Annotated in this window: 102 protein-coding genes, 1 tRNA gene and 1 pseudogene (2 of these 104 running past the window's edge); 48 read left to right on the top strand and 56 right to left on the bottom strand. The window is 70.7% G+C overall.

The window, feature by feature from the left end; translation table 11 throughout:
- A protein-coding gene (locus ACWEFL_RS07565) for a YfbK domain-containing protein (RefSeq protein WP_451708873.1) crosses the window boundary here: on the top strand, positions 1-1224 show its 3' portion. It extends 336 nt beyond the left edge of the window; the window shows 1224 of its 1560 coding nt (coding positions 337-1560); its start codon lies beyond the left edge, outside the window; its stop codon occupies positions 1222-1224.
- 594 nt (positions 1225-1818) lie between these two features.
- Here the strand turns inward: ACWEFL_RS07565 and ACWEFL_RS07560 are convergent.
- Positions 1819-2610 carry a class I SAM-dependent methyltransferase family protein gene (locus ACWEFL_RS07560; RefSeq protein WP_451708776.1) on the bottom strand — a complete coding sequence of 264 codons (792 nt, stop codon included), beginning with the start codon at positions 2608-2610 and terminating at the stop codon, positions 1819-1821.
- A 316-nt stretch (positions 2611-2926) separates the two neighbouring features.
- Here ACWEFL_RS07560 and ACWEFL_RS07555 point away from each other — a divergent pair, with 316 nt between their 5' ends.
- The 8 genes from ACWEFL_RS07555 (at position 2927) to ACWEFL_RS07520 (ending at position 11989) form a co-directional block, all read left to right on the top strand.
- Positions 2927-3958, top strand: a complete 1032-nt coding sequence (locus ACWEFL_RS07555) for a lysylphosphatidylglycerol synthase transmembrane domain-containing protein (RefSeq protein WP_451708773.1) — start codon at positions 2927-2929, stop codon at positions 3956-3958.
- A gap of 1003 nt (positions 3959-4961) precedes the next feature.
- Positions 4962-5411: a hypothetical protein gene (locus ACWEFL_RS07550; RefSeq protein ID WP_451708771.1), complete on the top strand. Its 450-nt coding sequence runs from the start codon at positions 4962-4964 to the stop codon at positions 5409-5411.
- 47 nt (positions 5412-5458) lie between these two features.
- On the top strand, positions 5459-6955 hold the full coding sequence (locus ACWEFL_RS07545) for an ATP-binding protein (RefSeq protein WP_451708769.1): 1497 nt from the start codon (positions 5459-5461) through the stop codon (positions 6953-6955).
- A complete protein-coding gene (locus ACWEFL_RS07540) occupies positions 6858-7517 on the top strand; it encodes a response regulator transcription factor (RefSeq protein WP_361962446.1) in 660 nt (219 codons plus the stop codon). Before ACWEFL_RS07545 ends, ACWEFL_RS07540 begins: the two co-directional genes overlap by 98 nt.
- Before the next feature lie 353 nt (positions 7518-7870).
- Positions 7871-8473, top strand: a complete 603-nt coding sequence (locus ACWEFL_RS07535) for a carbonic anhydrase (protein ID WP_451708766.1) — start codon at positions 7871-7873, stop codon at positions 8471-8473.
- A gap of 232 nt (positions 8474-8705) precedes the next feature.
- Positions 8706-10829, top strand: coding sequence for a SulP family inorganic anion transporter (locus tag ACWEFL_RS07530; protein ID WP_451708763.1), 2124 nt, complete (start codon positions 8706-8708; stop codon positions 10827-10829).
- A complete protein-coding gene (locus tag ACWEFL_RS07525; protein WP_451708760.1) occupies positions 10826-11254 on the top strand; it encodes a hypothetical protein in 429 nt (142 codons plus the stop codon). The genes ACWEFL_RS07530 and ACWEFL_RS07525 overlap by 4 nt, the downstream gene beginning before the upstream one ends.
- Positions 11255-11728: 474 nt before the next feature.
- Complete coding sequence (locus ACWEFL_RS07520) at positions 11729-11989, top strand: DUF6059 family protein (protein WP_451708758.1); 261 nt, start codon at positions 11729-11731, stop codon at positions 11987-11989.
- A 92-nt stretch (positions 11990-12081) separates the two neighbouring features.
- On the opposite strand, the gene ACWEFL_RS07515 is transcribed toward ACWEFL_RS07520, so the two are convergent.
- Positions 12082-12450 (bottom strand): holo-ACP synthase, encoded by a 369-nt coding sequence (locus ACWEFL_RS07515; protein WP_451708871.1) that lies wholly within the window; start codon positions 12448-12450, stop codon positions 12082-12084.
- Between the two features lie 192 nt (positions 12451-12642).
- The gene (locus tag ACWEFL_RS07510) at positions 12643-14193 is read right to left on the bottom strand and encodes an MDR family MFS transporter (protein WP_451708755.1); all 1551 of its coding nucleotides are present in this window, start codon (positions 14191-14193) and stop codon (positions 12643-12645) included.
- Positions 14194-14318: 125 nt separating this feature from the next.
- On the opposite strand from ACWEFL_RS07510, the gene ACWEFL_RS07505 reads away from it, so the two are divergent.
- Entirely contained in the window at positions 14319-16259 is a 1941-nt protein-coding gene (locus ACWEFL_RS07505) for a BTAD domain-containing putative transcriptional regulator (RefSeq protein WP_451708752.1), read from the top strand.
- 165 nt (positions 16260-16424) lie between these two features.
- Here ACWEFL_RS07505 and asnB read toward each other — a convergent pair whose 3' ends face one another.
- Both asnB and ACWEFL_RS07495 read right to left on the bottom strand, forming a co-directional pair.
- Entirely contained in the window at positions 16425-18353 is a 1929-nt protein-coding gene (asnB, locus tag ACWEFL_RS07500; protein WP_451708750.1) for an asparagine synthase (glutamine-hydrolyzing), read from the bottom strand.
- A 118-nt stretch (positions 18354-18471) separates the two neighbouring features.
- On the bottom strand, positions 18472-18915 hold the full coding sequence (locus ACWEFL_RS07495) for a DUF6069 family protein (RefSeq protein ID WP_451708747.1): 444 nt from the start codon (positions 18913-18915) through the stop codon (positions 18472-18474).
- Positions 18916-19132: 217 nt separating this feature from the next.
- Here ACWEFL_RS07495 and ACWEFL_RS07490 point away from each other — a divergent pair, with 217 nt between their 5' ends.
- The 3 genes from ACWEFL_RS07490 (at position 19133) to ACWEFL_RS07480 (ending at position 22552) form a co-directional block, all read left to right on the top strand.
- Positions 19133-19600, top strand: a complete 468-nt coding sequence (locus tag ACWEFL_RS07490) for a MarR family winged helix-turn-helix transcriptional regulator (RefSeq protein WP_451708868.1) — start codon at positions 19133-19135, stop codon at positions 19598-19600.
- Positions 19601-20510: 910 nt separating this feature from the next.
- Positions 20511-21527 (top strand): hypothetical protein, encoded by a 1017-nt coding sequence (locus ACWEFL_RS07485; RefSeq protein WP_451708744.1) that lies wholly within the window; start codon positions 20511-20513, stop codon positions 21525-21527.
- Between the two features lie 17 nt (positions 21528-21544).
- Positions 21545-22552 (top strand): beta-ketoacyl-ACP synthase 3, encoded by a 1008-nt coding sequence (locus tag ACWEFL_RS07480; RefSeq protein WP_451708741.1) that lies wholly within the window; start codon positions 21545-21547, stop codon positions 22550-22552.
- 190 nt (positions 22553-22742) lie between these two features.
- On the opposite strand, the gene ACWEFL_RS07475 is transcribed toward ACWEFL_RS07480, so the two are convergent.
- From ACWEFL_RS07475 to ACWEFL_RS07455, 5 genes are all read right to left on the bottom strand, one after another.
- Positions 22743-23063 (bottom strand): antibiotic biosynthesis monooxygenase family protein, encoded by a 321-nt coding sequence (locus tag ACWEFL_RS07475; protein WP_451708739.1) that lies wholly within the window; start codon positions 23061-23063, stop codon positions 22743-22745.
- Entirely contained in the window at positions 23060-23371 is a 312-nt protein-coding gene (locus ACWEFL_RS07470; RefSeq protein WP_451708736.1) for an antibiotic biosynthesis monooxygenase family protein, read from the bottom strand. Before ACWEFL_RS07470 ends, ACWEFL_RS07475 begins: the two co-directional genes overlap by 4 nt.
- Before the next feature lies 1 nt (position 23372).
- On the bottom strand, positions 23373-24122 hold the full coding sequence (locus ACWEFL_RS07465) for an SDR family NAD(P)-dependent oxidoreductase (RefSeq protein WP_451708734.1): 750 nt from the start codon (positions 24120-24122) through the stop codon (positions 23373-23375).
- A gap of 88 nt (positions 24123-24210) precedes the next feature.
- The gene (locus ACWEFL_RS07460) at positions 24211-25254 is read right to left on the bottom strand and encodes a methyltransferase (protein WP_451708866.1); all 1044 of its coding nucleotides are present in this window, start codon (positions 25252-25254) and stop codon (positions 24211-24213) included.
- Between the two features lie 255 nt (positions 25255-25509).
- Positions 25510-25977, bottom strand: coding sequence for an anthrone oxygenase family protein (locus tag ACWEFL_RS07455; RefSeq protein ID WP_451708732.1), 468 nt, complete (start codon positions 25975-25977; stop codon positions 25510-25512).
- Between the two features lie 222 nt (positions 25978-26199).
- On the opposite strand from ACWEFL_RS07455, the gene ACWEFL_RS07450 reads away from it, so the two are divergent.
- Together ACWEFL_RS07450 and ACWEFL_RS07445 are read left to right on the top strand one after the other, a co-directional pair.
- Positions 26200-26646, top strand: a complete 447-nt coding sequence (locus ACWEFL_RS07450) for an anthrone oxygenase family protein (protein ID WP_451708729.1) — start codon at positions 26200-26202, stop codon at positions 26644-26646.
- A gap of 126 nt (positions 26647-26772) precedes the next feature.
- Positions 26773-27513, top strand: coding sequence for a SchA/CurD-like domain-containing protein (locus ACWEFL_RS07445; RefSeq protein ID WP_451708727.1), 741 nt, complete (start codon positions 26773-26775; stop codon positions 27511-27513).
- Positions 27514-27845: 332 nt separating this feature from the next.
- Here the strand turns inward: ACWEFL_RS07445 and ACWEFL_RS07440 are convergent, their stop codons facing one another.
- The 10 genes from ACWEFL_RS07440 to fabG all read right to left on the bottom strand — a co-directional run bounded on the left by ACWEFL_RS07440 (position 27846) and on the right by fabG (position 35563).
- Positions 27846-28280 carry an SCP2 sterol-binding domain-containing protein gene (locus ACWEFL_RS07440; protein ID WP_451708724.1) on the bottom strand — a complete coding sequence of 145 codons (435 nt, stop codon included), beginning with the start codon at positions 28278-28280 and terminating at the stop codon, positions 27846-27848.
- A complete protein-coding gene (locus tag ACWEFL_RS07435; RefSeq protein ID WP_451708722.1) occupies positions 28277-28621 on the bottom strand; it encodes a putative quinol monooxygenase in 345 nt (114 codons plus the stop codon). The genes ACWEFL_RS07440 and ACWEFL_RS07435 overlap by 4 nt, the downstream gene beginning before the upstream one ends.
- Positions 28618-29073 (bottom strand): SRPBCC family protein, encoded by a 456-nt coding sequence (locus tag ACWEFL_RS07430; protein ID WP_451708719.1) that lies wholly within the window; start codon positions 29071-29073, stop codon positions 28618-28620. Before ACWEFL_RS07430 ends, ACWEFL_RS07435 begins: the two co-directional genes overlap by 4 nt.
- A 1-nt stretch (position 29074) precedes the next feature.
- On the bottom strand, positions 29075-29332 hold the full coding sequence (locus ACWEFL_RS07425) for an acyl carrier protein (protein WP_451708716.1): 258 nt from the start codon (positions 29330-29332) through the stop codon (positions 29075-29077).
- Positions 29333-29537: 205 nt separating this feature from the next.
- Positions 29538-30731 (bottom strand): ketosynthase chain-length factor, encoded by a 1194-nt coding sequence (locus ACWEFL_RS07420; protein WP_451708863.1) that lies wholly within the window; start codon positions 30729-30731, stop codon positions 29538-29540.
- Between the two features lie 86 nt (positions 30732-30817).
- On the bottom strand, positions 30818-32083 hold the full coding sequence (locus ACWEFL_RS07415) for a beta-ketoacyl-[acyl-carrier-protein] synthase family protein (RefSeq protein ID WP_451708713.1): 1266 nt from the start codon (positions 32081-32083) through the stop codon (positions 30818-30820).
- On the bottom strand, positions 32080-32505 hold the full coding sequence (locus ACWEFL_RS07410; RefSeq protein WP_451708710.1) for a cupin domain-containing protein: 426 nt from the start codon (positions 32503-32505) through the stop codon (positions 32080-32082). The genes ACWEFL_RS07415 and ACWEFL_RS07410 overlap by 4 nt, the downstream gene beginning before the upstream one ends.
- A 231-nt stretch (positions 32506-32736) precedes the next feature.
- Positions 32737-33057 carry a TcmI family type II polyketide cyclase gene (locus ACWEFL_RS07405; protein WP_451708709.1) on the bottom strand — a complete coding sequence of 107 codons (321 nt, stop codon included), beginning with the start codon at positions 33055-33057 and terminating at the stop codon, positions 32737-32739.
- 147 nt (positions 33058-33204) lie between these two features.
- Positions 33205-34812 (bottom strand): peptide MFS transporter, encoded by a 1608-nt coding sequence (locus tag ACWEFL_RS07400; RefSeq protein WP_451708706.1) that lies wholly within the window; start codon positions 34810-34812, stop codon positions 33205-33207.
- 10 nt (positions 34813-34822) lie between these two features.
- Positions 34823-35563, bottom strand: coding sequence for a 3-oxoacyl-ACP reductase FabG (gene fabG / locus ACWEFL_RS07395; RefSeq protein WP_451708703.1), 741 nt, complete (start codon positions 35561-35563; stop codon positions 34823-34825).
- A gap of 111 nt (positions 35564-35674) precedes the next feature.
- On the opposite strand from fabG, the gene ACWEFL_RS07390 reads away from it, so the two are divergent.
- Positions 35675-38503, top strand: a complete 2829-nt coding sequence (locus tag ACWEFL_RS07390; RefSeq protein ID WP_451708700.1) for a multicopper oxidase domain-containing protein — start codon at positions 35675-35677, stop codon at positions 38501-38503.
- Here ACWEFL_RS07390 and ACWEFL_RS07385 read toward each other — a convergent pair.
- Positions 38464-39492: an acyltransferase domain-containing protein gene (locus ACWEFL_RS07385; RefSeq protein WP_451708697.1), complete on the bottom strand. Its 1029-nt coding sequence runs from the start codon at positions 39490-39492 to the stop codon at positions 38464-38466. The genes ACWEFL_RS07390 and ACWEFL_RS07385 overlap by 40 nt on opposite strands.
- 95 nt (positions 39493-39587) lie before the next feature.
- Between ACWEFL_RS07385 and ACWEFL_RS07380 the strand changes: the two genes are divergently transcribed.
- Together ACWEFL_RS07380 and ACWEFL_RS07375 are read left to right on the top strand one after the other, a co-directional pair.
- A complete protein-coding gene (locus ACWEFL_RS07380; protein WP_451708694.1) occupies positions 39588-41294 on the top strand; it encodes an acyl-CoA carboxylase subunit beta in 1707 nt (568 codons plus the stop codon).
- Positions 41291-41533: an acyl-CoA carboxylase epsilon subunit gene (locus ACWEFL_RS07375; protein WP_451708691.1), complete on the top strand. Its 243-nt coding sequence runs from the start codon at positions 41291-41293 to the stop codon at positions 41531-41533. The genes ACWEFL_RS07380 and ACWEFL_RS07375 overlap by 4 nt, the downstream gene beginning before the upstream one ends.
- Before the next feature lie 121 nt (positions 41534-41654).
- Here the strand turns inward: ACWEFL_RS07375 and ACWEFL_RS07370 are convergent, their stop codons facing one another.
- The gene (locus ACWEFL_RS07370; RefSeq protein WP_451708688.1) at positions 41655-44204 is read right to left on the bottom strand and encodes an FtsX-like permease family protein; all 2550 of its coding nucleotides are present in this window, start codon (positions 44202-44204) and stop codon (positions 41655-41657) included.
- 7 nt (positions 44205-44211) lie between these two features.
- Positions 44212-44928 carry an ABC transporter ATP-binding protein gene (locus tag ACWEFL_RS07365; protein WP_451708861.1) on the bottom strand — a complete coding sequence of 239 codons (717 nt, stop codon included), beginning with the start codon at positions 44926-44928 and terminating at the stop codon, positions 44212-44214.
- A 534-nt stretch (positions 44929-45462) separates the two neighbouring features.
- Here ACWEFL_RS07365 and ACWEFL_RS07360 point away from each other — a divergent pair.
- From ACWEFL_RS07360 to ACWEFL_RS07340, 5 genes are all read left to right on the top strand, one after another.
- Positions 45463-46302, top strand: coding sequence for an alpha/beta fold hydrolase (locus ACWEFL_RS07360; protein WP_451708685.1), 840 nt, complete (start codon positions 45463-45465; stop codon positions 46300-46302).
- The gene (locus ACWEFL_RS07355) at positions 46295-46849 is read left to right on the top strand and encodes a TetR/AcrR family transcriptional regulator (protein ID WP_451708682.1); all 555 of its coding nucleotides are present in this window, start codon (positions 46295-46297) and stop codon (positions 46847-46849) included. Before ACWEFL_RS07360 ends, ACWEFL_RS07355 begins: the two co-directional genes overlap by 8 nt.
- A 112-nt stretch (positions 46850-46961) precedes the next feature.
- Positions 46962-47354 carry a helix-turn-helix domain-containing protein gene (locus tag ACWEFL_RS07350; protein ID WP_451708858.1) on the top strand — a complete coding sequence of 131 codons (393 nt, stop codon included), beginning with the start codon at positions 46962-46964 and terminating at the stop codon, positions 47352-47354.
- 117 nt (positions 47355-47471) lie between these two features.
- Positions 47472-47882 (top strand): VOC family protein, encoded by a 411-nt coding sequence (locus ACWEFL_RS07345; RefSeq protein ID WP_451708679.1) that lies wholly within the window; start codon positions 47472-47474, stop codon positions 47880-47882.
- Between the two features lie 480 nt (positions 47883-48362).
- A complete protein-coding gene (locus ACWEFL_RS07340; protein ID WP_451708676.1) occupies positions 48363-48689 on the top strand; it encodes a plasmid stabilization protein in 327 nt (108 codons plus the stop codon).
- Between the two features lie 68 nt (positions 48690-48757).
- On the opposite strand, the gene ACWEFL_RS07335 is transcribed toward ACWEFL_RS07340, so the two are convergent.
- Both ACWEFL_RS07335 and ACWEFL_RS07330 read right to left on the bottom strand, forming a co-directional pair.
- Entirely contained in the window at positions 48758-49024 is a 267-nt protein-coding gene (locus ACWEFL_RS07335) for a hypothetical protein (RefSeq protein ID WP_451708878.1), read from the bottom strand.
- A 90-nt stretch (positions 49025-49114) separates the two neighbouring features.
- Complete coding sequence (locus tag ACWEFL_RS07330) at positions 49115-49570, bottom strand: hypothetical protein (protein ID WP_451708674.1); 456 nt, start codon at positions 49568-49570, stop codon at positions 49115-49117.
- Between the two features lie 869 nt (positions 49571-50439).
- On the opposite strand from ACWEFL_RS07330, the gene ACWEFL_RS07325 reads away from it, so the two are divergent.
- From ACWEFL_RS07325 to ACWEFL_RS07315, 3 genes are all read left to right on the top strand, one after another.
- Positions 50440-50709 carry a hypothetical protein gene (locus ACWEFL_RS07325; protein WP_451708672.1) on the top strand — a complete coding sequence of 90 codons (270 nt, stop codon included), beginning with the start codon at positions 50440-50442 and terminating at the stop codon, positions 50707-50709.
- 162 nt (positions 50710-50871) lie between these two features.
- Positions 50872-51177, top strand: a complete 306-nt coding sequence (locus ACWEFL_RS07320) for a Scr1 family TA system antitoxin-like transcriptional regulator (protein WP_451708670.1) — start codon at positions 50872-50874, stop codon at positions 51175-51177.
- Between the two features lie 426 nt (positions 51178-51603).
- Positions 51604-51846: a helix-turn-helix domain-containing protein gene (locus ACWEFL_RS07315; protein WP_451708667.1), complete on the top strand. Its 243-nt coding sequence runs from the start codon at positions 51604-51606 to the stop codon at positions 51844-51846.
- 57 nt (positions 51847-51903) lie between these two features.
- On the opposite strand, the gene ACWEFL_RS07310 is transcribed toward ACWEFL_RS07315, so the two are convergent.
- Both ACWEFL_RS07310 and ACWEFL_RS07305 read right to left on the bottom strand, forming a co-directional pair.
- A complete protein-coding gene (locus ACWEFL_RS07310) occupies positions 51904-52227 on the bottom strand; it encodes a hypothetical protein (protein ID WP_451708665.1) in 324 nt (107 codons plus the stop codon).
- 201 nt (positions 52228-52428) lie between these two features.
- Positions 52429-53232: a TauD/TfdA family dioxygenase gene (locus ACWEFL_RS07305; protein ID WP_451708662.1), complete on the bottom strand. Its 804-nt coding sequence runs from the start codon at positions 53230-53232 to the stop codon at positions 52429-52431.
- Between the two features lie 183 nt (positions 53233-53415).
- On the opposite strand from ACWEFL_RS07305, the gene ACWEFL_RS07300 reads away from it, so the two are divergent.
- The 3 genes from ACWEFL_RS07300 (at position 53416) to ACWEFL_RS07290 (ending at position 55739) form a co-directional block, all read left to right on the top strand.
- A complete protein-coding gene (locus ACWEFL_RS07300) occupies positions 53416-53835 on the top strand; it encodes an NUDIX hydrolase (protein ID WP_451708659.1) in 420 nt (139 codons plus the stop codon).
- A gap of 120 nt (positions 53836-53955) precedes the next feature.
- The gene (locus tag ACWEFL_RS07295; RefSeq protein WP_451708657.1) at positions 53956-55023 is read left to right on the top strand and encodes a hypothetical protein; all 1068 of its coding nucleotides are present in this window, start codon (positions 53956-53958) and stop codon (positions 55021-55023) included.
- A 236-nt stretch (positions 55024-55259) separates the two neighbouring features.
- Positions 55260-55739 (top strand): hypothetical protein, encoded by a 480-nt coding sequence (locus ACWEFL_RS07290; RefSeq protein WP_451708654.1) that lies wholly within the window; start codon positions 55260-55262, stop codon positions 55737-55739.
- Positions 55740-55818: 79 nt separating this feature from the next.
- On the opposite strand, the gene ACWEFL_RS07285 is transcribed toward ACWEFL_RS07290, so the two are convergent.
- Complete coding sequence (locus ACWEFL_RS07285) at positions 55819-56265, bottom strand: hypothetical protein (RefSeq protein WP_451708652.1); 447 nt, start codon at positions 56263-56265, stop codon at positions 55819-55821.
- A gap of 301 nt (positions 56266-56566) precedes the next feature.
- On the opposite strand from ACWEFL_RS07285, the gene ACWEFL_RS07280 reads away from it, so the two are divergent.
- From ACWEFL_RS07280 to ACWEFL_RS07265, 4 genes are all read left to right on the top strand, one after another.
- Positions 56567-57043, top strand: a complete 477-nt coding sequence (locus tag ACWEFL_RS07280; protein WP_451708649.1) for a hypothetical protein — start codon at positions 56567-56569, stop codon at positions 57041-57043.
- Between the two features lie 749 nt (positions 57044-57792).
- On the top strand, positions 57793-58461 hold the full coding sequence (locus tag ACWEFL_RS07275) for a tyrosine-type recombinase/integrase (protein ID WP_451708646.1): 669 nt from the start codon (positions 57793-57795) through the stop codon (positions 58459-58461).
- 610 nt (positions 58462-59071) lie between these two features.
- A complete protein-coding gene (locus tag ACWEFL_RS07270) occupies positions 59072-59284 on the top strand; it encodes a hypothetical protein (protein ID WP_451708643.1) in 213 nt (70 codons plus the stop codon).
- A gap of 796 nt (positions 59285-60080) precedes the next feature.
- Complete coding sequence (locus tag ACWEFL_RS07265) at positions 60081-60455, top strand: hypothetical protein (RefSeq protein ID WP_451708641.1); 375 nt, start codon at positions 60081-60083, stop codon at positions 60453-60455.
- A 173-nt stretch (positions 60456-60628) separates the two neighbouring features.
- Here the strand turns inward: ACWEFL_RS07265 and ACWEFL_RS07260 are convergent, their stop codons facing one another.
- From ACWEFL_RS07260 to ACWEFL_RS07250, 3 genes are all read right to left on the bottom strand, one after another.
- On the bottom strand, positions 60629-61102 hold the full coding sequence (locus ACWEFL_RS07260; protein WP_451708857.1) for a DUF3375 family protein: 474 nt from the start codon (positions 61100-61102) through the stop codon (positions 60629-60631).
- Positions 61103-61326: 224 nt separating this feature from the next.
- Complete coding sequence (locus ACWEFL_RS07255) at positions 61327-62469, bottom strand: Fic family protein (RefSeq protein ID WP_451708638.1); 1143 nt, start codon at positions 62467-62469, stop codon at positions 61327-61329.
- A gap of 50 nt (positions 62470-62519) precedes the next feature.
- A complete protein-coding gene (locus tag ACWEFL_RS07250; RefSeq protein ID WP_451708636.1) occupies positions 62520-62957 on the bottom strand; it encodes a hypothetical protein in 438 nt (145 codons plus the stop codon).
- 374 nt (positions 62958-63331) lie between these two features.
- Between ACWEFL_RS07250 and ACWEFL_RS07245 the strand changes: the two are divergent.
- A pseudogene (locus tag ACWEFL_RS07245) lies at positions 63332-63979 on the top strand (serine/threonine protein kinase); the annotation flags it as partial.
- A gap of 32 nt (positions 63980-64011) precedes the next feature.
- On the opposite strand, the gene ACWEFL_RS07240 reads toward ACWEFL_RS07245, so the two are convergent.
- Entirely contained in the window at positions 64012-65544 is a 1533-nt protein-coding gene (locus tag ACWEFL_RS07240; protein ID WP_451708633.1) for a CBS domain-containing protein, read from the bottom strand.
- Between the two features lie 373 nt (positions 65545-65917).
- Positions 65918-65990 (bottom strand) — tRNA-Arg (locus ACWEFL_RS07235).
- A 309-nt stretch (positions 65991-66299) separates the two neighbouring features.
- Here ACWEFL_RS07235 and ACWEFL_RS07230 point away from each other — a divergent pair.
- The 8 genes from ACWEFL_RS07230 (at position 66300) to ACWEFL_RS07195 (ending at position 76854) form a co-directional block, all read left to right on the top strand.
- A complete protein-coding gene (locus ACWEFL_RS07230; RefSeq protein WP_451708854.1) occupies positions 66300-67910 on the top strand; it encodes a dynamin family protein in 1611 nt (536 codons plus the stop codon).
- Positions 67911-68296: 386 nt separating this feature from the next.
- A complete protein-coding gene (locus ACWEFL_RS07225) occupies positions 68297-69946 on the top strand; it encodes a GTPase (RefSeq protein WP_451708853.1) in 1650 nt (549 codons plus the stop codon).
- Positions 69947-70059: 113 nt separating this feature from the next.
- The gene (locus ACWEFL_RS07220; protein ID WP_451708631.1) at positions 70060-70593 is read left to right on the top strand and encodes a single-stranded DNA-binding protein; all 534 of its coding nucleotides are present in this window, start codon (positions 70060-70062) and stop codon (positions 70591-70593) included.
- Between the two features lie 557 nt (positions 70594-71150).
- Positions 71151-72527 carry a Cys-Gln thioester bond-forming surface protein gene (locus tag ACWEFL_RS07215; RefSeq protein ID WP_451708628.1) on the top strand — a complete coding sequence of 459 codons (1377 nt, stop codon included), beginning with the start codon at positions 71151-71153 and terminating at the stop codon, positions 72525-72527.
- 587 nt (positions 72528-73114) lie between these two features.
- Positions 73115-74779: an energy-dependent translational throttle protein EttA gene (gene ettA / locus ACWEFL_RS07210; RefSeq protein WP_451708625.1), complete on the top strand. Its 1665-nt coding sequence runs from the start codon at positions 73115-73117 to the stop codon at positions 74777-74779.
- 16 nt (positions 74780-74795) lie between these two features.
- A complete protein-coding gene (locus tag ACWEFL_RS07205; RefSeq protein WP_451708623.1) occupies positions 74796-75236 on the top strand; it encodes an acyl-CoA thioesterase in 441 nt (146 codons plus the stop codon).
- Positions 75233-75913 carry a hypothetical protein gene (locus ACWEFL_RS07200; protein WP_451708621.1) on the top strand — a complete coding sequence of 227 codons (681 nt, stop codon included), beginning with the start codon at positions 75233-75235 and terminating at the stop codon, positions 75911-75913. The genes ACWEFL_RS07205 and ACWEFL_RS07200 overlap by 4 nt, the downstream gene beginning before the upstream one ends.
- A gap of 176 nt (positions 75914-76089) precedes the next feature.
- Positions 76090-76854, top strand: coding sequence for an IclR family transcriptional regulator (locus tag ACWEFL_RS07195; protein ID WP_451708618.1), 765 nt, complete (start codon positions 76090-76092; stop codon positions 76852-76854).
- 100 nt (positions 76855-76954) lie between these two features.
- Here the strand turns inward: ACWEFL_RS07195 and ACWEFL_RS07190 are convergent, their stop codons facing one another.
- On the bottom strand, positions 76955-77359 hold the full coding sequence (locus tag ACWEFL_RS07190; RefSeq protein WP_451708615.1) for a globin: 405 nt from the start codon (positions 77357-77359) through the stop codon (positions 76955-76957).
- 305 nt (positions 77360-77664) lie between these two features.
- Here ACWEFL_RS07190 and ACWEFL_RS07185 point away from each other — a divergent pair, with 305 nt between their 5' ends.
- Complete coding sequence (locus ACWEFL_RS07185; protein WP_451708613.1) at positions 77665-78651, top strand: methyltransferase domain-containing protein; 987 nt, start codon at positions 77665-77667, stop codon at positions 78649-78651.
- A gap of 100 nt (positions 78652-78751) precedes the next feature.
- Here the strand turns inward: ACWEFL_RS07185 and ACWEFL_RS07180 are convergent, their stop codons facing one another.
- The 14 genes from ACWEFL_RS07180 to ACWEFL_RS07115 all read right to left on the bottom strand — a co-directional run bounded on the left by ACWEFL_RS07180 (position 78752) and on the right by ACWEFL_RS07115 (position 98751).
- Entirely contained in the window at positions 78752-80056 is a 1305-nt protein-coding gene (locus ACWEFL_RS07180; RefSeq protein WP_451708610.1) for an FHA domain-containing protein, read from the bottom strand.
- A 60-nt stretch (positions 80057-80116) separates the two neighbouring features.
- Positions 80117-81475: a vWA domain-containing protein gene (locus ACWEFL_RS07175; RefSeq protein WP_451708607.1), complete on the bottom strand. Its 1359-nt coding sequence runs from the start codon at positions 81473-81475 to the stop codon at positions 80117-80119.
- A 220-nt stretch (positions 81476-81695) separates the two neighbouring features.
- Positions 81696-83168, bottom strand: coding sequence for a PP2C family serine/threonine-protein phosphatase (locus tag ACWEFL_RS07170; RefSeq protein ID WP_451708604.1), 1473 nt, complete (start codon positions 83166-83168; stop codon positions 81696-81698).
- Between the two features lie 3 nt (positions 83169-83171).
- Positions 83172-85898, bottom strand: coding sequence for a tetratricopeptide repeat protein (locus ACWEFL_RS07165; protein ID WP_451708850.1), 2727 nt, complete (start codon positions 85896-85898; stop codon positions 83172-83174).
- 50 nt (positions 85899-85948) lie between these two features.
- Positions 85949-87286 (bottom strand): hypothetical protein, encoded by a 1338-nt coding sequence (locus tag ACWEFL_RS07160; RefSeq protein ID WP_451708601.1) that lies wholly within the window; start codon positions 87284-87286, stop codon positions 85949-85951.
- Positions 87287-87305: 19 nt separating this feature from the next.
- A complete protein-coding gene (locus ACWEFL_RS07155) occupies positions 87306-88259 on the bottom strand; it encodes a glutamate ABC transporter substrate-binding protein (RefSeq protein ID WP_451708847.1) in 954 nt (317 codons plus the stop codon).
- A 220-nt stretch (positions 88260-88479) separates the two neighbouring features.
- Positions 88480-89952: a hypothetical protein gene (locus ACWEFL_RS07150; protein ID WP_451708599.1), complete on the bottom strand. Its 1473-nt coding sequence runs from the start codon at positions 89950-89952 to the stop codon at positions 88480-88482.
- A 450-nt stretch (positions 89953-90402) separates the two neighbouring features.
- Positions 90403-91407 carry an N-acetylglucosamine kinase gene (locus tag ACWEFL_RS07145; RefSeq protein WP_451708596.1) on the bottom strand — a complete coding sequence of 335 codons (1005 nt, stop codon included), beginning with the start codon at positions 91405-91407 and terminating at the stop codon, positions 90403-90405.
- The gene (locus ACWEFL_RS07140) at positions 91398-92663 is read right to left on the bottom strand and encodes a 6-phospho-beta-glucosidase (protein WP_451708593.1); all 1266 of its coding nucleotides are present in this window, start codon (positions 92661-92663) and stop codon (positions 91398-91400) included. The genes ACWEFL_RS07145 and ACWEFL_RS07140 overlap by 10 nt, the downstream gene beginning before the upstream one ends.
- Before the next feature lie 9 nt (positions 92664-92672).
- Positions 92673-93587: a carbohydrate ABC transporter permease gene (locus ACWEFL_RS07135; RefSeq protein ID WP_451708591.1), complete on the bottom strand. Its 915-nt coding sequence runs from the start codon at positions 93585-93587 to the stop codon at positions 92673-92675.
- A gap of 1 nt (position 93588) precedes the next feature.
- A complete protein-coding gene (locus tag ACWEFL_RS07130) occupies positions 93589-94530 on the bottom strand; it encodes a carbohydrate ABC transporter permease (RefSeq protein ID WP_451708588.1) in 942 nt (313 codons plus the stop codon).
- A gap of 15 nt (positions 94531-94545) precedes the next feature.
- The gene (locus ACWEFL_RS07125; RefSeq protein WP_451708585.1) at positions 94546-95883 is read right to left on the bottom strand and encodes an ABC transporter substrate-binding protein; all 1338 of its coding nucleotides are present in this window, start codon (positions 95881-95883) and stop codon (positions 94546-94548) included.
- 214 nt (positions 95884-96097) lie between these two features.
- Positions 96098-97303 (bottom strand): ROK family transcriptional regulator, encoded by a 1206-nt coding sequence (locus ACWEFL_RS07120; protein ID WP_451708582.1) that lies wholly within the window; start codon positions 97301-97303, stop codon positions 96098-96100.
- Between the two features lie 368 nt (positions 97304-97671).
- Positions 97672-98751: a mechanosensitive ion channel family protein gene (locus ACWEFL_RS07115; RefSeq protein ID WP_451708579.1), complete on the bottom strand. Its 1080-nt coding sequence runs from the start codon at positions 98749-98751 to the stop codon at positions 97672-97674.
- Between the two features lie 262 nt (positions 98752-99013).
- On the opposite strand from ACWEFL_RS07115, the gene ACWEFL_RS07110 reads away from it, so the two are divergent.
- On the top strand, positions 99014-99550 hold the full coding sequence (locus ACWEFL_RS07110) for an HNH endonuclease (protein WP_451708576.1): 537 nt from the start codon (positions 99014-99016) through the stop codon (positions 99548-99550).
- A 288-nt stretch (positions 99551-99838) separates the two neighbouring features.
- Here the strand turns inward: ACWEFL_RS07110 and ACWEFL_RS07105 are convergent, their stop codons facing one another.
- Complete coding sequence (locus tag ACWEFL_RS07105; RefSeq protein WP_451708572.1) at positions 99839-102769, bottom strand: beta-N-acetylglucosaminidase domain-containing protein; 2931 nt, start codon at positions 102767-102769, stop codon at positions 99839-99841.
- A 373-nt stretch (positions 102770-103142) separates the two neighbouring features.
- On the opposite strand from ACWEFL_RS07105, the gene ACWEFL_RS07100 reads away from it, so the two are divergent.
- The 3 genes from ACWEFL_RS07100 to ACWEFL_RS07090 are packed head-to-tail and all read left to right on the top strand — an operon-like array spanning position 103143 to position 105791.
- Positions 103143-103388 carry a hypothetical protein gene (locus tag ACWEFL_RS07100; RefSeq protein ID WP_451708844.1) on the top strand — a complete coding sequence of 82 codons (246 nt, stop codon included), beginning with the start codon at positions 103143-103145 and terminating at the stop codon, positions 103386-103388.
- Positions 103389-105494, top strand: a complete 2106-nt coding sequence (gene malQ / locus ACWEFL_RS07095; RefSeq protein ID WP_451708569.1) for a 4-alpha-glucanotransferase — start codon at positions 103389-103391, stop codon at positions 105492-105494.
- 57 nt (positions 105495-105551) lie between these two features.
- Positions 105552-105791, top strand: coding sequence for a hypothetical protein (locus ACWEFL_RS07090; RefSeq protein ID WP_451708566.1), 240 nt, complete (start codon positions 105552-105554; stop codon positions 105789-105791).
- Between the two features lie 68 nt (positions 105792-105859).
- Here ACWEFL_RS07090 and ACWEFL_RS07085 read toward each other — a convergent pair whose 3' ends face one another.
- The 5 genes from ACWEFL_RS07085 to pepN form a co-directional block, all read right to left on the bottom strand.
- Positions 105860-106480: a GTP-binding protein gene (locus tag ACWEFL_RS07085; protein WP_451708564.1), complete on the bottom strand. Its 621-nt coding sequence runs from the start codon at positions 106478-106480 to the stop codon at positions 105860-105862.
- Positions 106461-106817: a DUF742 domain-containing protein gene (locus ACWEFL_RS07080; RefSeq protein WP_451708561.1), complete on the bottom strand. Its 357-nt coding sequence runs from the start codon at positions 106815-106817 to the stop codon at positions 106461-106463. Before ACWEFL_RS07080 ends, ACWEFL_RS07085 begins: the two co-directional genes overlap by 20 nt.
- A complete protein-coding gene (locus ACWEFL_RS07075; protein WP_451708558.1) occupies positions 106814-107230 on the bottom strand; it encodes a roadblock/LC7 domain-containing protein in 417 nt (138 codons plus the stop codon). The genes ACWEFL_RS07080 and ACWEFL_RS07075 overlap by 4 nt, the downstream gene beginning before the upstream one ends.
- On the bottom strand, positions 107227-108669 hold the full coding sequence (locus ACWEFL_RS07070) for a sensor histidine kinase (protein ID WP_451708555.1): 1443 nt from the start codon (positions 108667-108669) through the stop codon (positions 107227-107229). Before ACWEFL_RS07070 ends, ACWEFL_RS07075 begins: the two co-directional genes overlap by 4 nt.
- Before the next feature lie 618 nt (positions 108670-109287).
- Complete coding sequence (gene pepN, locus ACWEFL_RS07065) at positions 109288-111924, bottom strand: aminopeptidase N (RefSeq protein WP_451708552.1); 2637 nt, start codon at positions 111922-111924, stop codon at positions 109288-109290.
- Between the two features lie 159 nt (positions 111925-112083).
- On the opposite strand from pepN, the gene ACWEFL_RS07060 reads away from it, so the two are divergent.
- Positions 112084-112605 (top strand): DUF1203 domain-containing protein, encoded by a 522-nt coding sequence (locus tag ACWEFL_RS07060; protein ID WP_451708550.1) that lies wholly within the window; start codon positions 112084-112086, stop codon positions 112603-112605.
- Between the two features lie 154 nt (positions 112606-112759).
- Here ACWEFL_RS07060 and ACWEFL_RS07055 read toward each other — a convergent pair whose 3' ends face one another.
- A complete protein-coding gene (locus ACWEFL_RS07055) occupies positions 112760-113791 on the bottom strand; it encodes an aspartate-semialdehyde dehydrogenase (RefSeq protein WP_451708547.1) in 1032 nt (343 codons plus the stop codon).
- A gap of 293 nt (positions 113792-114084) precedes the next feature.
- Positions 114085-115343: the final stretch of a S8 family serine peptidase gene (locus tag ACWEFL_RS07050; protein WP_451708545.1), read on the bottom strand. It continues 2101 nt past the right edge of the window; only the last 1259 of its 3360 coding nucleotides appear in the window; its start codon lies beyond the right edge, outside the window; the stop codon is at positions 114085-114087.

Genomic DNA, 115343 nt, shown 5'->3' with positions numbered 1-115343 from the left:
CGGCAGGACTACCCGAGGCCGAACGGCGACGGCTTCTCGGTCACCGTCGACGGAGCCCGTCCGCGGGGCTCCGACGGTGAGATCCGGGGAGACGTCGGAGGCGAGGACGGCGGCGACCCATGGTCGCTGGTGAGAGTCGGGCTCTCCACCCGGCCCTCCGACCGCACGGGCGACCGTCCGCCCGCCGCCCTCACCTTCGTCATCGACGTCTCCGGCTCCATGGCCGAGCCCGGCCGGCTCGACCTGGTGAAGAAGTCGCTGGGAATCCTCACCGGCGAACTGCGCGGTGACGACTCCATCGCCCTCGTCACTTTCAGCGGCCAGGCCAGAACACGGCTGCCGATGACCCGGATCGACGGCAACCGAGACCGTATTCAGGAGGTGATCGACACTCTGGAGCCGAACGACTCGACCAATGTCCAGGCCGGTGTGCTCACTGGTTACGACACGGCGGTCAAGGGCCGCCGGAGCGGAGCGACCAACCGGGTCGTCCTTCTCTCCGACGCCCTTGCCAACACGGGCGAGACCAGCGCCGACGCGATCCTCGGCCGGATCGACGACGCCCGACGCACCTATGGCATCACCCTGTTCGGCGTCGGCGTGGGCAGCGAGTACGGCGACGCGCTCATGGAGCGGCTCGCCGACAAGGGCGACGGACACACCACCTATGTGTCCACCAGCGAGCAGGCCAGGAAGGTCTTCCGCGACCAACTGCCCGCCCACGTCGAACTGAGGGCGCGGGACGCCAAGGCTCAGGTGGCCTTCGACCCGGAGACCGTGCGGCAGTTCCGCCTCATCGGCTACGAGAACCGTGCCGTGGCGGACGAGGACTTCCGGAACGACCGGGTGGACGGCGGCGAGGTGGGCCCCGGACATACGGTGACAGCGCTGTACGCCGTACGGCTCCGAGAGGGCGCGAGCGGGCATGTCGCGACGGCGACCGTCCGCTGGCTCGACCCGAAGACCCGGGCCCCGCACGAGCAGTCGGGTTCCGTCGAGACCAACGCGGTCGACAGCGCGCTGTGGGGCGGGGCGTCGACCCGTTTCCAGGTCACGGCGGTCGCGGCGTACTTCGCGGAGTCGCTGCGGGGCGGATCGCTGCCGGGCGCGCCAGGTCTGGGAGAGCTGGCCGATCGGGCACGGGAGCTTGCGAGCCGGACGGAGGACAAGGAGGTACGCCAGCTGGCCGACGCTATCGTCCAGGCGCAGCGGCTCAGGGAGTGAACGAGCGCCAAGGGGCGACGGTTCGGAGCAAGCGGCGGAGTGGGCAGCTCTCACAGCCACGTCCGGACGGGCCTCTGAGCCGCGTCGCGTCGCGTCGCGCTGAGCCGAGCCGGGCCGCGCTGGGCCGCTCCAGGCAGCGCCGGGGTGTACCGGGCCGTGCCGAGAGCGGGTCGAGTCGCGCTGGGCCGGGTCGTTCCAGGAAGCGCCGGGGTGCGCCGGGCCGCGCTGAGATCGGGTCGCGCCGCGCCCGGTCGTGCCGGACTGCTCCGCTGCGTGCTGAGCCGCACCGCTGGGGCGGGGCCGAGCCGCGCCGTTCCCGTTCCGGGATGCGCCGCGCTGAGCCGAGTCCCTAGAAGGGGACGTGCCGCGCCGGTTCGCGCCGAGAACGGGCCGCGCGGGACGACTCCGCTGAGCCGGGCCGTGCCGAGCCCGGATCGCGCTGGGCCGAGCCGACCGGATCCGCTGCGCCCCGCGCCGGGCCGCGCCGCTGAGCTGCTGGGGCGGGGTTGCGCGGCACCCAGTCGTTCCCGGCTGCGGCCGGTCGGGCTCCGTCCCCTTCGGACGCGTTCACGATCGTGGCGGTCGCGCTGCTGGTCAGTTCCGCGCTGTCGTCACCGTGAACAGGCCCACCGTTTCCCGACGGCTGGCGATCCGGGTGAATCCGGCGTCGGCGGCCCATTGTTCAGCCAGTTCGACGGGGCGGCATTTCATGACCCACAGCGCGCCGTCGCGGTTGGGCAGGACATGGGCGATGAACTCCAGTTGAGGGTGGCGGGTCTGGGTGGTGAAGACGAGTGTGCCGCCGGGCGCGAGCATGGCGCGCAGTCGTGCGACGGATGCGGCGATCGTGGAGTCGTCCAGCAGCAGCTCATAGAGTCCGGACACGACGATCACATCGGGTGCGCGGTCGCCGGGCTGTGGGGCGAGGGCGTCCCCATGGGCGAAGGTGATGCCGTTCAGCCCTCGCTCCCGTGCCTGGCGTTCGCCCTGGGCGAGGCCGTCCCGGTCCAGATCGCGGCACTCCACGCGGACGGTTCCGGGGGCGTGCTCCTCCACCAGGTCCTGAAGGTAGCGGCCGGGGCCGGACGCCACATCCAGCAGAGTGACCTCGCCGCCGCGCTCGGCGATCTCCTTGCGGAGGACGTCTTTGAGGAGTTCGCGGCGAGAGCGGATGGCCCGCCAGCCGATGGCGTTCAGATAGACCCGGTCGATGATGCGTCCGATGCCGAGGCTGCCATGCGCCTTGTCGACATAGACGTAGTCGAGCATCGACCCGCTGTCGAAGCCGTGCCGGTAGCCGATTCTGATGCCTTCGCTGAGCCGTCCCACGCTGCCCAGCACCAGCCGGGTGGCCGCCCACCGCGCGTTGTTCAGTAGTCCGTTCATACGGTCAGACTCGCCGTCGGGTCCGGTGGGGCGATATCCGTGCCGATACTCGGTGGATGAGCGGGAGTGCTCAGGGCGACGTCTGAGTACGCGCCCGCATTCGGTCCGTACTCAGGGGCGTGACGTGTCTCCGCCTCCGACGGGTCCGTCGGATGTCGGGTCCAGGACACCGGGAAGTCGTGGGCGGAGGGCAGACTGCCGCCGAGGACCACGGAGGCCCGCCGGGGCGAACCGGCGGGCTGGGGTCGAACCGAAGCGGTGGGACACCCGTTGAACCTCAGAGCAGCACCTGACGAAGAGAAGGACGGTCGAGAGCGTGGCCCTGTCCGAGACCGTGTCCCAGACCATTGCCGAGCCGCTCGCCGTGCGACCGGAGCAGCTGGAGCCGCAGGGTCGGCCGCGGCGGACGGCCGCGCGACGGATGGCGGTGCGGCGGATCGTCTGCCTGGTGCCGTTCGCCCTGGTCGCCGTCTGGACCGCCGACAACTGGCGACTGGTCGCCTCCGGTATCGGCCGCCTCGGCGGAGCGCACCCCGGCTGGCTGGTCATGGGAGGCGTGGTCACCGGACTCTGTTGGGTGGCGGCCTCCTGCAAACGGCAGGGCACGATCGTCGAACGGCTGCCTCCCGGACGGCTGCTGGCGGTGCAGTTCGCGGCCGGTGCGGCCAACCACCTCCTCCCCGCCGGGCTCGGCGCGCACGCCGTCACCCTGCGCTTTCTCCGCGGCTGCGGTATTCCGCTCGACCGGTCGACCGCAGCGCTGGCCCTCTACTCCCTGGTCGAGGCGATCGTCCGGGTCGGACTGCTGGTGGGGCTGGTGCTGGCGTTCCCCGGAGCGCTGCGGCTGCATGAACTCGTTCCGCCGGGACGTGCCCTGCTCACGGCGGGCATCGTCGCCTGCGCCCTGGCCACGGTGGCGACGACCGTTCTGTTCGCCGCCCGGAGGCTGCGCCGGATCGCCGCCGGATTTCTGCGGACGGCGCTCACGGACGCGCGGCTCCTGCACAAGATGCCCGCCCGGACAGTGGCTCTGTGGGGAGGCGCACTCGCCTTCCCCCTGCTCCAGGCCGGGGTGCTGGTCTGCGTGGCGTCCGCCCTCGAACTTCCCGTGCCCTGGGCGTACATCGTGATCGCCTATCTGGCGGCGAGCATGGCCGCAGGCATGATTCCCGCGCCGGGCGGCATCGGCTCCATCGAACCGGTCCTGGCCGTCGCCCTGGTCATGGTGGGCGCACCCTTCGTCGTCGCGACGGCTACCGTCATCGGCTTCCGCTTCCTCACGGTCTGGTTGCCCCTGCTGCCCGGCGTGGCGATGCTCGCGATGCTGGTACGCCGCCGGATCCTCTGACCTGACGGACGCTCCAGTCGGACCGGACCGGACCCAGTCGGACCGGACTGGACTGACCGGTACCGGGCCCGGCACCTGCTCCCGCCCGCCCCTTGTTCCGGCACTCCGGCACTCCGACGCCCCGGCATTTCGGTGCCCTGACACTGCGGTTCGACAGCGGCGGTGGGCACCACCGCCTCAGCGGGCTCGCTCCGACACCGCCGCCCGGCGCGTGATGATCCCCTGGGCCCGTGACAACCGGCCCTGCCGGGCACGACGCCGGGCACGACCCGGTCAGGAGGCCCCAGGGAATCGGCGTGCGGGCCTCCTCGGCCGCTAGCCGTACGGACCTCCTCGGCCCTGAAACGCACAGATCTTCCCAGGCCGTGACACGCACGGCCTCCCGGGGCCGCGAACCGTGCGGAACTCCTCCGCCGTAAGCCATACGGGCCTTTCGGGGCCGTGAGCTGTACGGACCTTCCAGGGCCCGGTTCGTCGGCCATCGGCCGGATAGCCCCTTTCCGCACGTCGCGGTGATCTCTGCGGACGCCCCGGCGAATCTCCGAAAACTGGCGGTGATTCTTCCGGTTATCCGGCGCAGTCCGTCCGACCTGCGGTGATCGCACCGGAACCCGGCTGGAGTCCGCTGTTCCGCCGGTCCGGAGAAAGTTCGGCCCGAACCATTCCGGCGAGCTACTGAGCTGTCAGGCGCGTTGTGTCGTATCTCCCGGCGACCAATCCGTATGAGCAGGCAGTGACAGAAAGGTGAGGGGTCATGTCCTTCTGGTCCGAGCTGGCGGCCGCGCGTTCTCACAGAGTCAGGCATCGGACGAGGCGCCGAGCGGGTCCCGGAGCGAGGGCGCGTCAGGGGCCTGCCGCACCCCGTCCGACAAGCCCGGACTCGGATTCCGATCCGGAATCCGGAATGAATCCCTCCTCCCGCCGGAGGGCCCGCCACAGAGCGGGAGATGAGAATGCTCTCCTCTTTCACTCACCAGTTCGATCCACCGCGCACACTCTCCGCATGAGACTGAGGAAAGCCAACCTTGTGATCACGGCGGTGTGCGTCCTCGCGGGTGCAGGCATGGTTGCGGGCCGCGTCTGGACCGGCGATCCGGAACCTCTCGACCTCGGTCCGGTCATCATCGTGCAGAAGACGAGTTCGCAGCCTGACGAGTCCGCGGAACCCATGCCGTCGGCCACCTCGCGCACCTCTCCGCCCCCGCCGACGACCGAGACCAGCCGACCGGTCTACCCGCCGCAGTACACGCCGCCCCCGCCCCCGCCCCAGCAGGGCGGCGGACGCCCCGTCAAACCGCTGCCCCCGCCGCACAGCACCGACGACAGCGCCCCCGCCCTGCCCGGAACGCGACCGGGCGGTACGGGCGACGACGATGACGACGGTGACGACGGCGGTATAGGCGGCGGTGGCGGCGGCAGCGGGGGAGAACTCGACGACGACGGTGAGAGGTAGCCGTGAGACGACGAACGGCAAGCGCGCGGTCCCGGATCGTGGGCTGGATGCTTCTGCTGGTGGGTGCCGCGCTCGCGGTTCCCATCGTGGGGATCACCGTGGTCTGGCAGGCCCAGCTCGACGACCAGGTCGACGAGCAGCTGAAGCGTGAGGTCGCCAAGCTGCGGACCTTCGCCCTGAGCGCCCGGCAGGCCAACGGCCAGCCCTTCACGGACGGCGCCTCGCTGGTGACCGAGTTCATGACGGTCAACCTCCCCAACCGGGAGGAGACGTTCTTCAGCATCGTGGACGGCCGGGCCGACCGGCGCAGTTCGGCCCAGGCCCCCGTACGACTGGACAAGATCCCCGAGGTCGTCGCCACGCTCGCCTCCGTCAACGCCGGGCTAGACACCACGGTCGGCTGGCTCGACTCGTCGGTCGGCAAGGTGCGTTACGGCGTCGTGCCGGTGAAGGTCGACGGTGACACCCGTGATGTACGCATGGTGGTCCTGGAGTTCCGCGACCGTCAGCTGAGAGAGGAGCGGCAGGTGGCGAAGATGCTGCTCGCCACCGGGTTCGGCGCGCTGGTCTGCGCGGGCCTCGCCAGCTGGCTGGTGGCCGGACGGATCCTGGCCCCGGTGCGGCTCGTCCGTCAGACGGCCGCGCGCATCGGCGAATCGGATCTGACACAGCGGCTCGATGTGCGCGGCGACGACGATGTGGCGGCGCTGGCGCACACCTTCAACCACATGCTGGACCGGCTGGAGAGGGCCTTCACCACCCAGCGCCGCTTCCTCGACGAGGTGGGGCACGAACTGCGTACCCCCATCACCGTCGTACGAGGGCATCTGGAGCTGATGGAGGACGGTTCGGGCGACTGGGCCGGCGAGTGGGACACGACCCGCGCCCTCGTGGTCGACGAACTCGACCGGATGAGCCGGATCGTGGACGACCTCCTGCTGCTGGCCAGAGCGGAGCGTCCGGACTTCCTGACGGTCGGAGAGACCAATCTGACCGATCTGATCGTGGACGTGGTCGCCAAGGCGCGGGCGCTGGGGAACCGGCACTGGCGGGTGGCGGCCGTGTCCGAGGCCACGGTTCTGGTCGACGGACAGCGGCTCACCCAGGGTCTGATCCAGCTGGCGGCCAACGCGGTCCGCCACACGCTGGACGGCGACCTCATCGAGATGGGGTCGGCGGTACGGGAGGGGCGCGTACTCCTGTGGGTCCGCGACACCGGTCCCGGTGTCGGGCCCGTGGACCGCGAAAGGATCTTCGGCCGGTTCGTACAGGCCGGTCGTGTCACATCACCGACCCAGGCCGGGACCGGCATCGGGCTGGGGCTCGCCATCGTGCGGGAGATCGCCCAGGCCCACGGCGGCACCGCGTGGGTGGAGGACGCAGAGACGGGCGGTGCCCGGTTCGTACTGGACTTGCCGGCGCACTTCCCCTGGCAGAGAGGACATCATGCAACGGATTCTGATAGCGGAGGACGAGGCAGGAATCGCCTCCTTCGTCGAAAAGGGCCTGCGCAGCAACGGGTTCGTGACGGCAGTCGTGGGTGATGGACTGTCGGCGTACGAGCACGCCCGCGCCGGAGACTGCGACCTGATGATCCTCGATCTCGGGCTGCCCGCGGTCGACGGACTCACCGTGCTCCGCAAGCTTCGTGAGCTGCGCGTCACACTTCCCGTGGTCATTCTGACGGCCCGCGACAGCGTCTCCGACGTGGTCGCGGGGCTCGAAGGCGGCGCGGACGACTACATTTCCAAGCCGTTCGCCTTCGAGGAACTGCTGGCACGTGTGCGGCTGAGGCTGCGCGGTGAGGGCGGCCCCGAGGCATCCGTGCTCCGGGTGGGCGATCTCGTCCTCGATCTCCGTACGCGAAGGGTTCATGTAGAGGGTCGGGTGGCCGAACTCTCGGCGCGTGAGTTCGCGCTTGCCGAAGTGTTCCTGCGAAATCCCGACCAGGTCCTGACACGCGAGCAATTGCTGAGTCGCGTCTGGGGATTCGACTACGACCCCGGATCGAACATCGTGGACGTCTATGTGCGATATCTGCGGCGCAAGCTTGGACCTGATCGTGTGGAGACCATTCGCGGGGTCGGATACCGGCTTCGGGCATGACATAGCCGCACTGATAGCACCCTTTTTTGCCTGTAATTCATGCTCCACCGGTTTCATATGATTCCCGCCGGTTCATATGGTTCCTGATCCATGGCGAAACGGGCTCTCGCCCGTTGTGACGTTGGCCGTCTCCTTACCTTGACGATGCCTCCGGTGACCTGCCGTGGTGAGGGTCGGCCGCCCTTTCACGGGGCCCGACCCAACTGCTTGACATCGTTATCAACACCGTGAGAACTCTCTCACGGCGATCTCACAGATGACTCATGACTCGGGCGCATGCTTCCGGGCCAAGACATCCACCCGGATGACTTAGCCCAACCAGCATTCCCAGCTGGCTCAGCAAGGAGCGTGACATGAAGCGACTGCTCACGAATGCGCGTAATTTCCGGCACCGCGTTGCCCCCGAGAGCGAGACATTCCGGCGTTTCGCCGCCGGTCAAACCCCCGGAACGCTGTTCATCAGCTGCTCCGACTCTCGGGTTATCCCGGCCCTGATCACGGGTGCCGTTCCCGGTGAGGTGTTCGAACTCCGTAATGCCGGAAACATCATTTCGCCGTACGAGCCGGCGCGGGAGTCGGCCGAGGCCGCCACCATCGAGTACGCGGTCCAGGTCCTGAAGGTCAGGGACATCATCGTCTGCGGCCACTCGCACTGCGGCGCCGTCGGAGCCCTGGCCAACGACCAGGACCTGACCGAACTCCCCAGCGTCGCCCAGTGGGTGGCCTTCGCGAGGCCCGCCCTGGCCCCGATCCTGGGCACGCCACCGGACGACGCGACCCTCGCCAAGTTCGTCCAGCGCCATGTCATGGCACAGCTGGAGACGCTGCGGGGCTACCCGAGCGTGCGGGACGCGGTGGACGCCGGGCGGCTGAAGCTGCACGGCTGGTACTACCGCGTCGACACGGCCGAGGTCCTTGAGCTCGACGAACTCCACGGAGTGTTCCACCGGAACTGAAACCCGGGCCCCACCCGGATCTCATACCCCCCACTCGCATCGGACAACCGGACGCGGACCCTTCGGGAACCCCAAGCCCCGGCGCACCGGACCCGGATGCGGCGAAAGGAACACTGTGTCAACTGAGCGAATACGCCCCGGTGCGGGGCGACATGCGCGCAGGAGCTCCGGCGAGTCATTGCCGAAATCCCCCAAGTCAGGCTCCAGTCGCGGTTCCTTCAGCGCTGACTTCATGGCCTCTGTCGTCGTCTTCCTCGTCGCCCTGCCCCTGTGCATCGGCGTCGCGGCTGCTTCGGGCGTGCCCGTCGCCCTCGGCATCATCACCGGCATCATCGGTGGACTCGTCGTCGGCTTCCTGCCCGGAAGCTCCCTCCAGGTGAGCGGTCCCGCCGCAGGACTCGCCGTGCTCGTCCTGGAGTTCGTCACCGAACACACCGTCGCCATGCTCGGCCCGGTCGTGCTGATGAGCGGTCTGCTCCAGATGGGCCTCGGGATGCTCAAGATGGGCCGGATCTTCCAGTCCATCTCCCTGTCGGTCGTCCAGGGCATGCTCGCCGGCATCGGTCTCCCCCTGATGCTCAGCCAGACGTACGCCCTGGTCGACTCCAGGCAGCACGGTACGGCTCCCAAGAACGTCATGGGGCTGCCCGACCTGGCCTCGGAGGTTCTCAACGACCCCCACAAGGTCGGGGCGCTGCTCCTCGGCATCATGGCGGTCGTGGTCTGCTTCCTCTGGTACAAGGTCCCCGCGCCGCTGAACAAGGTTCCCGCGCCGCTGGTCGTGGTGATGGCCGGCTGTGCGATCGCCGCCATGCCCGCCTTGGAAGTCAAGAAGGTGAAGGTCGAGAACCTGACCGACGCCATCAACTTCGTCGGGCCGTCCCAAATGGCGGGTCTGCTCGACGCGAAGGTGCTCACGATGGTGATCACCTTCACCGTCATCGCCTCCGCCGAGAGCCTGTTCAGCGCGGCGGCGGTCGACCGTATGCACACCGGGAAGCGGACCGAGTACAACAAGGAGCTCTTCGCCCAGGGCATCGGAAACACGGTGTCCGGCCTGTTGGGCGCGATGCCCCTGACCGCGGTGATCGTCCGCAGCGCCGCCAACCTCAACGCGGGCGCGAAGACCAAGCTCTCCCGCATCCTGCACGGCGCCTGGCTGCTGGGCTTCGCCCTGCTCCTGCCGGGCCTGCTGGGGTTCATCCCCATCTGCGTCCTCGCCGGTGTCCTCCTCCACGCGGGCTGGAAGCTCTTCAACCCGCCCGCCTTCGTGAAGATGTGGAAGACGGACCGCGGCGAGGGTCTCGTCATGTTCATCACCACCGGCGCCATCGTGATGACGGACCTGCTGGAGGGCGTGATCGGCGGTCTCGCGGTCGCCGTCGTCCTCACCGCGCTGCGGATGTCCCACATGACCATGCGCAAGACCACGGACGGCGACAGCGCCCGCCTGGAGCTGAAGGGCAACGCCACCTTCCTGCGGATGCCGAAGCTGATCGACGCGCTGGCCTCCATCGCCGACAAGAGCCGGGTCGTCATCGACGCGCGGGGCATCTCGCACCTCGACATGGCCTGCAAGGCCCAGCTGGAGGAGTGGGTCGACCAGCGGCGCAAGGCCGGCATGGAGGACGTGGAACTGCTCATGCCGGGCCACGACGCCCTGGCGAAGGAAGAGGCGGCCGAGGCGGCGGAGGTCGAGGAGACCGCTGTGTCGGACACGCTGGAGCAGGAGACCGTGGGAGCGGCGGCGGCCAACGGCGCCGGGACCCAGAACGGTCAGCCCCTGCCAGAGGAGCAGCCACAGCCCCAGTACCAGCCCCAGCACCACCCGCAGCCGGAGACCTTCCGGCCGTACGTCCCCCAGGCGCAGCCGAGCTTCCAGTTCCAGCACGCGATGGGCCAGGGGTACGCACACGGCGGCCATGTGCCGCACGGGGTCCAGTACGGGCGGCAGCACCAGCACGCCCAGCACCACCTGCACGGCCACCAGCCGCAGCACGGCGGGCAGGGATACGGGCGCGCGGCACATCCCCAGCCGCAGCACGCCCAGCAGTCCCAGGTGCACATCCCGCACCAGCAGCACAGCCAGATGCACAGCCAGCCCTATGGGCAGCACCAGTACCAGCACCCACAGCATCAGGGGCACGGTCAGCCCGAGGGATACCCCCAGCCCGAGGGTTACCCGCAATACCAGTCTCAGGGGTACGTCCAGCACCCTGACGGCTACGTGCCACAGCAGCCGCAGGGCTACCCGCCGCAGCCACAGGGCGGCTACGCCCAGCCCGGTGACCCCAACTACTGGGGGCCCGAGGACGACTGGGCCGTCCAGGCGTACAGCGAAGGGACGCAGCGATGAAGCGGCCCCTGAGGACCGCCCTGGCGGACGCCCTGTATCTGCGGGAGTTGCGGGAGCTACGAGACCTCCGGCACCACCGGCATCAGATGGACCGGCGCCGATGCGGAATGGAACCCTGTGGGCTCGGACTCTCGCGGGCGGAGGTCGCCGCCGCCGAAGGGCGCGGGGTGGCCCGCAAGGACTACCGGACCCCGGATCACTGCGAGACGGACGGCGACCGCCGCGGAACCGGTTTCCTCGGAGACGGCCGCTACCGGTCGGGATCGAGCGAGACCGAGCCCGACGAGGACAACCTGTTCCTCTTCCTGAAGTCCCTGCACCAGTTCCTCACAGCGCCCCAGGACGCCGCCACGACAGGTTCCCCGGGTTCCGGGGAGCGGGCGGACTCGCTGGACCGCGCCGACCGCAAGGCGGACCACGGCTGACCGCCGCGGCACGCTTCGGCGGCACCCTGAACGTCGCCCACGGAACCTCCTATCCCCAGGGTCCGTGGGCGACCCCCAGGGCCTTTGAGCGGTAACGCGCTTCCCCCACTAGGCCCTTGAGAGCCCCTTCCACTGTCCCCCGTGCAGTGAGGGGGCTCTCTGCCGTCCCGGCGCGTCCGCCGCGGACCGGGGCCCCGGCGGCTCCGGTGGCGGTGGCGGTGGCGGGCGGGACGGTGCGCCACGGGGGGGAGAGCGCACCGGTCCGCCCGCCGACGGGGCCACGCGCCAGGCCGTGGGCGGGGCCTTGCGAGCACTCTGCCCGTACGGACTTGAGGCCGACTGGGCGTCCGCTGGTCGACCGCTGGAACGTCCGCCGTGTCGCATACCGTTGGACGCGTGCTCCACCCCGCGTCGAGCGCGCCTTCCTAGCCTCCTTCCGGACCCCGGATCCGGGGCGGGACGAAGGAGGCCGTCGTGTGGCGGGAACTGGCATGGGGACTGGCGGCGGTGGGCCAGTATTTCGGGGCCTGTACGACGCCCGAGTGCTACGGCTTCGCAACCACGTATCACCAGGACGAATCCGGTACGGCAACGGGGCACCCCGAGAGCCTGGTACCGGTCCCGGAACTGTCCGCTCGGGAACGGGCGGTCCTGCGCCGGCTCGAAGCCCTGTGGGAGAGCCCCGGACCTTCGGCTCCGGACCTTCAGGCCAGGTCCTTGAGGCCAGGACCTTGAGGTGTCCGGGCCGTGAGGCCAGGACCTTGAAGTCGTGACCTTGAGGTGTCCGGGCCTTGAGGTCAGGACCTTGAGGTGTCCCGACCTTGAGGTCAGGACGACGCGACCACCACGGCCGAGGCCACATCCGCGTCATGGGTGAGCGACACATGCCAGGAGCCGATACCGCACCGGGCCGCCGCGGCGGCGACCGTGCCGCGTACCCGCAGTGCGGGGCGGCCACCGGCGGCCGTGCGGATCTCGGCGTCGTGCCACCGCAGCCCGCCCGGCGCGCCCAGAGCCTTGGCCACGGCCTCCTTGGCGGCGAACCGCGCCGCGAGGGAGGCCGTGCCGCGTGGTGCGCCCGACGGCAGCGTCAGCTCGGCCTCGGTGAAGAGCCGTCGGGCGAGACCAGGGTTACGGTCCAGGGCGCGGCCGAAGCGGTCGATCCCCGCGACGTCTATGCCGATCCCGACGATCAGGGGCGGGGGAGCGGCCGCCGGAACTCCTCTGACCCGGCCCAGCCACCGGCCGATCCCCAGGAGGAGCCGGGCGGACGGCGGGGTGGTGGCGGTGTCGTCTTCGCGTCGCATGCGGCGAGGGTGACAGCGACGGCTCGAAGCGGCCTCGAAGCCCGGCCGCGGACGCGTACCGGAGGGCCACGCGCCACCGCACTACCCGCGGGCCGGCAGACGGGCGTCCTTCAGGAGGAGGGCCAGGGCGAGGGCGATCAACAGGACCGGGACGGCGGACAGGAAGACCGTCGACAGGGCGTCGCCGTAGACGTCGGCGACGGTGGACGCGGTCCCGGAAGGGAGCGACGCGGCGTCCGACGGGGTGAACTCGCCGCCGACGACGCGGTCCGCGGTCTCCGGGGGGAGCCGGCGGGCCGACTCCGACGCCAGGCGGGCGTTGAGGATCGAGCCGAAGACCGTGGCGCCGATGGCCGTGCCCAGGTTGCGGGCCAGACCCACCGTGGACGTGGCCACGCCGAGGTGCTCGCGAGGCGCGGTGCTCTGGGCGACGAGCGTGGTCACCTGGGAGGAGAGCCCGACGCCGACGCCCATCAGGGCCAGCAGCACGGCGACCGTCACGACCCCGCCGTCCGCGCCCGCCAGTGCCATGGCGGCGGCGGCTCCGGCCGCCAGGGCGGTGCTGGCCACCGGGAACCACTTGTATCTGCCGGTCTTGGCGATCACCTGTCCCGCCACCACGGTCGCCGCCGCCATGCCGATCATCGCGGGCAGGAAGAGCAGACCGGTCCGGGTGGCGCTGACGCCCTCCACCGTCTGCAAGAGCAGCGGCACGAAGTTGACGCAGCCGAAGAAGGCGAAGCTGACGGCGAAGGCGACGACGACGCAGACGGTGAAGGTCCGGTCCGTGAACAGCCCGAGCGGTACGACGGGTTCCGCGGCCGACCGCTCATGGCGCAGCCAGACCACGGCCAGCACCACCGCGCCCGCGCCCAGTGCGATGACCTGGGGTCGGCCCCAGCCGTCGCGCCCGGCCAGGTCGGTGGCGAGGACGAGGCAGGCGATCAGTCCGGTCAGCAGGGCCGTGCCGAGGTAGTCGACACGCGGCCGGCCCCGGCCCCGGCCCCGGCCCCGGCCGGGGGCGGCGGCGGGCAGCAGGGCGCGGACGCCGATCAGGGCGAGCAGGCCGAGCGGCACATTGACGTAGAAGATCCAGCGCCAGCCGAACTGGTCGGTGAGCACACCGCCGACGAGCGGCCCCGCCAGATTGGCGATGACCATGACTCCGGCGAACCACCCCTGGTACTTGGCGCGCTGCCGGGGCGGCATCAGATCGCCGAGCACGGCGAAGGCGCTCACCTGGAGCCCGCCGCCGCCGAGGCCCTGAAGGGCGCGGAAGACTGTCAACTGCCCCATGGAGTCCGCGCTGCCACAGGCCACCGATCCGACGAGGAAGAGCACGATCGCGGAGAGGTAGACCGTCCGGCGACCGAAAAGATCCCCCAGTTTGCCGTAGACGGGCATGGCCACGCTGAAGGTGAGCATGTACGCCGTGAACGTCCAGCCGTAGAGGTGCTGCGCGCCCAGGTCGGCGGTGAGGGAGGGACCCGCGGTGGCGACGATCGACTGGTCCAGCATCGACATCGCGCTGGTCAGCAGCAGCGCGGCGAGCAACAGCGCGAAGCGGGGCGGCAGCGCGGGCGGCGCGCCCGTGGCCGGCGCGCCCGGACGGCCCGTACCGGGTTCGTTCATCAGTCCTCCGACGTCATGACACATAGAGGTCTTTTGCAATTGTATGTCGCTCGCATATACATGTCATGTGTAGCCTAGTGGTGGGGCGGATGTCATGACGGGGGAATGTCCGAGACCGTGTCCTGATGGGTCGCCTCTGTCGAGTACCGCTCAAGCAGAAGTCAAGTAATCGACCTCACGCTCACGAAGTGCATCAGGCCGTTCGACGATGCGAACCAACGGGAGGGGCCCCAGTGCTGCAGATCGGGTTGCTCGGAACCCTGCAAGTCGTCAGTGATGGTGTGCACGTCACACCGTCCGCACCGAAGGTCCGACAAGTTCTCGCCTTGCTGGCCCTGCGAGCCAACACCACCGTCCCACTCCACCAACTCGTGGAAGAACTCTGGGAGGAGCGCCCGCCGTCCAGCGCGGCGACCACCCTGCAGACGTACATCTACCAACTCCGCAAGCTGCCCGGACTCTGCGACCCCCAGCAGCCCGGCCCCGCCGTGGGCGCGCGGGCGCTGCTGACCACCCCCGGCGGCTATCGGCTGTCCGTGCCCCGGAACAGCCTGGACGCCCAGGAGTTCACGGATCTGGCGGCCCAGGGAAGGGAGGCGATGGAGCGCGGCGGTGTCGCCGAGGCGGCCGACCTTCTCCAGCGGGCCCTCGCCGTGTGGCGCGGGCCCGCTCTCAGCGATCTGGCCCCCGGCCCGATCGTGGGCATCGACGCCCTCCGGCTGGAGGAACAGCGCTACGAAGTCCTCGAGGAGCGCATCGACGCGGATCTGCTCCTCGGCCGCCACCACCGGCTCATCAGCGAACTGACCGCGCTGGCCGCCGACAACCCCACGAGGGAGGGACTCCACGCCAAGCTGATGCTCTCCCTCTACCGGGCGGGCCGCCGTCCGGACGCCCTGGAGGTCTTCCAGCGCATCCGCCGGGTGCTCACCCGTGAGCTGGGGCTCGAACCCTGCTCGGAACTCCAGCGGCTGCACCAGCATGTGCTCGCCGGAGACCGCGAACTCGACCTGCCCGGCGGACAGACCGCCGTCCACGGCACACCGGCCGCCGGCGAACCGCCGGTGACACTCCCCGCCGACGTTCCGCTCGTCGGCCGAGAGGCCGAACTCGCCCAGGTCGCACGGGTGCTGACGGATCGTCCCGACAAGGAAGGGCCGCGGTGCGTGGCCGTGGCCGGACAGCCCGGAGCGGGCACCACGGCCTTCGCCGTCGCCGTCGCCCACCGGCTGGGCGACGCCTTCCCCGACGGCCGGCTGTACGCGTCCTTCGGCGACCCCGCCGATCCGCGACCCGCCGGAGACGTCCTGGGCGAACTGCTCGAATCGGTCGGCTTCCGCCGCGCCGAACTGCCCGCCCGGCAGGCCGACCGCGCCAGGCTGTTCCACGCCTGGACCGCGGACCGCCGTGTGCTGCTGGTCGTCGACGATGTGGCGGAGGCCCACCAGGTCACCGACCTCATGCCCGCGGACGCGGGGTCGGCCGTACTGCTGGCCGGGTACCGGCGGCTGTACGGCGGCCAGTTCCGGACACGGGTGGACCTCACCCGGCTCAGCCCGGACCAGTCGATGGAGCTGTGCCTGACCGCACTGGGAAGGACCCCGCACCTGAGCGACATACCGGGAATCCACACCATGCTGGACCTGTGCGGCGATCTGCCGGGCCCGGTGCTGGAGGCCGTGGGCCTCCTCACGCTGCGGCCCCACTGGTCCGCCCGGCAGCTCATCGACTGGATGAGCCGGGAGCGGCGGGGCACCGTGACCCACCAGCGCCCGCACCCCTTCCACCACGCCGTCCGGCGCTGCGGCGGACTCGACACCCGGCTCCGCGACGCGCTCGCCACCCTCGCCCGCGAGGCCGACGGCACCCTGACGGTGGAGCGGGCGGCCCGGATCCTGGACCGGGACGTCGACGAGACCGAGGAACTGCTGGAAGAACTCGTCGAGTTCTTCCTCCTCCAGGTCGACCTCGCCCGTGACGCGCGCACCGAGAGGTTCTTCCAGTACCGGCTGCCGCCGCTGCTGCGTACCGCCCTGCGGACGATCGAGATGCGCGCCTTCGTCTGATCCCGAGCACGGATCGGGACCTGATCCCGCACGGTCCGGGGGCCCGACCTCCGGGCGCGGCTCAGGAGCCCGGCCCGCGCACGGCTCCAGGGGGCGGCCCTGGGCCGTGCGCGGCACCTTCCCGTTTCTTTCTCTCCGCACTCGGGATCCTCGCCCTCGCCCTCGCTACAGTTCCGCGCAGTCGCCCAACTCCAGCAGCCAGGTGTTGACCTGGAGCGCCATCTCGACGTTCATCCGGTGCAGCCAGTCCTGCGCGGCCGCCTCTCCTTGAGGGGAGATGACCTGCCGCGCCTTCTCCCCGTCCAGCAGCGGCAGGACCGGCGACGCGGGATCGGCCAGCACCTCGGCGAACTCCTGGTGCAGCGCCTTGGTGTAGGTGGCGTCCTGGCTCACCGGGAAGGGCGCCTTCGGCCGCTCCAGCACCTGTTCCGGCAGCAGATCGGCGACCGCGGCCCGCAGCAGGCTCTTCTCCCGGCCGTCGAACGTCTTCATCCACCAGGGGATGCTGTACGCGTACTCCACCAGCCGCCGGTCACAGAACGGGACCCGGATCTCCAGCCCCGAGATCATGCTGAGCCGGTCGTTGCGCTCCAGCAGCCGGGGGAGCCAGTGCGTCAGATGCAGATGGCAGATCTCGCGGGCCCGCCGCTCCCCGGCATCCTCACCGGGCAGCCGGGGTATCTCCGCCATCGCCTGCGAGTAGCGGTCGGCGTAGTACGCGGGCATGTCGAGGCGCGCCTTGAAGGCGGGCGACAGCAGCCCCTGCCCGAGGCCCTCGCGGGTTCCCGGATGCCACTGCTCGAAGGCGACCCACGGGAACTGCTCTTCGTACGCCAGGTCCGGGATGTGCACCCAGCTGTAGCCGCCGAAGATCTCGTCGGCGCTCTCGCCCGTCAGCGCCACCTTGGAGTGCCGGCTCGCCCCCGCGAACGCCTGATACGTGGAGGTGTCCATGTCCCCGAAGGGCGCGGGGACGTCCTGCGCGCGCAGCACCGCGCGTCGTGCGGCCGGGTCGATCAGATCCGCCGTGGTCAGCTCGATCTCCAGATGGTCGGCGCCGATGTGGTCGGCGACGGCCCGCGCGTACGGGGCGTCCGGGGCGCTGCGCACCAGGTCCGGCTGGAAGTTGTCGCTGTAGCCGCTGTAGGTGACGGTCGTGGTGCGGACGGCGTGCCCGGCTCCCGGGCCCCCGGGAGCCGGGGCGCGGGCCGCGAGAGCGGCGACGGCGCTGGAGTCGAGGCCGCCGGAGAGCAGCACGCTCAGCGGCACGTCGGCGACGAGTTCGCGGGCCACCTGGGTCTCCAGCAGCTCACGTACATTCCGTACGGTGTCGGCGAGCCCTTCCTCGTGGGGCCGGGCCTCCAGCCGCCAGTAGCGGCGCAGGGAGAGGCCGCCGGGGCCGTACGACAGGGTGTGGCCGGGCGGCAGATCGCGGATGTCGCGGTAGACGCTCTCGCCGGGGGCGCGGGCCATGGAGAACAGCACCCGCAGCCCTTCGAGGTCGACGGCCGGGCGGACCGCGGGGTGGGCCAGCAGGTTCTTGGGCTCGGAGCCGAAGACGAGCCCGTCGGGGGTCGGCGCGTAGTGGAGGGGCTTGATGCCGAAGCGGTCGCGCGCCAGGAACAGGGTCCGGCGGCGCGTGTCCCACACGGCGAAGGCGAACATGCCCTCCAGCCGTTCCACGCACCGCTCGCCCCATTCGAGGTAGGCGCGGAGCACGACCTCCGTGTCGCCGCGGCTGCGGAAGCGGTGGCCGAGGCCGGCCAGTCGCTCGCGCAGCTCGCGGAAGTTGTAGATCTCGCCGTTGTACGTGAGGACCGCGAGCGGCTGGTCCCCGGCGGCCGGGGCTCCGGCTGTGGTTCCGGCCGTGGCTCCGGCCGGGTGGGTGTGCGGGGCGGCCGTCATGGGCTGGCCGCCGCCTTCGACGTCGATGACCGCCAGCCTGGTGTGGATCAGCGTGGTCCGGCCGTCCGTCCAGACGCCCTGGTCGTCAGGGCCGCGGCAGGCCATTGTCCGCGCGATGCTCCCGGCGACTGCGGGATCCTCCCCGAGCTGACCGCCCTCGCGTCCGGCCCAGCCTGCGATGCCGCACATGGGATCTCCTTCCGTGGCGTGTCGGTGCCTGGGGCAAAGATCCTGGGGAGCGCTCGAAGCGGCGTGGAGGGGCGCTGGACCGGTTCCGTACGGTCCCGGTCCGCCCGTCCACGCGGCTTCAGGCATCGGTGGGCCGCTCGGCGGCCTCCCGCCGGAACGCGGGGATGAGGATCGCGCCGACGGTGAGGTGCAGCAGGACCAGGGTGGTCCGGTTGCCGGTGGTCAGGCCCTCGGCGAACAGGGGTGCGAAGAGCGAGAGCACCAGCACCGCGGTGGCGGCGGCGGACCACACCGTCCTGGCCCGCGAGCTGAACCGCTCCAGTACGGCCAGCAGCCCCCAGCCCAGCAGGGAGACGACGGCCGTCGCGATGACGACGTTGACGAACGGCAGCGCGGTGGTCGTGGTGGAGCCCGGTCCGTCCGGGGTCCGCAGGTCGATGTCGAGTACGGAATGGGCGACGACCCAGATCAGCGCGGCGGCGACGACGGCCGCGGCGGCGGCGAGGGCACGGACGCGCGTCGGGCTCGCGGCGGGGGCGGTGGTGACAGGAGTGGTGGACATGATCTCGGCCTCCTCGGACGCTCCAGTTTAATGAGTCACGCATATGAATGACTCTCGCATATAATTGTGGCACACCCTCTCCTGCTCGGTCCAGGTGTATGTGGAGTAACCTCGAAGTGTGAGTGGTGCAGACGCGACCCAAACGAAGGCCCGTAAGCGGAGCGGGGCCGAGGCTGATGCCGCCGCCGACGTCGCCGACGTCGGGGGGTCGGCTCCGGTGGACACGGGCGTGCTCAACGCGGTCGAGCAGGCGATGATCCGGATCCGGCGCCGTCAGTCCCGGCGGAGCCTGGCCCGGCCGGTCGTACGGGGCATGGCGGAGCCCATCGACCTCAACACGCTCTCCGTCATCGACGCGGTCGACGAGGGCACGAGTGCGGGCGGCCGGGACGTGACCGTGGGGTTCGTCGCGGACCGGCTCGCCATCGACCCGTCACGGGCCAGCAGAATCGTCTCCGACGCGGTCAAGTCCGGCTTCGTCAGGAGAGTGGCCTCGCAGGAGGACGGGCGGCGCAGCTGCCTCGAGCTGACCGCGTCCGGCCGGGTGGCGGTCGCGGCGGCGCACCGTACCCGTCAGGGGTTCTACTCCGGCGTCCTCGGCGGCTGGGACCCGGACGAGCAGCGGGAGTTCGCCCGTCTGCTGACGAAGTTCGTCCACGCCCTGGATGACGCGGCCCGAGACTGACGATCAGGCGGGAGCGCGGTGCGCCTCCGGCGTGGCGGGTGGGGTTCGGTCCGCGGCGTTGCCCTGCCGGAGCGCCGTTCCGTGTGCCTCGGGCCTGTCGCCGGACGGCGGACGCGGGGCGGGGTTCGCGTTCGGCCTGGCGGGCGGGGTTCGGTCTCCGCGTGAGCGCCTTCGGCGTGGCGGTCGGATTTGTCGCGCCGTCAGTGCCTTCCGGGCGGTGGACTCGGCGGCTGGGTGCGGTCCGTGCGTGAGCGCCCTTGGTGCGGCGGTTGGTTCAGGCATTCGGTCAAAGCCCCAGGTCCGGCGGCCCGGTCCCGGCGGTCCGGTCCCGGCGGTCCGGTCCGTCCGGGGCGTCGACGACCCCCGTACGGCGGACACTCCCCTCGCGGACCTCGGACGAGGACGGGTCGCAGTCCCGTGAGCGATCGGCGTCAGGCCCTGGACCGGCTGAAACACCCCTGACCCCGTCTTGCCGCACAGCACACACCCCGTCGGCGAGCCCGCCGTCTCCGGTTCGGCCGGCCATGGACAGTCACGGCCGGCCACGGACTGGGGACGCCCACGGCGGGGCACGGGGCCCGGGCCCGGGGCTCAGGGCTCAGGGACGGTCACGAGGGGCGACCGGTGTGCTCGGGAGGCCGGTACCGCCGCTGCGGGCCGAGCCCACCCCGCGCGCTCGGGAGTCCGGCACCCTGGGCCAAGGGCCCACCACCGCGTGCTCGGGAGGCCGGTGCGGTCGCCGTGGGCCAGGGCCCACCACCGCCGGAAGCACTCCTGGGGCGTCCACCGGGGTTCGAGCCGCCTTCGAGGGCCGACCGCGACGCTGAGCGCGTCAGAACCCCGCTACCGACGGCGCGTCAGAGCCCCGCTGCCGCGGGTGTCCGCGCCTTGTGTCGAAGGAGGCGCGACGGTGAGTACGACCGAGCGTACGGATCAACGGCGAGTCCCTGACCACCGGCAGCCCGAGGCGGCCCCGGTCCGCCCACCCGCGGCCGTCGGGTGGGCGTACGCCATGGTGATCGTGGCGACGCTCGCCGCGATCGCGAGCAATGTGTTCGAGATCGCCCACCAGGTCGAGACCGGTGCCGCCGGCGCCGCGACCACCGGCGACCTCGTGCTGACCATCGCCTTCTGCGCGCTGTTCGGCTACTTCGCCGAGATGCTGCGCGCGGGCCGCCAGTGGGGCCGCGTCCTGCTGACGATCTTCACCTCGCTGGGGATCCTCTTCACCGGCCTCGGCCTCGCGCGTCTCGGCGGCCGCCCGCTCGTGGGCCCGCTCCAGGCGAGCCTCGCCGTCACCAGCCTGGTGCCGTCGGTCATCGGGCTGGTGCTGCTGTACGTCCCCTCCGTGAACCGGTGGATCGCCCAGGTCCGCGACCGCAGCCGTACCGTCTCCCAGCGCATGCGCAAGGCGTTCCTCACGGCCCATGTGGCCATCTCCGTCGGCTGGCTCGGCCTGGTCACCGGGATGTTCGCCATGTCCGTCTCCGGGGCGACCACCGGCAGCGCCGAGCACCAGGCCGCGATGTACCGCACCATGTCGATGCTCGACGAGATCTTCCTCGGCATGACGAGCATGTTCGCGCTGATCACCGGAATCGTCGTCGCCGCCGGCACCAAGTGGGGCCTGCTGCTCCGTACCTGGGTGGCCGTCAAATTCTTCACCACCATGGGCGTGATGATGCTCGGCTTCGCCGTGATCCATCAGCTCATTCTCAGGGCCAATGAACTCGTCGACGAGGGCGCCCCGGTCCGCGGCGGCGAACTCGACACCGTCGGCTGGTCCATGGCCGCCGCAGCCGCGGTCGCCGTGCTCTCCCTCGTGTTCATGACCGCGGTCTCCACGTACAAGCCCTGGGGACACACCCGCCGCGGCCGCCGGGCGAACGCCCGCCCCACCGCCCGCCGCACCTCCTCCTCCCGGTGAACCAGAAAGGAACCTCAATGGAGTCGTCAGCGATTCAGGACACCCGGGTCCTGCGACACAGCCGTCTGCTGGGAGTCGGCGCGTACCGGCCCGAACGGTCCGTGCCCAACGCCGAGATAGCCGAGCGCACCGGCCTCGACCCCGACTGGATCGAGCGCCGCTCCGGCATCCGCTCCCGCCGCTACGCCTCCCCGGAGGAGACCCTGCCGGCGATGGCGACCGCCGCCGCGGAGAAGGCGCTCGCCGCCGCGGGCGTCCGCGCCGATCAGATCGGCACGGTCATCGTCGCCACCATCACCTCCATGGAGCAGATGCCCGCCGTGGCCGTCGAGGTCGCGCACCGGCTGGGCGCGGACCGGGCCGCCGCCTTCGACGTCTCGGCGGCCTGCGCCGGGTTCTGCCATGCCGTCGCGCTCGCGAGCGACCTCGTGGGTCTGGGCCGTACGGACTACGTCCTGGTCATCGGGGCGGAACGGATGACGGACATCCTCGACCACTCGGACCGCGACACCGCCTTCCTCTTCGCCGACGGCGCGGGCGCGGTCGTCGTCGGCCCCTCCGACGAACCCGGCGTCGGCCCGGTGGTCTGGCGCGCCGACGGCTCCCGCAACGCGGCCCTGAAGATGACCTCGCCCTGGCACGACGGCACCGGCTCCCGCCCCGACGACAAGCCCGCCATCACCATGTCGGGCTGGAAGGTCTACCGCTGGGCGACCACCGAACTCGTCCCCGCCACCCGCCGGATGCTGGACCTGGCCGGTGTCACCACGGACCGGCTCGACGCCTTCATCCCGCACCAGGCGAACATGCTGATCACCGACGTCGTCGTCGAACAACTGGGCCTGACCGGACGCACCGCCGTCGCACGGGACATCGTCACGAGCGGCAACAGCTCGGCCGCCTCGATCCCGCTGGCCATGGAGGAACTGCTCTCCTCCGGCGACGCGCCAAGCGGCGGCCTCGCCCTCCTCGTCGGCTTCGGCGCGGGACTCGTCTACGCCGGCCAGGTCGTACGGCTGCCCTGACCCCGGCCGACGGCAGGGGGCCGAGGCAGACGGCAGCGGAGCGCGGACGGTGGCCGAGCGCGGATGGCGGCCGAGCGCGGACGGTGGCCGAAGACGGCGACGAGCAAAGACGGCGGCGAGCAAAGACGGCTGTGCCGTGGGAGGCGAGAGAGCCTCCCACGGCACAGCCGTCCGCGGGTCCCGGCAGCGGTCAGTACGCCGCCGCCACCTCGAACAGCGCGAACGGGCTCCGGCGCTCCCCGTCCTGGTACGGCCGCAGCGGAGAGGTCGTCCCCCGGTGCGCCGAACCCGCCTCCCAGTCGCGGAAGGCCGCCATGGACTCCCATTCGCTGAGCACCGCGTACGCCCCCGGATCCGTCACCTCCCGCAGCAGCTCGTTGCCGAGCAGACCGGGCGTGCCCGCCAGATCCCCGCTGATGTGGTGGTACGCCTCCGCCACCGCGGACGCCTCCGCCTCCTCGGCCCGCAGATACAGCACGATCCGCACCCGGCCCGCCGTCGGCGCGCTCATCCGGCCCCCTCCACCAGATGCATCATCGCCAGCGAGCCGCCGTTCCGGTACGGGTGCAGCTTCTCGCGGTGCGCCACATGCTCGGCGCTGCTCTCGAACGCCAGAAACGAGTGACGGTCCGTCCAGTCGCTCACCACGTAGTAGACGGAGTCCTCCTGCGCGCTGCGCGCCAGGGTGTGGCCCAGGTTCGCGGGCTGCGCGGTGACCTCCGCGCTGCCCTGCGCCCACGCCTTCTCGAAGTCCGACTCCAGACCGGTTTTGACGCGTACGGTCAGCAGCACCCGGAAGGACCCGACCTGTCCGGCCACCTCAGACACCTCCGTCGACGTGCAGCGTCTCGCCGTTGACGTACGACGACAGCTCGCTCGCCAGGAACAGCGCGGCGCCGGCGATCTCGTCCGGACGCCCGAACCGGCCCAGTGCCATCATCCGCAGATAGCGCTCGTTGTACTGGGCCCGCTGCTCATCGGTCAGCTCGTCGGGCGCCGAGGTGTCGATGACGCCCGGAGCGATGACGTTGAACCTGATGCCCCGGCCGCCGAACTCCTTGCACAGCGACCGGGTCAGCCCGACGAGACCCGCCTTGGAGGCGGTGTAGTGGCCGCGCAGCGGGATGCCTGCCATGGCGCCGCGCGAGCCGACGTTGATGACCGACGAGCCTTCGCCGAGCAGTGGAAGCGCCTTGCTGATCACCATGAACGGGCCGGTGAGATTGGTGGCGACGACCCGCTCCCACTCCTCGAACGGCAGCTGGGCGAAGGGGATCTGACTGATCACACCCGCGTTGTTGACCAGGACGTCCAGGGTCTCGAAGCGGTTCTCGCACTCCCGCAGCAGCAGTTCCACACCTTCGGCGGTGCCCACGTCGGCGCGTATCAGGGCGTGCTCGCCGCCGATCTCCTTCAGCTCACGGGCCAGGCTCGCCACGGCCTCGCCCTCCTGCCGGTAGCAGGTCACCACCGTCGCGCCGGCCTTGGCCAGGGCCAGGACGATCGCCCGTCCGATGCCGCGGCTGCCGCCGGTGACCAGGGCGTTCTTGCCGACCAGTCGAAGTTCCATGCCGTTCTCCGTCATCTCTCGGTGGTCTCTGTCTCTCGGTGGGCTCTCGGTCGTGTCTCGGGCGTCATGTCGGGCGTCATGTCGGTCGTCATCGCACCGGGCGGCACTCCAGGACCGCCCAGCGTCCGGCGGCCGGTTCGTTCACCAGCTCGAAGCCCGCGGTCGCGAGCAGTTCGCGCCACTGGTCCTCGCCGCGCTCCCGTCCGCCGAAGCGGATGAGCATGTCCAGGTCGAGCAACTTGCCGCGGTCCCACTGGTTCGCCGGACCCACCAGGAACTCGCAGATCAGCAGCCGTCCATCGGCACTGCCGTCGAGCGCCTCGCGGACCCTGCGGAGGATCGCGACCGCCTTCGTGTCGTCCCAGTCGTGCAGTACGGCCTTGAGGACATACGCGTCCCGGCCGGGCGGCAGCTCCCCGAAGAAGTCGCCGGGAACGACCTCGACACGGTCGGCGACTCCCGCGTCGCCGAACAGGGCGGCGGCCTCCTCGACGACGCTCGGGCGGTCCACGAGCGTGCCGGACACCTGTGGATGGGCCTTCAGAACCTCGGCGAGGAACCAGCCGCGGCCGCCGCCGATGTCCGCGATCCGGCGGAAGCGGCCGAAGTCGAATCCGTCGAGCAGCATCCGGGCGGTGGCCCGGCTCATCCCCGTCATCGCCCGGTCGAAGAGCGCGCCCGACTCCGGGTTCTTCTCCAGGTGCTCGAAGAAGCCGTGGCCGTACGCGGCCTCGAAGGCGGGTTCCCCGGTCCTTACGGTGTGCATCAGCGCCCCGTACGAGCGCCACAGCATCTCGTCGCCGTTGTAGAGCACCATGTCCCGCTGGCTGCCGGGCACATCGGAGCGCAGTGCCTCCCCGAGGCCGGTGAGCGCGTACCTCCCGTCCGGTTCCTCGGCGAACACCCCGAAGGCGGCGGCGACGCGCAGCACCCGCCCCAGGGAGTCCGCATGGGTGCCGGTGCGCCCGGCCAGCTCCGGTACCGCGAGCGGGCCGTCGGCCAGTTGGTCGGCGATGCCCAGCTCGGCGACGACGTGCAGTACGCGGGAGATCCGTTTGCCGTCGGTGAGCAGCAGCAGTTGTACGTGAGGCGGCAGCGCGGCGGTCATCGCCGGGCCGACCACGCCGGTCATGGTGTCCACACCTACTCCTAGGCCGGGAGGGAAGTCGGATACATGAAGAAAGGGCGAGAAAGGGCGAGATGGGGCGCGAAAGGGCGAGAAGGGGTGAGAGGGGCAGAGAGGGCGGAGAAGGGCCGCGACGCCGGGAGCCCGGCATGCCGCTCGAACCGGTTGAGCCGGCTGAGCCCGGTCGGGGTGACCGGCCGAGGTGACAGACCGCCCCCGGACGGGCCGGGTCGGCGCGGACCCGGCTCGACCGGGTCGGACTCAGATCAGTACGGCGGCAGCGCAGACATTGGCCAGCAGCGCCGCCACGGCGAACGCGCCCCGCACCCGGTTCCAGCGGATCCAGCGCTCGCGCGGGTCGAGACGGTCGAAGTCCGCGGGCAGGGCCTGCGGATCGAGTGTCGACAGCCATCGGTTGATCGGTACGTTCTTGGTGAGCGACACCGTCACGGCCGCGGCCAGCAGCAGCGCGCCCAGGGCCGCCAGCAGCCGTGCGGCGGTCTGCTCAACGGCGACCGCGAGGGCCAGGTCGCAGAGCAGACAACTCAGCAGCGAGATCGGCATGAACGGGTCGAAACGGGTGACGAGTCCCTTGTGCACGGGGACGTACATCCCGGTGGGCAGTGTCGTGAACAGGGGCGCCGCGAGCACCGAGATGGCGAGCCCCCCGGCCGCGAGGCCGCCGGCGAGCAGTGCGGCGGGCATGAGTACTTGGACCGGCTCGATCACGATCACCCTCCCGACCCGCCCACCGCCCGGTGCGGCGGGCTGCTGACCCGACTGTCCGAGTCGCTGGTCGAAGCACCCTCGAAGACGGCTCGACCATCACGCGCGCCCCGGTCAGGGCGGGGCGCGCGCCGGCTGACGTCGGGTAGTCGAGCAGCACTCCACAGGGTTTCGAGCACGCGACGGCAGGGTGGTCGGCATACGCACCGGCAACTGGGAGTCGTGATGCTTGAGGATGTGCTCAGCGCGGTCGTGCTGACCGGAACGGGGACCGTCACGGGGATCTTCGTGGCGGTTCTGGTCAGCGTGGGGCCCGCCATGTCGGCGATGGAACGGGCCGACTATCTGCGGGCCCACGCCCTGCTGGGCAAGGGATACCACCCATTGATGCCGATCCTGGTCAATGTGGTGACCCTCAGCGGATTCGCCCTCGGCTTTCTGGCCGGGACGCCGGGCCGGGTGCTGTTCCCGGTCGCGTCCCTGCTGCTGATCGGGGTGCAGGCCGTCTCGCACCTCGGCAACGTCCCGATCAACCGCTCGCTCGAAGGGCTCGCGGCGGACGGCCCCTGGCAGGATCCGCGCCCGCTGTGGCGTTCCTGGCACCGGCTGCGTACGGCACTCGCCGCCCTGGCGCTGGCCGCGGTCACCGTCGCGGTGCTCGCCGCCGGCTGAAGCCCTCCGGCGGGCGCGCGCCCGCCGGAGGGCACCCACGCAAGCGCGCCCGCCGAGGCCATCCGCCGGAGCCCGCGCGCGCATCCGATCATCCCCACTGAGTCCCCGTCGAAGAGGAGGAATGTCATGCCACTTGACGCCATCACCTACCGTGTCCGGCCCGGCCACGAGGACGTGCTGAGAGAGGTGTTCTCGCCCCATAACTTCACCCGCGTCGACTCGCCCGTCATCAAGGACGCCTCGGGCGAGACCGTCGGGATGCTCCTGGGCACCGGCGTGTTCGTCCAGGGAGACACCCTCGTCAGGGTGATCCACCACGACGGCGCCGGAGTCGCGCGCGTCGCCCGCCATATGTCGGTGCAGAAGGGCGTGCACGAAGCGGAGCGGGCGATCATGCCGTTTCTCGCCGAGCCGCGCGACACCGAGGCCCCCGACGGCTTCCGCAGGCACTTCCACCGCAGCCTGATGACCGTACTGGAGCAGCACAGCCCTGACGAGCGGCCCGCCGCCGGCACGGTCGCCGTGCGCTATCCGCTCCGCCTGGGCGCGGGAGCCGAGCTGGCCGCCGCCCGCGCCACCGTCAACCGCAGGGCCTCGCTCCTGCTGTCGCGGGAGCATCCGACGATCGTCCGCACGGCGCTCTTCCTGCACGAGAACACCCTGGTGCGGGTCGTGCAGTACGACGGCCATCCGTATGACGTCATCGGCTACCTGACGGACCGTTGCTTCGGCGCGGACGCCGAGAAATGGCTGGAGCCGTATCTGGAGGACCCCGAGCCGCCCACCCACCCGGACGCGTATCTGGCACTCGTCCATCAGCAGGCCATGCTGTCGATCACGCATATGTCCGTACTGGGGGTCGACTGAGCCCCTGAGCACGGCGGCCCTCCCGGCCGGCCCACGGCCGACCGGTTCTCCGGCTCTCCGGCTCTCCGGTTCTCTGCGTCGGCGGCGAAGCCCCAGAAGGCCGGGACGACCGGGACGACCGGGACGACCGGGACGACCGGGGCCACCGGGTTGGCCGGGGCCACCGGGTTGGCCGGATTGACCGGGAATCCGGGTACCGCGAAGAAACCGGGAGCTCCCGAGAGAACCGAGAAGACGGCCGACAAGCGAGAACCGAGAAGACGGCCGTGACGGAGAGCCGCCGCCGCGCCCCAGGGGCACGGCGGCGGCTCTCCCGTCCGCTCACCCCGTCCTCACACCTCGGGGTGGTCGAACCACTCGCCGAGCTTGGTCCCCATCAGCGGGCTGCCCCGCAGCTTCAGCTTGCCGGTCAGGAACGCCTTGGCGCCGGGCAGTTTGCCCACGCCCATGGCCAGCATGTCGGGGAACTTGATCCCGATGGTGATGTCCGGGCTCTCGTGCCGCCCCTTGTCGGTCCGGCAGGCACCGGCCTCGACATGGACGTAGTGCAGCTTCTGGCCCTCCGCCGACGCGATGTCGAACTGGAAGACGCCCTTCTCGCCCTTGGCCTTCTCCGGGTTGAACTCGGAGACCAGCAGCGCGAAGATCAGCGTCAGGGCGCCGTCCAGACCGCCCTCCCGCCGCGCCACGGCGGCCTCCAGCTCCTTGTTCGGCACCGACTCGACCAGTTCGATCAGCTCGGCCACCTGCTCCTGCTGAGTGCTCATCCGTTCCTCCCTGACTCAAGGGTTAGGCCGTCGCGGCCGGGGATCAGTTCATGGAGCGGTTCGAGCAGCCGCATCTCGCCGCTCGACCGCATCGGCCAGAGCCGCCGCAGATACGCCTGCTGCTCGGGGCTCTGTTCGAAGGCGCGGAAGGACGGCTCGTCGGTCCAGTCCGTCAGCACCGTGTAGTGGCCGGGTTCCCCGGCCTGGCGCAGCAGTTGCTGGCCGTGGTTGTCGGGGAACGCGCGGACCGTCCGGGCGTGGTCGCGCCACAGCTCCTCGAACTCCGCCTCGCGCCCCGCGATGATCTCGATCCGCAGCAGTACCCGCAGACCGGGAGTCACCGCGCCACCGCCGCGGCCCGCTCCACCAGGCCCTTGATCCGGGCCATCTCCCGGCGGGTGTTGGTGTTCAGCCGCTCGGTCATCTCCGCGTCGCCGAACGGCAGGCCCGGACGGACCGTGAACTCCTGCCGCCAGCGCATCTCCACCCCGCCGTCGGTGTCGGCGTACGTCCAGTGGATGTCCATGTGCTCGAACGGGCCCGTCTCGATGCGCCGCGCCCGTACCGTCCTGGTCTCCGGGTTCGGCGTACGCTCCGACACCCAGCTCCAGACCGCGCCGTTCTCGTCCGGGTGCAGCGTGAGCCGGAAGCGGACGGTGGCCCCGGTGCGGCCGAGGATCTCGGCCGCGGCGTACTCGGAGAAGAGCGTCGGCCAGGACTCGACGTCGTTGGTCATCTCCCACACCAGGTCCATCGGCGCGTCGATGACGATCGTGTTGTCGGTCAGCGCCATGTCAGACCGCCGCGAGGCTCGTGTTGACGTAGTCGATGACGTCCTTCGGGGTGTTCATCGTCTCGATGGCCTCGTCCGGGATCTGGAGGCCGTACTCCCGCTGGATCTGGCTGGCGATCTCCAGCACGGCGAGCGAGTCGTAGCCGATCTCGGTGAAGGTCGTGCCGAGATCGGCCTCGGTCAGCTCCTGCCCGTCCAGCTCCCCGGTGGATCGGCTCATGATCGCCTTGAGGTCGTCGAACGTCATGCTGCTGCTCATCTGTTCCTCCTGGATATGTGTGCTGGAGAACGTCGGAAGGGGCGGCGGCGGCCCGTTCACCCGGACCGCGGAACCGTCCGTGCGGACGGAAGCCGCCGTGCGGACGGAAGCCGCCGTACGGACAGAGCCCGCCGTACGGACAGAGCCCGTCGCACGGACGGAAGCCGCCGCGCGGGCGGAATCCGCCGTACGGACCGCGGGACGGTCACCCGGACCGCACGACCAGGGCCGCGTTGAAGCCGCCGTACCCGCGGGCGAGGACGAGCGCGGTACGCAGCCGCGCCTCCCGCGCCCGGGTGACCAGGTCGAGCCGGTGCGCCGGGTCCGGGCGCACATGGACGGACGGCGGGATCACCTGATCGCGCAGCGCGAGCACGGCCGCGGCCGTGTCGAGCGCCGCTCCACCCGCGTAGAGCCTGCCGGTCATCGTCTTGGGTACCGACACGGGGACCGCGCGCGGACCGAACACGGCGGTGATCGCCTCGGCCTCCTGACGGTCCAGCTCCGGCACGCCGTAGCCGTCCGCGAAGACCACGTCGACGTCCGAGGCCGTCACCCCGGCGTCCGCCAGGGCGAGTTCGGCCGCGCGCCGCAGCCCCGGCGGGCGGCCCGAACCCGGTCGAGGGTCGAAGGTCGCCGCATAGCCCGCGATCTCGCCGTAGACCCGCTCCACGCCCCGGTCGCGGGCCTCCTCCAGGCTCTCCACGACGAGGATCGCCCCGCCCTCGCCGGGGACGTAGCCGCTTGCCTCCGCGTCGAAGGGGACATAGGCCCGGTCCGGGCGCAGCTCCTCGCTGAGCCTGCCGTTGGAGAGCTGGCAGACCAGTCCGTACGGGGAGAGCGAGGCGTCCGTGCCGCCGGACAGGACCAGCCGGGTGCCCTTGTCGAGGACCCGGCGCGACTGCGCCAGGGCGTCCAGGGAGCCGGCCTGCTCGGAGCAGAGCACGGTGCAGGGGCCGCGCATCCCGTGCCGGATGGAGAGCTGTCCGGTCGTCGCCGCGTAGAACCAGGCGATGGACATGTACGCGCCGACGGCCTGCGGTCCCTCGCGGTACAGCTTCTGCAGCTCGCGCTGCCCGAACTCGACACCGCCCGACGAGTTGGCGGTGATGACCGCCATGTCGAGGTCGGCGAACGCCTCCGGGACGACGGCCGCGTCCGCCAGCGCCTCGTTCGTCGCGGCGAAGGCGTACTGCGTCATCGCGTCGGTCTCGCTGACCAGCCGCTGGGGCGCGTGGTCCGCCGGATCGAAGCCGGTGGCCTCGCCCGCGACCTGCACCGGATACGAGGACGGGTCGAACCGGGTGATCCGGCCGAGCCCCGACTTGCCGTCGAGGGTCGACTGCCACCACGCCTCACGGTCGAGCCCATTGGGCGAGACCACCCCGATTCCGGTGATGACGGCAGACCGCGCGCCCTTCTCCCGTCCGTCCGCCGCGGCTTGGGCCGGCCGCGGTTCGGCGGCCGGGCGTCCGCTTGTCGCCTTCACGCGATCCTCCTCGGTGACGTCAGCACCACCGCGCTCTGGAATCCGCCGAAGCCGCTGCCCACGCTCAGCACCACGTCCAGCTCCGCCTCACGAGCGGTGCCCGGCACATAGTCCAGGTCGCACTCGGGGTCGGGCTCCTCGTAGTTGGCGGTGGGCGGGACGGTGCCCCGGTCGATGGCCAGGGCGCTGGCGGCGATCTCGATCGAGCCGATCGAGCCCAGCGAGTGCCCGACCATCGACTTGATCGAGCTGACCGGGATCCGGTACGCGTGATCGCCGAGACTGCGCTTGTACGCGGCGGTCTCGTGGCGGTCGTTCTGCTTGGTGCCCGAACCATGGGCGTTGGCGTAGTCGATCTCGTCCGGGTTGATCCGGGCCTCGTCGAGCGCCGCGGTGATCGCCTCGCCCATCTCCCGCCCGTCGGCCCGCAGTCCGGTCATGTGATAGCCGTTGGCGCGCGCCGAGTAGCCGGCCACCTCGCAGTAGATCCGGGCTCCCCGGCGGCGGGCGTGCTCCAGCTCCTCGATGACGAAGACCGCCGAACCCTCCCCGAGTACCAGGCCGTTGCGCCGCCGGTCGAAGGGACGGCAGGCGTGCTCGGGGTCGTCGTTGCTGGTGGACGAGGCCCGCAGGGTGTCGAAGCAGGAGACGGTGATCGGGTAGATCGGCGCGTCCGTCGCCCCGGCCACCATCACATCGGCCGAGCCCTCGCGGATCAGGTCCACGGCGTAACCGACCGCGTCGATGCCCGCGCAGCAGCCGGAGCTCACGACGGTCGCGGGGCCCTCGGCCTCGACGGCCCAGGCCACCTCGGTCGCCAGCGAACTGGACATGACGTACGAGTAGAGATGCGGCTTCATATAGGCCGGATCGACGAGCCAGTCACGGCCGTTGTCGCTGACCGTGCGGTACTCCTGCTCCATGGAGATCGCGTTGCCGACGCCGTTGCCGATGCTCACCCCAACCCGGTGCGGATCCTCGGCGCCGAGGTCGAGTCCGCTGTCGCTCATCGCCTCCCGCGCGGCGACCAGCGCGAAGCGGCCCGCCCGGTCGGTGCGCCGGATCTCCTGGTAGGAGAGCCCTTCGCGCTCGGGGTCGAAGTCGCACTCCGCCCCGATTCGGCTGCGGAACGGCGACGGATCGAAGAGGGTGATGCGCCGGGTCGCCGTACGCCCCTTGACGATCATCTCCCAGAACGCTTCCCGGCCCGGCCGTCCCGGAGCGACGACACCGATCCCGGTGATCACCGCGCGTCCGGTCATCGGCCGCCCCCCACTTCGGGCAGGGTGCCTTCGCCGGGCAGCGGCTCGCAGTCGACATGCCCGAGTTCGGGGCTCGGCGCGAGCGGGCCGAGGAAGAAGGCGACGAACGCGTCCTCGTCGTACGGGTTCTCGATCCGGTGCCGTACGCCGATCGGGACCATGAACGACTCGCCGGGCTCCAGCGTCAGCTCCTGGCCGTCGAGCCGGAGCAGGATCCGGCCGCGGATCGCGTGGAAGAACTCCTCGGAGTACGGGTGGTAGTGCTCGGAGACGAACTCGCCGGGCTTCAGCGTGCCGACGCCCATGAACCCCGAGGTCGATCCACAGGTCTTGGGGCTGAGCAGGACACGCAGATCGCCCCCGCGCTTGCGGTTGGGCGGCACGTCGTCGATGGCGACCTTGGTGAGGTCGGAGGTCTGCATAGGTGCTCCACAGATGGGGACGGGAACAGAGCGGTACAGAGCCGAACAGAGCGGTGGGGGAGGTTGGTCCGTGCGGGGAGACTGGACTGTGCGGGGAGGAAAGAAGCGGGGAGGGGTCTCGTGCGGGGAGGAAAGAAGCAGGGAGGGTTCTCGTGCGGGGATGGAGAGAAGCGGGGAGCGGGGAGGAAGGGGATCGGGATCGGGAGCGGGGACAGGGTGCGGCGGGAGCCGTCAGGGGGTCCAGCTGTAGAAGGGCTCGGCCATCGAGTCCTTCGGTTCGCGCCATGACGGGTCGTACGGCGTCATGAACTGCTGGAGCCGGGTGTTGATGTCCTGGTACAGCGGATGGCTGCGCGCCCGGTAGAGGTCGGCGTTGATCGGCGCCTCGGCCTCGACCAGATGGAAGTACAGACCGTGGAAACGAAAGAGCGTCCGCCGCTGTACGCCGATCATGTGCGGCAGTTCGGTGGCGTCGGACTCGGCGAAGAGCCCCGCCACCTTCTCCGCGTCCTCGTGCTCCATGCGCGCGACGATGAGCGTGCGGTGCGTCATGCGGAACTCCTTCGGGTACTTCGGGTAGAGCCCGGAGTCGTGCCCGAGAGCGGTTCGGGCGAACGGGCGGCCGGTCCGGAGCGGTCGGATCGACTGGTCTCGATGCTGGACCGGCGGGCTTGAGCCTCCGTCCAGACCAACTCGACGTCAGATTTGAGCCGTTCTGCGGGACAGGACGACGGCAGTGACGGCGGCCATGGCCGCGAAGCCCGCGAGATACGTCCAGAGCGGCAGGACGCCCACGAGATGTGACAGCTGCCCCCCGAGCCCCGCGCCCAGCGCCGCACCCAGGTAGAACAGGCCCATCATCCGGCTCCCGTGCCCCTCGGGCGACGACTCGGCGGTGGTGCTCAGACCGACCGGGCCGAAGACCAGTTCGCCGCAGGTCATACAGAGAAACGCGCCAAGCAGCCAGAGGGCGGACACCGACGTCTTCCCGTCGCCCGCGAGCCACGCCCCGGCCGCGAGGACCGCGAACCCGGCCGCCGCGCACAGCAGCCCCGCGGAGAACTTCCGCGCCACCCGCCCGCCGGCCTCCCTCGCGCCGATCCGCAGCCACAGCCAGGCGAACAGCGGTGCCAGCAGCAGGAGGAACAGGGGGTGCGCGGACTGGAACCAGCTCGCGGGAACGGTGAACCCCAGCACATCCCGGTCGGTGTGCTCCCGGGCGAACAGGCTGAAGACGGAGCCCAGTTGCCCGTACATCGCCCAGAACAGCACCGACGGCACGAAGATGCGCAGATAGCCCCGGATCCGGGCGCGCTGCGCCGCGTCGAACTCCGCGCCGCGCAGCAGCCGCCGGAAGTAGAGGACGGGCAGGACCAGGGATGCGAGGCCGCACAGTGCCAGCACGGGCCGCAACGGCAGCCCGCCCGCCGCCACGACCGCGGTGATCAGTAGTACGGCGGCGGCGAGGCAGGCCCACGCGCCCCGGACCAGCCGCCGCATCGCGGCAGGCGGCAGGGGACGGCTCGGCCCGGTCCTGGCCCCGCGCAGCGAGGGAGCGCCGTGCAGATACTGGAGTACGCCGAAGGCCATGCCCACGGCCGCGGCGCCGAATCCGAGATGCCAGTCGACGCGCTCACCCAGCGCCCCCGTGACCAGCGGGCCGATCAGGGCGCTGACCTGGATGCTCATATAGAACAGGGAGAACGCGGCCTGGCGCTGGGAACTGCTCGCCCCCGGATTCAGCTGGTCGAACATCACGGGCAGGTTGGGCTTGAGCAGGCCCGTGCCGCAGGCGACCAGCAGCAGGCCCAGATAGAAGGTCGTACGCGCGGGCACGGCCATACAGACATGGCCGGCCATGATGACGACCGCCCCGCTCAGCATCGCCCGGTGCGTGCCGAGCACCCGGTCGCCGAGCCAGCCGCCGGGCATGGCCGCCAGGAACGAGGCCGAGACGTAGAGTCCGAAGAGCGCGCCCGCCGTGCCGTCGGAGAGGCCGAGGCCGCCGTCGGCCGTGGGCGCGGTCGCGTACAGGAAGAGCAGCGCCTGCATGCCGTAGAAGCTGAACCGCTCCCACATGTCGGTCATGAAGAGCGTGCTGAACCAGCGTTCGCGCAGCAGGGCGCGGACGGGGAGGGCGTCAGGGACCTCCGGGTCTGGGCGGGCCTGGGGGAGATCCGGGTCCCGTGCGGGCGCGGTGGTCCCTTTTGCGGTCCGGTCCGCGGTCCGGTTCGTGGCCCCGTCCGTGGGCGGAGTCGGCGGAGTCGGGGGAGTGGCCGGGGGCGGTGTCGCGGTGCCGGAGGTCATCCGAGCCCCCTCACAGCGCGATGCCGCCGTCGATCTGCACCACTTGACCCGTGATGTAGTCGGCGGAGTCCGAGAGCAGGAACGCGACCAGCTCGGCCACCGACTCGGGTCGGCCGAAGCGGCCCATGGAGATCTTCCCGAGCGCCGCGTTCCGCGCCTTCTCCGTCATCCCGTCGAGCATGTCGGTCTCGATGAACCCGGGCGCGACGGCGTTGACCCGCACTCCGTACGGGCCGACCTCCTTCGCCAGCGCGCGGGTCAGACCGTTCAGCCCCGCCTTGGCCGTCGCGTAGTTGGACTGGCCGGGGTTGCCGTAGACCCCGATGACGGACGACACGTTCACCACCGCGCCGGACCTGCGGGTGATCATGCCGCGCAGCACCGCGCGGGTGACGTTGAACGCGCCGTCCAGGCTCGTGCCCACCACCGAGTGCCAGTCCCGCGCCGACATCAGCGCCATCGGGCGGTCCCGCAGCACACCGGCCGAGTTGACCACCGCGTGCGCCGGGCCCAGCTTCTCCTCGGTCTCACCGACGAAGCGGCGGACCGCGTCGGCGTCCACGACATCGCAGACCGTGTGATGGACGCCCGCGCCGGACTCGGCGACGAGCCGGGCCGTCTCCAGCGCGGCCTCGTCGGCCGACCGCGAGCAGAATCCGATGTCGTACCCTGCCCGCGCCAACCGGACCGCGACCGCGCGGCCGATGCCCCGCGAACCCCCGGTCACCAGCGCACATCGCCTCGTCGACATGGTGTGTCCCTCCCGCGTGACGCCTCGGCGCGCGGCGGCTGCCACGGCCGCGGCGAAGCATCGTCCAGCCGCCTCGAGGGAGACTCGAACGGCTCACGGCAGGCTGCCCGCATGGTGGAGATCCTCTTCGAACAGAACCTGCTGTGGGCCGTGCTGGCCGCGGTCTTCTGGGCCTTCGCGGCCCGAGGCGCGCGCCGACTGTCGACCCGCCCCACGGCCCGCAAGATCCGGCGCAGGGCGCGTCTGGGCCTGATCCTGCTGACCGTCGCCCTGCTGGCCCTCGCCGCCCGCGTCGCCCTCGCGGTCGCCCTCGCCGTCGAGGCCGGGTGGCGGGCCGCGTCGGACTTCGTGCTGCTGGCGGCGCTGCCGCCTGCCCTCGCGGGTGGGGCGGTGCTCGTCTTCGCCGTACCCGCCTACTGGCGGCTGGCCCGCCCGGCCCGCGAGGACGCGGCGGCGATACAGACGGTGGTCGGGACGGCTGCGGTCGGGACTGCGGTGGTTCGGGAGGCGGTACCGGCGGCGGTTCGGGCGGAGCCGGGTGAGCCGGACCGGATCCGGTCCGCCGGGCCCGCCAATGAGGCCGGGGCCGAGGCCGATGGCGCCGTCGCCGAGGTCGGGACGCGGGGCCGGGAAACGGCCCTGGCACGGGTCGGGGCAGTGCCGGCCGCGCGGGAAGGGACGGACGCCGGCGATCAGCCGCGTACGGGAGCGGACCGGGCGGACCTCGACTTCCGGGCCCAAAACGCGGCGTCCGACGGAGGCCACGGTCATGTCCGAGGCGGTGCGCCGGGCGGCGACGCCCCACCGGCCCACGGCGGCGACGGCCCCGGCCCCGGCGGACGTTCGTCGTCGGGCGGTACGCGAGCCGAGGCCGCGACGGGCCCGGACGGAGCCCCGGACCGGGCGTCGGCACCGGCACCCGAACCGGCTCCCGCACCCCAGCCCGGACCCGCACCTGGACCGGAGTCCCAACCCGAACCCGCACCTGGGCCGGAGTCCCAACCCGGACCGGAGCCCGCGCGGTCCCGGCTCCTGGCCTCACGCGCGCGGCTCGTCGTCCCCGTACGGGTCGCCGCCCTCGCCACCGTCGTCGGCGCGGCGATGACCCTGCATCCGCCCACCCCGCCGTACACCGGCGTCCTCCTCCTCGAGCTCGCCCTGTTGGCCGTGGCCGCGGGCGGGCTGCTCCTGCTTCAGCAGCGACGCCACGCCGCCATGAGCGCCCCGGACTGGCGTCCGCCGTCTCGCGTCAAGCGGCTCACGCGCTCGGCCGCCGTGGTGACCGGCTTCGCCGTGCTGCTGGTCGGCGGCTGCACCGTCGTCGCCGAGCAGAGCAAGCTGCCGGACCGGATGGGAGATTCCCACCATCAGCACGCGTACGACACGGGCGGCGGCCCGGCGGCCGGATCGGAGCCGGCGCGCGATGTCTCCAAGCTGACCGGCCCCAGGACCGGCACGCCCGACCGGCGGTTCACCCTCACCGCTGAGGACCGCACGGTACGCCTCGCGTCGGGCGAGAAGGTCGCCGCGCTCTCGTTCAACGGCACGCTCCCCGGCCCGGAGCTTCGGATGCGCCGGGGCGAACTGGTCGAGGTGACCCTCGTCAACCGCGATGTGAAGGGAGGCGTCACCGTGCACTGGCACGGCGTGGACGTGCCCAACGCCGAGGACGGCGTCGCCGGCGTCACCCAGAACGCGGTACGGCCGGGCGAGCGCCATGTCTACCGCTTCCGGCCGCCGCGCGCGGGCACCTTCTGGTACCACTCGCACCAGCAGTCCAGCACCGCCGTGGCCCGTGGCCTCTTCGGCGCGCTGGTCGTGACCGAGCCGGACGCGACGGTGCGCGGGCTGGACCGGACCGTGGTCGCGCACGCCTGGCCGATCGCGGGCGCGAAGGGCGGCGACGCCGGACCGCCACGAGGAGGAGGCGGAGGAGGAGGCGGAGGCGGTGGCGGCGGTGGCGCGCTCAGCGGGCAGAACGGTCTCGGCGGCGTCCAGCGCACCGCCCTCGGCGACGACACCCGCCTCCAGCGGCAGAAGGTCCCCGCGGGCACCCCCGTCCGCCTCCGCCTGATCAACGCCGACAACTGCCCACGTACGTACTCGCTCGCCGGAACCCCCTTCAAGGTCGCCGCCATCGACGGCAACGAGGTCTCCGGCCCCACCGAACTCAAGGGCGAGCGCCTGCGGATCGCGGGCGGCGGCCGGTACGACGTCGTCTTCAGCCAGCCCGCCGGACCCGTCCGGCTCTCCGTGGTCGGCGACGCCAACGCCTCCGGCGGCGGACGCGGGCTCGAAGGATGCGGCGAGGACGGCCAGTACGGGACGGACCGCGTCGAGTCCTCGTCCCTTCTGCTCGCACCCGCCGACATCCTCGCCTCCTCCGACACCGACACCGACACCGCCTCCGACACCGGCGCCCCGGAGCCCGTCGACGGCCCGCTGTTCGACCCGCTGGACTACGGCACCCGAGGCGACGGCGTCCCCTTCGGACCGGGCACCGACTACGACCGCGACTTCCACCTCGTCCTGGGCAACAGCTTCGGCTACTACGACGGGAGGCCCATGGCGCTGTGGACCATCAACAACGCCGTCTATCCGGACATCCCCGCCCTGCTCGTGAAGGAGGGCGACACCGTGCGCACCACCTTCGTCAACCGGAGCCTCGACGATCACCCCATGCATCTGCACGGCCATCGCATGCTCGTCCTCTCCAAGGACGGCAAGAAGTCGACCGGCAGCCCCTGGTGGACCGACACGCTGAACATCGCTCCCGGAGAGCGGTACGAGGTCGCGTTCACCGCCGACAACCCCGGCCTCTGGATGGACCACTGCCACAACCTCGACCACGCCCGCGACGGAATGGTGCTCCACCTGGCGTACGACGGAGTCACCACCCCCTATGAGACGGGCAGGTCCACCGGCAACCTCCCCGAGTAGCCCAAGGAGCTCAGTGTTTCCCGCGCTGCGCGCACCCTCGCCCGATCCTCCTCGGGCCCCATGGCCCGGGGAGGCAGCAGGGGAACCACCGCGCTGCGGCCCGACTGCACGGCCGGGTGCCCCCGCGCGATCACCGACAGGCACTGCGAAGGACCGGCCTCGACCAGCACCCGGTCGCCGTCCGCGAGCACCCGCTCCAGCGTCGGCCAGAACAGCACGGGATCCGTCGGGTGGGACGCCCAGAACGCGGCGTCGGCCGCCTGCTTCCGGCTCAGCGGCCGGGTCGTGTACGCGGAGTAGAACCGCGCACGCGGCGGAACCGGCCCCAGCTCGCGGATCAGCTTCTCCGTCCGCTCCGTCAGGTGCGCGAGCGCCGGACTGTGGTACGGGGTGCGGGTGGCGAGCCGACGGCTGGTCAGCCCGTCCGCCGCCAGCCGCAGCGCCACCGCGCGCAGCGGGGCCTCCAGCCCGGAGAGGACCGTGTGCCGGGGTCCGTTGACCGCGCCGACGACCACACCGGCGCCCAGGTATCCGGTCAGCTCGTCCGGGGTGGCGGCCACCGCGAGCATCCCGCCCCTCGGGATGGAGCGCTGCATCCGCACCCGCTCCCACATCAGCCGCACCGCGTCCTTCAGCCGGAAGACCCCGGCGAGCGTGGCCGCGGCGAACTCGCCCATGCTGTGTCCGAGATACGCGTCCGGACGGACCCCCCAGCTCTCGGCCAGGCGTCCCATCCCGTAGTCGACGGCGAACAGCAGGGGCGCGGAGCGGGTGTCGCCGTCGAGCGACTCGGCGGGATCGTCGGCCAGCCAGTCGGCCCGCACGGCCTTGCCGGCCGGCCCGAGCAGGTCCAGCACCGAGTCGACCGCTTCCGTGAAGACCCGCTCGTGCCCGTAGAGCCCGGCGGCCATTCCCGGATGCTGCGCTCCCGTACCCGGGCACATCAGGACCACGGACCGGCGGTGGAGGTCGCGCTGAAGGTGTGTCATAGCCCAAGGCTGGAGGGCAGGGGTCGAGCCGTCCTCCACCGACACGTACAGAGGCCGTCGAGTCCGCCTATAGCGCGCTCTCCGATGCTCGGATCATGAGCGTTGCCGAGGAAACGCCCCTGAAGACCGCGAGGGAAACCGCCGTGGGCACCGCCGTGCCCACGGCCCCGCCCGCCGCCACGTCCGCTGCCCCGGACACCTCCCCACCCGCTGCCCCGCCCGCGGCCCCGGAAACGGGTACTCCGGAGGAAGGCCGGCTACGGGACCGGGCCGCCGAACTCGCCGAGCTGCACGAGAAGGTGCGGCGCGGCCCGAGCGAGCGGGCGACCGAGGCGCAGCACGCCAAGGGAAAACTGACCGCCCGTGAGCGCCTCGCGCTCCTCTTCGACGAGGGCGGCTTCACCGAGATCGAGGAGCTGCGACGCCACCGCGCCACCGGCTTCGGACTGGAGGACCGCCGTCCGCACACCGACGGTGTGGTCACCGGCTGGGGGCGGGTGCACGGCCGGACCGTCTTCGCGTACGCCCACGACTTCCGGATCTTCGGCGGGGCGCTGGGCGAGGCCCACGCCGAGAAGATCCACAAACTGATGGACCTGGCCGAGTCCGCGGGCTCCCCGGTCGTCGGCCTCTGCGACGGCGCGGGAGCGAGGATCCAGGAGGGCGTCACCGCGCTCGCGGGGTACGGCGGCATCTTCACCCGCAATGTGCGCAGCTCCGGGGTCATTCCGCAGATCAGCGTGATCATGGGCCCGTGCGCCGGCGGCGCCGCCTACTCCCCGGCGCTCACCGATTTCGTCTTCATGGTGCGCGGAACCGCTCAGATGTTCATCACCGGCCCCGATGTGGTGCAGGCGGTGACCGGCGAGGTCATCACGCATGACGCGCTGGGCGGGGCCGACGCGCACTCCTCGCTCTCGGGCGTCGCCCACTTCGCGTACGACGACGAGGCGAGCTGCCTCGACGACGTACGCCATCTGCTGTCCCTGCTGCCGTCCAACAACCGCGAACTGCCGCCGCCGGAGCCCGCTTCCGACCCGGCCGACCGCCGCACCGAGGCGCTGCTGGACCTCGTTCCGGCCGATCCGGGCCGGGCGTACGACATCCGGGCGGTGGTGGGGGAGATCGTCGACGACGGCGAGTTCTTCGAGGTCCACGAGGCGTGGGCGACGAACATCGTCTGCGCGCTGGCCCGTCTCGACGGCCAGGTCGTCGGCATCGTCGCCAACCAGCCCGCGTCCCGCGCCGGGGTGCTGGACATCCACGCCGCCGAGAAGGCGGCCCGCTTCGTCCAGACCTGCGACGCCTTCAACGTCCCGCTCGTCACCCTGGTCGACGTCCCCGGCTTCCTGCCCGGCGTCGACCAGGAGCACGGCGGGATCATCCGGCACGGCGCGAAGCTGCTCTACGCCTACTGCAACGCCACGGTCCCCAGGGTCCAGCTGATCCTGCGCAAGGCGTACGGCGGCGCGTACATCGTCATGGACTCCCGCTCCATCGGCACGGACATCTCGCTGGCCTGGCCGGGCAACGAGATCGCGGTGATGGGCGCGGAGGGCGCGGCGAACGTCGTCTTCCGGCGCGAGATCGCGGGCGCGTCCGATCCGGAGGCGACCCGCGCGCGGCTGGTGAAGGAGTACCGGTCCGAGCTGATGCACCCGTACTACGCGGCCGAGCGCGGCCTCGTCGACAGCGTGATCGACCCGGCCGAGACCCGGGAGCGGCTGATCGGCGCGCTGGCGATGCTCCGTGCCAAACACGCGCCCCTGCCCAGCCGCAAGCACGGGAACCAGCCCCAGTGAGCGCCGCCAACGCGCCGCGCACGGTGCGCGTGGTCCGGGGCGCTCCCCGGCAGGAGGAGCTGGCGGCGCTCGTCCTGGTCCTCCACGCCCTGGCGGCCCGGCCCCCTGGCCCCGACCCGGCCGGCCAGGTTCCGGCAGGCCCGGCCCCCTGGCCGCGTCCGGCCACCGTCCTCGCCGCCCCCACACCCGCGTGGTCGGCGCGCGGAACCCCGGCCTGGCGGGACCGCGCCACGGTGTAGCCACGGCCCCCGGCGGCCACCCCCGGCGGGGCCCGCTCGCCGGACCGAGCCACCGTCCTACCGTCCGTGTCCGCCCGCGTGTCCGCCCGCGTGTCCGCCCGCGTGTCCGCCCGAGGGCCCCTCACTCGCCCGTCCGTACCGCCTCCGCCGGCCGCGTCCGCAGTGCGGACCGGGTCGGCACCGTGATCGACAGCCAGCCCAGCACCGCCACGAACCCGGCCACGCCCGCCCACACCACCGGCTCCACATGGGGCACGGCCCGGCCCGTCATCGCGAGGCTGGTTCCGATCAGGGGCGGGATGGCGATGAGGACGCCGACCACGATCGCCGTCGCCACCACCACCCAGGACTCCATCAGCATCATCCGCAGGGTCTGCCGCTTGGTCGTGCCGATCAGCCGCAGCATGCCGAACTCCCGGCCGCGTGCGGTCGTCGCCATCACCAGGGTGTTCACGACGGCGATCAGCACGTACAGGAACAGCAGCGCGTTCGCGACCATATTGACCCACGACTGCTGTGCGAACTCTCCCTGCTGCGCCGCGGTGAACTCGTCGGGCTCCCGCACCTGGAGTCCGGGCGTGTCCCCGGCGAGCCCGTCCAGCGCCGACCGAGCCTCCGTCCGTGCGCCCGCGCCCCCGGCGCCCGCGTCCTCGGCGCTGACCAGGATCGCCGCGTCCAGGCCGGTGGTGGTGTGCCGGACCAGTACGTCGTGGGGGAGCGTCACGTCCCCGAAGCCCAGGCCGTTGCCGTACACCGCCACCACCCGGAGCTTCTTGCGGACGCCGTCGCCGAGATGGAGATCGGCGGTGTCGCCGACGTCGAGGCCGGCCGTCCCGGCGGCCATCCAGCTCAGCGCCACGGTGTCGCCCCTGAGTCCGTCCAGCGTGCCGTCGCGGACATCGAGATCGAGCGTGCGGCCCAGGTTCGCCGGGTCGACGCCCTGCGCGCTGAACGACTCGGACCTCGGATCGCCGAACTCCTTGTAGTCGATCAGCACCTGGGAGCGGACCACCGGAGTCGCGGCCGCGACGCCGGGAAGCTCCCGCACCGTCCCGGTCAGCTCCGGCGAGAGCCCGGTCCCCTCGCCGGTCAGGACATAGTCCGCCACGACCCCGTTCACGGCCTGGTCCTTCGCCTCGGCCCCGACCGTGGACGCCGTGGTGAGCTGGAGCAGTGCCATCGCCGCGCAGAGTGCCAGCGGAACGACCGCGCCGCTGAGTCTGCGGGTGTTCGCGGTGCTGTTGGCGGCGGCGAGGTAGCCGCTCACCCGCGACCGCCGAAGGAGCGGGCCCAGCACCCGTGAGGTGGCCCCCACCAGCCGGGGGCCGATCAACGCGGTTCCGGTCATCAGGATCAGGAGCGAGCCTCCGGCGCCGGCGAGCGCCAGCCGGCCCGGCACGAACAGGGGCAGCGCGACCGAGGTGGCCACTCCGAGCACGATCAGCGCCCGGCCGGTGTTCAGCCGTACGCGCCCCGGCTCGGGCGGTTCCACCTGGGATTCGCCCAGCGCCTCCACCGGCCGGATCCTCGCGACCCGGAACGCGGCGATGTATCCGGCGAGCCGCGCCCCCAGCACGCAGAGCACCACGGAGGCCACCGCCGGAATCGGGTTGTACGACAGTTCGAAGTCGGCGGGCAGTACCCCGCCCGCCGCGAACGCGTCCCGCAGCAGCCCCGCCACGACGAAGCCCAGCAGGGACCCCAGCAGCGCGCCGACCGAGGACACCAGCAGGATCTCGCCGCCGATCAGCCGGTGGATCTGCCGGGGCGTGGCCGCGACGGCCCGGAGCGTCGCCAACTCCCCACGGCGCTGATGGACGCCGAGACCGAGAGTCGAGGAAACCACGAAGATCACGACGGCGAGCGCCGTGCCGCCGAAGGACGCGGACAGCCCGATGAGGAACCCCCGCGACTGCCCCACGTCGAGGAACTCCAGATCGCCGATCCGCTCTCCGGTGTACGTGTCCGTGCCGGGCAGCGCCTTCTCGATCCGCTGCGCCAGCGTGCCCGCGTCGGTACCGGGCTCGCCGATGATCCCGATCGCGGTGAGCCGGTCCGGGTCGGGTGACAGCTCGGCGGCCTTCTCGTCGGTGAGGAACACGGCCGACTGCCGGTCCACCGGGGAGACGATTCCGACGACCGTGTACGAGGCGGGGTTCGTCCCCACCGACAGCCGTGCGGTGTCGCCCACCTCCAGGCCCGCCCGGCGCGCGAGTTCCGCGTCCAGCACGGCCTCCCCGCCGCCGCGGGGTTCCGTGCCCTCGGTCAGCCGGAAGGGGCCGAGCGCGGCCGAGGACCAGCCGTGCCCGTACAGGGGGTCGTCCAGGTCGACCGTACGGCCGCGGTCGTCGGCGATGCCCATGGCGACCGTACGGTCGGCGACGGCGGTTTCGACGCCCGGCACATCGGCGGCCTCGCGCAGCAGATCGGCGGGGACGGTGACGCGTTCGGCGTGCGCCGGGTCGAAGTCCTCCGGCGTCTCCTTGTGCTGCTGCCCGCCGATCATGACGGTCGCACCCGCGTAACGCTCGGGCGACACCCCGGACAGCAGCCCGGACAGCAGCAGGACTCCGCAGGCGGTGACGACCGCGGACCCGCAGAACAGGGCGATGAAGGCCGCGATGAAGCCGCCCTTTCGATGCTTGACGGTGCTCCACGTGATGTCGAACACGGCCGCCTCACCAGTTCCCGAGGCGGGTCATCCGGTCCGCGACCCGCTCGGCCGTCGGCCGGAGCAACTCGCCCGCGAGTCGTCCGTCCGCCAGGAAGACGACGGAGTCGGCGTACGAGGCCGCGACCGGGTCATGCGTCACCATCAGCACGGTCTGGCCCGTCTCGTCGACGATCTGCCGGAACAGCTTCAGGACCTCCTGACCGGTCCGGGTGTCCAGCGCGCCCGTCGGCTCGTCGGCGAGCAGCACATCCGGCCGGGTCACGAGCGCGCGGGCGATGGCCACGCGCTGCTGCTGCCCGCCGGAGAGCTGATGCGGCCTGCGATCCATGTGCGCGCTCATGCCGACGCGTTCGAGGATCTCCCGCAGCCAGGCGTCGTCGACGGGCTTGCCCGCGAGCCGGGGGACCAGGGTCACGTTCTGCCGCACCGACAGCGCCGCCATGAGGTTGTACGCCTGGAAGACGTAGCCGATCCGCTCCCGCCGTACGGCCGTCAGCGCCGACTCCTTGAGCCTCGACAGCTCGGTGTTCCCGAGGTAGACCCGTCCCGAGGTGGGCCGGTCGAGCCCGGCGAGGCAGTGCAGAAACGTGCTCTTGCCGGACCCGGACGGCCCCATGACCGCGGTGAACGTCCCGTGCGGCACACCGAGGGTGACGTCCCGGAGGGCGGTGACCGCGGTGTCCCCCTTGCCGTATGTCCGGGTCACGGACTCCAGCCGCATGGCTTCCGCCGTCGTGCCCGTACCCGCGCCCGTGCCCGCGGTACCCGCCGTACCCGTGCCGTCCGCCGCGGCCGCGGAGCCGTATCCGACCGGTGTCATCTCTCGTGCCTTCCGTCTGCGCTGACTTCGAGAACACGCTAGGAAGCGGGGGCGGGGTGGAACGAGCCGTCTGGGTCCCGTATTCCGTGGTGTATCCAGCTACACCATGCGGGCGGCGCGGGCCCTTCCCGCCGGCGTCGGCTCGGCGCACCGGCCAGGCGTCCGGCCGGGTCCGATCAGGTGTCCGGCCAGGCGTCCGTCGGGGACGGCCGACCGACCCGCCGCACCCGAATCCGAAGCCGGTACTCGTACCGCGAGCCGTACGGAGCCACGCACCGCGAGCCGTACGGAGCCCCGGCCCGAGCCCCCGGCCCGAGCCCCCGGCCCAAGCCCCCTGCCGACCCCCCGGCCAAGCCTCCAGCGCGGCGCAGAGTTGACGCGCAAGGCTAATGCTATTAGCTTCAGGGCTATGCCATTTAGCCGATTGAGGATGCCATGACCGAATTCCTGACCACCGAAGGCGGACGGCTCGCGTACGACGTGACCGGAGAGGGACCGCTGATCGTGCTGGCCCACGGCATGGGCGACAACAGGGCGGCGTACAACGAGCTGGCCGCCCTCCTCGCACGGCACGGCCACCGCGTCGCCACAACGGACCTGCGCGGACACGGCGAGTCCAGCCCCGACTGGCCGTCCTTCACCCGCACCGACGTGGCGGATGATCTGCTCGCACTCATCCGGCACCTGGGAGGCCCGGCCGTCATCGTGGGTCACTCGTTCTCCGGCGGCGCGGCCACCATCGCCGCGGCCCGGGAACCCCGACTCGTCCGCGCCATCGTCGAGATCAGCCCGTTCACCCGCGCCCAGAAGCCCGATCTACGCGCCCTTGCCACGAACGCCCGCTACCGCAAGGGCATGACGCTGCTCCTGGGCACCGCCCTGCTGCGCAGCGTCGGCCTGTGGAAGCGCTACCTCGACCATGCCTGTCCGGGTGCCAGGCCCGCCGGTTTTCCCGCCCATCTCGCCGCGCTCGACGCCGATCTGCGCAGGCCGGGCAGGATGGCCGCCTTCAGCAGGATGGGCAAGTCCGCACCCACCGACGCCGGTGCCGCACTGCCCGGCATCCAGTGCCCCGCCCTGGTGATCGAGGGCGGTCTCGACCCCGACTGGCCCGACCCCCGAGCCGAGGGAGAGGCCATCGTGGCGGAGATGCCGAGAGGACTCGGCCGGCTCGAAGTCATCGAGGAAGCGGGTCACTACGCGCACGTCCAGTTCCCCGCCGAGGTCGCCGAGTCCATCCTGGCCTTCATCCCCCAGGAGACGGCACGTGGCTAGGGCGGCCCTGTCCCCGGAAGCGGTCGTCGACATCGCGCTCCGCATCGTCGACGAGGGAGCCCCGGCCGCCCTGACCCTGTCGGCGGTGGCCAGACGGGCGGGCGTGGCCACCCCGTCCCTCTACAAGCACGTGCGCCATCTCGCCGAGCTACGCGCACTCATGTCGGCCCGGATCATGAACGAGATCGCGGACCGGGTGGGCGAGGCCGTCCTCGGCCGCTCATCGGACGAGGCGGTTCGCGCCCTCATGGTGGCCTGGCGGCAGTACGTACAGCAGTACCCGCACCGCTACTCGGCGCTGGGCCAGAGCCCGGAACCCGCGACGGCCGAAGCCGGGAAGCGGCTGATCGACATCGTGTTCGCCACACTGCGCTCCTACGGCATGGAGGACTCTGCGGCGGTCCACGCGACCCGCTGCCTGCGCGTCGCGGTCCACGGCTTCGCCGTACTGGAGGCCGAAGGCGCGTTCGGTCTCCCCGAGAAGCTGGACGAGAGCTATGACCTGCTGACGCACATGGTGATCACCGGTCTGCGGACACCCCGCTGAACAGCCCGCCACGACCCGAGCCGCGAGGCCCCGAGCCCCGGAAGGGATCTCTTCCGCCGGGAAGAGGCTCTGGAACGGCTGTGCCGGGAGGAACTGTGCTGTGATGACCCCTGTGAGCCGCGCTGTGGAGGAGACCAACCGTCGCATGCTTCGCGTACGGGACACGATGGACCGCGCCTACGCGCAACCGCTGGACGTCCCGGCCCTCGCCCGGATCGCCCATGTGTCCCCGGCGCACTTCACGCGTACCTTCCGGGCGACGTTCGGCGAGACGCCGCACCGCTATCTCCAGCGCCGCCGAGTCGAGCGCGCGATGTTCCTGCTGCGGGAGACCCGCCGCAGCGTGACGGACATCTGCTTCGAAGTCGGCTTCGGCAGCACCGGAACCTTCAGCCGCACGTTCCGCGACATCGTCGGCCGGTCACCGAGGGCGTACCGCAAGGAATCCGTGCCCGCGAACGTGCCGACGTGCTTCACGATGGCGTGGACGCGCCCGAGCGCCTGACCCCCTTCCGCGCGCTTCGGTCACATGACCGACTGCCCCTCCGCACGAACCGCGCCCACCCTCGGCACAGCAGTTTTGGATAAGTTCCCGTCCGGTTCGCGCAGTAGCGTGATGAACATGTTCAACGCCATCACGCACTCGCAGATCTACGTCCTCGACCAAGACGAGGCTCTCGACTTCTACGTCGGCAAGCTCGGCCTGGAGGTCAGCGCCGACGTCGACATGGACTTCATGCGCTGGCTGACCGTCAGCATCCCCGGCCACCCGGAGCGCCAGATCCTGCTGGAGAAGCCGGGCCCTCCGGCGATGTCCGAGGAGACGGCGGAGCAGGTCCGCGAACTGGTGACCAAGGGCGCGACGGGCGGCTCGCTCATCTTCACCACGGACGACTGCCGCAAGACGTACGAGACGCTGCTGGGCCGGGGCGTCGAGTTCACCGATGAACCGACCGAGCGCCCGTACGGAATCGACTGCGGCCTCCGCGACCCCTTCGGCAACAGCATCCGCTTCACCCAGCTGAAGTCCTGAGCCTCCGGGGTACGCCGGACCCGCGCGACGGCGGATACGGGCACGGGCGCGCCGTCCGCCTGCCGGGCCGTCGCGCGGGCGAGCCGCTCTCATATGCCGACGGCCTCGCCGAGCCGGCTCCCGGCACCGGAACCGGGCGCGCCGTCCGGGGCATCAGGCGCCAGGCAGGCCGAAGGCGGCGACGCATGCCCTGACGGTGACCGCGCGCCGCGGACCGACCCCACCGACCCGGCCGGGACCGCGCGCCTATGGCCCCAATGGCCGTACCGCACACCACGGGCACCCGACCCCGCGAGTGCCCCGCACTGCCCGCGCCGCCCGGCACGGCGACCACGTCCTTCCGCGCACGCTGTCGCTCTCCGTCCCGTCTCCTGTCGCGACCCTGGACCCAGGAGTGTGAAGTGGATTCCAGGGGCTACCCGGTGAGAGAACCGGCCGTCGCCCCGGCACCAGACCACCGAGCGACGAAGGAGACGTGAGATGCCGGCGGGATCGAGCCCGAAGCGAGAGCGGCAGTACGAGCACATCAAGGAGAGCGCCCACGAGCGCGGTGCCTCCATGAGCCGGGCGAAGGAGATGGCCGCCCGGACGGTGAACAAGGAACGCGCCCGTTCGGGCGAGTCGAAGACCGCGAGCAGGACCTCCACCCGAGATCCGAAGTCCGCTTCCCAGCGCGGCGGGCAGCGCTCCCACACGGGAGCCCAGGGCCCCACCAGGGATCAGCTCTACGCGGAGGCGCGGAAGAAGAACATCGACGGCCGCTCCACCATGAACAAGGACCAGCTCCGCAAAGCCCTCGGCCGCTGAACCCGGCCGAACCGGAGAGTCCCGAAGGGTACGGGCGGCCCGCGACCTCCCAGAGCCCGCCGCCCGTATCAAGGGGCGGCGGGCTCACGGCGTCGACGGGACGGACCGTCGACGGCCTCGATACCGCGGTACGGCCACAGGTCCGACCCGCGGACGCGGGTCGCGGACAGGCGGATGACCGCGTCGGTCGGGGCGAGGATCCCCGACGGCACGTACGCCGTCAGATCGAAGGCCACCCCTCGGCCGTCGAGCCGTCCACCAGGTCCGGGGTGGCCGCGCCGACCGCGCGGAAGGCCCCCGCCCATCTCCAGGACGAAGGGCGGACCTCGGGACATCCGCCGAGCCGCATCGGAGCGGCTGCGGACATGACGACCGCCCTCTCGCCACGCAGGCGAGAGGGCATGACGGCCAGGGGTCGTCCGGGGTCAGGTCACCGGCGCGCAGCCGCCCACCACCCCGTTCTGGATGTTGCAGACGCGGAAGTGCACATCGCGTACGTCATTGATGGTCAGGTCGTACTCGTAGTTGCCGGGGCCGATCAAGGCCGGGGGGCGGAGCCAGCCGAAGTGATGCCATGCCCCTGACCGCCACCGGTAACCGGACCACTGGAGCACCCCCGAATCGATCCAGGAGCAGCTGGCCCACGCGGATTCGCGACCGCTGCCCGAGGCGTCGGAGTTGGGGTGGCCGCCGTGGGTGCCGTCGGGGGTGGTGGAGAAGATGGCCTCGCCCAGATAGCAGCTGGAGTAGCTGATCCCGCTGCGATACGCGAGGGCACCGGTCTCGCCCGCGCTCGCGGGCGCCTGGGCGACGCCGACGGCGAGGGCCGTCGCGGCGAGCGCGACGGCGAGGCGGATCCGTAACCGTGGTCGTCCGAGCATGAGTCCTCCTGAATCCGGGGGATTGCCAGGCATCAGGATGCGGGCACGGCCGTACCGGACTCCATGGATATCCGTGCACGGCCCTGGTATCTCCGCGCACAGCGTGGCGCGCCGGTCGCCGGGCACCGCACACGACGAAACGCCGCCCACCTGACGGTGCGGCAGTGGCGCCCCCGGCAGGACTCGAACCTGCGGCCAAGCGCTCAGCAGACGCGGACGGGGGGCTTGTGCCCCTTGCTCTTCTGCTGTTCGTGCGCTTCGGGCTGACTGTGGGCGGTTGCTGCTGTCCGCGGTCGTTGCCGTCAGAACTGCCGTCACGTCAGAACACGGGGTGGACGCACGCTTTCCAACTGTGTTGGCGCCTGTCAGGGCTGTATGTCGGGGCGTTCACCGACTTTCATGGCCGCTTGGCCCTCGGCGCTGGGACGGCTTCGGGTCCCGCCTGAACGACCGTGAACGGGGCTGAATGAGACGGGAACTGAGACGGCCCGGTGGGTGGCCGAGCAGTCTCGTGGGTGGTGTGATCTTCTGATCCGCAGCTCAACTCCGCTTCACTGACCGGCGCCTGTGCCGGTATCCGAAGCACCGTCTCTGAGTACGGGGGAGCGTTCGGAACTATCGTCGTCTGTCGTCTTCGGCCGCCCTCGGACGGCCCACAGACGGCCCCAGGGATAAGTCCGGGCTTGGACAGCGTCACGCCCGGCGCGACGGGTAACGGGGCCTCTTGCTCGCCCAGTTGGTCCAGCAGTCTCTTGACTTGTACGGCCGTGGGAGTGGTCGAAAGATGAGTGACGTTACGGTCTGATCTCTTTTGTGCATCGTTCTCCATGTATCTGCCCCGCCTGGGGCACAGCAACGGAGGAGAACACATGAGGACCGTCCAGAGGATCGCAGCGGTGGCCGCAGTCACCAGCGGAATCCTTCTCGCCGGCATCGGCGGGGCCAGCGCCGCCCCCAGTGACAAGAAGGGGGACGACATCCCCGTGCTCAGCAACATCAAGGAGCTCAACTGGGACGACTCGCCCTTCTGTGGAATTCAGGTCAAGACCAAGCTCAGCGCGCAGAAGACGTCCTGTCCGGTAGTGCACAACGAGGGCAGCTCTCACAGCCCGGTCTACATCCTCACCTTCGGAGACTGATCATTCACAGCGGTCCGGCGGTCCGGCGGTTCGCCCGTCGGACCGCTTGGCTTGTCGGGGCGTTGGCAGGCAGGTGAGTGATCCGGCTGTTGTGTCGGGCAGGCTCCCAGGGCTTCCGTCCGCTCTCGCCCCGACAGCGAGAATGCGTGCCTCTATGAGGCGGTGCGGAGCGCGGCCCTGGTGCGGTCGTTTCAGTGCGTTGTACTTTCCGCGCTGCTCCAGAGTGCCGAGTACGCCCGGCACGTCTTCACCACCACGCAGAAGCCGGAGCCCGAGGAGATCGGCAGTGCGGGGGCGGCCCGAGTGGAGCGGCAGAGCCTGTTGTACGAGCCGGTCCGTGAGTCGGTGTTCCTGATGTTCCTGCTGACGGAAGGTGTGCTGCGGCCCTGGCCGGGCACTCCGGCCCTGATACCCGCGTTCTCCGACACCACGCATCATCAGCGGCAACGAAAAGCCCGCCGCAAGTGATCTCGTGGCGGGCTGGAAACGCTGTCTGACCTGCGAAAATGTGGCGCACCCGGCAGGACTCGAACCTGCGGCCAAGCGCCTAGAAGGCGTACTGGCGTGAGCGATGTGCTCACCAGGGGTTTCGCCTGGTCGCTGCGCACCAATCTATGGAAAGTCGCTTGGTCCAACTTCGACGCGAAATCGTCGCGGAATCGTCGGCGAAGGGCACTGCCCCGGAGTGCTGCTGAGCTCCGGGGCAGTGCGGGACTGCGACCCGCTATCCGAGCGGGTGACCTCGCGCGAGAGTCTCGCAGTCCCGATGCCCGCCAAGGGCGGGCGCTCACGGAAGGGGGGCCGTGCGGGGCGTACCCATCCACTTCCAAGTTCACGCGTGTATGTAGGTTTTGCCCTACATGCATTCGATCACGGTCCCGTGAGCGTGGATGCGTGCCACGCTCCAGTCCTCCGCCCGACTGGGTGCTCACCCGCCGCCGGGCCGCAGGCGACCAGATCACAGCGGCGAGGCGACATGCCGGGCTGACCCAAGAGCAGGTCGCTCTCACCACGGGCATCGACCGGGCGACGTACAACCGCATCGAGCTGGGCCATTCGTCGCCGCTCCTCGACTCGCTGATCGGCATCACGGACGCGATCGGTGCCCCGCTGGCCGAGCTGGTCCGCGAGGAGTAGCCCCGGCCCGCCCAGCCGGGGTCCACCCGCAGTGAGTGCGGGGCCGCGGGCGGTGGTTCAGGCCGGAGCGTCGGTCTCCGTGACCGGAGCGGGCACCATGGCCCCGGAGTTCGAACCGGTATCCAGCCACCGCATCTCCACCGCCTGCGGAGGCCGCGCCGGAGCCGGGGGCACTGCGGCCCGCAGTGCCTCGGCGAGCTGCTCCACCGCCTCCGCGCGCAGGACCCCGAGGTGCACGTACGACTTCCCCGACCGGCTGACCATGGGCCTGATCAGTCTCCAGTCCCGTTCGGGCACGCCGAGTGCGGCCATCACGGACCGGATCGCCTCGGCCGCGTCCGCGGCCCTGGCCGTGGCGTCCCGCCACGTCTGCATCTCCATCACCGGCCGCCCTTCTCCGCGGCCGCGCACCGGGGGCAGGCGCAGGGCGGATACGCCGTGGACCAGGTTGGTTCCACTGGAGGCCCCTGGCCGTTCTCGCCGCGGACCACGACCCGCGACGAGACGGGTTGCCGGGTACCGCCGGGGCTGACTCGGTACACATGGAGGGTCATCGCCGACCGGGCGGCGGCTGCGTCCGCCTCAGGGGGCTCCACCAGGCGGCCTCCGCGCTGCGAGTCCCGCCGGGTGCCGTGACGAATCCTGTCGGCATTGCGAAATGCGGTTCTCCCAGTGCCCGAAGAAACCTCCGCTGGCCGGAGAACTCGGTGCGGGCATGGAGCCAGCGGTAGTTGTCCAGGATGTACGCCTGCCCGGGAACGAGGTCGAGAGGTGCTGCCGGGCCAGCAGGGCGGCATTCAGGTGAGCCGGATAGGGCTCGACGAACGGGCTCCACCGGGCAAGTTCGTCCTGCCTGAGCCGGATACTCGCACGGCCTCCCGCGTGGAGCGTGAAGACCTGCGAAGGATTTCCCGTACCCGTGCCGAAGTACACGGACCGCGGCCTCGACAGCGTCTCGACAGCCTCGGGGCAGCGTGCACGGAGTTCGCTGAATACCGCTTGTCCGTCGACCAGCAGGGAGTGGCCACCAGCATCTGCCTTCTGCTCGCAGGCCAGGAGCATCAGCCGAGGCGGACGGGGGACCTGGGAGCGTTCGGTGTGCGCCAAGAGCTCCCCTTGCCCGAGCCCTGCGTACCCCGGGCGGCCGGCGTGCCGCTGCGTGTGCTGGATGGTGGTCAGACCGTCGGAATCGCTGTTCGGGTGCGGTGACAGGTCCATGAGGCGCTTGGCGAGGGTGAGGACATCGCGCCGGGTGAACAGTCCCTCTACGGTCACCAGCCCGTGCTCGCGCAGGCGCCTGGCGATCTCGGGTTCAGCCTCCGGGGCTTGGGCGTCGACACGATGCGCTGTGAACAGGACCTCGTGCTGCTCTATCACTTCGGGCATTGTCTGCTCCAGGGTCGGCGGGCGGTGCCGTCAACAGTGGGAGCGGGGGCAGCGGCCGTAAAGCGACAGATTGTCGATTCGAAAATCTCGACCGTGAGGGCACCTTGCGGGGGGCACCTGCTACGTTCCGACCGTCCGGGTCCGCCGCGCAGGACGAGGTACCTCATGCCGTACACACCCCCCTTGTGGCCCGTCTCTGTCAAGGCCGTCGCTCTCGACGCCCGGAACCGGGTAATGCTGCTGAAGAACGAGCGGCAGGAATGGGAACTGCCCGGAGGTCGCCTTGAGGTCGGCGATCCGGTCGAAGGCGTCCCGGCCGACGAGAACCCGGAACACGCCGTGGAGCGCGAACTCCGCGAGGAGACCGGCTGGGAGGTCAAGGCTGGCCCCCTCATCGACGGAGGCGTCTGGATCTACGAGCCGATCCCCGGGCGACGTGTACTGGTCGTGACCTACGGCTGTCACGTCCTGACACCGGACCGGCCCCCCGTACTGAGCCACGAGCACAAGGAGATCGGGCTCTTCACCGCCGCCGAGGTACCGCAACTGAACATGCCCCGCGGGTACAAGCAGTCGATCGCGGCCTGGACCAGCGGGCGGTAGTCATGGCCGGAGACGGAGCGGCGTTCCGGCAGTCCGCTGGTGCTCCCCGGCTCTCGGAACATGCCCAGTGGCACTGGGCCACCCCGCAGGCCCAGCTCGTCCTGGCGGCCGGAGACCTGGGTGGGATCCTCCCGCTTCTACCGATCCGTTCACCGGCTGAACCAGACGCAGCTCGGCTCGCTGCTCGGCTACGACAAGACCTACATCTCCGCCGTCGAGACCGGGAAACGCAGCCTCGACGACGTCGGATCCCGTCGGCGCGTGTGCGAACAGCTCCGTCTTCCCCCGCACGTCCTCGGCATCACCGATCCTGCCGACACCGACCACCGGGCGATGCTCCAGTTCGGTGAGTCCACCATCCGCCTGGCCGAGATCGCCCGCCAGTCCGGTCACGCGTCCGAGGCCGTGGAGGAACCGTGGCCGTTAGCCGCCCGACTCGAAGCGAGAGTCGACGACGGGCACACCGAACGGGACGTTCTCCGCCTTCTCGCGCAGGCTCGCGTCGGTCCCGGCGTCGCGTTGGGGAACGTCCTTCCAGAGGAAAGAATCGGTACCGCCGCACGGTGGACGGCCAGAAGCATCAAGATCGCGGACTACTTCGCCGATCCCGGATTCACGTCGTACATCCTGCGGATGCATGGCAATGAACTACGCAAGGCAGGTCTGCGCGGAGCCGCCGTCGACCGCCTGCTCCACGCCGCCGCCATCGCCCCGACCGCAAACGCACGGGCTGCCGTCCTGCCCCTCCTCGGGCGGGCGGCCGGCGCGCTCGGCCATGCCGATCTGTTCGACCAGGTCACGCGGGAATGTGCGTCTCTGCTCGACTCGGTGCCGCACACCAGCCTCTTCAACCCCTTCGCCCTCCACGAGATCCGGCTGCGGGGCCTGGTAGCGACGGGCCGGGCGCGAGAGGCGATCAAGCTGGTGGACAGCGACACGGTCGTCACTACGACCGTCGCCCCACAGTGGCGTGCGATCGAAATGATCACAGCGGCCCACGTGCGGCTCCTCGCCGGAGATGACCACGGGGCAGCGGAATCCCTGGCCACGGCGACGTACGAGGCCACCACGCAGCGCCTGCCTCACCAGCTTCAGAGAGTCATACGGACCGCAGGCAACGACCTTCCGCGCCTCCGCGAGGAAGCATCTGATGCCCTGGACGTCCTACGGCAGGAGATGTCCGCCTGACACCTGAGAACCCGGCCGTGCACGGTGGCGTACCACGGCCCGAACCAAGGGCCCGGGCACCCGCGGGGGGACCACCGCGACCCGCACAGCGAATCCGTCGGCAGACACGACGAAACCGCCCCTGCCTCCCGAAGGAGACAGGGGCGGTCGCAGGTACAGGGCATGAGGTGACAGATTTCTGACAGATCCTCCGATCCGGCGACGATCCCCGCACCGTGCCCGTACCGTCCCCACCCATGTGGTCCACCCTCATCGCCGTCCTCGGCACCCTCGCCGGCGTCACCCTCGCGTCCTCCACCCAACTCCTCACCGAGCGCCGCACACGGGCCCAGCAGCACCGCCAAGAGGTCGCCGCGGCCGCCGGCGCACTGCTGGACGCCGTGCTCGCCTATCGCGAGATCTACTGGCTCCGCGTCGACTCCATCCGGGCCGGCGAGCCCGACCCCACCGACCGAGCCACCGTCTACCGCGCCCGCAGCGAGGTCACCCGCGCCCGGGACCGGCTCGCCCTCGCCACCGCGGATCCAGCCCTGATACAGGCATCCGAGGCAGCCGCCTGGTCCGCGATCGACCTGTCCGACATCCGGCTCGGAGAGCCCGTCGACAACCAATTCGCGGCGGACGTCGAGGCGGCGCTGGACATCGGTCGCGAACGATCCCGCGACGCGCACACCGTGCTCCGTGAGGCCGTGACCGCCTACGTCCACCACCGCTGAGCCCGGCCCGGCACACGACGAAACCGCCCTCCCTTCCGCGCGAGGCGGATGGGAGGACGGCGGGGGGTGTCGGGGTCGGTCAGGCCACTGCTCCGCAGCCGGACACGACGCCGTTCTTCACGTTGCAGACCCGGAAGTGCACGTCACGCGCGTCGTTCATGTACAGGTCGTAGTAGCCGAAGGAATGGGGCGGCTGCGTCCATCCGAAGTGATGCCACGCGCCTGACCGCCACCGGTAGCCGGACCACTGAAGCACACCCGAGTCGATCCAGGAGTTGCAGTTGACGCCCTGGGTGACGTACCCGGTACCGTCCGTGTCGTAGCTCTGATAGCCCTGGTGGACGCCGTCGGCGTTGTAGGTGAAATCGGCTTCCCCGATCCAGCAGGTGCCGTAGCTGGCCCCGGTGCGCGACGCCTGGGCACCGGTCGCGTCGGCGCTGGCGGGTGCCTGGGCGGTCACAGACGTGAGGGCCGCCGCCACAGCGATGAGGGCGAGCCGCGACCTTGACCGTTCGGGTCTGCGCATGGGTATCTCCCTGGTTTCGGGGGTGGTCTCCCGTAGATCACCAGAGTGGGAGTGCCGCAGGCGGAACTCCATGACGATCCCCGCACGGCTCTTGCCGATCCCTGCACAGGCGGACAGAGAACAGCGCACCAGGACATGACGAAACCGCCCGAAGAGTGGGGCGGTTCTCTTCCCTACCATTCCGCGCCACTGGGCCTGTTCATCCCGCGCCATGTGCGTCCGTCACCCCTGGACGGCCCAACTGACGGGTCTCACTCTGTGGATTGTCCACCCCTGAACTGAGCCCACAGGGAGCACCACCATGCGGAAAACCAGGAACACCGCCACCCAGCCGACCGCCAGACACCGCCTCAGCGGAATCCTCGGTGCCGCCGCCGGAAGCCTCGCCCTCGCAGCCACGACCATCATGACCGGAGCAACCCCCGCCAGCGCCCACAACAGCTTCGAGTTCGCGTTCTTCGACGACGGCTTTGAGAGGGGCTACAGCATCTTCAACACGACCAGGGGCAGGGTGTACGCCGGGCAGGGCTACTGGCGTCAGGACCCCCTGGGAAGCCTGCCCGGGGACACCCTGGGTGTACAGGACCTCATGCCTGACGGATACGGCGTCGAGGCGTACCTCAGCACAGGCCGGGTCGCGTCCACCCGGGGCCACAGCTCTCCGTGGACGGACGAGAAATCGGGCAATCTCCCCGAGGGCAACGAATACATCCTGCAGGTGTGCGTCGTGAAGGGAACCTGGCAGACCTGCTCGCCGACCGTCACGGTGTGGGCTTGATCCACCGTCGCTGGCCCCTGGCCCCGTGCATGACGAAACCGCCCCCACCCGCGAAGGGTGAGGGCGGTGAGGTCCGTGTCAGCTCAGCGCTCCGCAGCCGGACACGACGCCGTTCTTCACGTTGCAGACGCGGAAGTGAACATCGCGTGAGGACGAGCTGGTCCGGGCCGCCGAAGTCGCCGCCGGCGATGATCCGGGCCGGGCGCTCGCGGGCGGGGACGGGCTTTCGCCGCGTCGAGAGCAGGGCCGCGAGGGCGTACATGCAGCAGCCCGGCCCGCCGGCGGCAGCCGACGGCGGGGTCCAGGCGCGGGTCGCGCGCGGTCGGCCGCGCGCCCGGTGAGCGGACCGAACCGGACCTCGATGCGGGTGGGGGAGCCCACGGCGAGGTCCGGCTGCCCCGTCGCCGTCGAAGTCACCGGTCCGGAGGACCGGGGAGTCCGCCCCGCCGTCGAGCCCGGGGAGCCGGCTGGGCGTCCCGGCGAGCCCGCCGGGACGCCCCAGAGGACGCCGGGCGCGGGGACCGCGCCGTCGGAGGTGAGGACGACCGCGAGGTCCGCGAAGCCGTCCCCGTCCCCGCAGCCTGCGAGAGCCACCCCGCACGCCACGACCACCGCCACCGCGCGCCCCCGCCGTCCGCTCATCCCGCCATCCCACACGACCGCCGGCAGTCCGGTCCAGTGGCTGGTCAACGGCTCGCCGCACCCCCGCGGGCGTCCCCGGACGCCGCCGAAGGATGAAATCCAGTTCGGTGAAGCGGAACGACCGCATCATGAACCTCGTCATGATCTACGCCGTCCGACATGGCTACCTGCAGCGCGATCCGCTCCCTAAGGGTAAGAGCCGCACCTCGCCGAAGGTGGCGGACTCCGTCGATAAGCAGCGTCTCCTCAGTCGCGACCACGTAGCGACGATTCTGGACTGGATCGGCAGGCGCCTCCGGCGAGGATCCCTCTACCGTGCCTTCTTCGCCACCTACTACGCTGGCCTGCGCCCAGAGGAGGCCAGCGCCCTTCGTGTCGGGGACGCGACGCTGCCGGAGACCGGCTGGGGTCAGTTCCTGGCTCATGGAGCTCAGCCGGAAGTCGGAAGTCAGTGGACCGACACCCGTACGGTTCACGAGCGACGGTGGCTCAAGGGGCGCGGCGAGGGCGATATGCGCGTCGTCCCCATCCGGCCCGTCCTCGTCCGCATGCTCCGCGCGGTGATCAAGGAGTACAAGTTGGGGGAGACCGACCTCCTCTTTCCGGGTGAGAAGGGCGGCATGCTCGCGGGATCGGTGCTCCGACGGGTCTGGGTGAAGGCGCGTGAGGCGGTGCTTTCGGAGCGGGAGCAGGAGACCCCGACCGGCAAGCGGGTTTATGACCTGCATCACACCTGTCTCGCTACTTGGCTCAACCGCGGCACTCCGTCAGCGTAGGTGGCCGAGTGGGCGGGCAATAGCGTTCAGGTGCTCCTGAGCACCTATGTGCGCTGCATCGATGGAGACGTGGTCGGGATCCTGAAGAACCTGGAAGACGCTGAAGACCGTCAACCAGTCGTGGCCTGACGAGCGGCCCCAACTCTGTGAAAGCGGGGTCGGGGCGGCTTCGTTGTGTCGCCCGGGAGGGGCTCGGGGGTCCGATTCTGTGGGACGGACACCCGTAGAGACCCGGATTCGGCCGGTGTCAGCCGGACATCAGGCCACGGGGGCCTGCTCGCCTCACGTGCTGAGGTGTGGCGCCACCCCCTCTGACCTGGGCTTTAGTGCCTTGATTGGGGGTATGGTGGTGGTGCCCCGGCGGGACTCGAACCTGCGGCCAAGCGCTTAGAAGACACTCAGTTTGGTTGTACCTCCAGCGGTCTGACCTGCATTTTTTGTTGCTTAGTGATGCATCGTCAGCTTCTGTGTGGGACGCATGTGGGACGATCTTGCCAGCCCGGCGCCGGTGGGACCATTGAGGTAGAGCCTTGTCGTAAGCCCGGAAGTGGGTTGGCTCCCGCGGGCGAGGCGGGCCCGCGGCTGGCAGGACCGGATCGAGGCGCTGACAATGGATACCACCTTTGACGTCAGGGTCTGGCCGATCGAGAAGGGATCCGGAAGGCTTCGCGAGCCCTATGGGGTCCGTTGGTCCGTCGGCGGAAAGCGCCATCGCAAGTCGTTCCAGACGTTCGCACTGGCCGACGGTTTCCGGGCGGAGCTGGTGACCGCGACGCACACCGGCGAGCTGTTCAACATGTCGACCGGCTTGCCGGAGCGGTAGGAGCCGAGAGCTTCCTCGGTCGGGTGGTACGACTTCGCTGTCCAGTTCGCGGATGCCCAGTGGCCGCGCGTGTCAGCGAATCACCGGAAGAACACTGCTCGCACGTTGGTGATCGTCACCACCGCGCTGATGGAACGGGATCCACCCGGCGTCCCGTCTCACGTGGTTCGTACGGCGCTGAGCGGCTGGGCCTTCAATACCGGCCGCCGTGATGGTGCGCCGGAGGACACCGTCGCGGTACTTGGTTGGGTGCGGCGGCACACGCCGACTATGGACTCCTGGACTGATCCGCTCATGGTTCAGGACGTGCTGCTGGTGCTGGGAACGCTGCTTGACGGTAGACGAGCGGCGGCCTCATTCGTGAAGCGGCATCGGTGGGTTCTGCATCTGGTGATGAGGTATGCGATCGCGCGCGGGATTCTGGTGTCCGGTCCGCTGGCCGAGAGACGGAACCTCACGCTGCACACGGCTGGCGCGATTGACCGACGTCGTCTGCTCAATGCACAGCAGGCGCAGCTACTCGACTGGATACGGAATCGACCGCGAGGCGGACAAAGGCTGCACGCGTTCTTCGCCGCGCTGTACTTCCTGGGGCTGCGACCGGAGGAGGCTGTCGCGCTGCGCGTGTCAGACCTTGTCGTGCCCGGTTCGGGGGGAGGGCCAGCGGGCCGAGATCGTGGTGCACGCTGCCGAGCCCGAGATCGGGCGTACGTGGACCGACAGCGGAACCCGGCACGACCAGCGGCACCTGAAAGGGAGAGCAGAGGGCGCAACGCGCATAGTGCCGTGCCCTCCTGTGCTCGTCCGCATCCTGCGGGCGCGCATTCAGGATGCGGGTCTGCTTCCCGGCGACCGCCTCTTTCCTGGGGAGCATGGCGGTGTCCTCGCGGGCTCCGTCTACCGGCGAACGTGGGACCACGCCCGCAATGCGATCTTGCCACCGCACGTCTACGCATCACCGACGGGACGGCGCGTGTACGACCTTCGGCACGCCTGCCTGACGACCTGGCTGAGCCACGGCATTCCGCCCGCTCAGGTGGCCGAGTGGGCTGGCACCAGTGTGGCCATGCTGTTCGCCACGTACACGCAGTGCATCAGCGGGCAGGAAGAGGATCTACGGAAGCGGCTCGACCAGATGCGCGATACCCCGATGAGTTCTATGGCGGCGTGAACCCCACCGCAGCACGGGAAGGTGTGCATCTATCCCTCCACTCCGCCAGTGCCGATCGGAGTGCGGCGAAGTGGATCCGTTCCTGTTCCAGCGGGCCGCGCGCACAAGCGCCGACAGCGAGACCTGCGCCTGATCTGCCAGCGCTCGTTCCACGACAGTCAGCCGGGCCGGGTCTACGTAGACGGCCTCGTACAACGCGGAGACGGCGAACTACCCTCGTCGGCCTGGCTGTCGGTGCTGTCGGTCGGAGTCCGGGTAACCGGTGTGTAGAGCAAGCGCTCCATCGGGAGTGTGATGGTCGGAGCCATGGCGTCGATCTCCGTGACCAGATCCACGGGCACGTCCCGCAGGGTGGCGGCGCGTGCTTCGATGCCGCTCATCAACTCCATGACGCGGCGGTCCTCCGACCAGACGCGGTCGTCGAGGAACCGTCGCAACTGCTCGGACAGCTGCCGCACCGTCGCCTGTGTGCGTTCGGTGGCGTGCAGCCAGGCGTGGGGCCTGCGCCGCACCCACGGATCCGGCTGACCGATCGTGTCCATGGTTTCGACCTCGGCCAGTCGGTGCTTCAGTTCTTCCTGGCGCCGGTAGGACAACAGGAAGTCGTAGAACGTTTGGAAGCTGCGGCCTTGGTCCGACTCGGAGATGCTCTCCCGGCAGCCCGGCAGCCCGGCAGCCCGGCAGCCCGGCAGCCCGGACAGCGTCGACTAGCTCGCCCTTGGCCCCGCCCCGCCCCACACCGCAATCCGCTGGCGAAGTTCCCGATCTAGGTCCCGGAAGTTCGCCTCCGCCGGCAGCAGCCGCCATGCCGGATGGTGCTTGCGCAGCCGGACCAGCATGTTCACCAGTCGGGATGGCGGGGCGGGCCAGGTCAGTGCTGGCGCCGGTAGGGATCGGTGTACGGCTCCATGGACTGGCGGATCTCGTCCCGGACTGGATCCATAAGGGGCCCGGGGGCGTAGTAGCGGGCGCGGGCCTTGCCGTGGGGGACAAGCCAGCCGCGGGCGACGAGCTCCCGGATGTCGCGGATGGCTTGCTGGTCGCTGAGGTCGGCGTCCTGCTGGTAAACGGTGCGGCGGACCTTCGCGTCCGAGAACGCGGGCAGCAAGGCGTAGACGACCCGCTCGTCCAAACCGGCGGCCTCGACGCCTTCGACCAGGCGGGTCCAAGCTCGCGACATCACGTCGAAGCGCCGCTGGGCCTGCTGCGCCTGGCGGTGGTGGGCGGTCAGACAGAACCGGATCCAGGGCCGGGTGTCCCGCTCCGGACTCCAGATAGGGCCGCCTACGTCCTCCAGGACCTGGTAGTAGGCATACGTGTTCTGTCCCCGGCCGAGCCATTCCTCGATGGACGAGAACTCGGGTGGCATCAGAGCCTCGCGGGAGAACACCAGGGTGGACAGGGCGCGCGACATGCGCCCGTTGCCGTCCTTCCACGGGTGGATCTTGACGAGGTTGAGGTGGGCCATGGAAGCGCGGACGTGGACGGGGGCGTCGAGGTCGCCGTCGTTGAGCCAGTCGATGAACTCCGACATCAGAGCGGGAACGACCGCCTGGTCCGGAGCGGTGTAGGCGGGGACCAGCGGGTCGTCGGGGCTGGTGACATAGACGGGCCCGTCGCGCCAGCGGCCGGGGCGCTTGTCGAGGTGGTGGCCTTGCAGCATGAAGTGCAGACCGTTGAGCAGGCCAGCGTCGTAGCGGAAGCCGTCTCCGGCGTCGGCGAGCGCCTGGATGTAGGTCATGCCACGCTGATAGCCCTCCAGCTCGGCGCGCGTTTTCTCCCCGGTCTCCAGGGGTTCCTCGCCGGACATGAGGGCTTCCACGTCGTCGACCGTCGCGGCGTACCCCTCGATGGTGTTCGATCCGGCGATCGCGCGGGCGGTGAGGTTGCGGCGCAGCTGGCGGGTCCAGCGGGGGGTGGCCCGGAGCATGTGGCGCAGGGAGCGGCGCATACTCTCGATCTCGTCGAGGGCCCGCTGGTCGTCGGCATCCAGGAGGGGTGTTACGTACAGCATGACTCCATGACATGATAATTGTGTCATTAAGTCAAGCGGGCGCGCTTGGATCAGATCACCGTGGACGGAGCGGTCTTCCCGAGGTAGATCTTGAACGCCTCGCGGATCTGGCCACGCGTGTAACCGACCGTGTTGACATTGGCCGGCACGACTTCCCGCTCGTATCCGCGCTTGCGGGCGGAGAGGTACTTGACCATGCTCGGCGCTCCGGTGTTGGAGACGAACAGGTTCCGGGCGGTCCGCAGGTCGTTGTGCAGCCCTTCGAAATTGCGTGCGTGGCCGATGCTGACCGGACCGGCGGTGTAGTACTTGCACTCGATGGCCAGCAGACACTTGTTGCCCCGCGGCGCCATCCGGATCTGCCGGGAGAGTGCCGCCTCGTCGGCGGGCAGGATCAGGACATCGCACTCGTGCAGTACGCCGGAGTTCCCCTGGACCTGAACGCCGAGGTGCACCTCCAGGGCCCGGGCGCGGTCGAATTCCACCACGGCGTGGGTGTACGGGTGCGTGGTGCTTTAGAGCTGGCCGGGGCTGGTGCGGAACACCAGGTTGTTGACGTCGTTCCCGTCGACGTCCCTGTGGTGGACGGAGGCTCCCAGGCTGCTGGCGGTGGAGGTTGCCAGGGAGCGGTGGAGGTCGCCAGGGAGAAGAGGTACCCCTCGTAGACGTCCCAGGGCTGGGAGGCGGAGGTGTAGGAGACTCCGGGGCCGGCGAGCAGGGTCTGGATCTCGTGGAGCAGGGTGTTGACGGCGTTCATCGGCTGATCTCCTCGCGTGCTTCGCGGAACAGATCCTGAAGGTGTGCGTGGGTGTCTTCGGAAAGGCGGGCGGCGACCTCATGAGTCTGGTCGCGGCGCCCGGTGAGTTCCTCCCCCGCTGCCGATGGGCCGACTCCTGTCCTGCCGCAGCCCATGCCCGTCCCGGCCCGGCTTCGGGAGGACATCAAGGCCGCCTACGACCAAGCGGACCACCTCATTCAGGAAGACCGGTTCGCGCAGGCCGTCGACGTGCTCGGCGAGGTCATCGAACCGGCGGCCCGCGTGCTCGGCCCCGAGAACAAGGCCGTACTGGCGCTGCGCAGACAGCGCGCCGCCGTGCGTCTTCTCGGCGGTGACTACCGTGCCGCGCGACCCGAGTTCGACACCCTCGCCGACGTGTATGCCCGCATTGCCGGGCCGACCAGCGAGCAAGCCCGTGCCTGCCGTGCCCAAGCCGCACGGTGCCGCGCCGAACTCGGCATGGTCACCGACGCGCTGGCGCAGCTGAGGGAAGTGCTTGCGGTCGTACGCGCCGTTGACAGAGACGCGAGCGAAGAAGCTGTGGAACTCCGACACAACATCGGGATGTTGCTGCTTGCCCTGGGACGGACTGCAGAGGCCAAGGAGGTACTGGCGCCGCTGTACCAGGATGTCGTCCTGGTCAGTGGACCGGAGGACGAGTTGGCCGTCGAGATTGCCGAAGCGCTCGCGTTGATAGAACTCGGCCTTTACCACCCCGGGCCGGAAGCTTGACAGGTAGGCCCGGCCCAGGGCGATTCAGACAGTCAGGGCCGCGGGTCGTGGTCGATCAGTTTCAGCAGGCTCAGCAGTTGCTTGGTCTCCGTCAGGGCCTCGGTCTTCGTCTCCGGGGCGTCCATGTCCCAGTGAGCGAGTTCGTTCCGGTAGTCCTTGACGGCGGTGACGCGGCGGACGAGATCGTCCTGCTCGTACGGCCATGCCAGCCGTGCCCAGCAGGCGTCGTCCTTGAGGACTTCCGGGTACTGGCCGAGGGTGAGGTATTTGCCCGTGGCGCGCGTCCTGCGCACACCCGAACCGGTGGGCAGCTCGTCCACGGGCAGCCGGTCGGTGAGGCGGCGCAGCCGCCGTTCCGCCTCGCCGAGAAGAATGAACGGTTCCACCCGGAGCTTGAGCTGGTCGGCCAGATCGGACGCGGTGAGGATCCCCAGGACGAGATTGTCGCCGTCGGTGACGATCAGGAATCCGTGACGCTGAATGTCGTCGATGCGGACGAACAGCTCCTCCTGCTCCTGAGCGGTAAGCGGATGAGGATCCAGAGCTGCCGCTATGGTGGTGCCGCGATGCCCCAATTGGGCACGCGCGATGCTCTCCCAGGTGACGACCCCGCGCAGCACGTTGTTCCGGTTCACTACCGGAAGCTGCGAGAAGTCACCCTGAACCATGCGGGTGATGGCTCGGCTGAGCGGTTCGTCGAAGCCGACTGTGACCACGTCTCGGGCAAAGGGGAGGCTGCCGATGCGCCAGTGGCGACTCAGATCCTCGCCTGCGGCCCTTGTGGGCGTGTGGCCAAGGTCTGTCCCCGGAGGCTCCTGAGCCGCCTCTCCCGTCAGTGTGGTCTCCTCCGCGGAGACCGTGATCAGGCCGTCGAGCTGGACCTCCGTGAAGTGCGGGGCCACCTGCAGACCGCGAGCCGCCAGCTCCCGGTCGACAAGGTCGATGACATCGCCGGTGCGCCTCTGCCAGCCCCACAGGCCGATCAGGTCCCGGGCGGTCAGCTGTCGGGTGCCCTCGTCGCGCACGTCCTGCTCCAGCGCCTCGGGGTCCGCAGGCGGCTCCACGGCGCCCTTGTAGCCCGGGTCGACACCAGTCTGCGCCAGTGTCTCGACGCGGTGTGCCGCGTCACGGCGTCGCAGCTCGCTCACGGTCAGGAATGCGCCGATGCTGTCGCGGAGGTCCCCACCGATCGCGGCACGCTCGATCTGAGTGCGCACCCACTCCACCTTGCGCGTGTGCCGGAAGCCGGGGGCTGCCTCGCTCCGGTACTCGTAATCGCCGGACAGTCGCCCGATGGCGACGACCCCCAGGAACTTCCGGGGCATCACGACTAGGTCCCCGGTCTCCATCGTGATGAAGCGCCACAGCTGGTGCTTCCAGTTGTCCACCCTGCCGGGCAGCTCATCCGGATAGGCCCGAGCCAGAACATCCCCCACATCGGCGATCGATGCGCAGCCGCTCAGGTCGCCGACCTCCTCCCAGCCGGCGATCACCACGCCCTCGTCAAGCGCCTGCTCTTCGCGCTCTCCGTACTGGCCCCCGCGGACCGTCCAAGCCCTGACCATGGTTCCCCGCCCCGTTTGGCCTTCCAGCCGCATCCACATCGGGCGGCTCGCGTCGGGGTTGAATCTACGTGCGCGCGGCGGCGTGAGAACAGGCGTCGAGCAGATCGAGCCAGCAGTCGAGAACTGGGCGGGTGCCGTTTTGACGCCTGTCCTGTTCTTGGCCGATGGGCCATCAGTACGGCTCTGACCAGGAGCGACTCCCTGGCCAGGTGCGGTTGGGCGAATGTTGCCGCCTCAGCCGGGGGACGTATGTGGGACACAGCGCCTCAATCGAGGGTGCATATCAGTACAAAATCCGCCTCACGGGCTATGAAAAAGCCCTCCGCGAGTGACTTCGTGAAGGGCTGAAAAGGCTCTGACCTGCATAAATGTGCGCCCCCGGCAGGACTCGAACCTGCGGCCAAGCGCTTAGAAGGCGCCTGCTCTATCCACTGAGCTACGGGGGCCGGATGACGGCCATGGCCGCCGGAACCCGCGGGTCCGTGGCCTTGCCGGGGACAAGGATAGGGCTCCGATCGCCTTGTCCCGGTTGCTTCGCCTGCGTGGCTTGATGTGTAGGTTCGGTGAAGCGAACCGATAATCGCAGGCAGGTGCGATTCCTGCATCGCTTTTCACGTCTCGCGTGCTGGGTGTTGTGCACTCGTTATGCCTGCGCCCCACTCGTCCCATCTGTCCCGTCTGTCCGATCGGCGCGCAGACATGCCCATACGCTTCAAAAAGCCGCCAAAATTAGGCATTCTTCGCATGTGGTGACCTTGGATGCACGGCCTCAGTTGATCGACGCACTTACCGCCCTCCGCGACCGTGTCGCCGCCGTGCGTCTGCCCCTGCCGCTTCCCGGCACGCCCCGGGCGAGGCAGACGCGTGTCGAATTGCTCGCGCAGCTCGACGACTATCTGGTGCCCCGGCTCAGAAACCCCGGCGCGCCGCTGCTCGCCGTGGTCGGGGGGTCCACCGGGGCCGGGAAGTCCACGCTGGTCAATTCGCTCGTGGGGAAGCGGGTCAGCGAGGCGGGGGTGCTGCGGCCGACCACCCGTACGCCCGTCCTCGTATGCCATCCGGACGACCATCACTGGTTCGCCGGGATGCGGGTCCTGCCCCAGCTCACCCGCGTATGGCTGCCGCATCAGGAGGAGAGCGAGGAAGAGACGGAACGCGCCCCCGGATCCGCCGGAAGGAACGAGCTGCGGATCGAGAAGGCGTCCGCCCTGCCCCGTGGGCTCGCGCTCCTCGACGCGCCCGACATCGATTCCCTCGTCGTCGACAACCGTCTGCTCGCCGCCCAGCTGATCTGCGCCGCCGACGTGTGGGTGATGGTGACGACCGCGTCACGGTACGCGGACGCCGTGCCGTGGCATCTGCTGCGGACCGCGAAGGAGTACGACGCCACCGTGATCACCGTGCTCGACCGGGTTCCGCACCAGGTGATCGCGGATGTCTCGCGGCAGTACGCGGCCCTGCTGACCAAGGCCGGACTCGGCGACGTGCCCCGGTTCACCATCCCCGAGCTGCCCGAGTCGGCGGGCGGCGGCAGCGGACTGCTGCCCACCACCGCCGTGGCGCCGCTGTTCGCCTGGCTGACCCAGCGGGTGCAGGACCCGGCCGCTCGGCAGCAGGCCCTCGGGCGTACGGCGACGGGCGTGATCGACTCGCTCAACGCGCGGATGCCGGAGCTGGCCGCGGCCGCCGCCGGGCAGTACGCCGCGACCGTACGGCTCATGGCGGTCGTCGAAGAGGCGTACGAGAAGGAGCGCGAACGGCTGAACCGGCAGCTCAAAGCGGGTGCGGTACTCGCAGGGGACGCCCGGACGCGATGGCGCGGATTTCCACGCGACAGCTCCGCGGGCGAACTCCTGGACGCACTCGCCGACAGCCTCTGCGCGCTGGTGCAGTGCGCCGTCGCCGCCGCCGCCGAGCGTGTCCAGGACGCCTGGCGGCGCGAACCCGGCGCGGGCGGCGTCACCTTCGCGGGGCGGCCGGATCCGGAGGCGGCCGGGCGGATCGGCATCGCCGTGCGCCGGTGGCGGCGGGAGCTGGAGGAACTGGCGGAGGAGGAGGTGCGCGGCCTGGAGATGACCGCCGCGCCCGACACCGAGACCGTGGCGGCGCTGGTCGCCGCCGCCCTGCTCGGCGGGCGGCGGGCCCGTGGCGCGGGGGAGCAGCTCGCCGAGCGGATCGGAGCGCACGCGGCGCTACGGCTGCGCGACAGGGGCGGAGAGCTGATGACGAGGTACATCGACGGCGTGCTGAACACCGAACGCGACGGCCGGCTCGCACCGCTCGACGCCCTTGAGGTGTCCCCGGAGCCACAGGCAGAGCTGATCGCCGCGCTGTCCGTACTGCAGAAGGCGAGGAGAGGGCGGTGACCGCCATCATCGGCGACGAGAACGAGACCGGCGCGCGGAACGGCTGGAGCGCGCTGAACGGCCGCGGTGCTGCTGCGGGTGCCGGTGCCGGTGCCGCTGCGGGTGCCGTTGCCGGGAACGGAGGCGGCGCTGGGCACGCGAGTGGTGAGTTCGCCGGGCGTGCCGGGCATGCTGGGCGTGCCCCGAACGGCCGCTGGGACGACGGGCTGATCGCCCGGCGCATCACCGGACCGGAGGCAGCCGGGCTGGAGACAGCCGGACCGGAGACGGTCAGGTCGGAGCCGACCCGGCCGAAGGGGGCCCGGCCCGAGCTGACCGGGTCGGCAGGGCCGGACAGGGCCAGGCCGGAGCGCGTCGACGACGGCGGCGGGCCGGATGAGGAGCACATGCCGATCGGCGGCACCTATGGCGGACCGCTGCGGACCCGCCTCGACGCACTGCGCGCACTCGTCGGCCTCTCCCGTACGAGACTGGAGAGCGGCGCGCTCGCGGAAGCCGGGCGCGTACTGGACGAGGCCGCGGCCCGGCAGCGTCTGTCGTCGCGGCACACCGTCGTCGCCATCGCCGGCGCCACCGGAAGCGGCAAGTCCACCCTCTTCAACGCACTCGCCCAGGTGCCCCTCTCCGAGACCGGCCTGCGCAGGCCCACCACCTCCGCGCCGATCGCGTGCGCCTGGTCGGAGGGCGCGGCCGGGCTGCTCGACCGGCTCGCGATCCCGCCGAGGCTGCGCCGCCGCCCGCTCGCGGGCGGGTCCGAGGAACTGTCCGGCCTCGTCCTGATCGATCTGCCCGACCACGACTCGGCGATGGTGAGGCACCGGGAGCAGGTGGACCGGGTGCTGGCGCTGGTGGACGCGGTGATCTGGGTCGTCGATCCGGAGAAGTACGCGGACGCAGCCCTGCATGAGAGGTATCTGCGCCCGCTGGCGGGCCATGCGGAGGTCACCTTCGTCGTACTCAACCAGGTGGACCGGCTGCCCGGCGAAGCCGCCGACCAGGTTCTCGACGATCTGCGCAGACTCCTGGACGAGGACGGCATGGCGCTCGGCGAGCACGGCGAGCCCGGAGCGACCGTGCTCGCGCTGTCCGCTCTCACCGGTGAGGGCGTCGACGAACTGCGGGACGTGATCGGCGCGTTCGCACAGGAGAGGACGGCCGCCGCGCGTCGGCTCTCGGCCGATGTGGACGCGGCGGCGTTCGAACTGCGTTCGGCGTACGTCGCCGAGGGCCGGACCGGTCTCGACGAAAGAGCGCGCGAGGAGTTCGCGGTCCGGCTGGCGGAAGCGGTCGGAGCGCAGGCGGTCGGCGACGCGGCCGAGCGCGAGTGGCGCAGACACGCCGGCAGGGCGTGCGGAACGCCTTGGCTGCGGCTGTGGCGCTGGTACGAGCGCATGCGTACGCCGGGGAGCGGGGCGTGCGCCGACGCCACCCCGGTGGAGGAGGAGCCCACGGCACGCCAGCGGGTCGAACAGGCGGTGCGCACGGTCGCGGACGAGGCGGCGTCCGGGCTGCCCGCGCCCTGGGCCCAGGCGGTGCGCGAGGCGGCTGTGCGGGGAGCCGATGGGCTGCCGGAGGCGCTCGACGTACTGGCGGCGCGTGAGGCGGAGACGACGGCGAAGCTGCCCTTGCGGCCCGCGTGGTGGCCGGCCGCGGTGCTGACCCAGGCGTCGATGACGCTTCTTCAGATCTACGGTGGATTGTGGCTGGTGGGTCAGATCATCGGTGTTCTGGAGCCGGGGCTGGTGTTCCCCGCGCTGTTGATGCTCGCGGGGATCGTGGGCGGACCGCTGGTCGAGTGGGCGTGTACGGCAGCCGTGCGAGGGCCCGCGCGACGGTACGGGCTGGAAGCCCAACGGCGGCTGCGGGAGGCGGCGGCCGGGTGCGGGCGGGCGATGGTCCTCGATCCGATCGCGGGGGAGTTGATGCGGTACCGGGAGGTACGGGAGCAGTACGCCACGGTCGCGGCCGGTTCGCGGACGGGCTCCCGTGGCGGGCGGGGCACAGGGGTGACGGGGTTTTCCACAGTGGCGCGGTAGTCCACAGGCTTCAGCGGGATTCCACCATCCCGTCCAGCATGGAGATCCGGCCGAACGAATGGGGCGGCCGGATCGACTGACCGACTGGACGACGGGACGGGGAGGTGGTCTCCATGCAGGACACCATGGTGACTTTGGTGGGCAATGCCGCCACGATTGTGGAGTATCGCGAGAGCGCGACGGGCGGAATGTCGCGTTTCAGAATGGCGGTGACGCCGAGGCGCTGGGACCGGCAGACCGAGACCTGGACAGACGGGCACACCAGCTTTTACACGGTCTTCGCCTGGCGGGCGCTCGCGGCGAATCTCGCGGGTTCCGTCTCGGTCGGTGATCCACTTGTCGTTCACGGCCGGCTGAAGGTGCGTGAGAGCGACCGGGACGGTTACGGCGATATGCGGGACGGGCCGCGGAAGACCTTTGTGGACATCGAGGCGGTGGCGGTCGGGCACGATCTGACCCGCGGGACTTCGGCTTTTCGGCGGGGCGCGAAGTCGGTGCCGAATCCGACGGCCGAGCAGTTGCCGCATGCAACGGGAGCAGGGGCGCATGATGCCGCGGCGGGGGAGTGGACCGGGGCTGCGCGTCCGGCGGCCACGGGCGGGACAAGTTCCTTGGGGAGTAAGGCCGTTCCGGTCGCCGTGCCCTGAGCGGGGCGGGGTCCTGATAGCGCCGTCGGCCGGATCCGGGGCCGGACACGGTCGCCCGCACCGGCTCAAGCCGACTGTCATACAGCCCTGTTGAGCCGGTTTCATCTGGGTTCGCGGTGATCCGTCAATGGTCTGGTCGCGGCCTGGTCGGACTGGTCGGCCTGGTCGGACTGGTCGAGGTTCGGTCGCGGCTGGTATCCGGCATGCACCGATAAAAGGTGTGATCAGGGCTTCTTCGACCGGCGGTTCGCGCCCGGTTCATCGTCGAAGTGAGGGGATTTGTCGATTCAGAAATAGGCGCAGTGCTCGGTGAGGGCATCAGGGATAACGATTCCGAGTCGGAACGGTTATCTGACGGTATGACTGGGGACGACGCCGCGATGCGTTTATAGGATTTCCCGATACTCACGGGGCACTTGAGTCAGTAGGCGAGGCACACTCCTCACGCGTCACACCGCGAATGGCCTCGCTCGGAGGGGATTTCTGTGTTTTCCAAGTTCTCTGCGTCCGTTGGACGCAGGCGATCCACCGCTCGTCGCATAGCCGCCGCGGTCGCGGTGACGGGTCTCGTCGCGACGGGCGCTCTGACCGGTGCGGGAGCCGCCGTCGCCGCCGACGGGGACCAGCATCAGGGCGGCGCGGTCGCCACGCTCGACGGACTGAAGACTTTCGACGACGCACTGATCTACTGGGAGGGTGAGTCGAAGCCTCAGACCATGCCTGCCGGTGTCTTCGAGATGACCGTCGAGGGCGGCGGCAAACTGAAGACGTACTGCATCGACATCTACAACCCGACGCGGGACAACGCGAAGTACCAGGAGACCCCCTGGAGCCAGACGTCCCTCAACGACAACAAGAACGCCGGGAAGATCCACTGGATCCTCCAGAACTCCTACCCGCAGGTGGACGACCTGGCGGCACTCGCCGAGAAGGCCGGCACCGGACCGCTCACGGAGAAGACCGCCGCCGCCGGTACGCAGGTGGCCATCTGGCGCTACTCCGACAACGTGAAGGTCACCGCGGAGGACGAGAACGCGGAGAAGCTCGCGGACTACCTGGAAGAGAAGGCCACCAACCTGGAGGAGCCGAAGGCTTCCCTCAGCCTCACCCCGAACGCGGTCTCCGGTAAGCCGGGCAGCCGCCTCGGCCCGGTGACCGTCAGCACGAACGCGGCCCAGGCGCCCCTGGCGCTCTCGGCGGACGCGATATCCGCCGGGGTCAAGCTCGTCGACGAGGCCGGCAAGCCGGTCACCTCCGGCGCGAACGGCTCGAAGGTCTTCTTCGACGTTCCGGCCGATGCGCCCGACGGCTCCGCGACGCTGACGGCGCAGGCTGCCACGCCCGTGCCCGTGGGCCGCGCGTTCGTCTCGGCCATCACCAAGAGCCAGACGATGATCCTCGCGGGCTCCAGCCAGTCCACGGTCACCGCGAACGCGACGGCGACCTGGGCGAAGACCGGTGCGGTTCCGGCCGTCACCGCCAAGAAGAACTGTGACAAGGGCGGCGTCGACGTCACCGCCTCCAACAAGGGTGACGAGCCCTTCACCTTCACGCTGGCGGGTCAGGAGCACACCATCCCGGCCGGCGGCTCGAAGACGGTGACCGTCCCGGTCGCCGAGGACCAGGCGTACGACATCACCATCACCGGTCCCGAAGGGTTCAAGGAGAACTTCAAGGGCGTGCTGGACTGCAAGACCAGCCCTCCCAGCCCGAACCCCAACCCGGACCCGGAGAACCCCTCGGAGCCGACCCCCGCTTCGGCCGGCGGCAGCTCCACGAGCGGCGGCACCTCCACCACCGGCGGCGGCGACCTGGCCGCGACCGGCAGCTCCAACGCCACCCCGATGATCGCGGGCATCGCCATCGCCCTCGTGGCACTGGGCGGCGGCGCGGTCTTCTTCCTCCGTAAGAAGAAGGTGTCCACCGGAGAGTAGGCACTCCTGAGCGCAGGGTCACCCCCGCGCTGACGACGGCCCCGGACGCGACACCGCGCCGGGGCCGTCCGCTGTCCGTGGTCCGCTGTCGATGATCCGTTGCGCGTGGTCCGCTGTGCGTCGTGCGCTGTGCGTCGTGCGTCGGTCCCGTGTTCCGAGCCGTCGTGCGTGAGCCGCCGGGTGGTTCCGCGGCCCGGTCCGTTCCGGCCGTGGGCTGTTCCCCGGCTGCCGCCGCCGTCCCCGCGCCTGCCGTCCCCCGCCTGACGCCGCCCGTTCGCCGTCGGCCCCTGGCCGTCCGCGGCCGTCCGCCGTCCATCGGCCGCGGCCATCCGGGTGTCCGGCACCGTTCGCCGTCCAGAGGGCGTCAGCTCCGCCGCACCCGCGCGTCCGGGCGCATCCGCTCCTGCCGTGGAAGACCCGTACCCGGCCGCGGGAGGCACCGCCGCGGGGCGCGGGAGACCGTGTGGCCCTGAGACCCGTCCCCGCCTCCGCCCCGCACCACCGTTACCGGTTTCCGTCGGGGGATGGACGTACGGCAAGATGGGATGTACCTCTGCCCACCCACCTACCTTGCCGGACGGTTTCTCTTGGCTGAGTACATCTACACGATGCGCAAAGCGCGCAAGGCGCACGGCGACAAGGTCATCCTCGATGACGTGACGCTGAGCTTCCTGCCCGGTGCGAAGATCGGTGTGGTCGGCCCGAACGGCGCCGGTAAGTCCACCGTGCTGAAGATCATGGCCGGACTGGAGCAGCCGTCCAACGGCGACGCGTTCCTGTCGCCCGGATACACGGTCGGCATCCTGCTGCAGGAGCCGCCGCTCGACGAGTCCAAGACCGTGCTGGAGAACGTCCAGGGCGGAGTGGCCGAGATCAAGGGCAAGCTCGACCGGTTCAACGAGATCGCCGAGCAGATGGCCACCGACTACTCCGACGCGCTGCTCGACGAGATGGGCAAGCTCCAGGAGGAGCTGGACCACGCCAACGCCTGGGACCTCGACGCCCAGCTGGAGCAGGCCATGGACGCGCTCGGCTGCCCGCCGGGCGACTGGCCCGTCACCAACCTCTCCGGTGGTGAGAAGCGCCGCGTCGCCCTGTGCAAGCTGCTGCTCGAAGCCCCCGACCTGCTCCTCCTCGACGAGCCCACCAACCACCTGGACGCCGAGTCCGTGCAGTGGCTGGAAGCGCACCTCGCCAAGTACGCGGGCACCGTCGTCGCCATCACCCACGACCGGTACTTCCTCGACAACGTCGCCGGCTGGATCCTCGAACTCGACCGCGGCCGCGCCATCGGCTACGAGGGCAACTACTCCACCTACCTGGAGTCCAAGCAGGCCCGTCTCAAGGTCGAGGGCCAGAAGGACGCCAAGCGCGCCAAGCGGCTCAAGGAAGAGCTGGAGTGGGTCCGCTCCAACGCCAAGGGACGGCAGGCCAAGTCGAAGGCACGTCTCGCGCGTTACGAGGAGATGGCCGCCGAAGCCGACAAGATGCGGAAGCTGGACTTCGAGGAGATCCAGATCCCGCCGGGCCCCCGCCTGGGCAGCGTCGTCGTCGAGGTCGACAACCTCTCCAAGGGCTTCGGCGAGAAGCTCCTCATCGACAACCTCAGCTTCACCCTCCCGCGCAACGGCATCGTCGGCGTCATCGGCCCGAACGGCGCCGGCAAGACCACCCTGTTCAAGATGATCCAGGGACTGGAGGAGCCCGACTCCGGCGCGATCAAGGTCGGCGACACCGTCAAGATCAGTTACGTCGACCAGAGCCGCGCCAACATCGACCCCAAGAAGTCCCTGTGGGCCGTGGTCTCCGACGAACTGGACTACATCAACGTCGGCCAGGTCGAGATGCCGTCCCGCGCCTATGTCTCCGCCTTCGGATTCAAGGGCCCGGACCAGCAGAAGCCCGCCGGCGTCCTCTCCGGCGGTGAGCGCAACCGGCTGAACCTCGCGCTCACCCTCAAGCAGGGCGGAAACCTCCTCCTCCTGGACGAGCCCACCAACGACCTCGACGTCGAGACGCTCTCCTCGCTGGAGAACGCGCTGCTGGAGTTCCCCGGCGCGGCGGTGGTCGTCTCCCACGACCGCTGGTTCCTGGACCGGGTGGCGACGCACATCCTCGCGTACGAGGGCGACTCCAAGTGGTTCTGGTTCGAGGGCAACTTCGAGTCGTACGAGAAGAACAAGGTCGAGCGTCTCGGCCCGGACGCGGCCCGCCCGCACCGTGCCACGTACAAGAAGCTCACCCGAGGCTGAGAGAGCTGAGACACCCATGGCCCGGCACGTCTACCGCTGCCCCCTCCGCTGGTCCGACATGGACGCCTTCGGGCATGTCAACAACGTCGTCTTCCTCCGGTATCTGGAAGAGGCGCGCATCGACTTCATGTTCCGGCTCCAGCCGGGGGACGGCTCCCCTTCGTTCTCCGGGGGGTCGGTCGTGGCGCGCCACGAGATCGACTATGTGCGCCCGCTGGTCCACCGGCACGAGCCGGTGATCATCGAGTCATGGGTGACGCGGATCAACGCGGCCTCGCTGACCATCGCGTACGAGGTCAAGGAGGCCGAAGGCTCCTCCGAGGTCTATGTGCGGGCCTCGACCGTCGTCGTCCCGTACAACCTGGAGGCGGCCCGTCCGCGACGGATCAGCGCGGAGGAGAAGTCCTACCTCCGGCGATTCATGGAGGATGCCGACGAAGGCGCGCTCGTCGCATGAGCGCGCCCGTGCGGAGTCCGCATTTCGCCGACACGAGGGAGGCGGAGGATCTCACCGCCTTCCTTGCCCGGTTGCTGCACTACGACCGCGCCGCCGCCGTCCGGCTCCAGGCGGGTGGCGCGGAGGGCCCCGCGCCGAGCCTCGCCGTCTTCGGCCGCCCGCCGTCCTTCGAGGTGCTGGCGATCCGTACGGCACGGCTCGACGCACCCCTCGCACTGGACGTCACCGTCTCCGCCGGTGAGCTGCTCGAGGGGATAAGCGGTTCCGGGTTCACCGTTCCCGGACCCGTGACCGGGCCCCCGTGGGCGGGGGTTCTGCCGCCGCGAGGGGGCTGGCGCGAGCTTCCCGGGCTGCCGCACATCACCGAGATGCGCGACGCCGTCACCGCCGCCGTCGCCGAATTCCGCGTCCGGGACGAGCAACTGCCCCCCGAACGCCGTGTCCGCGCCGAACGCGACCGGATCGGACGCGAGATCTGGTCGCGCACCGTCGCCGGGACGCCCCTGCCGCTGCGGGCCGTCCATGCCGCGCACTCCCTCGGATTTCTCCCGCCCGGCGTTCCCGTCGCGCTGCTGTCCAGCGGTTCATGGCTCAGACTGCGTACCCCCTTCGGGTCCATCGCCGTACGGATGGCCGGTCTCGGCGGATTGAGTGTCGTCCGCACCGGAACGGGTTGACGTCCACCCATATGGGCATGCGCACAAGCACGTGAAAGCACGCCGGGACAGGACCGGACGGGCCGGCCGCGCGCCGCGCCTGGCGTCATGCCTACAGCGGTGTGCGGGACGTGAGCCGCTGAGGCACCGGCCGGTGGACGAGGACACGGGGACGACGGGGATGACGGGATGACGGGATGACGGAGAAGGCCAGCGCCGTGCAGTCGGTGGACAGGGCCGTGAGCGTGCTGGAGAGCCTGGCCAGACACGGTGAGGCCGGTGTCACGGAGATCGCCGACGAGTTGGGGGTGCACAAGTCCACCGCGTTCCGGCTGCTGGGGGCGCTGGAGAACCGGGGCCTGGTCTCCCAGTCCAAGGAGCGCGGCAAGTACCGTCTCGGTGCGGGGATGCTCCGGCTGGCGGGCGCCGCGGCCGTCCGGCTCGACATCACCCAGGAGGGCGCGTCCCTCTGCCGTGAACTCGCCGACGAGGTGGGCGAGACCGTCAATATCGCGGTCCTGGAGGACGACGCCGCGGTCAATGTCGCCCAGGCGCGCGGAGCCGCCTCGGTCACCACGTACAACTGGCTCGGCCGCCGCACCCCGCTGCATGCCACCTCCAGTGGAAAGGTGCTGCTCGCGCATGCTCCGGCCGCTGTCAGGAAGCGGCTGCTCGCGGCCGGTCTGGAGCGTTTCACCGAGCACACGATCACCTCGCCCGCCGCGCTGGACATCTCGCTGCGCGAGAGCGTCGAGCAGGGGTACGCGATCGTCGTCGAAGAGCTGGAGACCGGGCTGAACGCGGTCGCCGCGCCGGTCCACTCCTACGACGGGACCGCGACCGGAGCGCTCAGTGTGTCGGGCCCGGCCTACCGGCTCGGCGAGGAACTGCTGCCGAAGGTCGCCAAGCGGACCATGGCGGTGGCGGAGGAGCTGTCCCGGCGCATGGGCTACGGCGGCTGACGTCCGTGTTGCGCGTGTAGGTCGGCGGCTGCCCGGCCCGGACGCCGGGCCCGCGTCCGGCCCCGGCTCCGCTCTGATCTCGCGCCGCCAGGGACAGCCCTTACTCGATGGTGTTCACCATGGAGGCGGCCGCATACGTGAGGTACTTCCACAGCTGCTCCTCGTGCTCCGGAGCCAGCTCCAGCTCGTCGACGGCGACGCGCATGTGCTTCAGCCAGGCGTCGTGCGCGGCCCGGTCGACCCGGAACGGCACGTGCCGCATCCGCAGCCGGGGGTGGCCGCGGGTCTCGTTGTAGGTGCGGGGGCCGCCCCAGTACTGCATCAGGAAGAGCGCGAACCGGTCCTCGGCCGGTCCCAGGTCCTCCTCCGGGTACATCGGCCGCAGCAGCGGGTCGTCGGCGACACCCTCGTAGAAGCGGTGGACGAGACGACGGAAGGTTTCCTCGCCGCCGACCTGCTCGTAGAAGGTCTGCTCCTGAAGGGTGCCGCGCGGAATCTCAGTCACCGCTCCATGGTCTCAGACGGACCGGACGAGGACTCGGGGCCTAGGACCTCTCGTTCGGATCCGGCCGGGCTCGGGTGCCTGGCACCGCGCTCCCCCTGGGCCCGGCGGCTCACGGAGGTGCCCCCACCGCACGGATTCCTCCGCCGCCATGCGGCGCGCGTCACCAGAGCCCGCTCCCTGATCCGGCCTGTTCCGAACGGCAGACCCTGGACCTGCCCTTCCGGCCCGACCCGACCCGGCCGGTTCCGGCGCTCCGCATGGCACGGGTGCTCGCCTCCGCGGCGGCAGCGCAGCACAGTGGAGGTATGAGTACGCACCTGGAACGGTATGCCGAGCCCGCCGACGAGGCGCGCCGGGCGATGGTGCGGGTGATAGCGGCCGACGGAGGGCTGACCGACCCCGCCTGGCGGCTCGCGTTCGAGGAGGTGCCCCGGCATCTGTTCGTGCCGTACTACTACGCCAACCGGGCAGGCTTCTACGAGCGGCTGTGGAACGAGGACCCCGATCCCATCCGCCGGGAGCGGTGGCTGCGGGGCGCGTACTACGACGGCCCGCTCGCCACCCGTGTGCGCGACGGCGAACTGATCTCCTCCAGCAGCCAGCCGTCCCTGATGGCGAGGATGCTGGAGGCGCTGGAGGTGGGGTACGGGAACGACGTCCTGGAGATCGGCGCGGGCACCGGCTACAACGCGGCGCTGCTCTGCCACCGGCTCGGCGACGAGCATGTGACGACCATCGACGTCGACCCCGAGATCACGGAATCGGCGCGCGTACATCTGGCGGCGGCGGGCTACCGTCCGGCCGTCGTCACCGGGAACGGCGCCCGGGGCTGCCCCGGCCGCGCGCCCTTCGACCGGATCATCGCCACCTGCACCCTGCCGTCGATTCCGTACGACTGGCTGCCGCAGTGCCGCCCCGACGCGCGGATTCTCGCACCGCTCTCCACCGGGCTGATCTCGCTCCGGGTGCGCGACGACAGCCGGGGCCGCTTCGCGGAGGGGCGGTTCCTGCGGACCTCCGCCTACTTCGTGCCCCTGCGCGGCGCTGACGCGGCACCGCAGGGGCGAGTCGGGGGGCTGCCCAGGCGGGCGATCGAGAACGATCTCTTCCGCTTCATGCTGACCCTGACCGCGGGAAGCCTCGATCCCCGCGAGGCCCTGTCCCTGTGGGAACGCGAGGGACGCCCGCGCCGGGACCGGTTCGGGATCACCGTGAGCGGGCGTCACCAGTGGGCGTGGCTGGACGATCCCGGCGGGCCCTACCTCTGGCCGCTGGGACCGGGACAGTCCTGAGAGCCCGGCGCTCCGGTCCCCGGCCGTAGCCCCCCGCCGTAGCCCCGGCCTCAGCCTCAGCCTCGACAGATCGCGAGCAGCAGCGGCCTCAGCCTCGGCTTTAGCCTCGACGGATCGTGATCGTCGTCCAGGCCCCGACATGGACCCGGTCACCGTCGTTGAGCGGGACCGGGACATAGGGCTGGATCGGGTCCTCCGCGCCGTTGAGGGTGGTGCCGTTCGTCGAGTTCTGGTCGACGACCGCCCAGGAACCGTCCGGCTGCTGCACCAGCACGGCGTGCTTGTGCGAGACGCCCGGATCCTCCGGCGGTACGGACAGATCGATGTCGGGCGACTCCCCGGTGGTGACACGGCGGCGGCCGATGGTGACCTGGTTGCCGACGAGCGCGAGACGCTGCTCGGGGGAGTACGCGGGCAGATTCAGGCCGCTCGCGTCCGGGCCGCTGCGCTGCATCATGGCCAGGAAGTACTCGCGGTCCGGCCCGATGACGGCGGTCCAGTTTCCCGGATGCTGATACGAGGGCGGCGACTGGTGCTGGCCGGGACCGGGGCCCTGACCGTGCCCATAGCCTTGTCCCTGTCCCTGTCCCTGTCCCTGTCCCTGACCGTGGCCGGGCCCTTGCCGGCCGTACTGCGGAGGCATCGGCTGCTGCTGGTACGGCGGGGGGCCCTGCTGCCCGGGACCCTGCACCGGAGGGGCCTGCGGCGACTGGGTCTGCTCGGGCGGGGACAGCATCCAGTCGTCCGCGCCGACCGTCTGCCGGGGTCCCGGCGGGGCCGGGGGAGCCGACTGCTGCTGATACGGCTGAGCGCTCTGCTGCTCCGGTCCCTGATGGCCGCGGGGATCCGGACCGCCCGGGAACGAGGGCGGCCCCTGCTGGAACGACGGATGCGGCGACGGATGCGCCGGCGGCTCCTGCGGCGGCCCGTGCAGCGGCTCGGCGGGTCGGTTCAGCTGCGAGGGGCGCGAACTCTGGTAGTCGTACGGATCGTGCTGCGGTCCTGGCCCCTGGCCAGGACCGGGACCGGGGCCAGGACCCTGGGGACCGGGACCCGGCGGACGGGGCGGCGGCGGCTGGTTGGTGAAGCCCGCCGGGAGGTTCAGGCCCGGGGACTGCGGCGCCGGAGCCAGCGGTGTGTACGAGGTCGCCGTATGCGTCAGGAAGTTGTACCTGCACTCCTCGCAGTACGGTGCCATCGCCTCACGCGGGGTACGGCACTGCGGGCACAGCTCGGCCTGGGCGGTGGCGTTCGAGTCTCCGGGGCCCGGATAGCCGTAGCCGGGCCGGGGCGGAGGGGGCGGCGGTACGGCCCCCGCCGGAGCGCCCGGGCCGGCCATACGGTGGCCACAGACCTCGCACCAGTCGTCGGAACCCGACTGGTGTCCGTTCGGGCAGGTCGGCATGGAGGCGCCTCCCCCTCTCCTCGTCCGGCCCGTGGGCCGCTGCTCGTGCTGCTGCCGCAGCTACTTCTTGACGCGAACCGTCTTGGTGGAACGCGTTTCGAGTGTCATCTCGTCGGCGTCCGCGACCTTCGCTTTCAGTCGCACAGTACCTGTCGCTACGTCGACCACGTCCACCACCTTCGAAAGGAGTTTCGCAGTGTCCTCGTTCCCGGACGCCGCCGCCAACTGCACGGCCCGGCCCAGTTTCGCCGTCGCTCCGTCGATATCTCCCGACTTGCGGGCATCCAGCCCCTGTTGGATGACTTGTGCCAGTTCGGCCTGCCCCGTGTAATGCGCGACCTGGGGATTGATCGAGGTGGAGGCGGCCATGTCATCCGTCCACACCGCTCGTATCAGCCCCTGGGAGAGCACCACGGGCGTGCCTCCGTCGGACGCCGGGATGATCAGCGAGGCGCGGGCCGCCAGCATTTCCTGACCGAGGTCCGCGTCCGGCACCTGGACGCAGACGTGATAATCACGTGACTCGTCGCCCCAGGAACCGGTCGGATAGTCCCCGGCGCGGGGCCCCGCCTCCGTACGCCGGCCGGTCAAGTCCTCGACCGTGGGGGCCACCTGCTTGACGAACTTGATCTCCACACCGACGGGCGTCCACAGCCGCAGCGCCACATCCGCGACCTCCTTGTCCATCGCGTTCTCCATCATCTCGGTGAAGTCGGCAGCCAGATGGGCCGGATCGGCGACGATGTCCGCCGTGCCCAGCAGCGCGGACGCGATGCCCGTGACCTCCTTGACCTCCCAGTCGGTGCCGACACCACGGGCGTCACAGGTGAACCGGCCGGTCACGGCGTTCAGCACGGCTCGCAGATTCTCCGGCGACTCGTGCTCGTTCCGCCCGTCCGTCAGCAGGATGCCGTGCAGGATCCGGCCCTCGGAGGTGGCCAGCAGCCGGTCCGCCATCCGCAGCCAGGTGCCGATCGCGGTGCCGCCGCCGGCGGTGAGGCGGCGCAGCGCCTGCTTCGCCTCGGCGCGGGTTTCGGCCCCCGCCACCGCGAGTCCGTCGCCACGCGGATAGACCTGGTTCGCCACATGCGTGCCGGCGACGATCGCGAACTCCACACCGTCGCGGAGGGTGTCGATGGCCGCGGCCGTGGCATCGCGGGCGTTCCGCATCTTCGTCGGCGGGTAGTCCATCGAACCGGAACAGTCGACCATGATCACAACGGCGGCGCCCGGCGCGGGCGAGGGGACGGCGGAAGGCGACGCCGAAGCGCCCGTCAGGGGAGCCCCGCCACTGGTGCCTCCGCCGGTGGAGGTGACGGTCACGATCGCGCTCACCTCGCGGCCGCCCTCCGGCAGAAACTCGTTCTGGTACACCTCGACGGAGAACTGAGGCACCTGGGACTTGGAGAAATTGGCCATCTGATGGGCTCCTTGAGCGCTCCACTCGGGGAGGGCCGGTCAGCGGAAAGTCGGCAATTCAACAACGGGCCGGGCGGTGGGAAAGCGGGCGTACGGGGTAGGCGGTCCGGGCCCGTCCGGAGGCCCGCTCGTGGAGAAGACGCCGGACGCGAGCGGGCACAGCGGCCGCTGAACGGCTCGGGCTCGACGAGTCGGTGAACACGTGGTGGACGAACCGTGCTCACGCCGTGTTGTAGGTGGTGTAGGCCGATCCTGCCCCTTGCCGCGCCACCGCGAACGGCAGGACCGCCACTGTTACGTTGTCGTGCCCGCCACCGTCGAGGGCGTGCCCGACCAGGACTTGGGCGCTGTGCAGCGGGCGGTCCGCCGCGTCGGGCGGGAGGACCCTCGCCATCTCGTCCGCGCCCTCGGCGTAGTTCCACAGCCCGTCCGTGCAGACCACGACCACACCCGAGCGATCCGGTTTGAAAGCCGCGGTGTGCGGCTCCAGTTCATACGCGTCGGCTCCCAGCCAACCGGTGATGGCGTGGGCGCGCTCGTCCGCGTACGCCTCGGCCTCGTTCATCAGCCCGGCCGCCACCATCTGGGCCGCCCAGGAGTCGTCCTCGGTGAGCCGGGCGGACGGTCCGCCGCGGTCGTCGGGCACCCAGTAGGCCCGACTGTCGCCGACCCAGCCGACGATCAGCAGTCCGCCGGCCGAGACCGCGCCGACGATCGTGCAGGCGGGCGCGTTCTGGTGGCGGTGCGGGTCGTGGTCCATCGCGTCGCCGTGCGGTGTGTGCGCGGCAAGGGAGTTGACCGCCGTGGCGGCGGCGAGGATCGCGTCGCGCATGGCCTGCTGGGGGTGTGTGCCGCGCGGTAGCGCCTCGAGCAGCAGTTCGTTCGCCGCCGTGGCCGCGGCTTGTGACGCCTCGTCGGGACGGGTGGCCGACGAGACCCCGTCGCAGACGATCGCGACGACGGCCGGTGATCCGTCGGGCAGCGCGGTGGACGAGACTGCGAAGGCGTCCTCGTTGCGGTGGTGCCGCAGTCCCCGGTCACTCACGGCCGCGACCGCGCCCAACTCCTGCTCCATGTGGTCCCGTTTACGGGGCTGGGCATGGCCGCAGTTCTCGCAGTAGCCGTCGGTGTCGACATGGCCGGCCCGGCAGGCGACACAGACCTTGCCGCCGACGGCCGGAGCTGCCGCGACCACGGGATCCACCGCCCGTGGATCGGCCGCGACCGCTGCCTGCGCCGACGATGGGGCCTGGTCGGACTGAGGAGTCTGCGAGGAGTGCGGGGAGTGAGGTGAGTGCGGGAGACGCCCGCCCGTGTCGTCCGCACCCGAGGCCGGTGACGGGGTCGGACCGCTTCCGCCCGGAGCGTGCCGGGGACGGGGAGGGCCGGACGCCGACGCGGTGTTCGCGTGTGTGGCTCCGTACACGGGGAGTTGGACGCCCGCCGAGTCCGTGCCCGGGAGGTCGCTCGGCAGATGGACGGGCGCGGGGACGCCCCGGCTGTCCGTGCCGGTCGCCCTGGGCCACTCGACCGGGACGCCGATGGCGAGCGTCGGACGGTCGGCGCCGGGCGGCGGCGCGGCGACGGCCGAGAGGTCATGGCCGCACGCGCCGCAGAAGCGGTCGTCGTTCTCCACCGGTTCGCCGCAGCCGGGGCAGTTCGCCCCGGCCGGCTGATGCATCTGCGACGGCATCGATCACACCCACGTCCGGGGGCGGAAGCGGTTCGCGCGCTCCACCAGTTCCATCCGCTCCTCGCCCCGCTGGGCGAGCCGGGCGAGTACCCGGTAGGAGCGTTCCAGCCCGAAGCGGAGGCCGCGTTCGTCCAGTTCGCTGCCGAGCAGTACGGAGGGCACACCGGCCCGCCGTGACGTACTCGCCGAACCCGGTACGGACGGCGGTGCTCCGGGACTACCGGAGAGTACCCAGTCCAGTGCCGTGCCGAGAACCTCTGTGGAGAGCTGCTCCCGGCGCACCGGGTCGAGGCCGAAGTCCTTCAGCGCCTCGACCTGCGACGCCGCCGCGGACAGATCGTCGATCAGCGGATCGTGCGGGGCGCGCCGCCGCAGCCTCGACCGTACGGCGGCGACCCGAGCCGCCGTGTAGTGGATCGACGCCTCCGGCACCGACTCCAGGGTCCGTACGGCCCCCGCCCGGTCGCCCGCGGCGAGCTGCACCCTGGCCAGGCCGAACGCGGCGCTGACATAGCTCGGATCGGTCGCCCACACCAGTCGGTAGTACTCGGCCGCGTTGTCGAGCTGGCCGAGGATCTCGGCGCAGACGCCCAGCGCGAGCTTGGGCGCGGGCTCGCCGGGGAACGCGTCGTACACCGCGTCGAAGGAGAGCGCCGCCGCCTCGTGGTCCCCGGTCACCAGCGAGCTGAGTCCGCGGTACCAGACGACCCGCCAGTCGTCGGAGTGCTGGGTCTCCAGGGCGTCCAGGACCTGGGCCGCGGACTCCAGTTCCCCCATTTCCAGCCGGGCGCGCAGCTCACGCAGGCGTGTTTCGGGGGAGTGCGCCGGGGCCGACTGGAGCGCCGAGATCAGTTCGGCGGGGGCGGAGGCCATCAGCCCCGCGAGGAAGCCCGCGTTCGGATCGCCCGGATCGACGCGGGGGACGGGCAGCGCGAGGGAGACGGCGGGGGTGTCGAGCGCCACGAGATGCGGTGCCAGCCGCCCGCTCACGGCCCCGCTCAGCAGAGCCCCCGCGGCCCCCGCGGTCACCGCGGCCCCCGCGGTCACCGCGGTCACCGTGGTTGCGGGGGTGACCGTGGTTCCGGGGGAGGCCGTGGCCCCGGCGGTGGGAACGGCGACCGTGCCCCCGCCTGCCGTGCCCCCGCCTGCCGGAAGGGCGCCGGCCGGGAGCCCGCCGGTACCGCCGCCGGCCGTGACGGCTGCCGGGGCCACGGCACCGTCCGCTCCCGCACCCGCCTGGCGGGTGATCGCGCCACTGGGAAGCGCGGCCGCCGGCTTCCGCGCCCCCTTGAGGGGCCGCACGCCCAGCGCCGACACATCCTCGGACAGCTCCGCGAACAACTGGGTGTCCGTGACCTTCAGCTCCGGCCCGAACAGGGTCGACAGCGACGGCCGCGGACGGCCCGTCTGGATCGCGACGACCTCCCTGAGAACGCCCGTCAGCTGCTCGGCCATCTCCTGGGCCGAGGCGAACCGCCGCGCCGGATCGGGGTCCGTCGCGCGGACCAGCAGCCGGTAGAACGACTCGTACGTCCGGAAGACCTCGATGTTCTCCGGATCGGGCAGGGAGTCCGCGAACACGTTCGTGTAGCCCTGGAAATCGAAGGTCAGCACGGCCAGCGTGCGCGCGACGGTATAGAGGTCGGAGGCGACCGAGGGGCCCTCGTCGGCGACCTCCGGGGCCTGGTAGCCGACGGTGCCGTAGATCGCGGACTCCTGGTCGTCCATCCGCCGGACCGCGCCCATGTCGATCAGCTTGAGCTGATCCTGCTGCTGGATGGCGTTGTCGACCTTGAAGTCGCAGTACAGCAGGTTTCTGCTGTGCAGATGGCCGAGCGCCTCCAGCGCCTCGATGCCGTACGCGCACGCCTGCTCCACCGGCAGCGGGTCCCGCTTGCCCGACGCGTCGCGCCGGTCGTTCGCGATCTCCTTCAGGGACTTCCCGCCGACGTACTCCATGACGATATAGCCGTCGAGGGAGCCGGTCCGCTGGTCGAGGTGCTCGACGAAGTTGTAGATGCGGACGATGTTGGAGTGCTCGATCTCGGCGAGGAACCGCCGCTCCGAGATCGCCGCGGCCATCGCGTCCTGGTCACCGGTGTCCAGCAGGCCCTTGAGGACCACCCACCGGTCGGAGACCGCGCGGTCCACCGCCAGATAGACCCAGCCCAGGCCGCCGTGGGCGAGACAGCCGAGTACCTCGTACTGTCCGCGCACGATGTCGCCCCCGGCGAGCTTGGGCACGAACGAGTACGGGTGTCCGCACGACGTGCAGAACCCTTCCGTGCGCCCGGCGCGCTCACCGCGCGAACGCCCCACCGGGGCACCGCAGTCGGAACGGGAACAGAACCGCTTGCGCTCGGGGACCTCGGGGTCGGCCATCACCGCCGAGCGCGGGTCGGGGCGCGGCACCTCGGGCACGGTCACCAGGCCCGCGCCCAGCCGGTTGCGTCCGGACGCCTGGGCGGAGCCGCCGGAAGCGCGCACCGACACCGAGCGGGTCGACGTGCTGGACCCGGCGAGCGAGCGGGAGAGCCGCCCCGAGACCGACCGGCGCGACGTCGACGAACGGGAGGAGGCACGCGAGGACGCGCGCGACGAGGCGCGGGAACTGCTCCGCGCCGATGAGCTGCCGCCCGCGCCGGCGCGGGAACTTGCCCCGCCGGTGCCACCGGTCGCGACGACGGGCGCGAGGCCGCAGGTGTCGCAGTACAGCTCGCCGCCGCCCATGTCCTCGTAGCGGCCGTCGCAGCCGGGCCGCTGGCAGCTCTCGTTCTCGCTCACGAATCCCTCCTGCGGTCGGCGGGCCCGGACCGTCCGGACTCCGAAGGGGTCAGGGCCTCCGCGGCGGCCTGCTGGTAGCGCAGCACCGCCTGCTCGGCCACCCGCAGATCACACGGCGCGCTCCACAGCATCCTGCGGGCCGCGTCGTACCGCTCGATCAGCATCGGGTCCTCGGCGAAACCGTGCCGGGCCACCTTCGCCTTGTACGCGTCCAGCCGGCCGCGCAACTCCGCGCGGACCGCGAGCGGCGCGGTGACCGCGGTCAGCGATTCGCGGGCGCGCAGCAACTCGTCGTCGGCCTCACGCTCCAGGGACTCCAGCAGGGGTGACAGCCGGTGCCACCGGGAGTGCCTGCGGTACTCGGCGGCGGTCGCCAGCCGCTCGTGGAGCGCCGTCGGCGGACCGCTGACGGCGGGCACCTCCGACGCGGCGATCTTCGCCAGCACCTCGCCGCGCGCGGAACGCGCCTCGGACAGGGTGCGGTCGGCCCGCGACAGCACATCGCGCACCCTGATCAGCCGCTCCTCGGAGTCCTGGCGGACCCCGAGCACCGCCTCGATCTCCCGGCGGACGTCCTCCAGCGCGCGGGCCGCACGGTCGTAGCGGTCGGTGTCGGGGCGGCCGCCGCCCGGCGCCGAACTGCCGGGCGCGGGACGCCAGAAGGCCAGCGGATCGGAGATCACCTGGGCGCGGAGGGTGGCCAGCTCCTGGGTGATCGACTCCAGCTCGTCGCCGGACGGGTGCTCCCCCGGCCGTACGCCGACGGAGTGGGCGAGGGAACGGGTGCGTTGCAGTTCCGCGGCGAGCAGATCGATCCGCGCGGGCAGCGCCGACCAGACCGCGTCCGCCGTCACCACCATGTTCAGCGAGGACGCGTACAGCTCGTTCATCCGCTCGACGAGTTCCGCGAGGGTGAACTGCTCGGAGAGCCTGGCGGGTCCGGCGATCGAGGGGGTGGTGTGGGCGGCGCGGTTCGCCATGGTCACACTGGGGCCGCGGAGCCGTTCCGTCAGCTCCACCAGATCGTCACGGCTCGACCAGCGGCGGCGCGCCCGCACTTCGCGGATGTCCGTCAGGGCGGCGGTGTACGCGTCGAAGTACCCCCACAGCAGGGTGATCGCCTGCTCGGTGGAGGCCCACCGGTCCTTGGTGACCCCGGTCAGCTCCGCGCCTTCGAGGAGTCTGCGGCCCGCGTGGTCCTGAAGGGCGAGCAGCGAGGTCTCGATCGCCTCGTGCTCGGCGTCGAGCCGCGTCAGCGCACGGTCCACCTCGTCACGGTCCATCACCGGCCCATGGGGTCTCCCGGAGCCGGGCAAGGGTCCAGCGACGCCCATCGATCACCTCTTTCGTCGGTCAGCCGGTGCGGTACTTGGGCTTGGGCGCCTCGGATATCCCGGGCAGATCGGCCTTCAGCCATTTTGCGTACGCGGCCTTCCAGCGGACCGGACGGTAATCCTCCAGCACCTGGTTGATCCGGCTGACCAGGTCGTCCTTGCCGAGCTTGGTGGCGACGCCGTAGTACTCGGTGGTGAAGGGCTTGCCGCCCTTCAGCTCGATGGCCGGGTCCTGGGCCGCCTGGCCGGCGCCGAGCGCGTTGTCCGTGACGACGGCGTCGACGAGTCCCTCCTGGAGGCGTACCAGGCAGTCGAGCTGGTTCGGCACGGTGAGGATGTCCTCGTCCGCGGGCTTCCCGTCGTTCCTGTCCTTGAAGATCGCGCCGAACGACTGCTTCTCCAGCGCCTCGTACGCCGTCGAACCCTCGGCGGAGCAGACCCGCTTGCCCTTCAGAGAGTCGTCGTACCCGGTGATGCGCGACGTCTTGGAGGCGAGGACCTGCTGGCCGGCCTGGAAGTACGCGGTCGAGAACGCGACCTGTTTGATACGGGCGCAGTTGATCGTCATCGTGCGCACGACGATGTCGACCGTGTCGTTGTTCAGGGCGGGGATGCGCTGATTGGTGGGTATCGCGCGGAAGATGACCGCCTCCGGGTCGCCGAAGATGTCCTCGGCGATGGCGCGCGCGAGATCGATGTCGAAGCCTTCGAGGTTGCCGGAGGTGGGATTGCGGTAGCCCCAGCGGTAGCTGTTCTGGTCGACGCCGACGATCAGTTTGCCGCGCTTCTTGATGACGTCGATGTTCGGTCCGTCGGCGGACGACGGGGGCAGCGACGTCTCCGGCGCGGTGCAGGCCGCCGCCTTGGCGGGTGCCGCCGACGGCACGCCCTCGCCGTGTGCCGCGATGACGGATCCGGCGTCCCGCGACAGCGGGATCAGGGTGGCGGCGGTCACGGCGCAGGCGACGGCCATGCTCGTGACACCGCCCCAGCCCCGGAAGCTGAATCCGGCCGCGCGCACCCGTGCGGCGCGGGACCCGGCCGCCTCGGGCCCCGCACGGTCCGCTCCGGCCGCCTCGGGCTCGGCACGGGGGCCCGCGCCGGATCCGGCGGCGGCACTGTCTCCGGCCGCGGCACCGGTCCCGGTTCCGGCATGTGCTCCGGTCTCCTTGTCGCTCATCACGCCTCCCCTCTCACCGGTACTCCGAAAGCCTGCGGTTGACGCCGAGAACGGCTCCCAGGGCGCCCAGCACCCCCAGCGCGGCCGCTCCGGCCGGCAGCCCGCTCAGCGCGGACCGCCCGTCCTCGGCGGCCCGGGTGAACTGCCGCTGCTCACGCGCGAGTGCCTTCTCCAGCGCCGCGTCCACCTGGTCGAAGGACTCCCCGGTGGAGCCCTCCGGGTGCGGGCCGATGACCTTGTCCAGTGCGCCGTCGTAGTCCCCCGACTTGTCGGTCGCGCTGGCCTCCTGGTGCCGTTCCCGCCAATCGGCCACACCCGTGATCGCGATCTGGAGGGGACCGCCGTCCTCGTCCTCGCCGTCGTCGGCGATGCGCCGGGCCTGGCTCAGGTTCTCTCCGAGGTCGCGCATGTTCTCGCCGAACTCGGTCTCGTACTTGTCGTTCTTGCCGTCGTCGGTGAGCACCGCGCCCCGTGCGACCAGGACGAGGTTCTCATTGGCACGGGCCTTCAAGGAGCTGATCCGGGCGTCGTTCAGCACCTTGAGGGAGTGCTGGCTGCTCGTCCTCGCCTCGTTCAGATCGGAACTCGCGACCGTGTGCGCGGTGACCAGCCAGAGCAGGAGGACCGTGGCGGCGGCGGTCGAGGCGAGCAGCCCCTGGTTGACGACCCGGTTCGTCCGCCGGTAGTCGCGCCTCTGGGCCCAGACCAGGGCGCCCAGCGCACTCACACCGAGCAGCAGCGAGAACACCGGCAGGAAGCGGGCGTCCTTGTCGTCCCGGTCCAGGCGGGCCGTCTCCGCGTCGTACAGCTTCTGCGCGGCCGGCAGCAGCACCTTGGTCATCTGCTCATTGGCGAACCGCAGATACGCGCCGCCGAGCGGCAGCCCCTGGCGGTTGTACGCGCGCGCCGTCTCGATGCGGCCCGTGTAGAGGGGCAGTTGCTCGTTGAGCGTGGCTATCTGGCGGCCGGACTCGCTGGAACTGTCCGTGTTCGTCGCGGCCTTGATCAGCAGCCGGGAGGCGAGGGCGATGTCCTTCTCGTACCGCTCGCGCACCGCGGCGGGCTCCTCGGCGGCCCCGGCCAGGAAGCCGCTGGACGCCGCCGTGTCCGCGTCGGCGAGCGAGCGGAAGACGGACGCGGCGTCCGCGCTGAGCGGCTGGCTGCGGCTCACGACGTCATCGGCGGCGGACGCGCGGTCGGAGATCTCGAACGCGGCGACCGCTCCGAACGCGATGACCAGCGCCGCCAGTACGGCCCCGATGATCCGGAGCCGTCCCGGCTCGGTCGTCGCGGCAGCGCGCAGCCGGGTCCTGGAGTCCGAGAGCGCGCCGGAGTGCGGGGCCGACGGCGGCAGGCCGCCTCCCTGAGCGGACCCCGACCCGGACCCCGACCCCGTCCCGGACACGGGAGTTCCGGGCGGCTGTGCGGGCGGTGTGGACGCCGGGGCCGACTGAGGCGTGGTGCGCACATTCGGCGGGTATGTCACGAGACCTCCCCCTCGGTCGCTGACGGCGGCCCGCTCCCCTGCGGGTCGGGGGGATTCCCCTGGCCAGCAGTATGACCGCGATGACCGACAATCACAGCAGGATTGACTGGATCTTGAACCTGCCGTGGTGGATCAGCCAGTGATCTCCCCACCCTGAATACGCTTCAAGCGCCTGATCGGTTCCCGATTTCGGGCACCTGGCGGCCATTCTTCCGTATCCCGCCCATACCGCGCCCCGGCCCAGCCCGTACCGCGCCCCGGCCCAGCCCGTACCGTGCCCCGGCCCTGCCTCCGCCGTGCCCCGGACCCCCCGCCCCGACCACCGTCCCAGCCCCGCCCCCGCTCTTCAGGGCCCCCTGACGGTCTCCGGGCCCCCGGAGACGCCTGGTGTGCCGGGACCGCCCGCCCTCACGTCCCGCGTACCCGGCCCGGCCCGTCCCGGGCGGCCGGTCACCGGACCGGCTCGGCCGGTGCGTACCGCGCCCGCACGCGCTCGTGCGCCGCCGCGGGCGCGCCGGTGTGATCGAGCCCCAGCAGCACCGCGCCGAGGACCGGCGGCGCCGTGACCACCTCCACCGTCGCCTTGGGGGCCTTCGCGGCGAGCATCGCGGTGAGATGGGCTTCCAGTTCGGGATGGCGGGCGGCCAGGACGCTGCCGCCCAGGAGCACCGGCGTCTCCTCGTCCAGCAGACCGAGCCGGTCGAGCGCGACCGTCGACATCGCCACCACCTCCTCCGCCAGCCGCCGCACGAGCCCGCCCGCGACCGGATCGCCGTCCGCGCTCGTGGCGAAGAGCACGGGCGTCAGCTCATGGACGCGGGCGTACGGCACCGCGCCCCGGTGCAACGCCTCGATCAGCGCGGACATGGAGCCGAGGCCGAAGTGCTCCGGCAGTGTGCGCGCGAGCGCCGTCGGCTCGCCGCGGCCGTCCTCCGCGCGGGCCGCGTGCCACAGGGACTCCTCCGCGAGGCCCAGCCCGCCGCCCCAGTCGCCGGAGATCTTGCCGATAGCCGGGAAGCGCGCCGTCCTGCCGTCCGGCAGCATGCCCACGCAGTTGATGCCCGCACCGCAGACGACGGCCACCCCACGGGGTTCGTCGAGACCCGCCCGCAGGATCGCGAACGTGTCGTTCCGCACGGTCGTCGAACGCGCCCACTCCCGCGCTCGCAGCGCGGCCGTCAATTCCTCCTCCTCGACGGCGAGATCGACGTTGGCGAGACAGGCCGAGAGATGCTCCACGCCGTCGACGGGCCGCCCCTGCGCTCTCGCGCTCGCGAGCGCCGCCTCGATCGTGTCCGCGAGCGCGTCGATCGCGGCCTCGACGCCGACCTTCGGCGGCTGGAAGCCCTGTCGCCCCCGCGCCGACGCGATGACCGAACCGTCGGCTCCGACGAAGACCACGTCGGTCTTGCTGTTCCCCGCGTCGATGGCGAGGACTGAAGCGGTCACGCCCACGCCAGGTGCTCCCGGTTGTGCGCGATCAGCTTGTCGGTGAGCGCTTCGGCGTACGCGTACTGACCGATCAGGGGATGCGACAGCATGGCCTTGAAGACCCGGTCGCGTCCGCCGCGCAGCGCGGCGTCCAGCGCCAGATCCTCGTAGGCGGTCACCTGGGCGATGAGCCCCGCGTACAGCGGGTCCACCCGGCCGACCTCCAGCGGGGTCGCGCCCCGCGGGCCGACGGCGGCCTGGACCTCGATCACGGCGTCGTCCGGCAGGAAGGGCAGCGTGCCGTCGTTACGGGTGTTCACCACCTGGTAGGGGCTGCCGCCCCCGCCGAGCAGAGAGGCCGCGAGATCGACGGCGGCCTCCGAGTAGAACGCCCCGCCGCGCTGGGCCAGCAGTTCGGGCTTGGTGTCCAGCGCCGGATCCCCGTACATCTCGAGGAGCCGCCGCTCCATCTCGGCGACCTCCGCGGCCCGTGACGGCTTGGTCCCCAGCTCCCGTACGACCTCGTCGTGCGCGTAGAAGTAGCGCAGATAGTACGAGGGGACGACACCGAGCCGGTCCAGGAGCGCAGGCGGCAGTCTCAGCTCGTCGGCGAGGGCTTCGCCGTGCCCGGACAGCAGTTCCGGCAGCCGGTCCTCGCCCTCCGGGCCGCCGATCCGCACCCCGGTCTCCCAGGTCAGATGATTGAGCCCCACATGGTCCAGATGGACCTCCGACGGCGCCACGTCGAGGAACTTCGCGAACTTGCGCTGGAAGCCGATGGCGACATTGCACAGGCCGACGGCCTTGTGTCCCGCCTGCAGCAGAGCCCTCGTCACGATGCCCACCGGGTTGGTGAAATCGATGATCCAGGCGTGGGGGCTGGCCCGCCGGACCCGCTCGGCGATGTCGAGGACGACCGGCACGGTACGCAGCGCCTTGGCGAGCCCGCCCGCGCCCGTCGTCTCCTGCCCGACGCAGCCGCACTCCAGCGGCCAGGTCTCGTCCTGGTTCCGGGCCGCCTGCCCGCCGACGCGGAGCTGGAGCAGCACCGCGTCGGCGCCGGCGACCCCGGCGTCCAGATCGGAGGTGGTGACGATCTTCCCCTCGTGGCCCTGCCCGGCGAAGATCCGCCGGGCGAGTCCGCCGACCAGTTCGAGGCGTTCGGCGGCCGGGTCGATCAGCACCAGCTCACTGATCGGGAGCGTGTCCCTCAGCCGGGCGAACCCGTCGATCAACTCCGGTGTATAGGTGGATCCGCCACCCACGACAGCGAGCTTCATCCGCACTCCCTACCCCTTCACTCCGGTCAGTGTCACGCCCTCGACGAACGCCTTCTGGGCGAAGAAGAAGACGAGGATCACAGGGGCCATGACCAGCACGGTCGCGGCCATGGTCAGATTCCAGTTGGTGTGGTGCGCGCCCTTGAACGACTCCAGGCCGTAACTGAGCGTCCAGGCGGCCGCGTTCTCGGAGGCGTAGATCTGCGGACCGAAATAGTCGTTCCACGCGTAGAAGAACTGGAACAGCGCCACCGCCGCGATGCCCGGCTTGGCCATCGGCACCACGACCCTGAGCAGGGTGCGCAGTTCGCCGCAGCCGTCCACCTTCGCCGAGTCCAGATACTCGTTGGGGATGGTGAGCAGGAACTGGCGCAGCAGGAAGATGGAGAACGCGTCACCGAACGCCATCGGGATGATCAGCGGCCAGAGCGTGCCCGCCAGATCCAGCTCCTTCGCCCAGAAGAGGTACATCGGGACGACCACGACCTGCGGCGGCAGCATCATCATCGAGATGACCAGCATCATCGTCAGCCGCTGCCCGCGGAAGCGGAACTTGGCGAGCGCGTACGCCACCGGGATCGAGGACACCACCGTGAGGACGGTCCCGAGCCCCGCGTACAGCAGGGTGTTCTTCCACCAGGTCATGAAGCCCGGAGCGTCCAGCACCTTGGAGTAGTTGCCCCACTCCCAGGTGTCCGGCAGGAGATCGCGGGTGAGGGCCTGCTGGTCGCTCATCAGCGAGGTCAGGAACACGAAGACGAAGGGGAGTACGAAGAACAGGGCCGCCGCGAGGCCCAGGGAGTGCACCGCGATCCAGTGGAGCAGCGCTTTGCGGCGGGCGGTGCGCTCGGCGGGTGTCGCCCCGGCGCGGGCGGGGCGGCCCGTGGTCGCGGCGGCGGGCTCTTTGTCGAGTATCCGGGCCATGTCAGTCACCCACCTGTACGAGGCCGCCGCGCCGGCGCATCAGGAACGCGGTGAAGAACATGGAGAGCACGAACAGGACCAGTGCGATGACCGCCGCCGCTCCGTAGTCGAAGCGCTGGAAGCCGATGTTGTAGATCAGCTGCGGCAGCGTCAGCGTGGACTTCTCCGGGTAGCCGGGCTCGAACTGCTGCCCGCTGCCGCCGATGATCCCGGACGCGACCTTCCCCGCGACCAGCGGCTGCGTGTAGTACTGCATCGTCTGGATGACCCCGGTGACCACGGCGAACATCACGATGGGCGAGATGTTCGGCAGGGTCACGAAGCGGAAGCGCTGCCAGGAGGAGGCCCCGTCCAGCTCGGCCGCCTCGTACTGCTCTCTGGGAACGTCCAGCAGCGCCGCCATGAAGATCACCATCAGATCGCCGATGCCCCAGAGCGCGAGCGCGGTGAGCGCGGGCTTGGACCAGGCGGCGTCGGTGAACCAGCCGGGGGCGGGCAGTCCGATCGATTCGAGCATCGAGTTGACCGGTCCCGTACCGGGGTTGAGCAGGAAGACGAACGCCAGCGTCGCCGCGACCGGCGGTGCCAGATACGGCAGATAGAACAGGGTGCGGAAGACTCCGGCACCCGTTTTGATCTTGGTGATGAGCAGTCCGACGCCGAGCCCGAAGACGACCCGGCAGCCGACCATCACCACCACCAGCCACAGCGTGTTCCGCAGGGCCGGCCAGAACAGCGGGTACTCGTTGAAGACGTAGGTCCAGTTCTCCAGCCCGTTGAAGGTGGGGGGACGGAAGCCGTCGTACTTCATGAAGGAGAAGTACACGGTCGAGATCAGCGGATATGCGAAGAAGACGCTGAAGCCGATCAGCCAGGGCGACAGGAAAGCCGCGGTTCGAAGCGCCGTCTTACGGCGCTTCGAACGCAGGGTGTGCTCGGTCATCGCTGGGCGTTTCCGTTACTGCTGCTTGGCTATGTCGGTGTCGATCTGCTTCGCCGTCTTCTCCAGACCGGCCTGGAGGTCCTTCGCCTTGCCCGACTCGTACTGGTAGCCGAAGTCCTGGAACGTCACCTGGTACGCGCCGCCGTCGACGTTGGCCGGGGTGGTGTTGGACTTGGGGTGCTTGGCGATGTCGATGAACGTCTTGAACGCCGGGTCGAACTTCAGGTCGGGCGACTCGAGGGCCGCGATCGTGGAGGGCACGTTGCGGATGCCGTTGGAGAAGGCCACCACCGCCGCGGTGTCGGTGGTCATGTACTTCACCAGCTCCCAGGCGGCGTTCTTCTTCTTGCTGGTGGAGGCTATGCCCATGATCGTGCCGGAGAGATAGCCCTTGCCGTAGTCGGCGACCTGGTCGTCGGCGACGGGCAGCGGCGCGGTGCCGATCTCGAACTTCACACCGGCGTCCTTGGCCATCCCGAGCCGCCACTCGCCGTCGAGCTGCATGGCGACCTGGCCGGTGTGGAAGGGGTGCTCCGCGCCCCACTCGTCACCGAAGGTGTTGCGGTACTTCTCCAGCTTGGAGAAGCCGCCGAGCTTGTCGACGAGTCCCTTCTGGAAGGTCATCATCTTCGCGAAGGCCGGGTCCTTGGCGACGTTGGACTTGCCCTCCGCGTCGAAGTACGTCGGGGACCACTGCGAGGCGTAGTGCATCGGAGTCGTCTCGTAGCCGTGGTAGTTCGGCATGAAACCGAGCCGCTCGTAGCCGGCGCCCTTGGCCTTGGTCAGCTTCTGGGCGACCTGCTCGAACTCGCTCCAGGTCTTGGGCGGGGCGGTGATCCCGGCCGCCTTGAAGGCGTCCTTGTTGTAGTACAGGCCGTACGCGTCGTTCAGCAGCGGCAGCGAGCACTGGTTGCCCTTGAACTGCGTGTACTCCAGCAGCGGCTTGTGGAAGACCTTCGCCGGGTCGATGTCCGCCTTCTTCAGGTACGGGTTGAGGTCGACGAACGCGCCCGTGGTGCAGAACTTGCCCACGCTGTCGGTGCTGAAGGACGACACCACGTCCGGGGCGTTCGTACCGCCCGCGCGCAGCGCCTGGTTGACCTTGTCGTCGGTCATATTGCCGACGGCCTTCACCTTGATGTTCTTGTGGGCGGCCTCGAAGCGCTTGATGTTGTCGTTCATCGCCTTGACCTCGCTCGGCGCGGACCAGCCGTGCCAGAGCGTGAGGGTGGTCTCGGCCTTGGGGTCGTCCTCGGCGGTGTTCTCACTCGACCCCGTACAGGCCGAGACGAGCATGGAGAGCGCGGCGGTCGCGGCCAGCGCCGCGGCTGTCTTCCTGGTGCGTGTGGACATGGCGGTGTCTCCCTGTGGCGGGTCGGGGGTGCGAGACGAGCGCAATGCGGGGGTACGAGACGAGCGTGGTGCGGGGTGACGAGGGCGTTCCGAGCGGTTCGGGGTGCGAGCGGTGCGGGGTGCGAGCGGTGCGGGGTCAGCGCGGGCGTTCGGCGGTGCGGGGTTCCGGGGGAGGCGGGTGCGGTGTGGATGGTGGGACGCGGCGGGGGAGCGGTCAGTGTGCGGAGGTGTCGAAGATCTCGTCCCGCGTGGCGGCCAGAGCGCTCTCCAGCGCCCCCCGCAGGACCGGGTGTTCTCGTACGGAGCCGAGCACGAGCCTGGGCCGGGAGGCGGCCAGCTCGGTCAGCTCCGCCTGTACACGGGCGCGCAGCGGTTCGCCGCCTGCCACGATCACCTCGCCGGACAGGACGACGAGTTCGGGATCGAGTACGGCGACCATGGAGGCGAGGCCGATGGCCAGCCCGGTCGCGTAGGTGTCGAGCAGCCGCCGGTACGGCCCCGATCCGGCCTCGGCGGCCTTGGCCACCAACTCGGCGGCGACCTCGGTGTAGTGGCCGTGGCCGACATCCTCCACGCCCAGCTCCCGTGCCAGCCGTGGCAGCGACTGGGCGCCGGCCAGCTCCTGGAAGCCCCCGCTGTTGGCCCTGGTCACCTGCCGCACCAAGGGGGTGCCGGGGACCGGCAGGAATCCGACCTCGCCCGCGCCGCCGGTGAAGCCGCGGTGCAGCCGCCCGCCGATGACGAGGGCGGCGCCGAGGCCCTCCTCGTTCCACAGCAGCATGAAGTTCTCGTGGCCTTGGGCGGCCCCGAGCCGCTGTTCGGCGAGGGCGACGAGATTGACGTCGTTCTCGTACTCGACGGGCATCGGCAGCACGGCGGCCAACTCGTCGAGCAGCGTGGGGGAGTGCCAGCCGGGCAGATGCGAGGCGTACCGCAGCCGGCCGGTGGACGGGTCGAACGCGCCGGGCGTCCCGATGACGAGCCGGTGGACGTCGGCGCGGGTCAGCCCGGCAGCCTTGACGGCCCCGTCGAGCGCGTCCGTGACCTGCCGTACGACGCTCTCGGCGCGGCGGCCCGGCGTCAGGAGTTCGAACTCGCCGGCCAGGGCCCCGGTGACGTCGGCCACGGCGGCGCGGATGCGCTGCGGGGTGACGTCGAGTCCGGCGGCGAAGGCGGCCCGCGGGTTGACCGCGTACAACTGGGCGTTGGGTCCGGGGCGGCCCTCGGTGGTCCCGGTGGCGACGACCAGCCCGGCCGCCTCCAGCCGTACCAGCAACTGGGACGCGGTGGGCTTGGAGAGCCCCGTCAGCTTCCCGATCCTGGTGCGCGAGAGCGGGCCGTGCTCCAGCAGCAGATCGAGCGCCGCACGGTCGTTCATCGCACGGAGTACGCGCGGTGTACCGGGTGTCGTACCGGCCACGACTGACGCACCTGCCCTTCGGCTGGGACGGCCCACTGGACTGTTAGGAAAGTTTCCTATCGGGGTGGGAAGGAAGGTACGGGGGGTGCTAGGGGGCCGTCAATGGCCAGAGCCCACACGGTTTCCGCGGCAACCAAAGCGTTACCTCGGCCCGCGTTCGGCGGGACCCGTCGTCCTGTTCGGCGCGTCTTCCGCGGACCCCGGCTGTGCCTTCCGCAGACCCCGTCGGTGTTTTCCATGGCCCCCGGTCGTGGTCCGCGTCACCCGGACCGCGCGCACGCGCGAGAACCGAGAAAAAGGGGGGCGGACACCCTTCCGGGTGTCCGCCCCCCTTTTTCCTTGCTCTGCGGGAGGGAGTGCGCGGGGCGCTACTTCGACAGGTTCGGCGGCGATACGGGCTGCGGTATCGGGGACGCCGCCTGCGACTGCGGGGAGAGCGGGCTCGCCAACGCGGACGGAGGCGCCATGTTGGCCGTCGGGTCGGGCGCCGGGGCCTCTTCGACCGCCGGGAGACCGCCGACGATACGGATGCCCGCCGCGTCGAACGCGCGCTTGATGCGCCAGCGCAGTTCCCGCTCCACGCTGAGCGCCTTGCCCGGCATCGTCTTCGCCGCGACCCGGATCGTCATCGACTCCAGCAGCACCTCGGTCAGCCCCAGGGTCTCCACCGGGCCCCACAACCGCTCGTTCCACGGCTCGTCCTTCGCGAAGTCGTCCGCGACCTCGCCGATCACCGCGCGTACCCGGTCCAGATCCTCCGACGGACGCACGGTGACATCGACCGTCGAGGTCGCCCAGCCCTGGCTGAGGTTGCCGATCCGCTTGATCTCCCCATTGCGTACGTACCAGATCTCGCCGTCGTCCCCGCGCAGCTTCGTCACCCGCAGGCCCACCTCGATCACCTCGCCCGAGGCGACGCCCGCGTCGATCGAGTCGCCGACCCCGTACTGGTCCTCCATGATCATGAAGACGCCGGAGAGGAAGTCCGTGACCAGGTTCCGCGCGCCGAAACCGATCGCCACGCCCGCCACGCCCGCCGACGCCAGCAGCGGCGCGAGGTCGATCTTGAACGCGCCGAGGATCATCAGGCCCGCCGTGCCGAGGATCAGGAACGACGCCACCGACCGGAGCACCGATCCGATCGCCTCGGAGCGCTGGCGCCGCCGCTCGGCGTTGACCAGAAGGCCGCCGATCGCCGTGCCTTCCACCGCCTGGGCGGAGCGGTTCATCCGCGCTATCAGCTTCGTGAGGGCCCGGCGCACGAGCATCCGCAGCACCAGCGCGACGACCAGGATCAGCGCGATCCGCAGGCTCGTGTTCAACCAGGTGGACCAGTTCTCCTCCACCCAACCGGCCGCGTTGCCCGCCTTCTCCGCCGCCTCGTCGAAGGTGACGGGCGGTGTCGACGGGTCGGTGGCCGAGGGGGGAGATGACCAGACGGCGGTCACGAAGTGAACCTCCAGGGATGGCGAACGGCTGGTCAACCACCCTAACGGGGCATCCCGTCCACACCGGGGCAGCAGCCGCGGGAGAGACAAGGCTCACCTGGGAATGAACGCCGGGGAGGCGATCCTTTCATGTGATGTGGTTGAAAACACTCTGAGCCCGTTACCGCTCGGTGGTGGCGCTCGGACCTGGCATGAGGAGAGACTGAGAGCAGATCGTCCCGGCGCGAGCCACGCGCCGCCGGCGTACAAGGAGGCATCAACCGTGCCGCACGTCCTGGTCCTCAACGCGTCGTACGAGCCGCTCGGCGTCGTACCGCTCCGCCGCGCGCTCGTCCTCGTCCTGGAGAACAAGGCCCTCTGCCTGGAGGAGTCCGGCGCCTTTATGCACAGCGCGACCCGTGTCATCGCCGCACCCAGCGTCGTCCGGCTGAAGCGGTTCGTCCGGGTCCCCTACAGGGGGCCCGTTCCACTGACCCGCAAAGCGCTCTTCGCCCGCGACGGCGGGCGTTGTATGTACTGCGGTGGCGTCGCAACCAGCGTCGACCACGTCATTCCGCGCAGCCGCGGCGGACAGCACGTCTGGGACAACGTGGTGGCCGCGTGCCGCCGCTGCAATCACGTCAAAGCGGACCGCCATCTCCGGGAGCTGGGCTGGCGCCTGCGCCATCAGCCGGCCCCGCCGAGCGGGCTCGCGTGGCGGATCATCGGAACGGGGCATAGGGACCCGCGCTGGTTGCCGTACCTGCAACCGTATGGCGCGGACGACGCGATGGCCCGGATCGACGGCATCTCTGCCTGAGAATCGCGGCCACTTTTCATTTGTGGCCCGGTTCTCTTCTCCGTCCGTCCGTCTGTCCGTCCGCCGGACCGGCTGGGTTCTGCCCTCAAGCGCCGGACGGGGCGGGGCACCTCGGGGCGAGGGCCGCGACGCCGTACCCGGCCGGGCGACGCCGGGGCATGGGCGCGCGCTCGCGTGCGCGGGTGCCCCGTTGTGGGCGGCCCGGATCCGGGGGCGGGGCCGCCGCGTCCGGGCCCGGCGTATCCAGCCCCCGCCGGTCTTCCCCGGGCGGAGCCCCGGCACCGCGCTCTACGGCTCCTCTACCGCGTAGACCTCGACCGACCACAGCGAGTAACCGAAACGGGTCGCCCGCTGATCACCCTGAACGCGTACGAAGCGGGCATCCCGCGCGTCCATGCGGACGGACGCACGACCGGGCCCGCCCTCCCTGACGGTCGCGGCGGTGCGCCAGGTGCGGCCGTCGGACGACACCTGGATGCGGTACTTCGCGGCGTACGCGTCCTGCCAGTGCAGGACGACCTGCCCCACCCGCGCGGCCGTCGGCAGCTGGACCTGCCACCACGCGCCGTCCTCGTAAGGGGACGACCAGCGCGTGGCGGGGTCCGCGTCGAGGGCCGCGGAGGCCGGGAAGTCGGGGGTCTCGTCGCCGGACGACTCGGCCGCCGCTCCCGCCGCACGGGCCAGATCGGGGCCGCCGGTGCGCGGGTAGGCCCGGACTGTGAGGGTCCGCTCCTGGCCCGCGAAGGAGAAGGGCACTTGGTACTCGCCGGCCGGAGTGCCCTCCGGGACCAGGACGTCCACCGGAACCGTCGTACGCGTTCCGCGCGGGACCGTCACCTGCTCGGGGACCGTCACCTTGATCCCCGCGGGAGCCCTCGCCGTCAGCACGCCCTGGACCGCCGTCGGCGCGAGCGCGGTCAGATGGACGTTCGCCCGCTGGGGACCGCCGCCGATCTCCGCGTCCGTCTCGCCGCGTTCGAGTTCGAGCCGGGCCACGGGCTCGTCGGCGAACCACGGCACCAGGGACCGTACGGAGACGGGCTCGATGCCCTCCGGCGCTATCCGGACCCCGTCCACCAGCAGCCCCCCGGCGTCGGCCTGGGTCCAGCCGCTGGGCGAGAGAACGGCCAGGGAGCGCCAGCCCTCGCCGGGGACATGGGCCTCCAGCCGGCCGGGGGCCGTGCCGGGCGCGGTCATCGCGGTGACCGTGCTCAGGGGCCGGGCCCGGTCCAGCCGGATCGTGTCGTCGCCCGAGGTCTTCGCGGCGCGCGCCGCGCCCGTCCAGTCCGCCGACTCCTTCGCCGCCCGGTCGAGGAAGGGGCCCAGCACCCCCTTGCCGACCACCGCACGGCTCGCTCCCAGCTCCTTGCGCACCGGCTCCAGTTCGACGGATGCCCGCCAGGCCGCCTCGCCGTCGCCGCGCGACTGGGCCTGGAGCATGTCGACGGACAGTTCGCCCGCGCGGCCGTACCGGGCCAGCTGGTCCAGCCACGGCCGTACCTCGTCGTCCAACTCTCCGCCGACGGGCCGCTCAAGACCCCTCGGCGCCCGGAGCATCGCCGTGAACGCGGACCGCAGCGAGGCCGCCGCCCGGTCGCGGGCCGCCGCGTCCGACCCGGTGCGCGAACGCCAGAACTCGTCGAGAAGGGGCCGGAGATACCCGGATTCCGTACGGTCGAGGATCGACGACGCCTGGTTGCCCGCCAGCACGCCCAACGCCTCCCGTGCCTGCGGATCGCCGCCCGCGAGGTCGTCGACGGCCGCCTTCCAGGACTCCTGGGGGCGGTAGCCCTTGGGGTTCCAGGCGAAGTCGGCGGCGGTGAACAGCGGGATACGGGACGCGGACGGCTGCGCCATCGCGTTGGCCAGCAGCGCGGCGGAACCGGCCGCGACACCCGGCTCCCGGCCCGTGTAGGGGCCGAGGAAGATCCGGTCCTGCTCGTAGTCGTTGACGGGGTAGTTGTCCATGGTGACCAGCGGATGCGCGAACGCCTCGCGCGCGCGGGCCAGTTCACGGCCGGTGATCGTACGCGGCACCACGCCGACGCCCGTCCACGCCACCTGGACCCGGCCGTCCAGCGCGTTCGCGAGGGCGCGCCGGTACTTCGTGTCGCCCTCCTGGTAGAACTCCGTCGGCATCAGCGACAGCGGTTCCGCGCCGGGATGGCGCTCCGCGAGATGCCGGGCCACCGCGCGCGCCACCCGCGCCTGCGCGCGCGCCGCCGACTCGGGGCCGGTGCCGAAGACCTCCGCGTCCCGGTCGCAGTGCCACTCGCTGTAGCTGACGTCCTGGAACTGGAGCTGGAAGGCCCGTACGCCCAGCGCCCACATCGCGTCGATCTTGCGGTTCAGCGCCTTGAGGTCGGCGTCATCGGCGAGGCACATCTTCTGAGCGGGCGAGACCGCCCACGCGAGCGTCACATGGTTCCTCCTGGCGCGGTCGGCCAGTTCGCGGAACTCCGCGCGCTCGGCCGCGGGATAGGGCTCGCGCCAGCGCGCCTGGCGGAACGGGTCGTCACCGGGGGCGTAGAGATACCGGTTCTGCTTGGTGCGGCCCATGAAGTCCACCTGGGCGAGCCGCTGCTGGTGGCTCCACGGCTCTCCGTAGAAGCCTTCCGTCATCCCGCGCACCACCGTGCCGGGCCAGTCGCGTACGACGACTCCCGCGACGGTCCTCCCGGCGCGGCCCTCCGCACCGCCGATCAGCTGGCGCAGCGTCTGGACGCCGTGGAACAGGCCGTCCTCGCCGACACCGTCGAGCGCGACCGTGTCCCGGCCCTGGATCCGGCCGGTGGCCAGCCGGTAGCCGCCCACGGGCAGATCGCCGCGCTCCGCCACGCGCAGGGCGCGCAGCGCGTCCTCCGCGCCCGTTCCTCCGATGTGCAGGACGGGACCGCGGCCGGGGAGCGCCGTGTAGAGCGTGGTGACACCGGAGTCGCGGAGCAGCCGGTGCGTCAGTTCGACGGCGTACGGATCGGCTTCCGGACCGGCGAGCACGGTGACCTGGTCGCCCAGCGCGACGGCCGGACCCGCCGCGCGCATCGACTGCGGGCGCGGCCACACGGGCGGCAGGCCATCGCCCTTGGGGTTCTCGGCGGTGCCGGCGGGTGCGCCGGGATCCGCGGGAGCGGCCCCGACGTCGTGCACCCCGCCGAGGAGACCACCGATGACAGCGACGGCGACGGCCGTGGCCGTCTGCCTTCCGCGCGTGAACCGCACGATGGTCTCCTTTCGGTCTCCCCCGCGGGTGGTTCCGGCCGGAAGCGAGCCCACCACCCCGTCACGAACGTGTCAATGCCGGTGGTCGTTGTGTGCCTTTTGCCTGGTCCGGCGGGCGATTTCCGAGCAACTGGCGAGCCATATCCCATTTGTGACACGGAACACGTTGACTGATCGGATACGTCTGCGGCCGTTCCCGCTGGGTAGGGGCTGGCTGAGAAAGACACCACCCGTCCGACCGACCATTCGCCCACCAGCCCACCCCACCATTCGCCCGCCCGCCCACCAGCCCGCCCCACAGTTCGCCCGCCCTACCGCTAGTCCGCTGGGAGTGATCGCCGTGGCAGCCGCCGCCCATCTCCTTCTCTCCGCCCTGTCCGAACAGGTTCCGGGGGCCGGTCCGACCTCTGGAACCCTCGCCGCCGAACGTCCCCCGCTCCGTCTCGCCCCCCTCATCGGCGAACCGCCGCTCGCCGACAGCGTCCCCCTCACCAGCGAGCCCCCGCTCCCCGGCCCCGCCCCGCTCACCAGTGAACCCCCGCTCGCCGGCCAGCCGCCCCTCACCAGCGAGCCGACCGGGTCCGGTCCGGCCGGAGGCGTCCAGTGCCCGGGAGTCTGAATGGGCCTTGACCGGCTCGCGGCGCTGTTCGGAGTCGCCACCTCCTACGCGCCCTCCGAGGGCGTGACCGTTTCCGTCCCCGAGGCCACGGTCGTCGCGGTCCTCGCCGCGCTCGGTGTCCACGCGGCGGACGCGGACGAGGTCCGGGAGGCACGGGACCGTGCCGAGTCGGCCGCCGCGGCACGGCTGCTGCCCCCCACCGTCGTCGTGTGGCGGGAGGAGGACGGCGCTCCCGACCTCGCACTGCCCGAAGGCACGGTCCTGCGGATCGCCGTCGAGGACGGCGGCCCGGACGTCGGCCGCCTTCCGGAACCGGGGGAGCCCTGGAACCGGGCATGGAGCGAACTTCCGTACGGGGTCCACCGGCTGACAGCCGAGGCGCCCGACGGCAGAACCGCCCACAGCGCCCTGGTCGTCGCGCCGTCCCGCGCCCCCGAGCCGGGCGTCCGGTCGTACGGCCTTCTCGTCCAGCTCTACTCCCTGCTCTCCAGCCGCTCCTGGGGCATGGGCGACCTCGGCGACCTGGCGGAGCTCGCCACCTGGTCGGGACGGGCGCTCGGAGTGGGATTCGTGCAGGTCAACCCCTTACACGCGGCCGTACCCGGCACTCCCGCATCGCCCACCGACCCCTCCCCGTACCGCCCTTCCTCACGGCGCTTCCCCGACCCCGTCCATCTGCGCGTCGAGGACATCCCCGAGTACGCGTATGTGAGCGGCCCCGACCGGAAGCGGCTCGACGAACTGCGCCGAAAGGCCGCGAGCCTCCGGGAATCCGTGCTGGACGGAGGCGGGCTGATCGACCGGGACGCCGTGTGGGCGCTGAAGCGCGAGGCCCTGGAGCTGGTGCACCGCGTCCCCCTCGGGCCCGGCCGCCGCGCCGCGTACTGGGACTTCCTGTCCGGGCAGGGCCGCGCGCTGGAGGACCACGCGACCTGGTGCGCCCTCGCCGAGGTCCACGGACCCGACTGGCACTCCTGGCCGAAGCCCCTGCGGGACCCGTGCTCGGCCGGTACCGCCCGCGCCCGGCACGAGCTGACGGACCGGGTCGACTTCCACTCCCGGCTGGCCTGGCTCACCGACACCCAGCTCGAAGCGGCGGGCCGGGTGGCCCGTGAGGCGGGAATGGGCGTCGGCATCGTCCACGACCTGGCCGTCGGGGTCCATCCGGGCGGCGCGGACGCCTGGGCGCAGGGTGAGGTCTTCGCCGCGGGCATGTCCATCGGCGCGCCGCCGGACGCCTTCAACGCGCACGGCCAGGACTGGGGCCTGCCTCCCTGGCGGCCCGACGCGCTCGCCGCCTCCGGCTACGCCCCGTACCGCGGACTCCTGCGCGGTCTGCTCCGGCACGCGGGCGCGCTGCGGATCGACCATGTCATGGGCCTCTTCCGCCTGTGGTGGGTCCCCGAAGGCCGCCCGCCCAGCGACGGCACATACGTCCGCTACGACGCCGAGGCGATGCTCGCCGTCCTCGTCCTGGAGGCCCACCGGGCGGGGGCCGTGGTCGTAGGGGAGGACCTCGGCACGGTCGAGCCGGGCGTACGGGAGGCCCTGACGCGGCGCGGGGTGCTGGGCACCTCCGTGCTCTGGTTCGAGCGCGACTGGGCGGGCACCGGGCGTCCGCTGCCGCCCGGAAGCTGGCGCGAGGACTGTGTGGCGACCGCGGCCACCCACGATCTGCCGTCCACGGCCGCCCGGCTCACCGGCGAGCACGTGGATCTCCGCGCCCGCCTCGGGCTTCTCACCCGGCCCGCGGAGCGGGAGCGCGCTCGGGAGCTGGCCGATGTCCGCGAGTGGACCGATGTGCTCAAGGGCCTCGGACTGCTGCCCGAGGGCACGAACGGCGAGGAGGGCCGGATCCGCGCCGTCTACCGCTTTCTGCTGCGCACCCCGACCCGGATGGTCGGCGTCTGGCTGCCGGACGCGGTGGGCGACCGCCGCCCCCAGAACCTGCCCGGTACATGGGACCGGTATCCGAACTGGCGGCTGCCGATCGCCGACGCCGAGGGCCGTCCCCTCACCCTGGAGGAGCTGGCCGCCTCACCCCGGCTGCACGCCCTCATGGAGGTCTTCCACCCACGCGCGAGACCCCCGGCCGGGCCCCGCTGACCTCGATACGGCACCCCGGCCGCGCGCCCCCGCCGACGGTTCGCTACGTTGGGGAGCGTGGACAAGAAGAACGCTATGCGCGCCGGCGCCGTCGCGGCCGGTACGACGCTGATGATGCTGCTCCTGTCGTCGCCCGCGCTCGCCCTGACGCGCGACGACGGCGACGACCCGGGCCAGGGCCTGAGCGTGATGGAGACGCTGGGTCTCTTCGTCCTCGCGCCGCTCGCGATCTTCCTGGGGATCGTGGTCCTCGTCGCGATCCTCGACAAGTCGCGGAAGCAGCCCCACCGGCCGTAACACTTCGGGCTCGGTCTCGCTTCCGGGGCGCTCCAGCGCCCCGGAAGCGAGACCGAGCCCTCAGAAAATCACGACGCCTCGGCCGTCACCGCCAGGTACTGCAAGTACCTCATCAGCGCCATCAGCACATCCCGGCTCGACCGCCGCAGCCGCGCGTCGCAGTCGACGATCGGCACCGATTCGGGCAGGTCGAGCGCCCCCCGGATCTCGTCCACCGGGTAGGCCGGGGCGTCCGGGAACGAATTGATGGCCACCACGAACGGCACCCGGCGCTCCTCCAGCCGTCCGATGACGTCGAAGCTGACCTCCAGCCGTCGGGTGTCGACGAGGACGACGGCGCCGAGCGCGCCCTCGAACAGTCCCCGCCACAGGAACCAGAAGCGCTCCTGGCCGGGGGTGCCGAACAGATAGAGCACCAGTTCGTCGTTGATGCTGATCCGGCCGAAGTCCATCGCCACGGTCGTCGAGGTCTTGCGCTCCACGCCGTGGATGTCGTCGACGCCGACCCCGGCCTGGGTCATGGTCTCCTCGGTGGTCAGCGGTCTGATCTCGCTCACCGAGCCGACCAGGGTCGTCTTGCCCACTCCGAAGCCGCCCACGATGACCACCTTGACGGCAGCGGCGGCCGTCTCGGGCAGCGCGTCCTCGCTGCGTGGACCCACGGCCTGGTCAGAGCTTCTGAAGTCCATCGATCACTGCCTCAATCAAAGCGCGGTCGGGGAGGAGGGCGGGTTGAACCGGGGCTCGGGCTATCACCTGCTCGTCCAGGAGCAGGTCACCCAGCAGGACGGTGACGACGCTGACCGGGAGGCCGAGGTACGCGGATATCTCGGCCACCGACAGCGGTGCCTGGCAGAGCCGGATGATCGCGGCGTGCTCCGGCTGCATCCCGTGCCGTGGGCCCGACTTGGCCACGATGAGCGTGACCAGGTCGAGCGTCGCCGGCACTTGTGAGCCGCTGCGGCCGCCCGTAATGACGTAGAGCCGCTCTGGGCTGCTCTCTTCCCAGTTCCCCGGTCCACTCACGCGGTCTGCCTGTCCTGCCGAGGCGGGGCGCTGAGATGCTCGCCGATACGGAGCACCAGGTCGCGCATCCGCTGTCCCATCAGCCCGGCGTCGACGCCTTCGTCGGCGAGCACGGCGAGGAAGGCCCCTGATCCCGCCGCCATCAGATAGAAGAAGCCGCCGGTCATCTCGATGACGACGAGATGCATCCGGCCGTCACTGCCCGGCAGTTCGGCGGCGACCGCTCCGGCCAGGCTCTGCAGGCCGGCGCAGGCGGCGGCCAGCCGGTCGGCGGTGTCGTTGTCGGCGCCGTACTGGGCCATGCGCAACCCGTCCGCGGACAGGACGACCACATTTCTGGTCTGTGGTACGCCTTCGGCCAAGTCCTTGAGCATCCAGTCCATGTTGGTCTGGTTGGACTGCTGCTGAATCATGGCTGCGTACTCCCCTTGTTCGTCTGCGTGTCCTCACCGGCCAGGCCGTTCTGGAACGCGGTCAGCCACATTCCGGGCTGCACCGCGGGTGTCTCCTTCGGTTCGGGCGCGGTGGCGATGGGCGCCGGGGCGGCGGGGTCCTTACGGCGTCGCTGGGGCAGTCCCGTCGGCGTCCGCTCGGTCACCACCGGTATGTCGTCTTCCGGGGCCGTCATGATGTCCGCGATCGTCGGGGCGGCGGGCTGTCTGACCGGCCGCTGCTCAAGGACGGGCGTGCCGTTGGCACGCGGTCCCGAGGATGCGCCGATGCCGTGCGCGACGCCGGTCGCCGAGGCGACGGTGGTGATGAGCTCCTTCGGTACGACGATGACGGCGCGCACACCGCCGTACGCCGACGCACGCAGGGACACCTGGAATCCGTACGCCTGGGACAGCCGACCGACCACCGCGAGACCGAGGCGGGGCGTCTCGCCGAGGTCGTTGAGGTCGATGCCCTGCTGGGCCTGGCGGAGCATCCGCTCGGCACGCTTGCGGGCCTCCTCGCTCATGCTGACCCCGCCGTCCTCGATCTCGACGGCGATGCCCGAGTTCACATCGACGGCGGTGAGGTGGACCCGCGTCTGCGGGGGCGAGTAGCGGGTTGCGTTGTCCAGCAGTTCGGCGAGCGCGTGGATCAGCGGCTCGACGGCGCTGCCGATGACGGCGACCTCGGAGACCGAGTGCAGTTCCACGCGCTGGTAGTCGATGATCCGCGACATGGCGCCACGCATCACGCTGTACAGGGGAACGGCCTTGCTCCACTGGCGGCCGGGCCGGGCGCCGCCGAGCACGGCGATGGAGTCGGCCAGCCGGCCGATCAGCGCGGTGCCGTGGTCGATCCGCAGGAGATCGCCGAAGACCTCCGGGTTCTTGCCGTGCCGGTCCTCCATGTCCCGGAGTTCCTGGGCCTGTTGGTGGACGATCGCCTGCACGCGGCGGGCGATGTTCACGAAGGCGCGCTGCGCGGACTCGCGGAGGTCCTCCTCCGCGGCGACCGCCTCGAGGACGGAGCTGAGGACGGCGTGGTGCTCGGGCGGGGCGCTGATCGACTGGAGGACGTCATCGGGGAATTCGCCCCTCCGCAGCCGCTCCATCACCTCCGGCAGGAGCTGCTGTGCCAACCGCGCGCTCTCGGACTGCCGGTACTCCAGCACCGATTCGAGCTGGGCGACTCTTGCTTGCTGCTCTTCCACCCGCCGACCGCGGCGGACCGCTTCCAGACAGGCGATGGCGACCGCGAGCACGGCGGCGACACCGACCCAGATCACGGCGGCACGCGCCGATGCGGAGACCAGATAAGCGGCTGTCGCCGCGGCGGCGGCGGTGACGACAACGGGAACGAGCCACGCAGGGGAGGCCGCGCTCCGCGGACTTCCGGTCGACGTTTCCTGTCGGACCATCAGCACCCTCAAACCATCGGAACGGGAATGATCATAAGACGACGATCCGGAAGCATATCCGTGTCTTGTCACGGGAGATGACGGGAGGTCAATGATTTGGCGAAATGTGTGCGCTTGAAATCCGCGAAGCCCTTGGGGCCCTGGGGGCTGGACAGGCGATCGACTATTTTCAGCCAAACCAGATTGTATGTCAGCGACGGTGCCAGAGCCGGTCCGGCGGGCGAAGGTCACCGGTTCCCCCGGATGTAAGCGGAATGTGTACGGGATGTGGACTCCGGCCGCCTGAGCTGCGAACCAGCCGGTGTGGGGAAGGTGCTCCGGATGGGTGGGCCACCCTTCGGGGGCGGCCGTCGGGCGCCGCCCGAAAAGACGTTCGATCGAAGACCCGTGATGTGGACCACGACCGGCGGTGGGCGCACGCACACATACACACCGCGCCCGCGCACGCCCCCGCTACCCCCTGCTCCTCAGCTGCCCCTTTTCCCTCTGTAAGCCCACTCGCCTCTACTGTCACTCGGGCCACATCGCAACCACCGTCACGCCGTGCGGCGGCCCGTAGCGGACGCGGAAGCGGCCCCGGCCCATAGGGACCGGAGCCGCTTCTTCGACCGTCGAAAACTAGACGCCGCGCGCCTCAGCCGACCCAGCAGCTTCAGCCGCCTCGGCAGCCTCGGCCGCTTCGGCCGTTTCGTCTGTGGACTGCGCCTTCAGCGCCCGCTCGACGCCCGCACGGGACTCCGAGATCAGCCGCCGCAGCGCCGCGTTCGGCTCCGCCGACGCCAGCCACGCGTCCGTCGTGTCCAGCGTGGCCTGCGAGACCTGCACCGACGGATAGAGCCCGACCGCGATCTGCTGAGCCATCTCATGGCTGCGCGACTCCCACACGCCCTTCACCGCCGAGAAGAACTTCTCGGTGTACGGCGCGAGCAGCTCGCGCTGATCGGTCTGGACGAAGCCCGCGATCACCGACTCCTGCATGGCGTTCGGCAGGGAGTCGCTCTCCACGACCGAGGCCCAGGCGGCGGCCTTGGCCTCCGCCGTCGGGCGCGCGGCACGGGCGGTCGCGGCATGGCGCTCGCCCGCCGCCGTCTTGTCCCGCTCGTACTCCGCGGTGATGCCGTCCTCGTCGAGCCGGCCGGTCGCGGCCAGCCGCTCCACGAACGTCCAGCGCAGCTCGGTGTCCACGGCAAGCCCCTCGACCGACTCGGAGCCGTCCAGCAGACCGCTCAGCAGATCGAGCTGCGCCTCCGTACGCGCGACGGCCGCGAACGCCCGCGCCCACGCCAGCTGGTGGTCGCTGCCCGCCTCGGCCGCCCGCAGACGGGCGAGCGCCTCACCGGACCAGGTCGCGAGCAGCGCCTCGCGCGACCCCGGCGCCGCGTACAGGTCGATCGCCAGCTTGACCTGGCGGTGCAGCGACTGCACCACCCCGATGTCGGACTCCTTGCCGATGCCGGACAGGACCAGCGACACATAGTCCCGCGTCGCCAGCTCGCCGTCCCGCGTCATGTCCCAGGCGGAAGCCCAGCACAGGGCGCGCGGCAGGGACTCGGTGAAGTCGCCGAGGTGCTCGGTGACGGCCTGAAGCGACTCCGCGTCCAGCCGCACCTTGGCGTACGAGAGGTCGTCGTCGTTGAGCAGGATCACCGCGGGCCGGCGGGTCCCCGCCGGGAACGGCACATCGGTCAGCTCGCCGTCGACGTCCAGCTCGATCCGGTTCGTACGGACGAGCTTGCCGCTGCCGTCGAGGTCGTAGCAGCCGATCGCGATCCGGTGCGGGCGCAGCGTCGGCTCGCCCTTCGCCCCGGCGGGCAGGGCTGGAGCCTCCTGCCGTACGGCGAAGGAGGTGACGACGCCCGAGCCGTCCACCTCGATCTCGGGGCGGAGGAGGTTGATGCCCGCCGTCTCCAGCCACTTCTGCGACCAGGTCTTCAGATCGCGCCCGGACGTCTCCTCCAGCGCGCCCAGCAGATCGCTCAGCCGGGTGTTGCCGAACGCGTGCGCCTTGAAGTACGCCTGCACGCCCCGGAAGAACTCGTCCTGACCGACGTACGCCACGAGCTGCTTGAGCACGGAAGCGCCCTTGGCGTACGTGATGCCGTCGAAGTTCACCAGAACATCGTCGAGATCCCGGATCTCCGCCATGATCGGGTGCGTCGACGGCAGCTGGTCCTGCCGGTACGCCCAGGTCTTCATCGAGTTCGCGAACGTCGTCCACGAGTGCGGCCAGCGGGAGCCCGGCGCGGCGGCCTGGCAGGCGATCGAGGTGTAGGTGGCGAACGACTCGTTCAGCCAGAGGTCGTTCCACCACTCCATCGTGACGAGATCGCCGAACCACATGTGGGCCAGCTCGTGGAGGATCGTCTCCGCCCGGACCTCGTACGCCGCGTCCGTCACCTTCGAGCGGAACACGTACTGATCGCGGATGGTCACCGCGCCCGCGTTCTCCATCGCGCCCGCGTTGAACTCCGGCACGAAGAGCTGGTCGTACTTGGCGAAGGGATAGGCGTAGTCGAACTTCTCCTGGAACCAGTCGAAGCCCTGCCGGGTGACCTCGAAGATCGCGTCCGAGTCCAGGAACTCCGCGAGCGAGGGCCGGCAGTAGATGCCCAGCGGAACGGACTGCCCGTCCTTCTCGTACGAGCTGTGCACCGCGTGGTACGGGCCGGCGATCAGGGCGGTGATGTACGTCGAGATCCGGGGCGTCGGCTCGAAGCGCCACACATTGTCCTTGACGGCCTCGGGTGCGGGCGTCGGCGAGTTGGAGATCACCGTCCACCCCTCCGGGGCCTTCACGGTGAACCGGAAGGTGGCCTTCAGGTCCGGCTGCTCGAAGTTCGCGAAGACCCGGCGCGCGTCGGGCACCTCGAACTGCGTGTACAGATATGCCTGCTGGTCCACCGGGTCGACGAAGCGGTGCAGCCCCTCACCCGTATTGGTGTACGAGCAGTCCGCGACGACCGTCAGCTCGTTCGGGCCCTGGTGCAGATGCCTCAGCTCGATCCGCGAATCACGGAAGACGGCGGCGACATCCAGCGATCTGCCGTTCAGCACGACCTCGTGCACGGCGGGGGCGACCAGATCGATGAAGGTCTCCGCGTTCGCCTCGGCGGAGTCGAAGCGGACGGTCGTCACCGAGCGATAGGTGCCGCCCTCCTGGGCCCCGCTCAGATCGAGATCGATCTCGTACGAGTGAGTGCTGAGCAGGCGCGCCCGCTCCTGCGCCTCCTCGCGGGTCAGATTCGTGCCAGGCACGCGGTCATCTCCTCGTTCAGGACGGTTTTCGTGACGTTTGCCGCCATCCTTCCATGGGGCGCCGACTCCCCGCCGCCCGGTAATCAGCGGCCTGGCCGCCGGGAACGCGATGTCCGATTTCCGCCAGAAACGGCCGGTGATCCGGGACAGGCTGGCTCCATGACGACCACCACAGCGAAGTACCGCGCCCTGCCGATCGAGCCCGCCGTCCTGGCCGGGCTCAGGAGCCTCGACGACGCGGGTCGGCCCTGCGTCCCGTTCACCGACGCCGAGGGCGGCGCGCCGCTGCGGTGCTGCCTCCGGGCGAGCCGCGTCGGCGAGTCAATAGCCCTCGTCTCGTACGCCCCGCTGCGGCGCTGGGCCGCCGAGCACCGGGCGGAGCCGGGCGCGTACGACGAACAGGGACCCGTCTTCATCCACGCCGGGGAGTGCGGGGGTCCGGCTCCGGGCAGCGGGTCAGCCGGCGGGTATCCCTTCGCCCGACCCGGCGCGCTGCGGGTGCTGCGCCGCTACGGCGCGGACGGCCGGATCGCGGGCGGCGGCCTCATGGAGATCCCGGAGGCGGCGTCCGAAGGCTTCGACAGGGCCCTCACGAAGGCGTTCGCCGATCCGGCGGTGGTGCTGGTGCATGTCAGGGCGGTGGAGTACGGCTGCTTCCACTTCGAGGTCCGCAGGCCGTGAGCCCGTGAGCCCGTGAGACAGAGCGTGAGCCCGTGAGAACCGGCCCCTCCGGCGTTCGAGGAGCGGGGGTACGGGGTGGGCCGCCGGGCTGCCGGGAGCGTGCGAGGGGTCCTGGGGCGACGCCCCGGGACCCCTCGCACAGCCGTCCGCCCTGTTACGCGCGGTTCAGCTCCTTGGCCACCAGCTCCGCGATCTGCACCGCGTTCAGCGCGGCGCCCTTGCGGAGGTTGTCGTTGGAGAGGAAGAGCGCGAGTCCGTGCTCCACCGTCTCGTCCGCCCGGATGCGGCCCACGTACGACGCGTCCTTGCCCGCGGCCTGGAGCGGCGTCGGGATCTCCGACAGCTCCACGCCCGGCGCGTCCTTCAGCAGCTCGTACGCGCGCTCGACGCTCAGCGGGCGCTCGAACCGCGCGTTCACCTGCAAGGAGTGCCCCGAGAACACCGGCACCCGCACACAGGTGCCGGACACCTTCAGGCCGGGCAGCTCCAGGATCTTCCGGGACTCGTTGCGGAGCTTCTGCTCCTCGTCGGTCTCGAAGGAGCCGTCGTCGACGAGGTTCCCCGCGAGCGGGAGCACATTGAAGGCGATGGTCCGCTGGTAGACGCCCGGCTCGGGGAAGTCGACGGCCTCGCCGTCGTGCGTGAGGGCGGCGGCCTGCTCGACCGTCTTCTTGATCTGGCCGTCCAGCTCGGCGACGCCGGCGAGACCGGACCCGGACACTGCTTGGTAGGTCGTGGCGACCATCGAGGTCAGTCCCGCTTCGGCGGAGAGCGGCTTCAGCACCGGCATCGCGGCCATCGTGGTGCAGTTCGGGTTGGCGATGATGCCCTTCGGGCGGTCCTTGGCCGCGTGCGGGTTGACCTCGGAGACGACCAGCGGCACCTCGGGGTCCATCCGCCACGCGGACGAGTTGTCGATCACGACCGCGCCCTGGCCGGCGACCTTCTCCGCCAGCGCCCGCGATGTCGCGCCGCCCGCGGAGAAGAGCACGATGTCCAGACCGGAGTAGTCCGCCGTGGACGCGTCCTCGACGGTGATCTCGCGGCCCTCCCACTCGATGGTGGAACCGGCCGAACGGGCCGAGGCGAACAGCCGCAGCTCCTCGGCCGGGAACTTCCGCTCGGAGAGGATCCCGCGCATGACTGTGCCCACCTGACCGGTGGCTCCGACGATTCCGACCCTCACGGAAGACTCCTTCGTACTGATCTGCTGGCCTGGATGCCGTTCCATGATGCGTATCCCCACGGCCGACTTGTCCAGTCCATTGTCCTCCTTGTCCAAGGGGCGGGACGGGTGACCTGGGACATGACGGGGGACATGCGGAGAGGGACCCGGACGCGGCGGACGGTTCACACCACCGCGCCCGGGACTGCGGCGGGGACGACGACGGGACCGGCGCACGGGAGAGGGGCGGGCGCCCTTGCCGGACACCCGCCCCTCGCACGATCTCGTACGGAACCCGCCGTACGGGCTACCTCCTACGGGGTGACCTTCTCGATCACCACACTGCCCGCGCCCGCGGACGTGCCGCGCGCGTCGACCAGCCGCACCTCGCCGAAGAACCTGCGGCCCTCGGGCGCCGTACCGGCGACCACGACCTCCGCGCCGACCTGCGCGGACTCTCCGTTGCCCAGCTTGACCGGCTTGGTCGCGTCGACCTTCAGCTCGCCGAGCGAGGGCGTGAAGTACACATCGCGGTAGTCGTACGCCGTGGTCCCCGCCGGAACCGAGTAGCCGTCGACCACGAAGGTGTACTCACCGGGAGCGGGCCTGACCAGGCTTACCGCCTCCTCCGAGTCGCCGTCCGCCGCCTGGCCGACCCGTACACCGTCGCGGTAGACGGTCAGGTCCAGGTCCGCGCCGGGGTCGGACGTACCGCCGATGGCGACGTCGAGACGCTCGACGCCCGCGCCGATGGTGACCTCCGTCTCCTGCGACTCACCGTGGCCGATGGACGGCCGGGCGACCTTGGCGGAGCCCAGCGAGCCGCCCGTCAGCTTGCCGTCGATGGCGGCGAAGCCGTTGGTGACCTTCCAGTCGACGGCGGACGGGACGCCTGTCCTCGCTTCGGGCAGCGTCCTGACGGCCGGCTCGAAGTCCGCTCCCAGCAGGGTGACGTCCAGCCGGTACGGGTTGTTCAGCAGCGGCGAGGTACGCCGCGACTCGACCTCGATCTCCCAGACGCCCGGAGTCGGCTCCGCGTACGACCGCAGATCCGGACGGCAGGTGTTGTTCGGGTTGGTGTAGTTCGGGTAGCAGAAGATCGTCGCGCTGTCCTCCATCTGCACCCCGTACGGGTGGATGCCGATGAATCGCGTCTGGCTGCCCGCGGCGAGTCCGCCGAGCGCGACCTCCAGGGTCTTCGCGCCCTCCGGCACGGTGATGAAGTACGACTGGTGGCTGTTGCGCTCCACCGAGCCGAGCGCCGAGTGGGTGTACGACGGGGTCGCCAGCGGTGTGGAGGCGACGACGGTCGCCAGGATCTGCTTGTCGACGCCCTCGGTGCGAGGGTCGTCCGCCTCCAGGATCGCGCTGTGCACCCCGGCCGTCCTGGGCCGTGCCTGCACGGTGACGGTCACCGGCTGGTTCAGCGGCAGCCGCACCCGGTCGCCGCCCAGGAGCCGGAAGGTGCCGTCGCCGTACTTCCAGTCGAGGTCGTGCCAGACCGAGCCCTTGGGGCCGGTGGTGCGGGTGACGGTGATGTCGTACGTCTTCGACGCGCCCGCCTTCAGACCGC

The organism is Streptomyces sp. NPDC004838, from assembly GCF_053600955.1.
This window is presented reverse-complemented; position numbering and strand designations above follow the sequence as displayed.

What these genes read in the sequence shown, in the direction of transcription:
- ACWEFL_RS07560 (WP_451708776.1), bottom strand. Translation starts at nt 2,610, where the DNA reads ATGAACGGACTACTGAACAACGCGCGGTGGGCGGCCACCCGGCTGGTG.
- ACWEFL_RS07550 (WP_451708771.1), top strand. Translation starts at nt 4,962, where the DNA reads ATGAGACTGAGGAAAGCCAACCTTGTGATCACGGCGGTGTGCGTCCTC.
- ACWEFL_RS07545 (WP_451708769.1), top strand. Translation starts at nt 5,459, where the DNA reads ATGCTTCTGCTGGTGGGTGCCGCGCTCGCGGTTCCCATCGTGGGGATC.
- ACWEFL_RS07540 (WP_361962446.1), top strand. Translation starts at nt 6,858, where the DNA reads ATGCAACGGATTCTGATAGCGGAGGACGAGGCAGGAATCGCCTCCTTC.
- ACWEFL_RS07535 (WP_451708766.1), top strand. Translation starts at nt 7,871, where the DNA reads ATGAAGCGACTGCTCACGAATGCGCGTAATTTCCGGCACCGCGTTGCC.
- ACWEFL_RS07530 (WP_451708763.1), top strand. Translation starts at nt 8,706, where the DNA reads ATGGCCTCTGTCGTCGTCTTCCTCGTCGCCCTGCCCCTGTGCATCGGC.
- ACWEFL_RS07525 (WP_451708760.1), top strand. Translation starts at nt 10,826, where the DNA reads ATGAAGCGGCCCCTGAGGACCGCCCTGGCGGACGCCCTGTATCTGCGG.
- ACWEFL_RS07510 (WP_451708755.1), bottom strand. Translation starts at nt 14,193, where the DNA reads ATGAACGAACCCGGTACGGGCCGTCCGGGCGCGCCGGCCACGGGCGCG.
- ACWEFL_RS07505 (WP_451708752.1), top strand. Translation starts at nt 14,319, where the DNA reads ATGGGTCGCCTCTGTCGAGTACCGCTCAAGCAGAAGTCAAGTAATCGA.
- asnB (WP_451708750.1), bottom strand. Translation starts at nt 18,353, where the DNA reads ATGTGCGGCATCGCAGGCTGGGCCGGACGCGAGGGCGGTCAGCTCGGG.
- ACWEFL_RS07495 (WP_451708747.1), bottom strand. Translation starts at nt 18,915, where the DNA reads ATGTCCACCACTCCTGTCACCACCGCCCCCGCCGCGAGCCCGACGCGC.
- ACWEFL_RS07480 (WP_451708741.1), top strand. Translation starts at nt 21,545, where the DNA reads ATGGAGTCGTCAGCGATTCAGGACACCCGGGTCCTGCGACACAGCCGT.
- ACWEFL_RS07475 (WP_451708739.1), bottom strand. Translation starts at nt 23,063, where the DNA reads ATGAGCGCGCCGACGGCGGGCCGGGTGCGGATCGTGCTGTATCTGCGG.
- ACWEFL_RS07465 (WP_451708734.1), bottom strand. Translation starts at nt 24,122, where the DNA reads ATGGAACTTCGACTGGTCGGCAAGAACGCCCTGGTCACCGGCGGCAGC.
- ACWEFL_RS07460 (WP_451708866.1), bottom strand. Translation starts at nt 25,254, where the DNA reads ATGACCGGCGTGGTCGGCCCGGCGATGACCGCCGCGCTGCCGCCTCAC.
- ACWEFL_RS07450 (WP_451708729.1), top strand. Translation starts at nt 26,200, where the DNA reads ATGCTTGAGGATGTGCTCAGCGCGGTCGTGCTGACCGGAACGGGGACC.
- ACWEFL_RS07445 (WP_451708727.1), top strand. Translation starts at nt 26,773, where the DNA reads ATGCCACTTGACGCCATCACCTACCGTGTCCGGCCCGGCCACGAGGAC.
- ACWEFL_RS07440 (WP_451708724.1), bottom strand. Translation starts at nt 28,280, where the DNA reads ATGAGCACTCAGCAGGAGCAGGTGGCCGAGCTGATCGAACTGGTCGAG.
- ACWEFL_RS07430 (WP_451708719.1), bottom strand. Translation starts at nt 29,073, where the DNA reads ATGGCGCTGACCGACAACACGATCGTCATCGACGCGCCGATGGACCTG.
- ACWEFL_RS07425 (WP_451708716.1), bottom strand. Translation starts at nt 29,332, where the DNA reads ATGAGCAGCAGCATGACGTTCGACGACCTCAAGGCGATCATGAGCCGA.
- ACWEFL_RS07415 (WP_451708713.1), bottom strand. Translation starts at nt 32,083, where the DNA reads ATGACCGGACGCGCGGTGATCACCGGGATCGGTGTCGTCGCTCCGGGA.
- ACWEFL_RS07410 (WP_451708710.1), bottom strand. Translation starts at nt 32,505, where the DNA reads ATGCAGACCTCCGACCTCACCAAGGTCGCCATCGACGACGTGCCGCCC.
- ACWEFL_RS07405 (WP_451708709.1), bottom strand. Translation starts at nt 33,057, where the DNA reads ATGACGCACCGCACGCTCATCGTCGCGCGCATGGAGCACGAGGACGCG.
- ACWEFL_RS07400 (WP_451708706.1), bottom strand. Translation starts at nt 34,812, where the DNA reads ATGACCTCCGGCACCGCGACACCGCCCCCGGCCACTCCCCCGACTCCG.
- fabG (WP_451708703.1), bottom strand. Translation starts at nt 35,563, where the DNA reads ATGTCGACGAGGCGATGTGCGCTGGTGACCGGGGGTTCGCGGGGCATC.
- ACWEFL_RS07390 (WP_451708700.1), top strand. Translation starts at nt 35,675, where the DNA reads ATGGTGGAGATCCTCTTCGAACAGAACCTGCTGTGGGCCGTGCTGGCC.
- ACWEFL_RS07385 (WP_451708697.1), bottom strand. Translation starts at nt 39,492, where the DNA reads ATGACACACCTTCAGCGCGACCTCCACCGCCGGTCCGTGGTCCTGATG.
- ACWEFL_RS07380 (WP_451708694.1), top strand. Translation starts at nt 39,588, where the DNA reads ATGAGCGTTGCCGAGGAAACGCCCCTGAAGACCGCGAGGGAAACCGCC.
- ACWEFL_RS07365 (WP_451708861.1), bottom strand. Translation starts at nt 44,928, where the DNA reads ATGCGGCTGGAGTCCGTGACCCGGACATACGGCAAGGGGGACACCGCG.
- ACWEFL_RS07360 (WP_451708685.1), top strand. Translation starts at nt 45,463, where the DNA reads ATGACCGAATTCCTGACCACCGAAGGCGGACGGCTCGCGTACGACGTG.
- ACWEFL_RS07345 (WP_451708679.1), top strand. Translation starts at nt 47,472, where the DNA reads ATGTTCAACGCCATCACGCACTCGCAGATCTACGTCCTCGACCAAGAC.
- ACWEFL_RS07340 (WP_451708676.1), top strand. Translation starts at nt 48,363, where the DNA reads ATGCCGGCGGGATCGAGCCCGAAGCGAGAGCGGCAGTACGAGCACATC.
- ACWEFL_RS07335 (WP_451708878.1), bottom strand. Translation starts at nt 49,024, where the DNA reads ATGTCCCGAGGTCCGCCCTTCGTCCTGGAGATGGGCGGGGGCCTTCCG.
- ACWEFL_RS07330 (WP_451708674.1), bottom strand. Translation starts at nt 49,570, where the DNA reads ATGCTCGGACGACCACGGTTACGGATCCGCCTCGCCGTCGCGCTCGCC.
- ACWEFL_RS07325 (WP_451708672.1), top strand. Translation starts at nt 50,440, where the DNA reads ATGAGGACCGTCCAGAGGATCGCAGCGGTGGCCGCAGTCACCAGCGGA.
- ACWEFL_RS07310 (WP_451708665.1), bottom strand. Translation starts at nt 52,227, where the DNA reads ATGGAGATGCAGACGTGGCGGGACGCCACGGCCAGGGCCGCGGACGCG.
- ACWEFL_RS07305 (WP_451708662.1), bottom strand. Translation starts at nt 53,232, where the DNA reads ATGCCCGAAGTGATAGAGCAGCACGAGGTCCTGTTCACAGCGCATCGT.
- ACWEFL_RS07290 (WP_451708654.1), top strand. Translation starts at nt 55,260, where the DNA reads ATGTGGTCCACCCTCATCGCCGTCCTCGGCACCCTCGCCGGCGTCACC.
- ACWEFL_RS07285 (WP_451708652.1), bottom strand. Translation starts at nt 56,265, where the DNA reads ATGCGCAGACCCGAACGGTCAAGGTCGCGGCTCGCCCTCATCGCTGTG.
- ACWEFL_RS07280 (WP_451708649.1), top strand. Translation starts at nt 56,567, where the DNA reads ATGCGGAAAACCAGGAACACCGCCACCCAGCCGACCGCCAGACACCGC.
- ACWEFL_RS07270 (WP_451708643.1), top strand. Translation starts at nt 59,072, where the DNA reads ATGGATACCACCTTTGACGTCAGGGTCTGGCCGATCGAGAAGGGATCC.
- ACWEFL_RS07255 (WP_451708638.1), bottom strand. Translation starts at nt 62,469, where the DNA reads ATGCTGTACGTAACACCCCTCCTGGATGCCGACGACCAGCGGGCCCTC.
- ACWEFL_RS07240 (WP_451708633.1), bottom strand. Translation starts at nt 65,544, where the DNA reads ATGGTCAGGGCTTGGACGGTCCGCGGGGGCCAGTACGGAGAGCGCGAA.
- ACWEFL_RS07225 (WP_451708853.1), top strand. Translation starts at nt 68,297, where the DNA reads ATGCCGATCGGCGGCACCTATGGCGGACCGCTGCGGACCCGCCTCGAC.
- ACWEFL_RS07220 (WP_451708631.1), top strand. Translation starts at nt 70,060, where the DNA reads ATGCAGGACACCATGGTGACTTTGGTGGGCAATGCCGCCACGATTGTG.
- ACWEFL_RS07205 (WP_451708623.1), top strand. Translation starts at nt 74,796, where the DNA reads ATGGCCCGGCACGTCTACCGCTGCCCCCTCCGCTGGTCCGACATGGAC.
- ACWEFL_RS07200 (WP_451708621.1), top strand. Translation starts at nt 75,233, where the DNA reads ATGAGCGCGCCCGTGCGGAGTCCGCATTTCGCCGACACGAGGGAGGCG.
- ACWEFL_RS07195 (WP_451708618.1), top strand. Translation starts at nt 76,090, where the DNA reads ATGACGGAGAAGGCCAGCGCCGTGCAGTCGGTGGACAGGGCCGTGAGC.
- ACWEFL_RS07185 (WP_451708613.1), top strand. Translation starts at nt 77,665, where the DNA reads ATGAGTACGCACCTGGAACGGTATGCCGAGCCCGCCGACGAGGCGCGC.
- ACWEFL_RS07180 (WP_451708610.1), bottom strand. Translation starts at nt 80,056, where the DNA reads ATGCCGACCTGCCCGAACGGACACCAGTCGGGTTCCGACGACTGGTGC.
- ACWEFL_RS07175 (WP_451708607.1), bottom strand. Translation starts at nt 81,475, where the DNA reads ATGGCCAATTTCTCCAAGTCCCAGGTGCCTCAGTTCTCCGTCGAGGTG.
- ACWEFL_RS07170 (WP_451708604.1), bottom strand. Translation starts at nt 83,168, where the DNA reads ATGCCGTCGCAGATGCATCAGCCGGCCGGGGCGAACTGCCCCGGCTGC.
- ACWEFL_RS07165 (WP_451708850.1), bottom strand. Translation starts at nt 85,898, where the DNA reads ATGGGCGGCGGCGAGCTGTACTGCGACACCTGCGGCCTCGCGCCCGTC.
- ACWEFL_RS07160 (WP_451708601.1), bottom strand. Translation starts at nt 87,286, where the DNA reads ATGGGCGTCGCTGGACCCTTGCCCGGCTCCGGGAGACCCCATGGGCCG.
- ACWEFL_RS07155 (WP_451708847.1), bottom strand. Translation starts at nt 88,259, where the DNA reads ATGGCCGTCGCCTGCGCCGTGACCGCCGCCACCCTGATCCCGCTGTCG.
- ACWEFL_RS07140 (WP_451708593.1), bottom strand. Translation starts at nt 92,663, where the DNA reads ATGAAGCTCGCTGTCGTGGGTGGCGGATCCACCTATACACCGGAGTTG.
- ACWEFL_RS07135 (WP_451708591.1), bottom strand. Translation starts at nt 93,587, where the DNA reads ATGGCCCGGATACTCGACAAAGAGCCCGCCGCCGCGACCACGGGCCGC.
- ACWEFL_RS07130 (WP_451708588.1), bottom strand. Translation starts at nt 94,530, where the DNA reads ATGACCGAGCACACCCTGCGTTCGAAGCGCCGTAAGACGGCGCTTCGA.
- ACWEFL_RS07125 (WP_451708585.1), bottom strand. Translation starts at nt 95,883, where the DNA reads ATGTCCACACGCACCAGGAAGACAGCCGCGGCGCTGGCCGCGACCGCC.
- malQ (WP_451708569.1), top strand. Translation starts at nt 103,389, where the DNA reads ATGGGCCTTGACCGGCTCGCGGCGCTGTTCGGAGTCGCCACCTCCTAC.
- ACWEFL_RS07085 (WP_451708564.1), bottom strand. Translation starts at nt 106,480, where the DNA reads ATGGACTTCAGAAGCTCTGACCAGGCCGTGGGTCCACGCAGCGAGGAC.
- ACWEFL_RS07075 (WP_451708558.1), bottom strand. Translation starts at nt 107,230, where the DNA reads ATGATTCAGCAGCAGTCCAACCAGACCAACATGGACTGGATGCTCAAG.
- ACWEFL_RS07070 (WP_451708555.1), bottom strand. Translation starts at nt 108,669, where the DNA reads ATGGTCCGACAGGAAACGTCGACCGGAAGTCCGCGGAGCGCGGCCTCC.
- ACWEFL_RS07060 (WP_451708550.1), top strand. Translation starts at nt 112,084, where the DNA reads ATGACGACCACCACAGCGAAGTACCGCGCCCTGCCGATCGAGCCCGCC.